Raw genomic sequence first — 100,001 nt, 5'->3', positions numbered from 1 at the left:
GCCGCCTGCTGCGCGACGTCGCCGAAAACCGCGAAGTCGGCGACGTCACCACCCTGGCGGACTCGTCGGTGATGGACCTCATCTCGAAGGGCCTCAAGTCGGACGACGACTGAGGGTCCGAAGACCTGAAGCGTTGAGGGCGTCCCCACCGGGGGCGCCCTCAACGCTTCACGCACGGCCTTGATGAGCTGCTAGAACGCCTCCTGGGCAAATGTTAGGGTCGCCCGCAGGTGTGCCGGGAAGTCTGGTCGGCGACGAAATCGTGCTGCCCACGAACGGAGCCGCTGTGTCCGACGCCCGCAACCGCGCCCGCACGTTCGACTTCGGCGCCTACCTGCGCACCGAGACCGTCGGCGGGATGGTCCTGCTCGCGGCCGCCGCCATCGCCCTGCTGCTGGCCAACTCCCCCGCCGGCGACCTCTACAGCAGCGTCCGCGACTTCCAGGTCGGGCCGCACCTGCTGCACCTCGACCTCACCATCGGCGAGTGGGCCAAGGACGGCCTGCTCGCGATCTTCTTCTTCGTCGCCGGGCTGGAGCTCAAGCGCGAGCTGGTGATCGGCGAGCTGTCCACAGTCCGCAGCGCGCTGCTTCCTGTGATCGCCGCCATCGGCGGCATGATCGTGCCCGCCGGGCTGGCCTTCGCGATCAGCCACGGCTCCCCCGGCTCCGACACCGCGTGGGCGATCCCGGTGGCCACCGACATCGCCTTCGCGCTCGGCGTTCTCGCGCTGACCGGTTCCTGGATGCCGACCGCCGCCCGGGTGTTCCTGCTCAGCCTCGCCGTGGTCGACGACCTCGGCGGCATCATCGTGATCGCGGTCGTGTTCACCTCCGGCCTCGACCTGCTCGCCCTGGCGGTCGCGGTCGCGCTGTGCGCGCTCTACTGGTTCCTTCAGCACAAGCGCGTCCGGTCGCCGTGGATCTACGTGCCGCTGGCCGTCGCCACCTGGATCGCGGTGCACAGCTGCGGCATCCACGCGACGATCGCCGGCGTCGCGCTGGGCCTGCTCACCCGCGTGCGCAGCGACCCCGACGAGGAGGCGTCCCCGGCGATGCGGCTGGAGCACCGGATGCAGCCCTGGTCGGCGGGACTGGTGGTGCCGGTGTTCGCGTTCTTCGCCGCCGGGGTCCCGGTGGACGGAGAAGCCCTGACCTCGGTGTTCAGCGACCGGGTGGCGATCGGGGTGATCGCCGGCCTCGTTCTCGGGAAGTTCGTCGGCATCTTCGCCACGTCCTTCGTCGCGGTGAAGCTGCGGATCGGCGACAAGCCCAGCTCGGTGTCCTGGCTGGACATGGGCGCGCTGGCGATGCTCGGCGGCGTCGGCTTCACCGTCAGCCTGCTGATCACCGAACTCGCGCTGACCGGCGATGCGGCCGAACGCGCGAAGGCCGCGGTCCTCATCGCCTCCGCCATCGCCTCGCTTCTCGCCGCCGCAGCACTCATCCGGCGCGGGCGCAGTTTCAACGGCGATGCCGCGGGCGGGAATGTCACTCACGGGTAACGCATCGCGAGTCGATGAGCAAGGGGCTGATCTCCCGTGGCACGATGGTCGCTGTGAACAGCGCCCAGAACAGCACCAACGGCAGCCGTGAGGGTGCGGAGTGGGGTTCGGTCAACTCCATCCCGTTGTCCGAAGAGCGCACCGCGCCTGACGGGCAGTCCATCGGCGCGTTGGTCAAAGACGCAACGACGCACCTGTCGACCCTGGTCCGCTCCGAAGTGGAGCTCGCCAAGTCCGAGATCGCCGGTGAGATCAAGAAGGGGCTGCGCGGCAGCGTCTACTTCATCCTGGCGCTGTGCGTGCTGGGCTTCAGCCTGTTCTTCCTCTTCTTCACCGCAGCCGAGGGCCTGCACGCGCTCGGCCTGTGGCGCTGGGCCGCGTTCGGGATCGTCTTCCTGGCGATGCTGCTGGTCGCGGGCCTGTTCGGACTGCTCGGCTACTTGAAGGTCCGCAAGATCGGCGCGCCCAAGCGCACGATGGAGAGCCTCAAGGAGACCAAGAACATCACCAAGCGCCACAAGTCCGAGGAGCCAACCGCGAGCTGACCGGACCGGGCGTTCACATCGAGCGAGAACCGCGGCGGACCGCACCAGGTCCGCCGCGGTTTTTCACGTCCGCACCAGCTTCTCCGCGCAGCAGCCCGGTTCACCGCTGCATCCGATTCGAGGAGTCAGTTCGTGCAGTTGCCCGTGGGGACCGGGGTGTCCAGGTGCGGAGCGGCCTCGACCTCGTCGGCGACCTCGTCCGCGGTGAGCGCGAAACCCGTCTCCGGATCGTCCACGGCGGCACCGAAGACCACGCCGACCACCTTCCCGTTCGGGGTGATCAGCGGTCCACCGGAGTTGCCGCTCTGCACCCGCCCGCGAACCGTGTAGACGTCGCGGACCACGGTCGAGCTGTCGTAGATGTCCGGTCCGCGCAACCTGATGCGCTCCCGGATCCGACCGGGCGACGACGTGTAGGGGCCGTCGAGCGGGTAGCCCAGCGCGATCGTGTCGTTGCCCGGGTGCGCCGAGGACGACGCGAACGTCATCGCCTCGGCGTCGAGGTCCGGCACGTCCAGGATCGCCAGGTCCACGTCCGGCTTGTACATCACGACCTCGGCGTCGAACTCGCCGCGACCGATCTCGATGGCGACCCTGTCGGTTCCCGCCACGACGTGGGCGTTGGTCATCACCCGGTGCGGCGCCACGACGAAGCCGGTGCCCTCCAGCGCGCGGGCGCACGAGGTGGCCCTGCCCCGGACCTTGACCACGCTCATCCGCGCCTTGCTGACCGCGGGGTTGCTCGCCAGCGCCGGGTCGGGCGGCGCTATCTCGGCGACGGGCGTCTCCGAGAACGGCTCCAGGGCTTCCGGGAAACCCGACATCCCGAGCATCCGGCGCAGGTCGTTGGGCAACGCCCTGGCCTGCGGGGGCATCACCGAGTTGACCGCGCCGAGCACCTGCGACCGGCTCAGCGCCGACGCCAGGCCGGGCAGCGCGGTCGCCGAGGTGAACGGCAGCGCCACGAGCCAGGCCACCACCAGCACGGCGACGAACTGCAGCACCGAGCCCAGCGCGTTGTCGACGCCGGCGATCCGCGGCGAGGTGATCCGGTCCCGCAGCTCGCGGCCCGCCCACATCCCGAAGGTCTCGCCGAAGGCGACCAGCAGGACCACGATGCCGACGCCGAAGGCCAGGCGGGCGACCGGGCTGTCCAGCGTGTCCAGCAGCAACGGCGCGACCTTCAGCCCCACCACGGCTCCCACGAACACGCCCACGAAGGACAGCAGGGCGGTGACCAGACCGCTCCGAGCCCCGGAGACCGCGGCGAGCAGTGCCAGCAGCACCACCAGCAGGTCGACCCAGTTCACCCACTCACCCCTCGCGATGGACGATCAATCGCACCACCGTCTCATGGTTAAACAACAGAACGGCCAAGCCTTGCTGCCAAGGAGGTCTTCGCCACCCCCTCAGGAGCGTCCGATACCGATGTCGTCCGCTTCCTCCGCCGCGTGCCAGGCCTCGTCCAGCCCGCGGACGTCGGACCGGTCCCAGCTGCGCGACCACCCGGCGAGCTCCAGCAGCCCGGCCAGCAGACCGCCGGTGAAGCCCCAGACGAGCATCCCGGGAACCAGGAAAGCAGGACCGGCGAATCCGCTGGTCAAACGCACCCGAACCCGGTTCTCGGGATCGGTGAGCCACGAGATCGGCACGCGGGCCACGGCCGCGGTCTCGCCCGGGTCGACCGGCGCGACGGGCGAGGGCCGGGTCCAGTGCGCGAGCACCGGGGTCACCCGGAAACCGCTGTGCGGGACGTGCAGCTCGGGCAGGGTGGCCACCGGCCGGATGCCGTCGAGCCGCACCCCCACCTCCTCCACCGCTTCCCGCAGCGCGGCGTCCACCGGACCGGAGTCGACATCGTCGAGCGAGCCCCCGGGGAAGGCAACCTGACCGGGGTGCGAGTTGAGCCCGTCGGCGCGGCGCAGCAGGAGCACCTCCGGACCGCGCTCGCCCTCGCCGAGCAGGATCAGCACCGCGGCCGCGCGGGCCGAGGCGGGCGGCGGGTCCTTCGGCCAGCCGAAGTGACCGGGATCGAGGTCGGCGGTGCGCTTGACCAGCGTCCGCATCCACTCGGGCAGGTCGGCGGGATCGACCAGCGGTCCGTTCTCGCTCACTGGTCCCCCAGGGTCCGTTCGACGGCGGCCCGAACCTCGTGCGGAGATTCGAACGCGACCGGTGGATCGATGCGCCGCACCTCACCGGACGCGGTCACCACGAAGCTGATCGGCAGCACGGTGGGGGCCCGCAGCGCGGCACGGGCCCTGTTGTCGCCGTCATGCACGTTCGGGAAGTGAACGCCGAGCTCGCGCAGTAGGTCAAGGCCATCCGCCGGACCGCTGTCGACCTGCACGCCCAGCACGCGGATCGCGCCGGGCTCCTCGCTGTAGGCCTGGAGCGCGGGCAGCTCCGCGCGGCACGGCACGCACCAGGTGGCCCAGAGGTTGACCAGCGTCGGCTCGCCCGAGACGGCACCTGCCAGGTCGGCGGGCCGGCCGTCGGCGAGGCACTGCAGGGCGATGCCGGTCAGCTCGGCGGGTCCGCCGGTCCCGGTCGGGCACGGCTGCAGCGCGGCGGCTGCGCGCTGCTGCGGGTCGATCGGCTCGGCAGGCGGCGGTGGCGCGGCGGCCGGACCGCTGCTCTCGTGATCGCGCGGCCAGAGAGCGATCGCGGCCAGGACCGCGAGCAGGACGACCACGACAGTCCACTGGATCTCGGACCGGTAGGCACGGAGGTTCACGCCACCGGCTCCTTGGCCGTCTGCTGCTCCACGGTCTTGTCGGGCACCTCGTCGACGATGCCCGCCAGTTCCAGCAGGCGGGGCGTCTCCGGCCCGCGGACCAGCTTCGCCGCCTCGACGTGGTCGGTCGGTCCGGCACCGTAGGACGGGCAGTCCTTGGCGAGCAGGCAGGCGCCGCAGGCCGGCTTGCGGGAGTGGCACACCCGGCGGCCGTGGAAGATCACCCGGTGGGAGAGCATCGTCCACTCCTTGCGGGGGATCAGCTCGCCGATGGCGTGCTCGACCTTGACCGCGTCCTCCAGGTCGGTCCAGCCCCACCGGCGCACCAGACGCCCGAAGTGGGTGTCCACGGTGATCCCAGGGACGTCGAAGGCGTTGCCGAGGATGACGTTGGCGGTCTTGCGCCCGATGCCGGGGAGCTTCACCAGCTGGTCGAGCTTCTTCGGGACCTCGCCGTCGTACTTCTCGACCAGCGCGGCGCCGAGCCCCATCAGCGACGCGGTCTTGTTCCGGTAGAAGCCGGTGGAGCGGATCATCTCCTCCAGCTCGGTCCGGTCCGCTCCGGCGTAGGCCGCGGCGGTCGGGTACCGGCGGAACAGCGCGGGCGTGACCTCGTTGACGCGCTTGTCTGTGCACTGGGCCGACAAGATCGTCGCCACCGCGAGTTCGAGGGGTGTGTTGAAGTCCAGCTCGCAATGCGCGTCCGGATAGGCTTCGTCGAGGGCGCGCAGCATGCGCCTCGCTCGTCGGACGAGCCCCAACCGGGTCTCCTCCTTCTTCTTCCCAGATCGGGTCACAACCTGGTCAGGGGAGGTTCCGGTGGACTTGGCGCGGGTGTTTCGGGCAGGCTCCGGCACCCCACCAGACTACGGAGGAGCACGGACACGGAAAGTGGCGGCATTGTCACCGGCCCAGCGAACCGACCCCCGGTTGAACCGGCGTCGAAGGTATGAGCGAGGATTCACAGCATGATGGCTGCCTGGTTCGTCATCGTCGTACCGCTCGTGATCATGTTCTTCACGCTCTTCATGGAGCGTGTGGAAGCCCGCCTGCGGCATGTGGCGGTGCAAGAGAACGAGGTAGAAGAGTTGCTGGAGAACGCCCGGCCCGACGAGGTGCGGGCGCTGTTCCGGCAAGGTATTGGACGTGCGCTGGAGCTCTTCCAGCTACGCAGGGTGGGACGCGCCGGTAGGCTACGTACCCGCCGTTCGCGCGACCAGTCTTAGAATCACTGGTAGTGATCGGCGGCACACCGCCAGACGCGCTGACGCGGGTCCGGCACCACAGACAGCCGCCGCGTCTCAACATGGAGGGACGAGGTGGACGAGACCCTGGCCCGGGCCGGCATCTTCCAAGGCGTTGAACCGGCTGCGGCGGAGGCACTGGCACAGTCGCTGGAACCGATCGAGTTCCCGCGCGGACACGTGATCTTCGCCGAGGGCGAGCCGGGCGACCGGCTCTACATCATTCAGTCCGGCAAGGTGAAGCTCGGACGCAAATCCCCGGACGGCAGGGAGAACCTGCTGGCGATCATGGGGCCGTCGGACATGTTCGGCGAGCTGTCCATTTTCGACCCTGGCCCGCGGACTTCCACCGCGACCACGGTCACCGAGGTGCGCGCGTTGAGCATGGACCGCGGCGCTCTGCGGCAGTGGATCGCCACGCGCCCGGAGATCGCCGAGCAGCTGCTGCGCGTGGTGGCCCGCCGCCTGCGCCGCACGAACGGCATGCTCGCCGACCTGATCTTCACCGACGTTCCGGGGCGTGTCGCCAAGGCATTGCTGCAGCTCGCGCAGCGCTTCGGCAGCCAGGAAGCGGGCCTGCTGCGGGTCACCCACGACCTGACGCAGGAAGAGATCGCGCAGTACGTCGGCGCCTCGCGGGAGACCGTGAACAAGGCGCTCGCGGACTTCGCACACCGCGGCTGGCTGCGTCTCGAGGGCAAGAGCGTCCTGATCCTGGATCCGGAGCGCCTGGCCCGCCGCGCTCGCTGAGCGGGGACGTCGCACACGTAAAGACGCGCGAAGCCGACGCGCGTCGGCCGAAGAGTTCGGGGCTTCCTTCCCGGGTTCTTCAGCCGACGCGCGTCCTTTGCGTGCGCGGGGGCGGGTTGACGCCGCTTCCGTGAATTTCCCGTTGGACCACAGCTGCAACGCGCGTAACCCCTGTCACGTCCCAGGACCGGACGCAGATGCGAAAGGGGTCTGTGGATGAACTCCACGATGATGATCGCGCTGGTGGCGATGGTCCTGGCGATCGTTTTCCTGGCCACGGTGCGCGCGGCCATGGGCAAGTCGAACCGGATCGACGACCGTCGCCGCAGCCGGGCCGCCGACCATTCGTTCGTCGACTCGGGCGTGGGCAGCCACGGCCACCACGACGGGGGCTGGGGAGGCTTCGACGGTGGTTCCGGCTTCGACGGCGGAAGCTCCGGCGGCGGTGACGGCGGAGGGGGCGGAGGTTCCTGACCCCGTCGGCCACCGGCGGAGTCGGCTTCTCCGCCTCCGCTGAGCGGCTCGCCCCGCCGAGCAGGACCACGGCGAACCTGCGATGCATGTGAAAGGGCTGGGCGCCACCCCCGACGTGGCGCTCCAGCCCTTTCACATGCGCGTGGTTCGTCCCCCGACGACTCACCACGCTCCCCCGGCCCTCCGATGCTTCGGCCCCGAATCCTCGACATCGGAGGAGGCTTGTGGGTTCAGTTGTCCCTCTTCGAAGATGCTGGAAGTTCGTGCCGTCCAGCAACCCCCTTTCACCAACCAAGACGTGCGCCCCGAGGGGACGGTTGCACACATCACCCGTTCTGAGTAATCAACCTCACTCACCACCCCTCGAGCGGACGAGAAAACAGGTTGGTACCGCCGTACCACAATCGGCATACTGGTACGCGTGTCCCCATCCACGTCGCTGAACGACTACCGCTCCGCCCTGACCACTCCAGGCGCCCGCACCCCCGTCGTCACCTCCCTGCTGGGCAGGCTGCCGATCGCGATGATCGGCATGGCCCTGCTGCTCTACGTGCAGCGCGAGACCTCGTCCTTCGCCATCGCGGGAGCCGTCTCCGCCGCCGAGCTGACCGGCGTGGCGGCGGGCTCGGTCGTGCAGGGCAGGATCATCGACCGCGTGGGCCCGTCGAAACCCCTGTACGTGGCATCGGCGCTGTTCACCGTCGCGGTCGTGGCGACGCTGACCGCGATCGAGCTGGGCGCCGCGACGCCGCTGATGGTGGCGGGAGCGTTCGGGATGGGCGTGCTGCAGCCGAACATCGGTTCGGCCTCGCGCGCGCTGTGGGGCCACCTGCTGCCTCCCGGCCGGGTGCGCGAAGCGGCCTTCTCCTACGAGGCGATCAGCCTGGAGGTCTTCTTCATCCTCGGTCCTGGCCTGGCCGGCCTGCTGGTCGCGACGCCGTGGGCGGGCACCGGCGTCGTGGTAGGTGCGACCTGCATGGTGCTGGGCAGCGTCGGCTTCGCCGCGACCCGCGCGGCCCGAACGCAGCGACCCGAACCCGGCGAGCACGCGGGCGCCCTGCTGGGCGCGATCGCCGCACCGGGCATGCGGACGGTCGCGCTGGCCGCGCTGGGCTTCGGCGTGGTGATCGGATTCATCGAGGTCGCGGTCCCGGCCGCGGCCGTCGCCGCCGGTGAGCCGACGATGGGCGGCCTGCTGATGAGCCTCGCGTCGGTGAGCTCGGTCGTGGTCGGCGTGCTCTACGGCGTCCACCCCTGGCCACGTCCGATGCACCTGCGGCTCCCCGCGCTGCTGGTGGGCTTCGCGGGCCTGGTCGCGCTGCTGTCGCTGCCGACCACGCTGCTGGGGCTGGCCCTGATGCTGCTGCTCGCGGGCTGCCTGATCACGCCGCAGTCCACGGCCCACTCGGTGGCGGTCGAGTTCGCCGCCCCGCCCGGCACCGCCGCGGAGGCGTTCGGCTGGGTGGTCACCTCGGTGACCCTGGGCTCGGCCGTCGGCCAGTCGGTTAGCGGCCAGCTCGTCGAGTCCTCCGGCCCACCCGCGGCGTTCCTCGTCGCCGGTGCCGCCGGAGCCATCCTCGCCGCCGGCCTCTACCTCCGCCGCAACACCCTGATGCCGGACCGAGCAGCCCTTTCACTCGCCAGCAACTAGACCGCTCCCAGTTTTAGTCATAACTAAGTGGACATTTCGGGCGCCGAGGGTCCTCGGTTTGGACTAAAACTGGGAGATGCCGAGGTCAGAGCTCTCCGTGCTCGTGGAGGTAGGCGAGTTGGGCTTGGACGGTGAGGTCGGCTGCGGGCCAGACCGAGCGGTCGACGTCGGCGTAGACGAGTTCGACGACCTGGCGCGGAGTCGCGCCGCTGCCGAGCGAGCCGACGGCCTCGCGGACCTGGTTGAGGCGCTGGGTGCGGTGATCGAGGTAGTGCTCGGCCGCCGCGCGGGCGTCGGCGAGCTCCGGACCGTGCCCCGGGAGGGCGCGGACGCCCGGCGGCAGGGCGGCGATCTTGCGCAGCGAGTCCAGGTACGAACCCAGGTGGCCGTCCGGGTGGGCCACGACCGTCGTGCCGCGCCCGAGGATGCTGTCGCCGGTGAACACCGCCGGTTCGTCGTGCTCGGCGATGAAGCAGACCGAGTCGGCCGTGTGCCCCGCCGTGGCCAGGACCCGCAGTTCCAGACCGGCCGCGGTGATCGGTTCGCCGTCGGCGAGCGGCTCGGCGTCGCGGCACAGCACCGGGTCGAGCGCCCGGACGGGAGCGCCGGTGCGCTGCACGAAGTCGGCGACACCGGCGGTGTGGTCCTCGTGGTGGTGGGTCAGCAGCACCAGCGACACGGGTCCGTGCTCGGCGACCCGGCTCAGGTGCTCCGCGTCGCCCGGGCCCGGGTCGATCACCACGCACTCGCGGGAGTCCGGGTCGCGCAGCACCCACGTGTTGGTGCCGTCGAGGGTCATCGGGTTCGGGTTCTCGGCCAGCAGCACCGAGGCGTACGGGGTGACCGGGCGGAGCTCGCCGTAGGCGGGGTGCTGCATCAGGCCTCCTCGAAGCCGGGCTCGCCGGGCAGCACGGCGTGCCAGCGACCATCGCGCTCGATCAGCTTCGGCATGATCTTGTTCAGCGACCGCTCGGCGTTCAGGGCATCGGTGAGCGCGGGGAACTCGGCGACCTCGGTCAACGTGACCTCGGTCGGCGGGAGGAGGCGGCAGCGGCCCTCCCAGAAGTCGGCCAGGGCCTGCTGCGGCGTCGACCAGTAGGCCTCGGCGGCCTCGGTGGTCACGGCGTCGGCTCGCTGACCCGCGGGCATCGCGGCGAGGAAGAACCGGGTGTCGTAGCGGCGCGGTTCGGGCTCCGGCGTCACCCAGTTCGCCCACGGGCGCAGCAGATCGGCTCGCAGCACCAGCTCTTCCTCCGCGAGGAAGCCCGCCAGCGAGACGTCCCTGCTCTCCAAGGCTTGCCGGGCCGCTGAGAAACCACCGGTGTCCTCGACGACCGTCGAGGAATCGGGGCCGGCCAGCAGCACGCCGGACTCCTCGAACGTCTCGCGGACGGCCGCGCACACCAGTGCCCGCGCGACTTCCGGGGTGCATCCGAAGCGCTGCGCCCACCACTCGGGACCCGGACCGCTCCAGGCGACCGACGCGTCCGCGTCGCGCGGATCGACACCGCCCCCGGGGAACACCGTCATCCCCCCGGCGAACGCCATGCCCTTCACCCTGCGCTGCAGGAACACCTCGGGCCCCGAAGCGCCGTCGCGCAGCAGCACCACGGTCGCGGCGTCCTTCGGGCGGACGGGCTTGTCCTGCCGGTCCTCGGGCACGAATCCCGTTGGCAGCGAACGATCCATGCCCGCCACCCTATGTCTCCGGCCGAGCGCCGAACAGCGTCGGAACGATCAGCGCTGCTGCGGGGTGTAGACCTGCTGCTGGTTGGCCGCTATCGGCGGGAAGCCGCCGGTGCCGCCCGGCATGGTGGAGCTCCAGCCCTCTTCGCCGTTGTCGGCCTTGGGCTGGCGCTTGGCCGGTCCGTCCTGCTCGCGGTGCGCGAGCTCTTCGTGCAGCTTGCGCAGCAGGTTGCGCTCCCGGTCGGTCAGCTTGGCGTCGACCGCGGCGGGAACGCGCATCATCACACCCGTCTGCTCGGCCGCTGCCTCGGGTTGTGCATCCTGGGTTGGCTCACCGGGAAACTCGTGCTGCGGCTCGGCCACAGCGTGCGACACCCCCTCCGGCCTGGACTCCTCCACCGGCGCCTGCTGAGCGGGCGGCGGTGCAGGTGCAGGTGCGGCGGGTTCTTCGGGCTGCCTGCGCTCCACGACCTGCTCGGGGCGAGGCACCACGGGGGGAGCCGCCCTCTCCGCGGGCGCGACCTCCAACCGCACCCTCCGCGCGCTCGACAGCGCGTCGCGGTGGTACTCGGGCAGGTCGGCCCCGGTGGAGAAGACGTCGACGGAGTAGCGAAGACCGGCCCGGCGCAGTGCCGAGACCAGCTGGAAGGCGACCGCGGGCCCGGAACCGTCGGGACCGACCTCGGCCAGCAGCACGCCCTGCGGCACCGCGCCGTAGCTGGTGCCCGCGGGCGTGGTCCGTTTGGTGATCCACAGTCCGCGCAGCCCGGCGAGACGTCCGCCGATCTGCTTGAGCGCGATCTCCAAGCCGGAGTCGTCGGTGTCGGGAGCGCTGAACTTGTGGTTCTCCGGCAGCAGCGACTCGACCACCTTGAGGCGGTCGGCCAGCTGTCGGTTCGAGCGCGTCTCGTCGAGCACGCGGCGCAGGTGGTACTGCTCGGCGGCGGTCACCTCGATCCGCCCGGCCAGCAAGCACCCCGCGAGGTATTCGGCACCGGCGTCGGGCTGGCCCAGCCCGAGCAGCTCGCGAGCGCCGTCGATGCCGTCGTCATCCACGCGTCCGGTCACGGCCAGCAAGAGGCTGTGCAGCCGGTCGACCGGCCCGGCGGCCTCTGCAACGTCCACCACGAATGCCTCCTTCGACTACCGGTCGCTCAGCCGCGGCGACCGGCGAATTCTTCGGCTCCCGCGCACACCAGCGCCGACTCTTCGATCGCCATCCGGTGGTACGGGGTCGGTTCCAGGTCCTTGGGCACGACCTCGACGCACGGCGCTGAATCGCCGAGCGCGCGCAGCACGCGCTGGATCTCGCCGGTCAGCTCGGCGTAGTCGTCCGATGCGGACACGAGCACGACGAGCTTCGGGCTGCCGGAGTCGCGGCGGCGCCAGGTGTTGCGCACCTCGCGCACGCCGGCGCGCCCGCGCAGAGTCGCGCCGAGCACCAGCACCGCCGAATCGCCGACGTTCTCCGCCGGAGGTTCGGTGGTGAACGAGTAGTGCGGGGTGGTGTCCACGACGGCCGGCAGGATCGCGTTGACCACCGCGGGGTCCGCGCCCAGCGGCAGCAGCGCGTCGGAGAGCAGCCGGTGCTCCTCGTCGTCGAGCGCGATCCGCTCGCGCATCAGCGTGCCGGGCAGCAGTCGCGCCACGACCTCGGCCGCGCCACCGGCCAGCCAGTCCCGGTATCGCCACAGGTGCCGGTCGGGCAACCTGCCTGCCAACCGAAGCAACAGTTCGTGGCACAGCAGATCGGTTTCACGCACTGCCACGGCGCCCCTCCATGCCTAGTACTCCGGTCCCGGGCCCAGCCGCCGCTCCCCCGAACGCAGCTGCACCCTTCCAGGTGAACTTTGGTGCTACTGACCAGGTCGAGCAAGCCCTTGCACGACCCAAACGCAACGCGCTGGAATCAACATCCCCCATCTGGGCTACACCGAATAGAGCGAACACAGACCGGGGATGATCGCAGCGTACTTGTCGTAGTTGACCTTCGGAGCCCCGACACCGAAAAAATCGCGGCGCGGCGACGAGGAACACGCTGCGCGCACGAAAGCAAAACGCGGCGTCACCCCGCGTAGGGCGACGCCGCGCATCTCAGACCGAGAGGCCTGCGCTCACTCGACCTCGACGACCAGCTCCACCTCGACGGGCACGCCGAGCGGCAGCTCCGCGACACCCACGGCCGAGCGGGCGTGCTGCCCCGCCTCGCCGAAGACCTCGCCGAGCAGCTCCGAAGCGCCGTTCACGACGCCCGGCTGACCGGTGAAGCCCTCCGCGGACGCCACGAAGCCCACGACCTTGACCACCCGCACGATCGAGTCCAGACCGACCAGCGAGTCCACGGCGGCGAGTCCGTTGAGCGCGCAGATCCGGGCGTACTGCTGGGCCTCCTCCGCGCTGACCTCGGAGCCGACCTTGCCGATGCCTGCCGGCGAACCGGCGACCATCGGGATCTGCCCGGCGGTGAACACCAGCGAGCCGGTGCGCACGGCGGGCACGTACGCCGCCACGGGCTTGACCACCTCGGGCAGCGGAATGCCCAACTCCGCCAAGCGATCCGTCCACCGACCCATGTCAGGCCTCCTTCGGCCGCTTCAAGTAGGCCACCATCTGCTCGCCGGTCGGACCCGGCAGCACGGCGACGAGCTCCCAGCCGTCCTCGCCCCACTGGTCGAGGATCTGCTTGGTCGCGTGGCTCAACAACGGAACGGTGGCGTACTCCCACTTCTGCATACCGCGGAGCCTACTTTTCGCCCAGGTGGTCGTCCCGCTCGGCGGGGCAGGTGACCGAAGGCGATCGTTGCGGGGACGAATTGGCCACCGCCGCATCTCAACACCGGAATCGGGGACTTAGGGGTCCTTGCAGGATGCGGCGGAGCCGTTGCTTCAGGTGTGGGACTCACCCGCACCGCCAAGCAAGGCGATTCTCCAACGAGCCCTTACCCTGATCGCGTGACCTCATGGGACGGGGAGCTGGAACAGGCCAGGTTGCACGTGGTCAGCGGCAAGGGCGGGACCGGCAAGACCACGGTCGCGGCGTCGCTCGCACTTGCCCTGGCGACCGGCGGCAAGAAGGTGCTGCTCATCGAGGTCGAGGGGCGGCAGGGCATCGCGCAGCTCTTCGACAGCGCACCGCTGCCCTACTCCGAGGAGTGGATCGCCGCCGCGCCCGGCGGGGGTGAGCTGCGAGCGCTGGCCATCGATGCCGAGCCCGCGCTGCTGGAGTACCTGTCGATGTTCTACAACCTCGGGTTCGCCGGCCGGACGCTGCGCAAGATGGGTGCCATCGAGTTCGCCACCACGCTCGCGCCCGGGCTCCGGGACGTGCTGTTCACCGGCAAGATCAAGGAGTGCGTCGGCCGGACCGACGAGCGCGGTCGCTACGTCTACGACGCGGTCGTCGTGGACGCCCCGCCGACCGGGCGGGTGGTGAAGTTCCTCGACGTCACCCGCGCGATGGCCGACCTCGCCAAGTCCGGGCCGATCCGCGGCCACAGCGACGGCGTGGTGCGCCTCGTGCACTCCAGCAACACCGTGGTCCACCTCGTCACGCTGCTCGAAGAGCTCCCGGTGCGGGAGACCCTCGAAGCCGTCGAGGAGCTCGACGCCGCGGACCTGCGCCCCGGTGCCGTCGTGCTCAACCGGGTCCGTCCCGGCAGGCTCCCGGCGCGATCGGTGCCCGGCGCCGCCGAGGGCCGCGTCGACGCCGAGCGGGTGCGCGGCGGCCTGGAAGCCGCCGGGCTGAAGGTCGACGACGACACGCTCGACGGCCTGGTCCACGAGACCATCGAGCACGCGATCCGGCACCGGGCCGAGGACGCCGCGCGCGACCAGCTCGCCGCCACCGACCTGCCCACGGTCTCGCTGCCCGACCTCACCGCCGGGATCGACGTCGCCGAGCTCTACGAGCTCGCCGAGATCTTCACCGAACACGGCATCCGGAGCCCCCGATGAGCGAAACGCTGCGGCCGTCGCAGGTCGACGTCGACGCCCTGCTGGACGACCCCGAGACCCACGTCCTGGTCTGCTGCGGCTCCGGCGGTGTCGGCAAGACCACCACGGCGGCGGCGCTGGCGGTGCGGGCCGCCGAGCGCGGGCGCAAGACCGTCGTGCTCACCATCGACCCCGCCCGCCGGCTCGCCCAGGCCCTGGGACTGCGGGAGCTCGGCAACACGCCGAAGCAGGTGTCGCTGGAGGGCTTCGAGCCCGCGGGCGACCTGAACGCGATGATGCTGGACATGCGCCGCACCTTCGACGACATGGTGCAGATGCACGCCGGCCCGGAACGCGCCGAGCAGATCCTGAACAACCCCTTCTACCAGACCATTTCGACCTCGTTCTCCGGAACGCAGGAGTACATGGCGATGGAGAAGCTCGGCCAGCTCGCCGCCTCCGGCGAGTGGGACCTGATCGTCGTCGACACCCCGCCCAGCCGCTCCGCGCTGGACTTCCTCGACGCGCCGCAGCGGCTGTCCACCGTGCTGGACGGTCGGCTGATCAGGATGCTGTCGAGCCCGGCCCGCGCGGGCGGGCGCGGGATCCGCAAGATCGTCGGCGCCTCGTTCGGCATGTTCGCCAAGGCCGTGTCGACGATCATCGGCGGGCAGCTGCTCAACGACGCGGCGAGCTTCGTGCAGGCCTTCGACTCGACCTTCGGCGGGTTCCGGCAGCGCGCCGAGCAGACCTACCGGCTGCTGCGCTCGCCGGGCACGGCGTTCCTGGTGGTCGCCGCGCCGGAGCCGGACGCGCTGCGCGAGGCGTCGTACTTCGTGGAGCGGCTGGCCGGGGAGAAGATGCCGCTGGTCGGCCTGGTCGCCAACCGGACCCACCCGGTCGTCGCCGAGCTCGCGGGCACCAGGGCGACGGCCGTGGCCGAGCAGATCGAGGAGTCCGGTTCGGCGCCGCTGGCGGCGGCGGTCCTGCGGGTGCACGCGGACCGGGTCGCGATCGCCGAGCGGGAGAAGCGGATGCTCGCACGTTTCACCCGAGCGCACCCGGAAGTGTCACTCGTCGGTGTACCGGCTCTACCGTCCGATGTGCACGATCTGAGCGGCCTCCGCGAGATCGGCAGAAGGCTCGCCGGTGAATAGCAGATGAATCAGGCCGGGTATTAACGTTTTCAACGTTCAACACCCGGCCTGATCATTTCTCGGGGATCAGCTCACCTGAAACTCGGCGATATCGGAGTAATCCTGACGCGCTGCCTCAAGCAATTCGCGCCAGTTACGAACGTCCGGACGTCGGCGCAGCAGCGCCCGGCGCTCGCGTTCGGTCATTCCACCCCACACGCCGAATTCGATCTTGTTGTCGAGCGCCTCGCTGAGGCACTCCGTCCGCACTGGGCAGCCAAAACAAACCATTCGTGCTTTGCGCTGCTCAGCCCCGCGGACGAACAATTGATCCGGGTTCTGGTCTCGACACGCGGCGGTTACCCGCCAGTCCCCCTGCTCGAACATAGAGTTCCCCCAGCTCCTCACTGGATCGTCGGCGACTGTATTTCGTCCGGAGCCCCCCGGCACCGGATGCCGCGGTTCGGAAGTCGGGAGCCGAACCGCAGCAGTGCTGTCGCTGGACGTAGACGGACTGTAGAGCCCAGCGGTTCCACAACCAACCGACGGTTGTCGTCCCGTTATCTTTCACACTCACTACATCGGTTGGACTTCGGCCGTAACAGACCGTCACAGCGCGTGTACGTTTTAGGCTGGCGGAGTGCGTGCCCGAGACGGCTTGTTGAAGCTTTTCGGTCTGTGTGTGCTGGCTGGGGTGCTGGTCGCGGGATTGCTCTTCCCGGCAGCGGGGTCACTCGGAGTGGTTTCCAACCGCGCCGGAGACGCCGTGAACAGCATTTCCACGGACATGATGACCAAAGAACCGCCCCTTGTGACGACCATCACAGACAAGGACGGGCGGCCGATCGCCTACCTGTTCAACCAAGACAGGACGCCGGCCGCTCCGGACCAGATCGCCGACACCATGAAGGCGGCGATCGTGGCCATCGAGGACCGCCGGTTCTTCGACCACCAGGGCGTGGACTGGGCGGGGACCGCGCGCGCCGCCGTGACCAACCAGATGTCCGGCGAGATCGCGCAGGGCGGCTCCACGCTCACCCAGCAGTACGTGAAGAACTACCTGGTGCACGTCGTCGCAGCCGACGACCCGGTCAAGCAGGCCAAGGCGATCGAGCAGACCCCGGGCCGCAAGCTGCGGGAGATCCGCATCGCGCTGCAGGTCGAGAAGCAGATCAACAAGGAGCAGATCCTCGCCCGGTACCTCAACGTCGTGCCCTACGGCAACCAGGCGTACGGGATCTCCGCTGCCGCGCGCACCTACTTCGGCACAACGCCGGACAAGCTGACGATCGCGCAGTCGGCGCTGCTCGCGGGCATGGTCAACAGCCCCAGCGCGCTGAACCCGGAGACGAGTCCCGACGAGGCGATCAACCGGCGCAACCTGGTGATCCAGGCGATGCAGGACCAGCGCCGGATCACCCCGGAGGCCGCCGACGAAGCCCGCAACGCACCGCTCGGCCTGATCGACCCGCTGCAGAACATCCCCAACGGCTGCGTCGGCGCGGGACCGTCCGACGGGTTCTTCTGCCGCTACGTCATCGACTACCTGGAACGCGCCGGGTTCACCGAGGAGCAGCTCAAGTCGGGCGGTTACACGATCCGCACCTCGATGGACAAGCACGCCACCGACGCCGCCAAGGAGGCCGCCGAGCGCGGCGTGCCGAAGACGACCAAGGGCATCGCGAACGTGATGAGCGTCGTCGAGCCCGGCAAGGACAAGCACCGCGTGCGAGCGCTGGTCGCCAACCGCGACTTCGGCATCGACGCCTCGAAGGGCCAGACGTCCTACGCGCTGCCCAGCGGCATCGCGAAGTTCGGCGCCGGTTCGATCTACAAGGTGTTCACCGCGGCGGCGGCGCTGGAGAAGGGCATGGGGATCTACAACACGATCCAGTCGCCCGGTTCCTACACCTCGCAGGTCTACCGCAACGGCTCGAAGCCCTACACGGTCGGCAACGCGGAAGGCGTCGCACCCGGGCCGCGGACCCTGCAGAAGGCGCTCGCGACCTCGCCGAACACCGCGTTCGTGGCTCTGCAGGAGCGGGTCGGGCTGGACCCGACGGTCGACATGGCGGTCCGGCTGGGCATGCGGCAGACGCTGCTGCACAACACCTCGGCAGGCGACGCGGTCACGCCCAACAACTCCGGCGGGTTGCCGCAGGCCGAGGACGTCAAGCAGAAGAACATCGGTGCGTTCACGCTCGGGTTCGCCCCGACCAGCCCGCTGGAGCTGAGCAACGTCGGCGCCACGATCATGAGCGGCGGCACCTGGTGCCCGCCGACGCCGATCGAGCAGATCCTGGACCGCAACGGCAACCCGGTGTCGATCACCGAGGAGCCGTGCGAGCAAGCCGTCGACGAGCCGCTGGCCAACGCGATGGCGATCGGCATGAGCAAGGACGACCAGGGCGGCGGCACGGCGGAGCAGGCGGCCAGCGGAGCGGGCTGGAGCCGTCCGGTGGCGTCCAAGACCGGTACCACCGAAGCGCACCAGTCGGCCGGGTTCCTCGGCGCGACACCGCAGTACGCCGGTTCGGTCCTGACCTTCAGCGACGGCACCTCGCCGCAGGGCATCTGCGACTCGGATCCGCCGACGCTCTGCGGGGCCAACGGCGGCAACATCTACGGCGGCAAGGTCCCGGCGCGGACCTGGTTCAACGCGATGAAGGTGATCCACGAGGGCCTGCCGGTCGAACCGCTCCCGGAGACGACCGACCGGTACGAGAACGGCGGCGACGAGTTCCAGGTGCCCAACGTCGTCGGCCTGGCCAGCGACAAGGCCAAGCAGCGCCTGGAGGAAGCCGGCTACAAGGTCGTGGAGCGCTCGGTCAACAGCCAGCGCAAGAAGGGCTCGGTGACCAGCCAGACGCCGCGCGGGTTCGCGCTGCCCGGCGAGACGGTGACGCTGTCGGTGAGCACCGGTTACGTCCCGCCGCCGTCGCCGGAGCGCCCGCGTCCGGAGGCTCCGCCGCCCGTCGCCGGTCAGCCTCCGGGGCAGCAGCCGGACCAGCCCGGTCCTCCGGAGGTCCCGCCGGGCCAGCAGCCGGGCGGCCAACCGGGGTCACCACCGGGCCGGTGACCGGGCCTGTCGGGTGCTTCCTAGACTCGCCTGCGTGACGAGAGCGCAGGCGAGCACCCGACGTGCTCGGTCCCGCTACCGGCTGGTGCAGGTGCGGTCGACCGAGCGGATCACTCCGCGCATGGTGCGGGTGGTCCTCGGCGGTGACGAGCTGGCCGACTTCGTCAGCAACGGCAGCGATCAGCGGATCAAGCTCTGCCTGCCGCAGCCCGGCAAGCCGATGCCGCTGGGCCGCACCCGCGAGGAGGTCTTCGCCCTCCCCCGAGACGAGCAGCCCCGGCAGCGCACCTACACGGTCCGGTGGTTCGACGCCGAGCGCCTGGAGCTGGCGATCGACTTCGTGGTCCACGACCACGACGGTCCGGGCAGCGAGTGGGCTGCGGAGGCCGCACCCGGCGATCAGATCGTCACCGTCGGCCCCAGCCCCGCCTACCGGCCTCCGGCGGAGGCGGACCCGCTCGTGCTGATCGGCGACGAGACGGCGCTGCCCGCGATCGGCGCGATCCTCGAGGAGCTGCCCGCCGAAGCCCGCGTGCGCGTCTTCGCCGAGATCGCCGACGAGGCCGAGCAGCTGGAGACCGAGTCGGCCGCCGAGGTCACCTGGCACTGGCTCCACCGCGACGGCGTCCCGGCGGGCCAGAGCGGACTCCTCCTGGACGCCCTCCGCAGCGCGGAGCCGGGCCAGGACCCCTACGTCTGGATCGGCGCGGAAGCCGACGCGGTCCACCACCTGCGCGAGCACTGCCAGAACGAGCTCGGCCTGGACCGCCGCCACCTCTACGCCCTCGCCTACTGGCGTCAGAACACCCCCGACGACTGAGCGCACCACCCCGAGCGGGAGACGCCTTCCGAACTTCGCGCGAAATTCGAGTCCGCACTTCCGCAGGACTTCGCCCGAGATTCGAGAAGGCGGCCTCGTCAGGCCTGGAGCTGGGCCTTGACGGCGCCGGCGACCTTGCCGCCTTCGGCGCGGCCCGCGGCCTTGGCGTTGGCGGCCTTCATGACCTGGCCCATCTGCTTCATGCCGGGACGCTCGCCCAGCTCGGCCTCGACCTCGGCGATGGCCTCGGTGACCAGCGCGGACAGCTCGTCGTCGGAGAGCTGCGCGGGCAGGTAGCGGCGCAGGATCTCGGCCTCGGACACCTCGGAGTCGGCCTGCTCGTCGCGACCTGCCGAGCGGAACGCCTCAGCGGCCTCGTCGCGCTTCTTGGCCTCCTTGCCGAGCACCTTGAGGATCTCGTCGTCGGAGAGCTCCCGCTGCTGCTTGCCGGACACCTCCTCCTTGCCGACTGCGGCCAGCGCCATGCGCAGGACTCCGGTGACGGCGGTGTCGCGTTGCTTCATCGCTGCGGACAGGTCCGCCCGCAGCTTCTCCTTGAGCTCAGCCATGCGGTGATTATCGCGCCAGGCGCGCGGGTGGCGGGCCACCGACCCCGGTCGAGACGTAGGCTTGTGAAGGTGAACAAGTTCGGGCGGATTCTGCTCAGCACGGGCGCGGTCGGCGCCGCGACGCTCACCTACTCGGCGGCGATCGAGCGACGGCACTGGACGTTGCGCCAGGCCACGGTTCCGGCCCTCACCGAGGGCACGCCCCCGCTGCGGGTGCTGCACATCTCTGATCTGCACATGACGCCGAACCAGCGGTCGAAGCAGCGCTGGGTCGCCGAGCTCGCCGACCTCGACCCGGATTTCGTGGTCAACACCGGCGACAACCTGGCCCACCCGCAGGCGGTGCCCGCGGCGCTGCGCGCGATGGGGCCGCTGCTGAGCAAGCCCGGCGTCTTCATCTTCGGCAGCAACGACTACTACGGCCCGAAGCCGAAGAACCCGGCCCGCTACCTGCTGCCGTCGACGAAGACGAAGCGCATCCACGGCGAGCCGCTGCCGTGGCGGGACCTGCGCGCGGCGATGACCGAGCACGGCTGGCTGGACGCCACGCACCGCCGCCACGACATCGACGTCAACGGCACGAAGGTCCACGTCGCGGGCCTCGACGACCCGCACCTGCACCTGGACCGCTACGAGGAGATCGCGGGACAGCCGCCGGCCGACGCCGGGCTCAAGCTCGGCATCACGCACTCGCCCGAGCCGCGGGTGCTGGACTGCTTCGCCGAGGACGGCTACGACCTGGTGATGGCCGGGCACACGCACGGCGGCCAGCTGCGGGTCCCGGGCTACGGCGCGCTGACGACCAACTGCGAGCTGGACCGCGCCCGCTGCCGCGGCGCGTCGACCTGGGGCGAGAGGATGCACCTGCACGTCTCGGCCGGCCTGGGCACTTCGCCGTACGCCCCGGTCCGCTTCGCGTGCCCCCCGGAGGCCACGCTGCTGACCTTGCTACCGAGGACCGAGAAGCCCGCTACGAGCAGGGAAAACGCGGAAATCAGGGCCCCGTACGGAGCGGGCGAGAGCATCCGCTAAGCTGTATCCAGCGCTGAGGCGAGCACCCGAGATGCCTCAGAGCTGAAGATCGGGGTGTGGCGCAGCTTGGAAGCGCGCTTCGTTCGGGTCGAAGAGGTCGTGGGTTCAAATCCCGCCACCCCGACAAGGCAAAGGGCCTGGTCAGGACTCCGCAAGGAGTTCCGGCCAGGCCCTTTTCCATGTCCGGGGGACCCCGTTTGGGAGTCATTCCGGGAGATGTTCCGGTGCAGCGCCACTCGGCGCGCGCCGACTGCTGCCATCGCCCGTTGTCTGGATCTTTCGCCGTGCGAGCTCGATACTCGGCTGTGTCCGCTCGTTGATCGACATGCACGTTGGCCCTGGCCCAGCTTCTCGGTCGCCCGCGGAGCCGCACCAGTGCTGGGCCTGACCGGAGGTAGGCACGATGGAGTCGGCGATACCGCAGCACCTGGCGACCGAGCGCACGCAGCCCGCCGCGCTCCCACCGGGTTGGCAGCCGCCCCACCCCGGCTTCGTGGCCCGGTTCGCGCCCTCGGTCACCCACGTGGCCATGGCTTACCTCGGGGTTCAGCACCGGGCGGCCGAGCGGCCCGCGGCCGTCCGCGCGGCGCTGAGCGATCTCGCCGCTGCCTTCGAGCTCACCGACGGCCCCCGGCACGTGGACCGAGCCGGCTACGTCGACGAGAAGGGCTGCACGACGGTCATCGCGATCGCCTACTGGGATCAGCCCGACTCCTACGACCGATGGTTTCCCGCCGCCCGCGAGATGTGGCTCGGTGACCACCGCGCGAGCCCCGACGCCGGCTTCTTCATCGAAGCCGTGCGTCCGGCGACGACGAGGTTCGAGACGCTGTTCTCGAACGACCGTCCCGAGGGCGTCGCACTCGTCGCGGACGGGTTCAGCGGCGAGGTGACCGAGCACGAGTACTGGGGCGGAGCGCGTGACCGCATGCCGCTGGCTCAAACGGATCCGCTCGCACCCGGCGAGCCGCCCGCCGTCATCCATGACGGCGTCCGGCGACGAATTCGCCCCCAGCACAACATCTGCCTCATCCGCTCGGGCCAGGACTGGAGCGACGCCGACGGCGACGAGCGGCGCATGTACCTCGACGACATCGAGCCCACACTTCGCGCCGGAATGGATTTCCTGCGCGACGACGGGCGCACCATCGGCTGCTACGACAACCGCTACCTGCGCGTCCTCGATGACGACGGAACCGCTCTCGACAAGAGCTTCGGCATGAGCTGGTGGCACAGCATGACCGAACTCGACGACTGGGCCCGCGAGCACCCGACCCACAAAGCCATCTTCGGCGCAGCGATCCGGCACATGTCCACCCTCGGCCCGGCCGCGCGCTTGCGCCTCCACCACGAAGTCACCGTCGCCGCAGCCGATGAACAGCACTTCGAATACCTCGGCTGCCACCTGGAAACCGGCCTGCTCAAAGCCGCCGAACCCGCGTCCTGACGCGGTATCGCAGCCCTTCGCCTGCGGGTCAGCTCCTGTTGTTGCGGTAGGTCTGTTGCCATGCGCTGAGCGTGCGGCGGATCTCGTCATCGAGATATGCGCGGTCGCTCGGTCCTCGTAGCGGATGCGGACGTTGCGCATGTCCACGAGCAGATCCCGTTCTTCCGCCGGCTCGAAGTAGCCGACGCTGCAGGTTCCCGGACTCCCGCTGGCCGCATCCTGATCAGGGTAGGCCGGTCGCCGCGTTCCCCGCATCGAACGCGGCGCTCCGTCAACGGAGCTGGACGGATGTGGTGTGGCGTGTAGAGTGGGTGCCGGTCGTTGAATTTCTGGGTTCGTGTTGTCACATGCTCGCAGGATGTTGATGCGGGCGAGCTTCTTTCTTTGGTCGTAGCTGGAGTTAGCCGCCGTCTGAGATCCCCACGGCCCGGGCCTCCGCGCGGTGCGGATGCCCGTCATACCCCCAGCTCCTGAAGGAGATTGACATGGCACAGGGAACCGTGAAGTGGTTCAACTCGGAGAAGGGCTTCGGTTTCATCGCGCCCAACGAGGGTGGCCCGGACGTGTTCGTGCACTACTCGGCCATCGACGCGGCCGGATTCCGCACCCTTGAAGAGGACCAGCAGGTCACCTACGACGTCAGCCAGGGCCCCAAGGGCCCGCAGGCCGACTCGGTTCGCGTGGTCTGAGACCCCGCTGAGCTTCGCCCCGGCCCGCGCCTCGCGCGGGCCGGGACCCGCGGCCCCGCCCGGTACAGCTCCCGCACCCCCGGTGCGGTCGAGGCGTGCCGAGCGATCCGCCTGGAGCAGCGCGCTCGCCGCGACGACGCCGCCACCCGGCGCCCGACGACACAGCTGCTGCGACACCACTTCCTCTCCCCTCCGGTCGAGCCGCCCGCACACGCGGGTCCTGGTTCCCGGGGAACCTCGTTCCGCCTGAAGCCGCAACGCTTTCGCGTCGCGCCAGGCCGCCGCCTACGTGCATTGGAGCCCGATGCGGGCTGAAGAAGACCCGAACACGACCCCGTCCACCGAGTCCACATCGGACGAGCGAACGGCGGGGCACCGCGCCGATTCGATGCAGTACTCGCGCCACGTCGCGCGGACCCTGGCCGAGGACGCCTGGCTGATCACCGACGCCGAAGGTCAGCACACCGCGCGGATCATCGGCACCGAGCAGGACGCGATCGACCGCGCGCACGACCAGCTCGCCGCCTACGGCGGAGGTCACGTGCTCCTCACCGACGCCGACTGAACCACGCCGCCACCGGCGGCACACCGGGAACCACCGCGCACACACGCGGACTTCCCCTCCTTCGAAAGGAAGTTCACATGACAACTTTCACTCCCCCCAGGAACGACAACGAGATTCGCGCCGGCATCCCGACGCAGCACGCGGTGTCCGCCGGGCACACCGAGGCTCCGGTGGCGCCCGTGGTGTTCCTCGACCCCGTGACGCCCCAGGAGGCTCCCGAAGCCGACCACCGGCCGGCCCGGGACGAGGACGCCCTGCGCCCGCTCCGGACCCCGTTCATGACCGACGCGACCAGCCAGAGCTGATCGGCGGCAGCGCGGCTCGGCAAGGAGTCGTTCCAGAATGCGGCGGAGCCGTTACCTCAGGTGTGGGGCTCAGCCGGCGTCCGGCACGCTGCTGGGCGTGTTCGCCGCCAAGATGGCCGTGAGCCGTCCCGACTGATCCGGGCGCGTCGCCGGTCGCGGGGTGACAATCGGCGCCATGCGAGGGAAGTTTCTGGCCTGCACCAGCGCCGCGGTCGTCGCGACGGCGCTCATCGGCGCTAGCGGCGTGGACGCCGGGGGAACCTGGTTCCGGCGGCTCCGCACACCCGACTGGCAACCGCCTCCTCAGGCGTTCGGGCCGGTCTGGACGGCGCTGTACGTCGACATCGCGGTCACCTCGGCCGTCGCGCTGTCGCGGCTGCCCGAACGTTCGGGCTACGCCAGGGCGCTCGCCGCGAACCTGGCTCTCAACGCCGCGTGGCCCTGGATCTTCTGGGGAGCGAAGAACCCCCGCGCCGCCACCGCCGAGGCCGCGCTGCTGACCGCGAGCTCGGCCGACCTGGTCGCGCGCACCGCCAAGGTGAGCCCGGGAGCCGCGGCGACTCTCGTGCCGTACGTGGCGTGGTCGGCGTTCGCCACGACGCTCTCCGCCGCGATCGCCCAGCGGAACCCCTGACGGCGATGGCCGATTCCCGCCGGAACCGAACGCTCCCCCAGTCCACGATCGGTGCATGGACTTCCACGTGCTGCCCATCGCCCCGGACGTGCTCGACGCGCTGCGCGACGTCGACGACGCAGGCCACCGGAGGGAGTCGTACGTCGACGAGACCGAGGACGCACCGCTGCGCTGCTGCCTGCGGCGGAGTCGTCCCGGTGAGCGCATCGCGCTGGTGAGCTACGCCCCGCTGCGGCGGTGGGGCGCGCAACCCCGCGCCTACGACGAGGTCGGGCCGGTCTTCATCCACGCCCGGCCTGCCCCGGCCCGGACGAACCCGGGTGGCCGGAACCGCTGCGCGGAACGCGACGGGTCCTGCGCAGCTACTCGGCCGAGGGCCGGATCCTCGGCGGATGCCTGCTCGACGGGAACACCGGTGTCGCCGAACGGACTGCGTCCGACCTGCTCCTGGACCCGGCCGTGGCAGCCGTGCACGTTCGCGCGGTCGGGTTCGGGTGCTTCCTGTTCGAGGTGCGACGACGCTGATCAGACGGGTTCCCGGTCCGCCGTGCGGACGAGGACGACGCCGATGATGATCAGGACTCCGCCGAGGGCCACCGCCGGGCCGGGCTGCTGGTCCACGAGGAACCAGGCGAACAGCGCGCTCGTGACGACCTCGACGAGGGCCACGAAGGAGGCCAGCCGGGAACCGAGGCGGCGGGTCGCGGACGTGCCCGTCGCGTAGGCGATCGCGCCTGAGACCACACCGATCACGAGCAGCGGTGCCCACCAAGGGGTTTCGCCGATCGCGTAGACGACGGGATCGGAAGTCGCGCGCATCGGCAGGATTCCGACCGCTCCCAGCAGTGCCAGGGAGAGCGCGGCGACGGTCAGACCGGCACCCGCGAGGGTGATCGGCGGGAGGGCCCCGTCGGTCTCGCCGGAGACCAGGAAGTAGGCGGCGTTGCCGATCATCGCGGCGAACGCCCACGCCGCACCCGACCACGCGACCTCAGCGCCCGAAGCCAGGTCCAGCGCGAACACCAGTCCCGCGATGGCCGAGCAGGCCCCGAGGACGGTCAGCGGCCGAGGTCGCTGACCTCGCCGCAGCCACAGCCAGCCGACGATGGCCACCGGGGCGGTGAACTCGATGAGCAGCGCCGGCGCCACGTCCATCGTGCCGACCGCCGAGAAGTAGCAGAACTGGGTGCCCGCCAAGCCGAGCACGCCGTAGACGAGCACCGGCCGGACCTGCGCACGCAGCAGCCACCACCTGCCGCGCAGCGCGAGGAGCGCGAACGGCAGCAGCGTCAGCGCGCCGACGCTGAGCCGCACCAGCACGACCGCTCCCGGGCTCCACCCGGCTTCGAGCAGACCGCGCGCGAGCGCACCCGCCATCCCGAACGAGCCCGCCGAGAGCAACGCGAGCAGCAGTCCGCCACCGAGCCCCGGGGCAGCGCGCACACCAGCGCTGTCATTTGCCAACCGAGTCATGGCAGATGACGCTATGGACGGCCATGTAATATGTCAACATGATTTTTGGCCATGACACGGAGGGGGCGCTGCAAGCGGCCGTCGCGCTGGTCAACACCGCGGGCGAGCCCGACGCGCTGACCACCGTGCAAGCCGTCGACGCCTGGTACGCGGAGCACCGCTTCACCGGGCGACGCGACCGCGACGAGGCCGAGCTGGACGAGCTCCGCGCCCTGCGCCCGGTCCTGCGCGACCTGTTCACCACCGACCGCGACCGCGCGGCGCACCTGGTCAACGACATGCTCACCGAGGCCGACGCCCTCCCCCAGCTCGTGCGGCACGGGGGCGAGGACTGGCACCTGCACGCGGTCGGCTCCGGCGCCTCGGTGGCCCGCCGCGTGACCGTGGAGGCCGCGATGGCGATGGTCGACCTGGTGCGGCTCGACGAGATGTCGCGGCTGTCGGTGTGCGCCGACGAGAACTGCGAAGGCGTCGTCCTCGACCTCACCCGCAACCGCTCCCGCCGCTTCTGCAGCACCGCCTGCGCCAACCGGAACGCCGTCGCCGCCTACCGGGCCAGGAGCAAGAAGCGCTGATCACACCGGGTGCGCGCACCGACCGACACGATCGGGCAGTATCGGGGGCGTGAGCAGCTATCCCGAGGCGAAGATCCCCAGCACCCTGTTCGACGACCCGGAGCGCGAGGCCCGGTGGCGCGCGCGGTTCACGGCTCCGCGCGTGTCCCTGCCCGACTGGGCCCGGGACGCACCGCAGCGCAGCCTGTACGTGTCGAACTACAGCGGAACCTGGGAGATCTACGCCTGGGACCGCGATTCCGACGAGCACCGCCAGGTCACCGATCGTCCACAGGGGACGTTCCACGGGACGCTCTCGGTCGCCGGCGACAAGATCTGGTGGTTCGACGACACCGACGGCGACGAGTTCGGCAGCTGGATCGCGGAACCGTTCGAGTCCGGCAGCGCCGAACCCGCGATGCCCGGTACCCACCCCGGATACCCGGCGGGGCTGGAGCTCGGCAGCTCGGTGACCGCGCTCGGCATGTCCACCGACGACGGCGTCACGGTGTGGGTGTCGCGCGACGGCGGCGCGCCCGAGGTGCTCTACGAGCACGAGCAGGACGGCGGGCTCGCCGCGATGTCCTGGGACGAGACCATGCTCGTCATCTCGCACTCCGAGCACGGCGACTCCCGGCACCCCGCGCTGCGGGTGCTGCGCACCGACCGCTCCGCCGTCGCCGAGAAGTGGGACGGCTCCGGCAAGGCCCTGGACGCGCTGTCGTTCGCGCCGGTCGCGGGCGATCCCCGGCTGCTGGTGCTGCACGAGCGCCGCGGCAAGGAAGAACTGCTGATCTGGGACGTCGTCACCGACACCGAGACCGAGATCCGGCTGGACTTGCCGGGCGAGGTCTCCGCGGACTGGTTCCCCGACGGCGAGGCGCTGCTCATCGCGCACACCCAGCACGCACGCACCACCATGCACCGCTACGACCTGGAGTCCGGCGAGCTCACCGGGCTCGCCACCCCTCCGGGCACGGTCGCGGGGGCATCCGTGCGACCCGACCACGCGGTGGAGTACGTGTGGTCCTCGGCCGCCACCCCGTCGCTGGTGCGCACCGTCTCGGCGACCGGCGAGGATCGGGTGCTGCTCACCCCTCCCGGCGAGCGGCCGCCCGGCACGGAGGCCGTGGAGGACGTGTTCGTCGAGGTCCCGTACGGCCCGAACGAGTCGGTGCACGCGCTGGTCGCGCGGCCGGAAGGCGCCGGGGACGGCCCGATGCCGACCGTCTTCAGCCTGCACGGCGGCCCGCACGCGGCCGACGAGGACCGGTTCTCCGCCTACCGCGCAGCCTGGCTGGACGCGGGCTTCGCCGTCGTGGAGATCAACTACCGGGGCTCCACCGGGTACGGGTCGGCGTGGCGGGACGCGATCGAGGGGCGTCCCGGCACCACCGAGCTGGAAGACGTCGCCCGGGTGCACGACTGGGCGCTCGAAACCGGGCTGACCACTCCCGCGCTGAGCGCCGTCGCGGGCGCGTCGTGGGGCGGCTACCTGACGCTGCTGGCGCTGGGCACCCAGCCGGAGCGCTGGGCGGGCGGTGTCGCCGGCGTTCCGGTGGCCGACTACGTCTCGGCGTTCGCGGACGAGATGGAGCCGCTGCGCGCCTACGACCGGGCGCTGTTCGGCGGCGCCCCGGAGGAGATCCCGGAGGTCTACGACAAGGCCTCGCCGATCACCTACGTCGATCAGGTCCGCGCGCCCGTCCTGGTGCTGGCCGGTGACAACGACCCGCGCTGCCCGATCCAGCAGATCCTCAACTACCTGGACCGGCTGGGCGCGCGGGAGATCCCGTTCGAGTTCTACCGCTACGACGCGGGGCACGGATCACTGGTCGTCGCGGAGACGCTGCGACAGGTCGCGACCGAGATCGACTTCGCCCGCCGCGCGGTCGGTCTCGGCTAGGGGCGACGGCACCACGTCCCAGTTTTAGTCCAAACCGAGGACCCTCCGTGCCCGAAATGTCGGCTCGGTTTGGACTAAGGGGTCGTTTCAGAATGCGGCGGAGCCGTTGCTTCAGGTGTGGGACTCAGCTGGCACCGCTGTGGCCTTCCCCTGCGGGGATTTCTCACACGTCGTCTGGCGAGTACGCCGCGACGCCGTGTATTGGCATACATCAGGAGTGGCGCACGGAGTCCAGACGGCGTGTGAGGTTCCGCTACCCGCACCGCCAAGCAAGGTGATTCTGCAACGACCCCTAAAACTGGGACTCAGTGGCACCCGTCTCCCTCCGGGGCCGGAATAAGTCGTTCCGAGCGGCTGTCGTTCCAGGTGTGAGCCACCTCTTCGAACCGATCAAGCTGCGTGATCTGACCGTCCGCAACCGCGCCTGGGTCTCGCCGATGTGCCAGTACTCGGCCACCGACGGCGTGCCCAACGACTGGCACCTGGTGCACCTGGGCCAGTTCGCCATCGGTGGCGCCGGCCTGGTCATCGCCGAGGCCTCGGGCGTCGTGCCGGAAGGCCGCATCAGCCCGAACGACACCGGCATCTACAACGACGAGCAGGTCGCGGCCTGGCGCCGGATCAACGACTTCGTGCACGCCCAGGGCGCCGCCACCGGCATCCAGCTCGCGCACGCCGGGCGCAAGGCCTCCACCGGGCGGCCGTGGGACGGCGGCACCAGCGTCGACGAGTCCCAGGGCGGCTGGCAGACCGTCAGCTCCACCGCGAACGCCTTCGGCGACCTGACCGCGCCCCGCGCCCTCACCACCGAGGAGATCGGCGAGCTGCCCGGCCGGTTCGCCGCCGCCGCGCGCCGCGCCGACGAGGCCGACTTCGACGTCATCGAGCTGCACTTCGCGCACGGCTACCTGGCGCACCAGTTCTACTCGCCGCTGGTCAACGACCGCACCGACGACTACGGCGGAGACTTCGACAACCGGGTCCGCCTGCTGCTGGAGATCACCGACGCGGTGCGCGAGGTCTGGCCGGAGTCCAAGCCGCTGTTCGCCCGCCTGTCGGCCACCGACTGGGCCGAGGGCGGCTGGACCGGCGACGACTCCGTGCGCCTCGCGCGCCTGCTGGCCCAGCACGGGGTCGACCTGATCGACGCGTCGACCGGCGGTGCGATCCCGGACGCGAAGATCCCGGTGCGCTCGGGCTACCAGGTCCCGTTCGCGCGGCAGATCAAGCTGGGCGCCGAGGTCCCCACGGCGTCGGTCGGCCTGATCACCGCACCCGAGCAGGCCGAGGAGATCGTCGCCTCCGGTTCGGCCGACGCGGTGCTGCTCGGCCGCGAGCTGCTGCGCGACCCGCACTGGCCGATCCACGCCGCCGACCGGCTTCGCGGCGACAGCGTCTGGCCGGTGCAGTACGAGCGAGCCCGCTGACGCGTGAGGTGGGGAAGTTCTCATGAAAACTTCCCCACCTTCCCGCTCACGCGAGCTGGGCCTGCCACATCCAGTGCGACTTCTCCAAGTCGCTGGCGATGGCGATGAGCAGGTCCTGGCTGACGAGGTCGGTCTTGTCGGTTTCGTCGATGCGCTTGCGCAGCCGGGCGATGACCTCGCCCAAGCAGTCCACGACGGCCTCTATGACCTGGCCATCGGTGCGCCACCCGGACGGGAAGTCCGGCAGGCCCGATCCCTTGGCGACGGTCGCGGCCCGCCCGTCCGGGGACACGCCGATCGTCACGGCGCGCTCGGCGACGTCATCGGCGAATCCGCGAGCGGCGGTGACCAGCTCGTCGAGCTGCAGGTGGACGTCGCGGAAGAACTTGCCCACGACGTTCCAGTGCGCCTGCTTGGCGACCAGGTGCAGATCGATCAGGTCGAGCAGGGTGTCCTGCAACGCCCGCCCGGTGATGTCGCTGTCCGAGTCGTTGAGCGGACTGGTGATCGGCCCCGCGTTCTTCGCAGAACTCTTCTTCGCTGGGGTCTTCTTCGAATCGGCCTTGGATGCGCTCTTCTGGGCCATGGGTTCGCACAACCTCCTCAGAAACGTGCAGACCCGCTTCAGGGTGCTTGCCCGGAGGTACCCGCGCACTTCGGGTGATTACACCCGCTGCTCGGTGAACTCCACCACCTGTCGCCCGATGGTGCGCAAGGTGGCGGCGACCTTCTCGTCCTCGCAGGCCCCTCCGGGCCCGAAGCGGGTTTCCGCGGAGTTGACGGCTCCACCCAGCGGCGTCGGCCAGCCGCGCAGCGCGTGCACGACCGAGCGCAGCGCCTGCAGCGTGGTCACGGTCGCCTGCCAGCCGTAGGCGACGCCGATGCAGCCGACGGCTCGCCCGTCCAGGTAGGGCCGGTCGTCGCCGCGGAGGTCTTCGACGTAGTCGAGGGCGTTCTTGACCAGGCCGGACACCGTCCCGTGGTAGCCGGGAGAGGCGATCAGCACCCCGTCGGCCGCGCGCAGGGCCTCGACCAGCTCGGCCGCCTGGGCGGTCCGCTCGGTCACGTGCGGGTCGTAGAACGGCAGCACCAGGTCAGCGCCGGTGATCGCCCGGACCTTCGCGCCCGCTTCCCTCGCGCCCTCCAGCGCGGCGTGCAGCACGCGCTCGGACTGCGAGTCGGGACGGACCGAGCCACCGACCCCCACCACGGTCACCGTCATGTGCCGATCCTTTCACCCGAACCTGGGATCTGTCGCCCCCGTTGCGCCTGTGCGGGGTAACGCTAGAACCTCCAGTCCGCTGGAGGTCAAGATCGGCGAGCGAGCATCGGCGACTTGGCTACTTGCGGGTAACGTAAGACACGTCCACCACCTTCCCGGGAAGGCCACGCTCATGCCCAACGTCATCGAAGCGCTGCAACCCACGCTCGAAGGCGCCGCGATGCGCGCCGTTTTCGCTCTTCCCCAGCCCCTTCGCCGACTGATCGCCGGCCGTCCGGTCCAGCTCGACGGCCAGGAACTCGCGCTCGACGCGCAACTGCTGCTCAAGCTGCAGAAGCTCACCGGCCAGAACGGGCTGGCCGCCGCGACGGCGGAGAAGGCCCGCGCCGGGATGACCCACGCGACGAAGATCACCTCGGGCGCTCCGCTGCCCGGCGTGGTGGTCGCCGAACGGAGCATCCCGACCCGCGACGGCACTCTGCCCGCGCGCCTCTACCGCCCCGAGGGCCTCACCGAGACGAGTCCGCTGCTGGTCTACTACCACGGCGGCGGCTGGGTGATCGGCGACCTGGACAGCCACGACGACCTGTGCCGATTCCTCGCCAAGCACGCCGGGATCAGGGTGCTGTCGGTGGACTACCGGCTGGCGCCGGAGCACCCGTTCCCCGCGGCGCTGGACGACGCGCTGGCGGCCTACTCCTACGCCGTGGACAACGCCGCCGAGCTCGGTTCCGCGGGCGACGCGATCGCCGTCGGCGGCGACTCCGCGGGCGGCAACCTCGCCGCGGCTGTGGCGCAGCAGACGACCCGATCGGGCGGGCAGAAGCCGGTGTTGCAGCTGCTGCTCTACCCGGCGGTGGACGCGACCCGGCGGCGCCGCTCGCGGGAGCTGTTCGGTGACGGGTTCCTGCTCACCGACCACGACATGGACTGGTTCATGGCGCAGTACTCGCCGGACGAGGCGCACCGCAACGACCCGAGGCTGTCGGTGCTGCTCGCCGACGACCTCGCGGATCTGCCCACCGCGTACGTGGTGACCTGCGGGTTCGATCCGCTGCGCGATGAGGGCGAGGCCTACGCGAAGGCGCTGTCGGACGCGGGCGTGCCCGTCGTGGCCCGGCGCTTCCCCGACCTGATCCACGGGTTCACCAACATCCGCCCGGTCGGGACCCGCTTCGAGGAGGCCCTCTTCGAGATCGTCGGCACCGTCAGGGCCGCCCTCGACCTGCGCAAGGTCTGACCCTCCCCCGCGCCCGCCGATGCCTCGCGGGGTGTCGGCGGGTGCCTCGTGGGCAGTTTTGGTCCGAATTGTCCGGGCAAAAGGGACATTGATCATGGACGGTTCGGACCAAAACTGCCCCCTGCCGAGCAACTCCCCACCGGGAACGGCCGGTGGGCACCTGAGGTGTGCGCTCGGGTGGGTCAGTCCGGTGGTGGGGTGAGGAGTTCCCTGAGGCGGGTGAGGAGGTCTTCCCGGCTCGTGGAGCCGAGACGCTGCTTGATCCGGCTGATGTGGTGCTCGACCGTCTTGGCCGAGATGAACAGGCGCTTCCCGACCTGCTTGTAGGTCAGGCCCGCCACCACCAGCTCGGCCACCTCCTTCTCGCGCTCGCTGAGGATCTCCGAGTCGGAACCGGAGGCGTTGACGGCGCGCGGGCGCGGCGGCTTGCCCTGCAGGGCGCGGGCGCACTCCAGCAGCGCGAGCATGGCGCGGCGGTCCTGGGTGCGGATCGCGGCCTGCCCGGCTAGACGAGCGCCGTCCCAGGCCAGCCCGGCTCCGTGGAGGCCGCGGGCGATGCGCTCGACCTCCTCCTGGTCGACCTCGCCACCGAGCACCCGCAACCACATGCGGGCGGCCTCGGCCATCGCACCGGCGAGCGCGTTGTGGTGCGCGAACGCGTCGAGCCGGTCGGCGAAGCCGTGGGCGGCGTCGATCTCCTCCAGGACGATGGCCGCCTGCAACCGCTTCCACACCAGCATCGCTGTCCACAGTGGAGGATTGCCGAGCCGGTCCAGCAACGCCTCGGCCTCGTTCAGGTAGGGAGCGATCCACTCCTGATCCCGCAACCGGGCCGCCGCCACCACCAGTTCGCCCAGGGGCAGCAGCGAGAACAGGTCCACTGAGTGCTCGGCGGCAACCTGCCTGGCCTGGGCGCGGGCGTTGGCCAGCGCGGCCATGTCGTTGTCCCGGCTGGCGATCCCGGCCTCGATCGCGGTCGCCATCAGCCGGTCGCGGGCCGCCATCTCGCCGGTCTCGGGGATCTTCGCGCGGGCGGTGACGGTGTCGCCCTTGACCAGCGGGAGCCACGCGGCGAGCAACCGGTGCCGGTTGTGCAGCAAGGCGCCGCCGGCCCCGGTCTCCACCGCGCGGTCCAACGTGGACTGCGCGACGTCGAGCTCGCCGCAGTGCAGGGCCACCAGCGCGGCGACGGCCGCCGGGGTGTCGGGGACCATGACGTCGCGCCCCAGCGGATCGGACAGCGACGCCGCGCGCACCAGGGTGGACAGCGCGGTGGTGGCCGAGCCCGCGACGGATTCGCGCACGCCCGAGGCCATCTGGGTGGCAGCACCCGTCATCGAGGTCGGCGGCCCGGCGTCGTCGCCCGCCCGGAGCAGCTCCTCGGCCTCGGCCAGCCGGCCTGCACCGATCAGACCGACGGCGGCGAAGGCCGTGTCCCCGGACCAGCGCAGCTTCGCCGCCGACCAGCGGCACAGCTCCGCCGAGCGCTCCAGGAGCCCGCGGTGGGCCAGCACGCCGGCCGCGACCTGGACTCCCAGTTCCCGGTCCGGCGCGTTCTCGTCGACGATCACCCGGTCCGCCAGCCGCAGCGCCTCGTCCAGATCACCGGACACGGCCGCCGCCCTGGCCTGGCGGGCGATCACCGAGCCGGCCGGAACACCGGCCGACACCGCGGCCGCGAGCAGCTTCCCGGCCAGGTTCGGGGCGACCTGCACGGCCTCGTCACCGGCGCGCTCGAACGCCTTGGCCAGCGTCGCTTCCGGCAGCAAAGCCATCGGCGCCTCCAGCAGCGGCGCGACCAGCGGGAGCACCGGGCCACCCCGGGAGAGCTGGATTTCCACCAGTTTTCGCGTGATGCGCAACCGGAGTTCCCACGGAGTCAACCTGATCACCGCGGCGCGCACGATCGGCAGCAGCACGTCCTCGGCGCCGAGCATCGCGCCGGACCGCATCGCGGTCAGAACCGCGCCGACCTGCGCGCTCTCGGCACCGACCACGGCCGCGAGCAGGTCGGGGTGCGCGGCGGCGCCGACGGCCATCGCCGTGGCGCACGCCCAGCCGGTCTCGCCGAGCTGGTCCAGGTCGTGCTGGAAGTGGTCGAGCGCGCGAGCCGGCAGCTCGGCACGTCCGGGGACCGCCTCGGCGAGCAGCCGGGTCACGTAGCGCGGGACTCCGCCGGTCTGGGTCTGCACCCACCCGACCCAGTCCAGCGCGCTGCCACCGGCACGCTCGGCGATCTCCTCCAGCCCGAGAGCGGCGAGCAGCACGGGAGCTCCGAGCTCACCGATCAGCTCACCGAGGGCCGCGCTGCGGGGGCCCGGCCGGTAGGCGACCAGCAGCCGGACGCCGGGCCTGCGGGCGAGGCCGGCGAGCCGCAGCAGCAGCTCGTCGTCGAGCCGGTGCGCGTCGTCGACGAGCACCGCGCCTTCGTCGGCCCTGTCGAGGTCCCGAGCGCTCAGCACCGGCACGCCCGCCTCGCGGTAGGCGGCGGCGATCGCGTCGAGCAACGCGGTCTTGCCGAACCCGCCCGCACCCTGGATCCCCGCCACGACCGGCGAATCCGGGGAGGACTCGATGGCCGACCGCAATCCTGCCGCGTGCCCGTCCGGGACCAGGGCGGCGCGGGATGTCGTCGAGTGATTCACGCCTGCCTTCCTTGTCGTCCGGTCACCTGGGTCTAGCGGTCCTGATCAATGGGCTGACGGTGGCGAGGTCGGATCAGGTTGCGCGGTATGCCGTTCCGTTAACGAGTTCGCGGCGCTGGAGCTACTTGAACAGATCCACCACGCCGGTGATGGAGTGGTCCTTGGTCATGAAGGTGATCGCGATGCCCGCCGCGATCAGCAGCGTCGCGACCACCAACTTGATGATCTTCATGCGCTTCGCCCGCGTCTCGTCGGGCGGTTCGATCGGCAGCGGCTCGACCTCGATGGGCGGGCGTTCGACTGGTTCGGGTTCGTCATCGATGTCGTCGAGGGCGTCGAACCCCTCGACGCGCATCAGCACGCTCGTCTCCGCGACCGCGCCCCGATCGGTGTCGGTGGACAGCACCTGCTGCGCGGCCAGCGCGGCACCGCTCGCGGCGGTCAGCTCGGGCGCCACGTCGACCAGCGGCGGGGACTGCAGGCGGTCGGAGACCAACTGCTTGAGCAGCGGGGTGCGCGCGGTTCCGCCTGCCAGGAGCACGGTGTCGACGTCGTCGGGTCGCAGCGATGCCGACTGCACCGCCTGCGAGATCAGCTCGGGCACCCGCTCCAGGTGCGGGCGGGCCAGCTGCTCGTACCGGCCGCGGGAGACCGCGAACTCGGTGCGGACGCCGGGCAGCTCCACCCAGATCGACGCGCCGGCCTGGTGCGACAGCGCCTCCTTGGCCCGCACGCACTCGGCGCGCAGCTTGGCCAGCGCGGCCCGCTGGTTGACGTCGGAGGTGTCCAGAGCGCCGAGCTGCGTGGAGAACTGCTCGCCGACCAGCTCGAACAGGGCGTCGTCGAGGTCCTGGCCGGAGGGGTGGTCGCTGGTCAGCGGTGAGCCGACCACGTCGAACGTCCGCTGGCGGCGGCGCAGCACGGTCGCGTCGAAGCCGCTGCCGCCGATGTTGGCGACGACGAGCGGGTGCTGCTCCTCCACGCGCTGCTTGCTCGCGTAGTCGAGGGCGACGGCGTTCGGTTCGGGGATCAGCGTGACGTCGGTGAGGCCGAGCTGGGCCAACGCCTGCTGGACCAGGTGCACGCGGTGGGGACCCCAAGCGGAGCTGTGGGCGATGGCGATGTGCTCGGGCGGGTGCCCCTGCCGCTGGGTGACGGTGTCGGAGACCCACTCGATCATCGCGGCGACCAGGCGCTGGGCCGGGACGAACTCGCTGCCGACCACCAGCGGCAGGTCGTCGCCGAGCCGGCCGGTGAAGCCGCGGGCGACCCACTCGTGGTGGCTGACCTCCTGGCGGGCGGCGGCCTCCCCTGCCACGAAAGATCCGTCCTGGACCTTGCACAGCGCGGTGGGCACCACCGGGCCGCTGGTCGCCAGGGGCACGGGTGCCGTGGGCGTCCAGCGGCCACCGTTCCGCCTGGCGGTCGCGGCGGTCGTTACCGTCGCGCCCAGGTGAACGCCCAGGACGTAAGGCATGCAATCCCTTCGTATCACCGGCTGGCCGAGTGCCAGGTTCCCCGATCGAGGGTCTAGCGCACGGCTGGGGTGCACACAATTTAGCCGCATCCGATTACGGAGCGGTTCATGACTCCCCCCCCCTACCCCCCAACGGGCTACCCAACCGATCCCCTAATAGAGATCTCGATGACTAGGAGTCGTACCCGATGGCTAGGGGGCGGGTCATCCCTACGGTGATCAACACAGGAGTGAGGGAACGGCACGACCTCACTCGGTCCACCTAGCCGAGTACCGCTGAGCATCGGGAGGTCCGACGATGGCGAACCCTCAGCACCCCTCCGGTCAAGCCGAGTCCCCCATCTCCGACCCCGGGACGCACTCCAACTCCGGCCTGCCCGCGGAACCGACGCTGCACGAGTTCCTCACGCGCCTCGTCAGCGACCCGGCCGCACGGTCGGCCTTCGACGCTGATCCGCAATCCACGCTGGACCAGGTCGGACTCGGGGAAATGAGCGCGACGGACGTGCTTCAAGCCACGTCGCTGGTCCTCGACTACGCGCCGGTCGAGGTGGTCAACGCGTACGACCGCTCACTTTCGAGCAGCGTCGAGAAGTTCGCCGCGAGCACCCAGCACGTCGCGATCACTGAATTGCATCCCGCACATCCACACGAGCAGGAAGAACTCAGCATGCTGCAGAACACCCCCTCTGACGACTTCGGCCCCGGCGGCGACGTCGACGCCCAGCTGCCTGCCCCGGCCCCGGCTCCCGCTCCGAACGGCGACACCAACGTCGACATCGAGCACAACGACGTTGACTCGCACAACGTCGTGAACGTGCACGACGTGCTCTCGGGCAACGAGATCCTTTCGGGCAACAACATCAACATCGGCGACAGCCTCGACCTGTCCTCGACCGTCGGCTCGGTCACCAGCACGGCGACCCACGTCTTCGACGGCTCGGTCGACGTGGTCGGCAACGCCACCAACGTCGTGGGTGACGTCGCCTCGGGCAACGTCACCGACGTGGTGGGCGACGTGACCTCCGGCAACGTCACCGACGTGGTCAACAGCGCGCCGATCGTCGGCGACGTGGCCGCCAACGTGACCCAGGCCGTGGGCGACGCCCCGGTCGTGGGCGACGTCGTGGGCAACGTGACCTCGGGCGACGTCACCGGCATCGCCGGCGACCTGACCTCGACCGTCTCCGAGGCCCCGGTCGTGGGCGACGTGGTCGGCAACGTGACCTCGGGCGACGTCACCGGCATCGCCGGCGACCTCACCAACACCGTCTCCGAGGCCCCGGTCGTCGGCGACGTCGTGGGCAACGTGACCGGCGCCGTGGCCGACGTCCCGGTCGTGGGCGACCTGGCCGGTGCCGCCACCGGTGCCGCCACCAGCGGTGACCCGCTGGGCGTCGTGGCCGGCGTCCCGGTCGTGGGCGACGTCCTGTCCACCGCCACCAGCACCGTCGGCTCCGTCCCGGTCGTGGGCGACGTCGCGGGCGACGTGACCTCGGGCGACGCCGCCGGCGTTGCGGGCACGCTGACCGACGCCGGCCAGAACGTCCCGCTCGTGGGCGACGCCCTGGGTGACGTCGCCTCGGGCGACGTGGCCGGCGCCGTCGGCAACGTCCCGGTCGTCGGCGAGGTCGCCGGCACCGCCACCGACGCGCTGGGCTCCGTCCCGGTCGTCGGCGACGTGGCCGGTGGTGCCGCGGGTGGCGACCTGGTCAACAACCTGCCGGTCGCGGGCGACGTCCTCGGCGGCGTCACCGACGCGGTGGCCAACGTCCCGGTCGCCGGCGACCTCGCCAGCTCCGTGACCGACACGGTCGCCGGTGGCGACGTCACCGCGCTGCCGGTCGACGACCTCGGCTCCGCGCTGCCCACCGACGCGCTGCCGGTCGAGGACGTCACCTCGGCCCTGCCGCTGGGCGACGCTGCTCCGCTGGCCCCGGTCGGCGACGTGGTCTCGCACCTGCCGGCCCCGAGCGACCTGCCGGTCGCGGGTCCGATCGTCGGCGAGCCGCTCGAGGACCTGACCCACACCGCCACGGACGCGCTGCCGCTGGACGGCCTGCTCTGATCGCTCTCCGCGACTGAGCCTTGAAGATGCCGGGTTCCGCTCCCTGAGCGGAACCCGGCATTTTTCACTTTTCGGCAAGATTCGCACTCCCCAACAACACTCCGGGTGTGCGACAACCAAGCGAGTTCAACCTATTGGGTTTCTCTAACCGCCCCGGCACGACACAATGGCCGCCGTGATCGAGACGGCGTTGGTGGAACTGATCGATCGCGCTACTGCCGAGTGCGCCGAGCAGCAGCGCGCCGATCTGCACGGCCGCCTGCGCCAGATCAGGACCAGAGTGCTCGACCCGACCCAGCTGGTGCTGGTCGTCGGCGAGTCGAAGCAGGGAAAGTCCGCGCTGGTCAACGCCGTCGTGAACGCGCCCGTCTGCCCGTCCGGCGACGACGTCACCACCACGGTGCCCACGCTCGTGCGCTATTCCGACGAGCCCACCGCGCAGCTGATCGAGCAAGAACCCGCACGTGGGCCGCTGGCGCTGGACCGCACTCCGGTGCCGATCGACCAGGTTCGCGAGCACATGGAGCGCGCCGCCGCGAACGGCCGACCGGTGACCCGAGGCGAGATCGGCATCCCGCGCGCGGTGCTGCAGAACGGTCTGGCGCTGATGGACACGCCAGGTGTGGGCAGCATCTCATCGTTCCTCACGAGCACAACACTCTCCGTGGTCGCCGAGGCCGACGCGCTGCTGATGGTGTCGGATTCGACCCAGGAGCTGACCACCAACGAGCTCGCGTTCCTCAAGCAGGCCACCGCGCTGTGCCCGAACATCGCGCTGGTGATGCCCAAGATCGACCGGACCCCGCACTGGCGGAAGGTGCTGGAGGTCAACCGGAAGCACCTGAGCAACGCGGGCGTCTCAGCGAAGCTCTTCCCGGTCTCGGCCGACATCCGGATGCGCGCGATGCAGTCGCGCAACACCAACCTCAACGCCGAGTCCGGTTTCCCGCAGCTGCTGGAGTTCCTGCAGACCGAGCTCGCGGGCCAGCACGAGCAGTTCACCCGACGGCTGGTGGCGCACAACGTCTCCGAGGCGCTGACGCAGATCAACGATTCGCTGCGCGCCGAACTCGCCGCGCAGAACCCGCGCACCGCAGCAGAAACGCTGGTCGAGCTGGAAACCGCGCAGCGCAGGGCGGAGGACCTGCGCCGCATTTCGCAGCACTGGCAGAAGACGCTCAACGACGGCATCTCCGAGCTGTTCACCGACATCGAGTACGACTTCCGCGAACGCACCTGGGCGGTGCTGCACGAGGTCAACGAGATCTTCGAGGTCGCTGACCCGGCGATGATCTGGGACGACTTCACCCGGTGGCTGCAGGCTCGGCTCACCGACGCGATTTGCGAGACCTTCGGCTGGCTGGAGCAGCGCCAGCAGCGGCTCGCCGAGACGGTCGCCGAGCAGATGCCCCCGCAGCAGCAGAGCGGGCCGCCCGATCTGAACCAGGTGCTCGTACCCGAGCCGCTGGACGAGATCCCCGGGCCGAAGGTGCCCACCGCCGCCGACTACAAGAAGTTCGACCAGCTCCTCACCGGTCTGCGCGGTTCCTACGGCGGCGTGCTGATGTTCGGGCTGATCACCTCGGCAGCGCTGCCGCTGGTGAACGTCGTGTCGATCTCGGCCGGTGTGCTGCTGGGTGCCAAGAGCCTCAGGGAAGAGAAGGACATGCGGTTGCGCCGCCGCCAGACCGAGGCCAGGAGCAACGTGCAGCGGCACATCGAGCAGGTGATCTTCCAGGTCAACAAGGACTCGAAGGACACCATCCGCGCGATCCACAAGACTCTCCACAAGCACTTCACCCGGATCACCGAGGACGCGCAGATGGACATCAGCCAGTCCATCCAGGCGATCAAGCGGTCCGCCGAGCGCAGCGCGGTCGACCGCGACCAGCGCGCGCGGGAGATCAAGCAGAAGCTGGAGGAGATCACGGTGCTGCGCAGGCGGGTCACCCAGCTGACGCAGAACCGGATCACCGCCGCATGAGCGCAGAAGCACTGCTGGAGCGGGCGAAGGGCCTGTTGCTGCGGACGATGACGTTCTACCGCGACGACCCGCGCACGTCGACGTGGCTGCGCGACCGGCTGGAACGGCTCGACCAACCGCTGCGGATCGCGGTGAGCGGGCGGGTGAAATCGGGCAAGTCGACCCTGATCAACGCTCTGATCGGCACGGACCTCGCCCCGACCGACGCCGAGGAGCGCACTCAGGTCACGACGTTCTACCAGTACGGCCCGGAACCGAAGATCATGGTGCACACGCCGCACGGCGCGGTGCAGAACATCCCGGTGTCCACTTTGGACTCCACGACGATCCGGGACCTGCAGCACTGGCGCCCGGACGAGGTATCCCGGCTGGTCATCGAGTCCCCGACCCCGGGTCTGCAGGCCATCACGCTGATCGAGACGCCCGGTGTCGCCTCCGCCGCGGTGCAGGAGACCGGTCGCTCGGCGCTCGCGCAGATCCTGTCCGAGTCCGACGCCGTGCTCTACCTGACCCGCTACCCGCGGCAGACCGACCTGCAATTCCTGCAGTCGGTCAACGAGTTGCAGACCGCGCGCTGCGTCCCGATCAACACCGTCGTCGCGTTCTCGCGCGCCGACGAGACCGGCGACGGCGGCAGCGACGCGCTCGCGGCGGCCCAGCGGATCGCCGAGCGCTACCGCACCGACCCGACCTTGAGCGCGTTCGCGCAGCACTTCATCCCGGTGGTGGGCCTGCTCGGCCAGGCGTCGTCGACGATGACCGAGGACGACTTCAAGGTCCTCGCCTACCTGGCCCGGCTGTCCGACAACGACCGGGACACGCTGCTGCTGTCGGCGGAGCGGTTCATCAAGGCCGGGCTGGAGGCCGTGCCCTCGGAGATCCGGCAGCGGCTGCTGGAGCGCTTCGGCCACTTCGGCATCGCGCGCTCGTTGGACCTGCTGCGCGGCGGCGCCGACACGGCGCAGAAGCTGCAGCAGGAACTGCTGGAGCTCAGCGGGCTCACCACCCTCCAGGAGACCGTGCACTCGCAGTTCGTGGAACGCCAGGACGCGCTGCGCGCCCGGTCCGCGCTGCTGGCGGTGGACATGGTGCTGCGCGCCAATCCGCGGCCCGGCGTGCAGCAACTGCTCGGCGAGTTCGAGCGGGTGCTCAGCAACGCCCACGAGTGGAACGAGCTGCGCGTCCTGTCAGCGCTGGACTCGGGGCAGGTCCGCTTCTCCCGCCCGTTGCAGGCCGAGGCCAAGCGGCTGCTCGGCGCCTCGGGCCACTCACCGCAGGCCCGCCTCGGCCTGGACGGCTCGGCGATGGGCGCCGACCTCGCCGACGAGGCCACCACCACGTTGTCGCGCTGGCGCGAGCAGGCGGTCAACCCGCTGCTGGACCGCACCCACCGCGACGCCGTCCGGACCGTCCTGCGCAGCGCGGAACGCGTGATCCTGCACCAGATCCAGAACCAGGGACAGCCCCAGCCCGCTCACCGAGGTCAGCAGGCCCAGCAACAGGCCCAGGCGCAGCAGCAGGCCGAGGCGGAGCGCGCCCGTCAGGCCGCCGAGGCGGAGCAGGCCCGTCAGGCCGAGGAAGCCCGCCGAGCCGCAGAAGCCGAGCGAGCCCGCCAAGCCGAGGAAGCCGAACGCGCCCGCCAGACCGAGCAAGCCCGTCAGGCCGCAGAAGCCGAACGCGCCCGCCAAGCGGCGCAAGCGGAGCAGGCCCGTCAGGCCGAGCGAGCCCGCCAAGCCGAGGAAGCCGAACGCGCCCGCAAAGCGGCGCAAGCGGAACAGGCGCGCCAGGCCGCCGAGTCGGCGACCCCGTCCCGCAGCGCGGACGACCCCAGCAGGACCCCGGCCACCCAGTTCCTGCAGCAGCACGACCGCCCGACCGGACGCCGCGCCCTCCGCGAGGGGGCGAGCAGCGCGACCAGCACGGGAGGTCGGCGCCGGGCCCCCGAGCCCGACGAGCGGACCGGCCGGTCCCGCTCCAGCGTCAACCAGCCCACGGGCAGCCACGCCAAACCGGACCCCGACGGGCCGTCCCACCACGTCGACCCGACGCCCTCGGGCCGGCACTCCCGGGGCTGACCCCGGCTCAGCGGCCTAGAGGCTGTTCGTGGGGGTGGGGAAGTTTTCATGAAAACTTCCCCACCCCCACGGCATGCATCAGGTTCCGCCACCCGCCACGCAAAACAATCCCCCAACAGCTCCTAGAGGGGGAGGTCCCTGAGGGTTTCGTGGAGCCGGTCGATGAGGGGCCTGCGGCGTGCGAGCAGGTCGGCGGCCTCGGGGTCGGGCGCGACCTGGGAATCCACGGCGACGAGTTCGGCGGCGTGCGCCAACGAATCGATCTCCCCCAGGGCCCGCCACGCGAGGAGGACCGCGCCGAGACCCGATCCTCCGCTGCCCTCGGCCAGGTCGACGTCCATGTTCAGGGCCGAGGCGATGGTCCCGGCCCAGACCGGGCTGCGGAAGCCACCGCCGGTCGCCCGGACCGCGCGGACTTCGGCGCCGGTGTCGATCACCGCGTCGCGGACCAGGGCGAGCTGCTGGGCGACTCCCTCGATGACGGCGCGGGTCATCTCGGCGCGACCGTGCGAACGACGAAGACCGAGGAAACCACCGGTCAACCCCGGTTCCCACCAGGGAGCGCGCTCGCCGAGCAGGTACGGCAGGGCCATCAAGCCCTCAGCGCCCGCCGGGACCCCGGCCGCTTCGTCGAGCAGGTCCGCGACGTCCACGCCGAACGCCTCCGCGGCCCACTGGCCGACGACGGCACCGTTGCTCACCGCGCCACCGATCACCCACAGACCGTCGGCGAGCGCGTAGCTGAACGTGCGGCAGCGCTCGTCCACGCCCGGCTTCTCCCTGGTCACGCGCAGCGCGCCGCTGGTGCCCAGCGACAGCGCGGCCACGCCGGGAGACACCGCTCCCACGCCGAGGTTGGCCAGCGGACCATCACCGCCACCGAGCACCACCGGCAGCCCTGCCGGGAGCCCGACGGCCTCGGCGACCTGCGATCCGAGCGGGACGGACGCGGTCGGATCGCGGAGCTCGGGCAGCTGCTCGGCGCGGATCCCGGCGACCTCCAGCGCGGGCTCGTGCCAGGTCAACGACTGCATGTCCTGAAGACCGCTGCCGGAGCTCAACGAGTGCTCGGTGACGAACTCGCCGGTGAACGCGGTGACCACGAAATCCTTGAGCGCGCACCAGCGTTCGACCTCCCCGATCTCGCCCCCGCCCGAGGTCAGCCAGGCCAGCTTCACCATGACCGACTGGGTGTGCACGGGAGTTCCGGTCGCCCGGTGCAGCGCGGAGGACGTCTCCGGCTCGGCGCGCAGCCGCGCGGCGACCTCGGAAGCCCGCATGTCGGCCCAGTTGAACGCGCGCGTGGCGGGCTCGCCCCGGGAGTCCAGGCCGACCAGGGTGTGCATCGCGCTGCTGAACGACAGCCCGGCGACCTCGTGCCCCTGCTCCCGCGCCCACGCCACGCACTCGGTCAGCGCCTCGATCGCGGCCCGCAGCACTTCGGCGGCGTCCTGGGTGGCCTCACCCGGTTCGTCGGTGCGCAGCGGGTACCCGCGCTCGGTGGTGTGCAGGACCCGCGCATCGGTGCCTGCGGCGACGACCTTGGTAGCCGTGGTGCCGAGATCGACACCCAGCACGACCGGGACAGAGCTCATGCCACGAACCTATCCGCCCGAATCGCACCCGTTCGGCCCAGGCGGGGTGCCCAGGATCACTCCCGCTTCGGCACGATCCGCGTGCCCAGCGCATCGAGATCGATCCGCAGGTCGAAGGGCTGCTCCGTCATGAAGACGCCCGTGCCGTTAAAGGTCTCCTTGTACACGCCGTCGATCAGGCGGTGTTCGACGAGTCTCGGCCGATCAGTGATGTTGAGAATCCAGTAGAACGGAATCCCCACCTCGGCGTACTCGGCGCGTTTGACGAGGTTGTCGACGCGCCGCGAACCCGGGGAGACGACCTCGACGGCGAGCGCGACGTCCTGGGCGTGGAACCGCGTCGGCTGCTCCAGGACCCGGTCCAAGCTCAGCACGATCACGTCCGGAATCCGGACCGTTGGCGGATAGGTTCTGGTGATCACCACTTCGGGCTCGCTGATCGCTGCCCAGCCCTCCGGCAAGATCCGGTCGAGCACAGCGGAGAGCCGTGTGAGGACGAACTGGTGGTAACCAGCGGCTTTCGGGGTCACGTGGAGGACGCCTTCCTGGAGCTCGTAGCGCCGCGAGTTGTCCTCGGGGAGTTCGTCGAACTCCGCCAAGGTCATCGGGTGGTCGGGCCAAGTCATCACGGACATGCCTCCACTAATAGCCGCGCCGATCACGCGCTCCAAGCTCCACGAAGGACAAACGCAGGTTCGAGTGGATCTCGAATCCACCACACCGCAACAATAAGGGCGCCCACCCCCTGTGGCCAGGGAGAAGGCGCCCTCGTCGTGCCGGTGATCAGGTCACTTGGCGAGCGTTTCGGCGATCTCGTAGGTGTTGAGGGCCGCGCCCTTGCGGAGGTTGTCTCCGCAGACGAAGAAGTCCAGCGTGTTCGGGAAGTCCAGCGCCTGGCGGACGCGACCGACGTGGGTCGGGTCGGCGCCGACGACGGCCGCCGGGGTCGGGAACACGCCGTTGTCGTGGTCGTCGTCCAGCACGATCGTCGGCTGGTCGGAGAAGAGCTTGTGCGCCTTCTCCACCGACACCTCGCGCTCGAAGGTGGCGTGCACCGCCAGCGAGTGCGTGGTCAGCACCGGGACGCGGACGCAGGTCGCAGAGACCTTCAGCTCCGGGATGCCCAGGATCTTGCGGGACTCGTTGCGGACCTTGAGCTCCTCGGAGGTCCAGCCGTCGTCCTTGCGCGAACCCGCCCACGGGACCACGTTGAGCGCCAGCGGCGCCTTGAACGGGGTCTCGGCGGACAGACCCGCCGCGGCCAGGGCGGCGGCGACGTCGCCGCCGCGGACGCCGACCTGCTTGCCCGCCACCGCTTCGAGCTCCGCGTAGAGCCGGTCGATGCCGTCCTGACCAGCGCCGGAAGCGGCCTGGTAGGAGGAGACGACCAGTTCGCGCAGGCCGAACTCGCGGTGCAGCGCACCCAGCGCGGCCATCATCGACAGAGTCGTGCAGTTGGGGTTGGCGATGATGCCCTTGGGGCGCTCGTGCACCTTCTCCGGGTTGACCTCGGGCACCACCAGCGGAACCTCGGGGTCCATCCGGAAGGCGCCGGAGTTGTCCACGGCGACGGCACCGCGCGAGGCGGCCACCGGGGCCCACTCGGCGGAGACCTCGTCCGGCACGTCGAACAGCGCGATGTCCACGCCGTCGAACGCCTCCGGGGCCAGGGCGACCACGGTGTTGTCCTCACCGCGGACGGTGATCTTCTTGCCCGCCGAGCGCGGCGAGGCGATCAGCCGGATCTCGCCCCACGGCACCGAGCCGCGGTTGTTGATGATGTCGATCATGACGGTGCCGACGGCACCGGTCGCGCCGACGATCGCGAGCGTGGGACCGGAACTCATCAGCGACCACTCCCCGCGTACACGACCGCTTCCTCGTCGCCGCCGAGCCCGAACGCCGAGTGCAGCGCGCTCACGGCGGTGTCGAGCTGGGTGTCCTGGATCAGCACCGAGATGCGGATCTCCGAGGTGTTGATGATGTTGATGTTCACGCCGGCGTTGGACAGCGCCTCGCAGAAGGTCGCCGTCACGCCGGGGTGCGAGCGCATGCCCGCGCCGACCAGCGAAACCTTGCCGACCTGGTCGTCGTAGACGACCTCCTCGAAACCGACCTCGGAGGAGATCTTCTCCAGCTCGGCGACGGCGAGCTCACCGTTGCTGCGCGCCACGGTGAAGGTGATGTCGGTCTTGCCGGACGCGGTGCCGGAGACGTTCTGCAGCACCATGTCGATGTCGATCTCGGCGTCGGCGACCACGCGGAAGATGCGGCCCGCGACGCCCGGGTTGTCCGGCACACCGCGCACGGTGACCTTGGCCTCCGACCGGTCGTGCGAGACGCCGGTGATCATCGCCTGTTCCACGGAAAGGTCCTCCACTGAACCGGACACTGTCGTGCCGGGCTTGGGCGAGTAAGACGAGCGGACGTGCAGCGGCACGCCGTAGCGGCGGGCGTACTCCACCGCGCGCAGGTGCAGCACCTTCGCGCCGGTGGCAGCCATCTCCAGCATCTCCTCGAAGGTGATGTGGTCGAGGTGCTTCGCGTCGGGCACGATGCGCGGATCAGCCGTGTAGACGCCGTCCACGTCGGTGTAGATCTCGCACACGTCGGCGTTCATGGCGGCGGCCACCGCGACCGCGGTGGTGTCCGAACCGCCACGACCCAGCGTGGTGATGTCCTTGGTGTCCTGCGAAACGCCCTGGAACCCGGCGACGAGCGCGACCTGGCCCTCGGCCAGCGCCTCCTGGATGCGGCCGGGCGTGACGTCGACGATCCGGGCGTTCTGGTGCGCCGAGGTGGTGACCATGCCGGCCTGCGAGCCGGTGAACGACTGGGCTTCCACGCCGAGCGACTCGACAGCCATCGCGACCAGCGCGTTGGAGATCCTCTCCCCCGCGGTCAGCAGCATGTCGAGTTCCCGCTCCGGCGGTGCCGGGTTGACCTGTTTGGCGAGGTCGAGCAGCTCGTCAGTGGTGTCACCCATCGCGGAGCAGACGACCACGACGTCGTTGCCCGCCTTGCGGGTCTCGACGATGCGTTCGGCAACCCGCTTGATGCGATCAGCACTCTCGAGTGAGGAACCGCCGTACTTCTGGACGACGAGCGCCACGTGAAACAAACCTCCTCGACCGCTGCGGCCGTCCCGGGCACGGGTTGTCCCCGCGCTGACACCGGGTGGACGAAGAGCATCGGGACACCCGGTGTGGGATGCGCCCTCCGCCCCGCGACCGGTGGGAGGCAGCGTCGGCCGCGAACGGCCGAAACGGCCTTCTACCAGGTCGCTCCGCTGCCGGAATAGCCTACCGACCACCGGGGGTGAACCCCAATCACGAACGTCACGTCTACCCTGTTGGACGCGATTGTCGACAAGAGCGGAGCGTAGGGTTGTCCACCACGCGAGGCGCGCTGGAACCACCCCTGGGGGATACCGGAAACACTGCTGCTACGCAGCGGAAACAGCAGACCTCGACGACGACCGGTCGCGCGTCGCTCGGCACTCCGCAGCAACGCCGTTTGATCATCGCGCTGACCCCGGCTGTGGTCTACCTCGCAATCCGCCTCGTGGGACTGCTGGTCCTGTCCTGGCTCTCCGCGGTCAACGACGACTCGCTGCTGGACAACCTCAACGCCTGGGACGGGCAGTGGTACACCGAGATCGCGGCCCACGGTTACGGCGGCGTGAACCGGAGCATGGTGGACGGCTTCGGGAACCGGAACCCGGAAACCCCGCTGGCCTTCTTCCCCGGATATCCGCTGCTGATCATGGCCGTCGCGCTGCTCCCCGGCGTGACCACCCTCGGCGCGGCGATCATCGCGAGCCTGATCTGCGGCGTGGTCGCCGCCTACGGCCTGGCGCGGCTGGGTGAACGGCTCGGCGGGACGCGCCGGGTCGGTCTGCTGCTGGTGGTGCTGTTCGCCGCGGCCCCCATGTCGGTCGTGCTGTCGATGGCCTACTCGGAGGCCCTGTTCTGCGCGCTGTCCATCTGGGCGCTGATCGGCGTGGTCGAGCGCAACTGGCCGCTGGCCGGGCTCTGCTGCACCGCCGCCGGCCTGATCCGGCCGACCGCCGCCGCGCTGATCGGCGTGGTCGGGCTGGCCGCGGTGATCGCGATCGTGCAGCGCAAGGACTCCTGGCGGCCGTGGGTGGCGGTCCTGGTGGCCCCGATGGGGATGCTCGCCTACATCGGCTGGGTCGGGCTGCAGACCCACAAGCTCACCGGCTACTTCGAGCTGCAGGCGCGCGGCTGGTCGTCCGCGTTCGACGGCGGCGCCAAGACCGCGCAGTTCGTGGTGGAGGCGCTGACCGAGGACAAGTCGGTCTTCGAGACCTTCACTGTCTGGGTGGTGCTGGCCGCGATCGTGCTGCTGGCGCTGTGCGTGTGGCACCGGCTGCCCTGGCCGCTGGTGCTGTTCGCCGCGGCGGTCCTGGTGCTGGACCTCGGCTCGGACGGGCTGATGTACTCCAAGGTGCGGTTGATGTTGCCTGCGTTCCCACTGCTCATCCCGGTGGCGATCGGGCTGAGCAAGCGGACTCCGGCGACGGCCGTGACGACGGCGGTTCTGCTCGTGTTCTTCGGCTCCTGGCTCGGCGCCTACTCGCTGACGGCCTGGGACTACGCCATCTGAGACGGGCTCGCGGAACGACTCTGGAGGTTGTGGTGACCGGACCGGACAAGACGGCGGACTCCTCAGTCCCGCTGCACCCGCTGCTGGCCGAGCGCTGGAGCCCGCGCGCGCTGGACCCCTCGGCGACGATCGACGACGCGCAGTTCACCGCGCTGTTCGAGGCGGCCAGGTGGGCTCCGTCCTGGGGCAACACGCAGCCCGCGCGGTTCATCGCCGCCCGGCGAGGTGAACCGGCCTTCGACCGCATCCACGGCACTCTTTCCCGGGGGAACAAGGGCTGGGCGGGCGACGCGGCAGCCCTGGCGATCGGCGTCGCGCAGTCGGTCAACGAGGACGGCGAGCCGATGCCCTACGGCGAGTACGGGCTGGGCCTGGCCGCGCAGAACCTCGTCCTGCAGGCCGTCGCCGAGGGCTTCCACGCGCACCAGATGGCCGGGTTCGACCGCGCGGCGGCCCGCGTGGAGTTCGCGATCCCGGACGACTTCGAACCGCTGGTCGCGATCGCCATCGGCGATCTCGGCGACCTCGACGACATGCCGGAACGGCTCGTCGAGAAGGAGCTCCGGCCCCGCTCCCGCAAGCCGCTCGGCGACCTCGTCTTCACCGACGCCTGGGGCACTCCCCGCTTCTGACCAGCACCTCCCGCAGGGGCATTCGAACTTCGCGCGAAATTCGGACCCCTCACTCAGGAGTCGTTTCAGAATGCGGCGGAGCCGTTGCCTCAGGTGTGGGACTCAGCCGGCACCGCTGTGGCCTTCCCCCGCGGGGATTTCTCACACGTCGTCTGGCGAGTACGCCGCGACGCCGATGTCCACCCCTGGGGTAGCCGGAAGACATCAGGAGCGGCGCACGGAGTCCAGACGGCGTGTGAGGCTCCGCCACCCGCACCGCCAAGCAACGCGAGACCGCAATCACCCCTCAGCCGGGCGGCGCGAGAGGGCCAGGACTCCTCCGACTCCCGGGATGAGGGCGAGCCAGCGGGCTCGGGTCGGGATCGCGGTGAGGGCCGTGGCGATCGTGATCAGGTAGGCCGTGCCGTGCAGCGGGCCCAGCAGCGAGCTGATCGCCGGCACGTGGATCGTGACCAGGTTGACCAGCAGCAGCGCGAGGGTCAGGGCTTCCGCGATCGCGGCGATCTGGAGCGCGCGCACGGTCAGACCCCCGTGGAGGAGCCGGGGCGCACGATCATGAGGACGACCACGGCGGCCCAGATCAGGTTGAAGATCCCGGTGGTCGTGGTCAGCCGCTTGGCGGTCGCCGCGACGGGCTCGGTGAGCATCGCGGACTGCGCGGGGAGGATCACCAGCGCCAGCAGCCCGGCCGCGATCAGCGTCAGCGCGATCGAGATCAGCAGCCACGGGTCGGCCAGGACGCCCATCTGCAGCGCGGTGGCCAGGCCGAACACCGGGACCGCGAGCCCGGCCAGCGCGTAGCCCCGGCAGATCCGGTGCAGCAGCCGAGGTGCGCCCGAGTCCGGTTCGGAGCGGGCGTAGCGCGGGAAGAGCGAAGCGGCGACCGCGATCGGCCCGATCAGCACGATCGCGGCCAGGACGTGGACGGACAGCAGCAGCGCGGTCATCGAAGGACCTCCGGAGGCTCCCAATAAGTTGTCAACCAATATATACCCAGGCAATGCATTTGCCATCTACTTACCCGTTAGGATGAGCCGCATGAAGGCGGACGCGGTGCGAGGACACCTGGACGGACTGCTGCTCGCCGTGCTCGAACCCGGACCGCTGCACGGCTACGCGATCATCACCTCGGTCATGAGCCGCAGCGGCGGAGCGCTCGAACTGCGCACCGGGACGATCTACCCCGCGCTCAAGCGGCTCGAACGGCTCGGACTGCTCGCCAGCAGCTGGGAATCGGTCGGCGAACGACGTCGTCGGCGTTGCTACCGGCTCACCGACTCCGGCAGGCGCAGCCTGGACGGGGAACGCGCCGACTGGCGGGCCTTCACCGCCGCCATCGGCGCCGTGCTCAACCCCGGGAGCAAGGCGTGAACCCGATCCAGAGCTACGTCGACGAGCTCGAAGCCGACCTGCGCGGACCCGCGCGCGTCAAGGCGCGCATGATCCGGGAGATCCGCGACGGACTGGCCGACACCGTCGACGCACGCCTGGACGCCGGGCTGCCGCCCGAGGCCGCCGCGCGGGAAGCGGTGCGCGAGTTCGGCACGCCCGCCGAGGTCGCGCCCAGCTGCCAGCGGGAGCTGACCGTCGCCCAGACCCGCCACACCGCGTTCGCGCTGCTGGTGACGGTGCCGGTGCTGCTCGGCTGCTGGCGCCTGACCTGGACGATCGGCCGGGACCAGGGGATCCCTCCCTCGCAGACCGCGCAGCTGCTCGCCGCCATCGCGGGCACCGCCGCGGTGATGGGCTGCGCCGCGCTGCTGATCACCCGGCGGCTCTCGGTGCCCGACGGCCTCCCGATGGTCATGGCCTGGACGGGCACCGCCGCGAGCATCGCGATGCCGCTGACCACGATCGCCCTGGCCACCGCCTTGCCGCTGACCGACAACTGGGCGCTGCTGCTGCTCATCACCGCCGGCACTCTCGCGGCGCACTCGGCGCTGGCGAACTCGGCGAAGACCTGCCGTGAATGCGCGGCACAGGCCTGGTGAACCGCGGATGAATCATCCGAACCCGGGCCCGGACCGGCGCAAACCGTCACTCACCGCGACGCAGCAGCTCTGAACGGACCATACGAGTGGTCCGGTCGCCCGAGGTCCACTTCCATTTTCCGCAAATGATCACCGCATCGGTTACATGTGGTTCCTACATGAGGTAAGACTTCACTCGTGTGGACGAGTATCAGGACTCCTGCGGAAGCGCTCGACGACGCCGACGCGCTAGCCGGACTGCGCCTGCGCTACGACCTCGTTCCCGGAGTCATCCGCCTGGACGGCCACAGCGGCGGGCCGATGCCCCGCACCTCCCCCGCGCGCCTGCGCCGGTTCGTCCAGCACCGCTGGGAACCGCGCAGCGGCCGCACCTCCGGCGAGCCGGACTGGGCCCGCGAAGCACGGCTCGCCGCCGATGCGCTGGCCCCGCTGGTCGGCTCGGCCGCCGGCGAGCTCACCATCGCCGAGTCCACCTCGATCAACCTGTTCAAGGCCCTGGTCGCCGCGGCCAAGCGCCGGAGGGGACGACCGGTTCTCGCCGTCGGGCGCGACTGCTTCGCCACCGACCGCTGCCTCGCCCAGTCCGCCGCCGACCACATCGGTGGCCGGTTGCAGCTGATCGACGGCGTCGAAGGCCTCGCCGCGCTGCCGATGGGCCACGTGGCCGTGGTCGCGCTGTCGCACGTCGACCTGCGATCCGGCGCCGTGCGCGACGCTGAATCGATCACCGCGCAGATCCACCGCGCAGGCGCGCTGACCCTCTGGGACCTCAGCCACTCGGCCGGAGCGCTGGACGTGGACCTGCACGGCTGGAACGCGGACTTCGCCATCGGCTGCGGGCACAAGTACCTCGGCGGCAGCGCGACCGCTCCGTCGTTCGGCTTCGTGGCCGAACGGCACCTCGAGTCGTCGCCGACCGGTGGCCTGCGGCATCCGCTGGCGGAGGGATTCGCCGGCCCGGCCGCGACCCTCGCGGCGACCGAGCTGCGCGACGTGCTGGCCATCCTCGACGGCGTCCCGGTCGGTGAGCTCGCGGCGAAGACGGCGGGACTCGTGGGGCTGTTCCTGGAGCGCATCACCGAGTTCTGCCCGGAGGCCGCGATCGAGGTGCGCGCCGCCGACGAGCAACGCGGCGCACAGGTCTGCCTCCGGCACGAGCAGGCGCAGCGGATCGCCGACCTGCTGTCGGACCGCAGCGTGCTGGTCGAGTACGCCGAACCCGGACTGCTGCGCTTCAACTTCGCGCCGACCTGGCTCAGCTACGTGGACGTCTGGCAGGCCGCGGAGCGGCTGCACGCCACCCTCCACGAGATCGGCTGACCCGCGGAGGTCTCCGAGGGCTCAGCGCAGGGCGACGAGGATTCGCCTGGCGATCGAGGTGATGATCAGCCAGAACAGCGCGGCGATCCCGTAGTTGAGCAGCACCGCCAGCTGCGGGTCCTCCGGGGTGAACAGGTCCTGGAAGCCCAGGGCCAGCGGATCGGCGACGGAGGCGACGAACTGGGTGATGCCGTTGTCCGGGTTCGCGTTGCCGATGGTGAGGATCACATGGATCGCCAGCAGCGCGGCGCACACCAGACCCGCCCAGCGCACCACCTGGATCAGCACGTCGACGAAGCGGCTCCAGCCTCGTCGCAGGTCAGCGCGCCGAACTCCGCCCTCGTGGGCGCCCGCACGAACATCCTCAGTCACGATCACAGTGTTGCACGAGAACCGGTGAATTCGGCAAGGTTCTTCGGCCGCCGAAACACCGGTCGCTCTCACGATCTGGGAAGGCGGCTTGCACTGCAGGGCCCCGTTGCGGTTAGCCTTGCTCCGTGGCTCGCGTTCTCCTGCTTCGCCGCCGCGACGGGGTCTCCTAGACCGGCCCCTCGTCGCGGGGTACGAACGCGCCGGTCTCCAGCCAAGCCCGAGACCCGGTAAGCGATCAGGAGAACGTCTCTCATGAGCAGCAACACCCCCGACCCGCAGGCTCCCTTCGCAGGTCGCGTGCGCAAGCCAGCCAAGGCCGCCCCGGCCGATCAACCGTCGTGGAATCCCCAGCAGGGCAGCTCGATGCCCTTCCACCGGTACAAGCCCTTCCACGAGCTCGTCGAAGACGTGTCGCTGCCGGATCGCACCTGGCCGGACAAGCGCATCGAGCGCGCGCCGCTGTGGTGCGCGGTCGACCTGCGCGACGGCAACCAGGCGCTGATCGATCCGATGTCCCCCGCGCGCAAGCGACGCATGTTCGAGCTGCTCGTGCAGATGGGCTACAAGGAGATCGAGGTCGGGTTCCCGGCCGCCAGCCAGACCGACTTCGACTTCGTCCGCGAGATCATCGAAGACGGCGCGGTACCCGACGACGTGCGCATCCAGGTGCTGACCCAGTGCCGCCCGGAGCTGATCGAGCGCACCTTCCAGGCCCTGGAGGGCGTGGCGAAGGCCGTCGTGCACATCTACAACTCGACGTCGATCCTGCAGCGCCGCGTGGTGTTCCGCGAGGAGCGCGAGGGCATCAAGAAGATCGCCAAGATGGGCGCCGAGCTGGCCCTGGAGATGGCGGGCAAGTACCCGGACACCGACTTCCGCTTCCAGTACTCGCCGGAGTCCTACACCGGGACCGAGCTGGACTACGCCGTCGAGGTCTGCGACGCGGTCACCGAGATCTGGCAGCCCACCCCGGAGCGGCCGGTCATCCTGAACCTGCCCGCGACCGTCGAGATGGCCACCCCCAACGTCTACGCCGACTCCATCGAGTGGATGCACCGCAACCTGGCCCGCCGGGACTCGGTGCTGCTGTCGCTGCACCCGCACAACGACCGCGGAACCGGCATCGCCGCAGCTGAGCTGGGCTACCAGGCCGGCGCCGACCGCATCGAGGGCTGCCTGTTCGGCAACGGTGAGCGCACCGGCAACGTCGACCTGGTCGCGCTGGGCATGAACCTGTTCAGCCAGGGCATCGACCCGCAGATCGACTTCTCCGACATCGACTACGTCAAGCGCACCGTCGAGCACTGCAACCAGCTGCCGGTCGGCGAGCGCCACCCGTGGGGCGGCGAGCTCGTCTACACCGCGTTCTCCGGCAGCCACCAGGACGCCATCAACAAGGGGCTGGACGCGCTGCGCGCGGAGGCCGGGAAGGCCGGCACCCCGGTCGACGAGCACCCGTGGGAGGTTCCGTACCTGCCCATCGACCCCAAGGACGTGGGCCGCAGCTACGAGGCCGTCATCCGGGTCAACTCGCAGTCCGGCAAGGGCGGCGTGGCCTACGTGATGAAGACCGAGCACCAGCTGGAGCTGCCGCGCAAGCTCCAGATCGAGTTCTCCAAGGCGGTGCAGGCGCACACCGACGGCGAGGGCGGCGAGGTCAGCCCGGCCGACATGTGGACGGCGTTCTCCGCCGAGTACCTGGAGGCCGACGCACCGCTGCACCTGGTCCGGCAGAGCTCGTCCGGCGAGTCCGGCGACGAGTCGGTCACCGCCACGGTGGTCGTGGACGGCGAGCAGCGCGAGGTCACCGGTCGCGGCAACGGCCCGGTGTCGGCGTTCGTCGACGCCCTGAGCACGGTCGGCTACGACATCCGCGTCCTGGACTACCACCAGCACGCGCTCACCTCGGGTGACGACGCGCGCGCAGCCGCCTACCTGGAGTGCGCCGTGGGCGACGACGTCTTCTGGGGCGTCGGCGTGGACACCTCGACCATCGCGGCGATGCTCAACGCGGTCGTCTCAGCCGCCAACCGCGCCTCCCGCTGACCTCACGCGACGCTCGGTTCGTGGGGTGGGGAAGTTTTCATGAAAACTTCCCCACCCCACGAACCACGTCGCTCGCTCCCCGTTCAACCGGGTCGGGACGGCGTGCTGTCAGGCGGACTGGGCCGGTTCCGGTTCTTCGGCCTCGGCGCGCTCGACGCGCTTCTGGATGATCCGGGTGCTCCACCAGGCGAAGGCGACCGCGATGACCAGACCGATCCACGAGAAGCGGTGGAACCACTGCCCCGCGACCAGGCCGAACCCGTAGGACAGGGCGGTCACCAGGCCCGCCCACGCGATGCCGCCGGTCGCGTTGGCCAGCAGGAACTTGCGGTAGGGCATGCCGAGGCTGCCCGCGAGCGGCCCGGCGAGGATGCGCAGGATCGCCACGAACCGGCCACCGAAGACGGTCCAGGCTCCCCAGCGATCGAAGAGCCTCTCCGCCTGGGCCAGCGGCTTGGGGCCGAAGTGCTTCGGCAGCTTCGTGCCCAGCCAGGTCAGCAGCTTGCGGCCGAAGCGCTTGCCGACGGCGTAACCGATCGAGTCGCCGATGATCGCGCCCGTCGCCGCGAAGGTGGCCAGCAGCACCGGGTTGATCACCCCGTGCGACGCGGCGACACCCGAGCTGACCAGCAAGATCTCACCGGGTAGCGGGATCCCCACGCTCTCCAGTCCGATGACCCCCGCGACCACCAGGTAGATCACCCCGGACGGGATCGTGTTCAGCCACTCGATCATGGACATCCGTTCTGGTCGTCGGCAGCGCAGTTCGGCTCCTGCAAGGGTACGGACTGCGACACGCTCGCCGCCGGGGACCGGGTGACCGAAAATCGCCGGTCACGGGCACAACTCGGGCAACAGGAAGCAACAGGGCAGGACAAGGAGCGACAGGGCAGGACGGGAAGACCCAGGGCAGGGCAGAGGACGGTTCGTGGGGTGGGGAAGTTTTCATGAAAACTTCCCCACCCCACGAACCAGGACTGGAGGGACGTCGGTCACTCGATTTCGGGGTAACCGACTAGACCAAAGTTGGTATTGCGCCAGGCCGGCACCGGGCACTATGGACTCACGTCGCAGGGACGAAGGCGACGCCCTTGGGGGAAAACTAGTTGAGGGGAAGCGGCCGGAGACGGGGGACACGTCGGGGCATAGCCGCTTCTCCTCTTCTATTCCTCCCGGCCTTCTTCCGGCCCCCATCCGTCACTCGAACGGTCCACGGAACTTGATGTTCGACGGTTCGCACGGTTCAGTGATGTGGCTATGTGGCCGACCGAGGATCCGACGGAGCAGCTGCGCTGGCGCATCGAGTGCGCCACGACCAACGGCAGCGGGAACGTGACCGTGCTGGTCATGGGCGATCGCGTCGGAGTCGTGCTGCCCCCGGGCGACACCTTGATCTTCACCGCCGAGGAGGCGGACAGCCTCGCCTACCTGGTGGAGAAGGCGATCGGCTACACCTCGGTGCCGCGATGAGCCTCATCGACGCGGACCTCAGCTTCGACCCACGGGATCCGCGGTTCCCGGTGCCCGGCGCTGCGCTGACCTGGTCTGCGCAGGTGTTCACCACCGACAACGGCTACGGCCTCCGGCCGGCCGACCCGCTCGTCGAGGCGGACCGCGTGCACCTGCGCACCGGCTACGCCTCGCTCGGCCAGCAGCGGACCGTCGACGCCGGTGAGGTCGAGATCGAGGTCTCCCTCTCCGACGGCGTCCTGACCTGGTCCATCACCGCGCGGCACGCCGAGCCGATCAAGGCCGTCAAGCTGATGCTGCGCGGCCTGCCGCAGGAGCAGCTCAGCGCCGGCTGGTGGACGGCCAACACCGGCCGCTCGCACGCTCACCACGAGCGGTTCCAGCTGGAGCACCCGGGCCCGGAGTGGGCGACGCCGTGGGTCGCGGTCGGCACCGAGACCGACTGCTCGACGCTGAGCGTGCGGGACCCCTCGGTTCGCAGGCACGTCCTGCACGTCCACCAGCCCGCGCACTCCCCCGAACCGGTCGTGGAGCTGCTGCACGTGCCCGCGGCCTCGGCGCGCGGGACCACCTGCCAGGTCCCGGAGATCCGGCTGCGCGCGAACGCCGGCTCGGTCGATCAGGACCTGGACGAGCACCTGCGGTTCGTCGAGGCGGCGCACGGGCTGGTGCCGTGGGAGTCCCGCCCGGACGTGCCGGACTGGCTGCGCGACACCTCGCTGGTCGTCACGCTGCACGGCCAGCACTGGACCGGCTACGTGTTCAACACGTTCTCGCAGATGGGCGAGGCCCTGCGGTTCATCGCCCAGCACATCGACCCGCACCGGGTGCTCGCGTACCTGCCCGGCTGGGAGGGCCGCTACTACTACGCCTACCCGCGCTACCGGCCGGGAGAGGACCTCGGCGGAGCGGACGGGTTCGCCGAGCTGGTCCGCACCGCGCACGAGCTGGGGTTCCGGTTGATGCCGATGTTCGGCGGGCACGGGGCCAACGTGACGCAGTACCCGGACTGGGAGCGGGCGGTGATGCGCAACGACACCGACCGGTACGTCGAGCTGCTCAACCGCCCCGACTGGGACTCCGACCGCGCGGGCGAGGGCGACCAGGTCTTCCTCAACCCGGCCGAACCCGGGTTCCGCGCGCACCTGGTCGAATCGATCTCCGCTCTTGTCGAGGAGTTCGGCGTCGACGCCGCGTTCCTGGACACCGTGGGCTACTACTTCAACGATCCCCGCCACGACGTGTTCGACGGCTACCGGCTGCTGGTCGAGGAGCTCCACCACCGCCACCCCGGCCTGGTGCTGGCCGCCGAGGGCTGGTGGGACGCGCTGAGCGCGCTGTTCCCGCTGAGCCAGCAGTGGTTCGGCACCGACCGCGATCTGCGCGCTCCCCGCGTCCTGTCGCGCTACGCCCGCACGACCGGGCACCTGGCCGAGGGCACCCCGGGACGCGGCAGCACGGGCGTGCACGAGAAGGGCTACATCCCGAGACCGCCGGACGTCGTGCGCGAAGGTCACCTGCCGGTCGTCGGCGTCGTGGACGACACCGTCGCGCTGCACGGCGACGAGCTGGCGGCCATCTGCCGGTGGGCCGCCGCGAACTCACCCCGGTGAGTTCGCCTCCGTCCGGGCGCGCGCTTCGGCGGTGAGCGCGTCGAGGGCGACCTGGACGGCCGGGCGTTCGGTGGCGCCCTTGCGGGAGACGACCTCGATGTTGCGGCCCGCCCGGACGCCGGCCAGCGGGCGCATCACCAGGTGGTTGCTGTTGATCGTGTACCTCGGCAGCAGCGCGATCCCGTGACCTGCGGCGACGAGCGCTTCGGTGACGCGGAAGTCGTTGATGCGCTGGACGACGGTCGGCCGCACCCCGGTGCGCACGGCCAGCGAGCGCAGCACGTCGTCGACCGGGAAGCCGATGTCCACGCTCAGCCACGGTTCGCCGACCAGCTCGGTGAGCTCGACGCGTTCCCGGTCCGCCAACGGGTGGCCCAGCGGCATCGCCACGTCCAGCGGCTCGCGCAGCAGCGGTGTCACCGAGACCCGGTCGCCCTCGTGCGGCGGGGCCTGGTCGTCCCGGTGCGTCACGACGAGGTCGAAATCGGCTGTCAGGCGGGAGACCTCGGAGGGGATCATGTCGACGTCGCGGGCCTCCAGCCGGACGTCCGGGTGCTCGGCGATGCGCTGCAGCACACCGGGGAGCAGCAGGAACGCGCCGGACGGGAACATCGCCACGCGCACGACACCGCGCGGCGACGAGCGGTAGGAGTCGAGCTCGGCCTCGGCGCGGTCCAGCGAGGCCAGCACCTCGTCCGCCCGGGTCGCCAGCGCCCAGCCGGCGTCGGTGAGCCGCAGCCCGCGCCCGGCCGGCTCGGTGAGCCGCACCCCGACCTCCGCCTGCAGGGCCCGGATCTGCTGGGACACCGAGGAGGGCGTGTAGGACAGGGCGTGGGCGACCGCGGTGACCGTGCCGCGATCAGCCAGTTCGCGCAGGAGTCTCAGCCTGCGAACGTCCATAGAGGAATCCTACACACTACGTGCAGATAGCTTCGCTTGTCCTTCACAGACGCGGACAGCAGGCTGACCGGTATGACCGCACGAGATCGCCTCCTGGCGGTGGTCGTCGCAGTGTTCTGGGGCGGCAACTTCATCGCGCTCGACCAGGGGCTGGAGCACTTCCCGCCGTTCTTCTTCGCCGGACTGCGCTTCGCGGTGCTGCTACCGATCCTGCTCTTCGTGCCCCGCCCGAAGGTGAGGTGGCGCTGGCTGATCGGCTACGGCCTGTTCTTCGGGACCCTGCAGTTCGCGTTCCTGTTCGTCGCGATGAAGATCGGCATGCCCACCGGGCTCGCCTCGCTGGTGCAGCAGGGGTCGGCGCCGTTCACCGTCGCCCTGGGAGCGCTGCTGCTGCGGGAGAAGATCACCGGGGTGCAGCTGCTGGGCATCACCACGGCGGTGCTGGGCATGGTCGCCATCGGCTGGCACCGCTCGCAGACCGCGACGCTGCTGCCGATGCTGATCACCTTGTGCGGGGCGTTCTCGTGGGCGCTGGGCAACCTGTGCAGCCGCAAGGCCGAGGCGCCGAACCCGCTGCACCTGTCGCTGTGGATCGCGATCGTCCCGCCGCTGCCGATGTTCGCGGCGTCCGCGCTGTTCGAGGGGCCGACGACCGGGTGGAGCGCCGTCGCCACGGTCCTGGAATCACCGACCGGGCCCTCCGCGCTCGCCGGACTGGCCTACACGTCGCTGCTGGCCACGGTCGTCGGATCCGGCCTGTGGACGACGTTGCTCAGCAAGTACCCGGCCAGCACCGTCGCGCCCTTCTCCCTGCTGGTGCCGGTCGTCGGGTTCAGCACGGCGTGGCTGATCCTCGGCGAGCAGCCGCACCCCTTCGAACTCGCCGCGGGGGCGGTCGTGGTCACCGGCGTGCTGCTGGGCAGCATGCGCCTCGCCCGGCGCCCGTCGACGCTGGAACCGGTGCCCGCGTGAGCACCCTCGTCAGCTCACCGGGCCCTTCTCGAAATCCGGGTTGCGGACGTGCACGCCGTTGCCGACCGGGCAGTCGAAGAGCACCAAGGCCTCGTGGGACTCGGCGACCAGCCGGGCGGCGATGGCTTCGTCCAGAATCGCCCGATGCTCGCACGCCGAGCACCTGAGCGCGCTGCTGTACCTCACGCGCGAACTCCCTTCCCCAGCCGGGCATCCTATGTGGACGCAGGCCTCGGGGGAACGGGTTAGGTGGGGTGGGGAAGTTTTCATGAAAACTTCCCCACCCCACCCACCAGGTCACGAGTTCGACGGGACCAGGTCCACCGCCTCCGGACCGACTTGGTGAGGCTGGATCTCGCCGTCGCGGATCTGCTCGGCGTAGTGGCAGGCGACCCGGTGACCGGTCGCGAGCTCGCGGAGGGCGGGGCGCTCGGTGTCGCAGCGCTCCTCCTGCCGCCACGGACAGCGGGTGTGGAAGCGGCAGCCCGACGGAGGGTTCGCGGGCGAGGGCAGGTCACCCGAGAGCAGGATCTGCTCGCGGCCGTCCTCGACCTGCGGGTCCGGCACCGGAACAGCCGAGAGCAACGCCTTGGAGTACGGGTGCAGCGGTTCCGCGTAGAGGTCGTCCGACGCGGACTCCTCGACGATCCCGCCCAGGTACATCACGCCCACCCGGTCGGCGATGTGGCGCACCACGGCGAGGTCGTGCGCGATCACCAGGTAGGTCAGGCCGAACTCCTCCTGCAGGTCCTCCAGCAGGTTCAGCACCTGGGCCTGCACCGAGACGTCCAGCGCCGACACCGGCTCGTCGGCCACCACCAGCTCCGGTCCCACTGACAGCGCGCGGGCGATGCCGATGCGCTGCCGCTGCCCGCCGGAGAACTCGTGCGGGTACTTGCGCAGCGCGGTCGGCGGCAACCCGACGGCGTCGAGCAACTCGCGCAGCCGCTTGTCGGTGGACGCCTTGTCGCCGGCCATGCCGTGCGCGCGCATCCCCTCCACCAGCAGCGATTCCACCGACTGGCGCGGATCGAGCGAGGACAGCGGGTCCTGGAAGACCATCTGCATCCGCTGCCGCATCCTGCGCAGCTTCTCGCCCTTCATGCCCGACAGGTCGGTCCCGGAGAAGACGACCTTGCCGCCGGTGGGCTGCTCCAGCCGCAGCACCGCCCGGCCCAGCGTCGACTTGCCGCAGCCGGACTCCCCGACCAGACCGTAGGTCTCACCGCGGCGGATGATCAGCGACACCCCGTCGACCGCGAAGACGTGGCCGACCGTCCGGTCCAGCACCACGCCCTTCTTGATCGGGAAGTGCACCTTCACGTCGTCGAGCTCGACGAGCACGTCGTCGGTGTTCGTCACGTTCTCGCTCATGACGCCCCTCCGTCCTGCGGGACACCCGCACCCGGTCGACTCACATGAGCGACGAGCCCGCAATTTTCGCTCATGACGCCTCCACGCTCTTCGTGATCGGTTCGCGGACCGGGTTGTGGCAGCGCAGCAGGCGCGCGCCGACGTCGATGCTCACCTCGGGGGTTTCGCGCTCGCAGATCTCGGTGGCGTTGGGGCAGCGCGGGCAGAACGCGCAGCCGGTGTCCCACGGGATGTTGTCGGCCACCGAGCCGGAGATCGGCGAAAGCCGTTGCCCACGAGGGGAATCCAGCCTCGGGATCGAGGCGAGCAGACCCGAGGTGTAGGGGTGCTTGGGCCGGGCGAACAGCTCGTGCCTGGCCGCCCGTTCCACCACGCGCCCCGCGTAGAGCACGTTCACCTCGTCGCACAGGCCGGCCACCACGCCCAGGTCGTGCGTGATCATGATCAGCGCGGTGTCGGTCTCGGCGACCAGTTCCGAGAGCAGCTTGAGGATCTGCGCCTGGATCGTCACGTCCAGGGCCGTGGTCGGTTCGTCGGCGATGAGCAGCCGCGGCTTGCAGGCCAGCGCCATCGCGATCAGCGCCCGCTGCCGCATCCCGCCGGAGAGCTGGTGCGGGTATTCCTTCAGCCTGCGGTTCGGGTCCGGGATGCCCACCTTGCGCAGCAGCTCCTCGGCCTCGGGCATCGCCTCCTTGCGAGGCAGACCCCGGTGCCGCTCGATGACCTCGGAGACCTGCAACCCGATGGGAACGACCGGGTTCAGCGAGGTCAGCGGGTCCTGGAACACCATGCTCAGGTCCTTGCCGCGCCGGGCGTCGAGCTCCTTCTTGGGCAGTCGCAGCAGGTCCGCCCCGTCGAAGGACACCGAACCGGAGACCTCCGCGCCGCGCGAGGGCAGCAGTCCCATGATCGCCAGCGAGGTCACCGACTTGCCGCAGCCGGACTCCCCGACCAGGCCGACGGTCTTGCCCGGCTCGACGTCGAAGGAGATCCCGTCGACCGCGGTCACCGGCGGCTCGCCCTTGCGGGCGAAGACCACGGAGAGGTCGCGAACTTCCAGCAGTGCCATTGCCATCTCCCCTTACCGGCGCCGCTTGGGATCGAGCGCGTCGCGCAACGACTCGCCGACCAGCGTGAACCCGAAGGCGACCAGGATGATGCACCCCGCGGGCCAGAACGCCAGCTGCGGATGCGAATCGATGATGTTCTGCGCGCCGCCGAGCATCTGGCCCCACTCCGGAACCGAGTCGTCCGCGGCGCCCAGTCCGAGGAAGGACAGCGCCGCCGCGTCGATGATGGCCACCGCCAGCACCAGCGTGGCCTGCACGATCACCGGCCCGAGTGCGTTGGGGAGCATGTGCCGGAACACGATCGCGCTCTCCTTCACCCCGAGCGCCCGCGCCGCCAGCACGTGGTCGCTGGCCCGTTGCGCCAGCATCGTGCCGCGCAGCAACCGCCCGAAGATGGGGACCTGCACGATCGCCACCGCGAGGATCACGGTGAACTGGGTCTGCTCGGCGAACAGCGCGCCGATCGACACCGCCAGCAGGAGCGAGGGGACCGACAGCATCACGTCGGCGATCCGCATGACCAGCGCGTCCACCCAGCCGCCGAACGCGCCCGCGAGCAGACCGAGGACGAGACCGCCGCCGAGCCCGATCACCGTCGCCAGCACCGCGACCAGCAGCGTCTGCTGCGACCCCAGCAGGATCCGGGACAGCAGGTCCCGGCCGTACTGGTCACCGCCGAGCGGGAACCCGGGCTGCGCGGGCGGAATCGTGTTGTCCGCGCGCGAGACCTGCGATTCCAGCAGCCGCTGCGCCGGATCGTGCGGCGCCAGCAGCGGAGCCAGCAGGGCCAGCAGCACGAACGCCACGATGACCAGCGCGCCCACGAGGAACACCGGGTTGCGCCGCAACCTGCGCCAGGCGGACGCTGCCAGGCTGACACCCGCGTCGGAGGCCGTGTCCGCCAGCGCGTCCAGCTTGTCCTTGCGCTGCGTGTTGAGCACCATCGTCCCTCACCGTGTCCGCAGTCGTGGGTCGATCAACGCGTACGAGAGGTCGACGACGAGGTTGACCAGCACGTAGACCATCGCTGAGGCGAGGATGACCACCTGGAGCACCGGGAAGTCCTTGCGCTCGAAGCCGATCGCGACCGCCTGCCCGATGCCCGCGATGTTGAACACCCGCTCGGTGAGCACCGCCCCCGCCAGCAGCGCACCGGTCTGCAGGCCGATCGTGGTCACCACCGGGAGCATCGCGTTGTGCAGGATGTGCCTGCTCCGAATCACCATCGGCCCCAGGCCCTTCGCCCGCGCGGTGCGGACGTAGTCCTCGTCCATCACGTCGAGCACCGCGGCCCTGGTGATCCGGAAGATCACCGCGAACGGGATGGTGGACAGCGCGATGGCCGGCAGGATCAGGTGCACGAACGCGTTCCAGGACGCGTCCCACTCCCGGGTCAGCAGACCGTCGAGGATGTAGAAGCCGGTGACGCGGGTGGCGTTGATCGCCGAGTCCTGCCGCCCGGACGCGGGCAGCGCGCCGAGCTCGATGGCGAAGACGAACTTCAGCAGGAACGCCAGGAAGAACACCGGCACCGCGACGCCCACCAGCGACCAGGTGATGCTCAGGTTGTCCAGCCACCCCCCGCGCTTACGCGCCGCGAGGTATCCCAGCGGGACGCCGATCACCACGGCCAGCAGCAACGCCAGGATCGACAGCTCCAGCGTCGCCGGGAACCGGGTGATGAACACCTGCAGCGCGGAGTCACCGCGCTGCACCCCGGTCGACGTGCCGAAATCGCCGGTGACCGCCCGGCCCAGGAACTTGAAGTACTGCACGAAGATCGGCTGGTCCAGCCCGAGCGCCTTCTCGAGCTGCTCCCGCGCCGCCGGTGTGGCGCGGTCGCCCAGCAACGCCGACACCGGCCCGCCCGGCAGCATGCGCAGCCAGCCGAACAGCAGCATCGACAGGACGAAGACGACCAGCACCAGCTGGGCCAGTCGTCGGACAGTGAAGCGGAGCACGCGAAAACCCCCGTGTTCAAATCAGCGAACCCAGGCGCTGCGCGCGGACCGGCTCGCACCGGCTCCGCGCGCAGCGCTGGAGGATCACTGCTCCGAGACGCTCACCGAAGCGAACTCTTCGGCGGTCAGCGGAGAGGTCACCAGACCCTGGACTCGGGGGCTCGTCACGATCGCCGGCGGCGAGTGCGACAGCGGAACCGCGGGCAGGTACTCGGACAGCAGCTTGCGGTTGATGTCCTGGTACATCGTGGTGCGCTTGCCCTCGTCCGGCTCGGAGTCGGCCGCCCTCAGCTGCGCCGCCAGGTCCTCGCCCCACGGGGAGCCCGCGGTGTAGAAGCGGTTGGTCGGCGTGCCGAAGAAGGTGCCGATGAAGTTGTCCGGCGTGTTGTAGTCACCGGTCCAGCCGAGCAGGAAGATGTCGGCCTTGGCGTTGTCGACGTCGTCGATGTAGCCGCCGTTCCACGGCTTGCTCACCGGGTTGACGGTGATGCCGGCTTCGCGCAGGTCCTCGGCGAGGGCGTTGTAGATGCCCTGCGGGTCCGGCATGTAGGGCCGGGTGACCTCGGTCGGCCAGTAGAAGTTCACCGTCAGGTTCGACGCGCCCGCCTCGGCAAGCAGCTGCTTGGCCTTGGCCGGGTCGTGCGGGTACTGCTGCACGTCGGAGGCGTAGCCGTCCACGTTCTCCGGGTAGTACTGGGTCGCCACCGACGCGCCTTCCGGCAGGTTGGCCTTGACCAGCGTCTCCCGGTCCACCGCGTGCGCCAGCGCCTGCCGCACCTTGAGGTTCTGCAGCGCCGGGTTGTTCTTCTGGGTGATCCCCAGGTACATGATGTTGAACGGGTCGCGGACCTGGACGTTGTTGCCCGCGTCGCGCAGCGCCTTGAGATCTGCGGCGTTGGGCAGGTCGTACCCGTCGATCGAGCCGGACTCCAGCTCCTGCTTGCGGGCCGTCTCGTCCGGGATGATCCGGAAGATCAGCTCGTTGAGCTTGGTCTTCTCACCCCAGTAACCGTCGTTGCGGACCAGCTTGATGGTGCCGTTGGACTGGTCGTAGGAGTCGAACTTGAACGGCCCGGTGCCGGTCGGGTGGGCCTTGGCGTACTCGGGGTAGACGAAGCTGTCGCCCTGCGCCTTGACGTCGTTGGCCTTGTACTGCTCCATCGCCGTCGGCGACTGCATGCTGAACGACGGAAGCCCCAGCAGGTCGGGGAACTTCGAGGTCGCGCGGGTCAGGTGCACGACCGCGGTCGTCGGGTCCGGGTTCTCGCAGTTCTGGAACAGCGAGGGCGCCTTGCCGTCGGCGAAACCGCCGAAGTTCTCGATCCAGTAGTAGGACAGCGCGTTGTTCTGCCCCGCCCCGGTCTGGTTGTACCAGCGCTGGAAGTTCTTGCAGACCGCGTCGGAGTTGAAGTCTGTGCCGTCGTGGAACTTCACGCCGCTGCGCAGCTTGAACGTCCAGGTCTTGCCGTCGGGGGTGCGCTCCCAGCTCTCGGCCAGTGCCGGTTCGACGTCGACCGAGCCCGGCTTGAAGTTGACCAGGCCCTCCATCAGCTGGCGCGTGACGCGGAAGGTCTCGCCGTCAGAGGCGTAGAAGGGGTCGAAGAGATCGGGAGCACCGGCCGCACCGAAGGTGAGGGTGCCTCCTTCTCCGCCTCCCGACCCGCGTTCGGATTGCGCGCAGCCCGCCAGGGACGCAGCCGTGGTGAGGGCGATGCCGACGGTGATGATCCGACGCAGGGAGCGGGTTCCGCTTCGCCGCACCGATGGAGCTCTACTCATTGGATTTACCCACCCGTTTTGTGTCCATAGGTAGCAGAGTTCCGTGAGAGTAACCCTCGAAAGGAGGGGAATGGAACATTCAAGGTCACGATCCTGCTACTTAGGCGATCCTTAGCAAACGTGGAGGAATCGGGCACCGAGAAAAGCTTCGTCAGAACTGCGCCATCCGTTGCGCGAGCGGGGGCGAGCAGGGCGATCGACCGCCAGAAGTCAAGGCCCTGGCGACAATTTTCCTCGTCGAATCGGAAGCGGCGCCTCACCTCCCGGTAACCGAGAAGAAAGGCGCCGCCCTCAGCGATATTGATTTTTTCGCGTTTTCAACGTTTTCGCCTACTACATCGAACGCCGTCCGGAAAGGGCCCGGCCCAGCGTCAATTCATCGGCGAACTCGAGGTCTCCGCCCATCGGGAGACCGGAAGCGAGCCGCGTGACGTTCAGACCCGGGAAGTCGCGCAACATCCGCACCAAATACGTCGCCGTCGCTTCGCCCTCGGTGTTCGGGTCCGTCGCGATGATCACTTCGCTGATCTCGTCGGCCCCGATCCGGGCGAGCAGCTCCCGGACCCGGAGCTGATCCGGTCCGACGCCCGACAACGGATCCAGCGCACCGCCGAGCACGTGGTAGCGGCCCTTGAACTCGCGCGTGCGCTCCACCGCGAGCACGTCTTTGGGCTCCTCCACCACGCACACCAGCGTCTTGTCCCGCCGGGCGTCCCGGCAGATGCGGCAGGTCGTCTCCTCGGAGACGTTGCCGCAGACGTCGCAGAACACCACGCCCTCCTTGACCTGCTGCAGGACCTCCTGCAAGCGGGTCACGTCGGCCGGCTCGGCGGCCAGCAGGTGGAAGGCGATGCGCTGCGCGCTCTTCGGACCGATGCCGGGAAGCCGTCCCAGCTCATCGATCAAATCCTGTACCGGACCCTCGTACACGTCGACTCGCCTCGAATCACATGCCCGGCAGGCCGAGGTCGCCCAGGCCGCCGCCCAGACCACCCGTCAGCGGACCCATCTTCTGGGCCTGCATCTCCTGCGCGGCGCGGTTGGCATCGCGAACGGCCGCGACGACCAGGTCCGCGAGCGTCTCGGTGTCCTCCGGATCGGCCGCCTTCGGGTCGATCACCAGGCCCTTGAGCTCACCGGCGCCGGTGACCGTCGCGGTCACCAACCCGCCGCTGGCGCTCCCGGTGACCTCCGCATCGGCGAGCTCCTGCTGCGCAGACATCAGCTGCTCCTGCATCTTCTGCGCCTGTTCCATGATCTCTTGCATGTTCGGCTGGCCACCTGGCTGCACCGTTGACTCCTCCTCGCCCGGGTCAGTACCCCTGCGCGGGGCACAAGACCAGCGTAGAGGTTGTCCCGTTCTCGCTCTGAACTCACCTTGCGGGAGCGGTCCGGGTGGGGGAACCCAGGCCTCGGGGGGTGGCTGCGCCCCGGGACGGCTCCTCCCGCACTTGGTCCGCCATCACACGGCGTGAAAGGCTGATCACGTGACGCTGGACATCACGCGGCTGCTGGAGCTGACCACCTGGCGGGCGTTCGACGTGGCCGACGACGGACGGGTGCTCGCGGGCTGCGACGAGTCCGGTTCCGTGCAACTCGTGGAGCTCGTCGGCGACCGGCGCACCGAGCTCACGGCCCTGCCGGGCGCCGTGACCGGGCGCTACCTGCCCGGCGAGCGCGCCGTGGTGGTGCAGCACGACAGCGACGGCGACGAGCGCGGCCAGCTCTCGCTGCTGCGCCTCGACGACCGCCGCACCAGGCCCGCCCGACTGTCCGAACTGGAACCCCTGGTCCGCGACACCGACCACGTGCACCGGCTGCTCGACGTGCTCCCCGGCCGCATCGTCTACGCCACCAACCGCCGCAACGGCGTCGACTTCGACGTGGTGATCCGCAGCGTCGTCACCGGCGAGGAGCACGTCGTCTACGACGGCGGCGGGATGGTCGCCGAGGTCTCCCTCTCCCCGGACTCGCGCTTCGCCGGAATCACCGTGCCCGCCGCGAAACCCCTGTCGGACCAGGTGATCCTCGCCGACACCATGCCCGAGACCGGTGCCGACCGGCTGCGCGAGCTCACCGCCCACGACGAGGAAGGCCGCCACCTGCTGCCCGGCTGGCACGCCGGCGGGCTGCTCGTGACCAGCGATGCGGGCCGCGACCACACCGGCATCGCGCGGCTGGACCCGCGCACCGGCGAGCGCACGTGGCTGGTCACCTCCCCGTCGCACGACCTCACCGGCCGGGTGTCGCCGAACGGGCGCACCCTCCTGGTGTCGACCGCCGTCGACGGGTCGCACCGGCCCGCGCTGCACGACGCGGAGACCGGCGAACACCTGAGGGATCTCGTGCTGCCGACCGAGGGCTGGTGCGGCCACCCGCTGCCCGAACCGGTCTGGTCGCCGGACTCGCGGTTCGCGGCGCTCTCCTTCAGCTCCCCCACCGCACCCGGGGACGTGCTGCTCGCCGACACCGCCACCGGGACCTGCACACCGCTCACCTTCTCCGCCGCGCACCTGGCCGGCGAGAAACCGACCGAGCCGAGCGTGCACCGGGTTCCGGCCCGGGACGGCCAGCAGATCCCGTGCTTCCGCTACTCCCCCGCCGAACCGGACGGGTCGGCGGTGCTGCTCATCCACGGCGGGCCGGAGAGCCAGTCGGTGCGCGCCTTCAACCCGCTGGTGCAGGCGATGGTCGCGCAGGGGCACTCAGTGCTGGTGCCCAACGTCCGCGGCTCCACCGGCTACGGCAAGGACTGGTACTCCGCCGACGACGCCCGCAACCGCCTCGAATCCGTCGACGACCTCGCCGACCTGCACCGCTGGTTGCCCTCGGTGGGCCTGGACCCGTCGCGGGCGGCGCTGTGGGGCGGTTCCTACGGCGGGTACATGGTGCTGGCCGGACTCGCCTTCCAACCCGAGCTGTGGGCAGCGGGAGTCGACATCGTCGGCATCTCGTCGCTGGTGACGTTCCTGGAGAACACCGCGCCCTACCGCCGGGCGCACCGGGAACGCGAGTACGGGAGCCTCGCCGCCGACGCGGACTTCCTGCGCGAGGCGTCCCCGCTGACCCGCGCTTCGGCCATCACCGCACCGCTGTTCGTCCTGCACGGCGCCAACGATCCGCGAGTTCCGCTGAGCGAGGCCGAGCAGATCGTGAACGCGTTGCGCGCCAACGACGTTCCGTGCGAGTTCCACGTCTACGCCGACGAGGGGCACGGTCTGGCCAAGCGCTCCAACCGCTTGGACGCCTACCCGAAGGCGCTCGACTTCCTGGCCCGCCGACTCGGCTGAGGCCGCTCAGCCCTCGATGCGGCGGGCGCCCAGCTCACGCTCGAAGAGCTCGACCGCGGCCCTGTCCGGGTCGGGGCCGACGCGCGCACCCGCCTCCAGCGGGGAGGACTCGGCCAGCATCGACTCCGGGTCCTCGTCGTCCGACGGCGCGGGGGGCTGCGGCTCCGCCTTCTTGGGCTCCGGGCGCTGCGGCTCCGGGGGCGGCGGGACGTCGTCCGGCGGAGGGGGTTCCTCGTCCGGCGGTTCCGGCGGCGGCGGGATGTCATCGGGTTCCGGCGTGCGCGGGATGGAACCACCACGCGCACCACCGGTGCCGCGCTGCTGCGCGCCGCCCTGGCCGTTGCCACCGTTCCCGGCGCTCTGCCCGTTGCTGCTGGGCCCGTTGCCGCTGGAACCGTTGCCGCTGGAGGACTTCGGCTCCGGCGGGCGCTCGGCGGCGGGCTGCGGGCGCTGCGGTGGTTGCGGCGGCTGCTTCGGCGCCGCCGGGCGAGCCGGTGGTGCAGCCCCGGCCTCCACGCACTGGATGTCCCACTCGCCGCCGACGACCTCGCGCAGCGACTCCCGGACGAAGTCCAGTCGCCGCTGCTGCGCGAGCTGCTTGACCAGCCCGGACGTCGGCATCGACAGCACCAGGACGCCGTCGTTGAGGTCCTGCACGGTGGCGTTGAGCAGCAGGGCCTGGGTCGGCCGGTTCCGCTTCGCGACGCCTTGCAGCACGTCGGTCCACACCCGCCGCACCGCGGCGGCGTCGAAGCCGCTGGGAGCCGACGCCGCGGGCTGCGCGGGTTCCGGAGCCGGTTCGGGCGACGGCTGCGGCTCGGGGCGCTGCGGTTCGGCCGGACGCTGGTTCTGCGCGGGCTGGGCCGGGGCGGCCGGTGCGGCTGCGGGCTTCGGCTCGGGCTGCGCAGCCGGGCGCTGCGGCGCAGGATCCGGCGCGGCCTTCTCCTGCGCGGCGGGGGTTTCCGGCGCGGCGGGCGCCTCGGCCTGCTGGGCGTCCTCGGCGGCGGCCCGCTCGTGCGGACGCTGGAAGACCCGCTTCGGCTTGTCGCCCTCACCCGAAACCGCAGCCGGGGCACCGGGTTCTGCGGCCGGAGCGTCACCCGGCGCGATCGTCATCCGACGCTCGACGCGTTCGAGCCGTTGCAGCAGAGCGGTTTCCGAGTCCGACACGGCCGGCAGCAGCATCCGCGCGCACAGCAGTTCCAGCAGCAGGCGGGGCGCGGTGGCGCCGCGCATCTCGGAGAGTCCGGTGTGGACGATCTCGGCGAACCGGGACAGCGTGGCCGCGCCCAGCTGCTCGGCCTGCTGCTGCATCCGGGTCAGCTCGTCGCCCGCGGTCTCCACCAGGCCGCGCGCGCCCGCGTCCGGGACCGAGCTGAGCAGCACCAGATCGCGCAGGCGGTCGAGCAGGTCGGAACCGAAGCGACGCGGGTCGTGCCCGGCCTCCACCAGCCGCTCGACCGTGCCGTAGACCGACGCGGCATCGCCCGCCGCGAGGGCGTCGACCATGTCGTCGATCAGCGCGACGTCGGTGACCCCGAGCAGCGCGACGGCCCGCTCGTAGGTGACGCCGTCGTCCCCGGCACCGGCCAGCAGCTGGTCGAACACGCTCAAGGTGTCGCGCGCCGAACCACCACCGGCCCTGATGACCAGCGGGAACACCGCGGGCTCGACCGTCACGCCCTCGTCGGCGCAGATCCGCTCCACCAGCTCGCGCATCACGCCCGGCGGCATCAGCCGGAACGGGTAGTGGTGCGTCCGGGACCGGATGGTGGTCAGCACCTTGTCCGGCTCGGTGGTCGCGAAGACGAAGATCAGGTGTTCCGGAGGCTCCTCGACGATCTTCAGCAGGGCGTTGAAGCCCTGCGTGGTGACCATGTGGGCCTCGTCGATGATGAAGATCCGGTACCGCGACTGGGCCGGCGCGAAGAACGCGCGGTCCCGCAGCTCGCGGGTGTCGTCGACACCGCCGTGGCTGGCCGCGTCGAGCTCGACGACGTCGACGCTGCCGCCGCCTTCGGGCGCGAGCGCCACGCAGGAGTCGCACTCACCGCACGGATCCGCAGTCGGTCCCTGCGCGCAGTTCAGCGACCGCGCCAGGATGCGCGCGCTGGAGGTCTTGCCGCAGCCGCGCGGGCCCGAGAACAGGTAGGCGTGGTTGATCCGTCCGGCGGCCAGCGCCGTGCGCAACGGCTCGGTGACGTGTTCCTGCCCGGCGACCTCGGCGAAGGTCGACGGACGGTACTTGCGGTAAAGGGCGAGCGCCACGGTCGGAACCCTACGCGGTCGGACTGACAACTCGGACCAGGGTGAGCTTCCCTGGAAAGTAAGGGGACCCCGTGCACCCGTCAGAGCCCGCTTACCCTTGCTGCCTTCCGGCCCTGGGGGAGTTCACAGGATGGACGCCGCACGAGGTCCACGGACAGTGTACCCAGACCGTCGCGGGCGCCGTCGAGCCGGGGGTGGAGGCGTCCGCCACCGGCGCCCGAAGCCCTCAGGCCCCCCACAGAACGCGCCGAAACCCCCTGCTAGGCTTCCGCACGGAGGATTGGCCGAGCGGCCTAAGGCGCACGATTGGAAATCGTGTTGGGTTCATAGCCCTCACGGGTTCGAATCCCGTATCCTCCGCAGGTCAGAGGCCCGGAAGCGACTCGCTTCCGGGCCTCTTGCATGTCCGGTCTCGGTTTTCGTCTCAGCAGACCTCGTCAAACCGGGTTCCAGCGGCCTCGGCTGCGCGGGGATGATCGCGCCCGAAGCCGGTGCGCGCCGGGACGGTGGGTCAGGGAATCCACTCCGCCCCGGGGCATCGGCTTACAGCTTGGCGACGTCGTGCGCGGCCAGCTGCGGATACAGAAGGGCCGGGTCCTCGCCGAGCCGGGACTTCCACCGGGCCGTCCGCCCGTCGGCCAGCACTTCGAGGGAACCGGCCTCAAGACCGTCCAGCGCCGCCCTGGAGATCACATCGGGGTCCGACTTCTCGTCCTCGACACCGGCCATCATGTCGGTGTCGACGCTCGCCATGGCCAGAGCCGTGACCTGGGTTCCCTGACCGGCGAGTTCGTACCGGATCCCGTTGGTCAGCGCCCAGGCCGCGGCCTTGGACGCCCCGTAGCCGTTGGAGTGCTCGTACGCCATCCACGCCATGACCGACAGCACGTTCAGCACGGCACCTCCGCCGTTGGCGCTCAGGACCGGCGCGAAGGCACGCACCATGCGCAGGGTGCCGAAGAAGTTGGTCTCCATCTCCAGCCGAATGTCCTCCTCCGCGCCGTCGGTGAGCCGGGCGAAGGTCGACACCCCGGCGTTGTTGACGAGCAGCGCCGTGTCGCCGGCCACCTCCGCGGCCCGGGCCACGGACGCGTCGTCGGTGACGTCCAGCTCGAGCGGGACGACACCGGGCATCTCGGGGACGGTCTCCGGTCGGCGGGCGGCCGCGTAGATCTTTCTGACGCCCCTGCGCCGCAACTCGGTGACGAAGCTGCGCCCAACACCCCGGTTCGCGCCTGTGACCAGCGCGATCTCGTTTCGAATGTCCATGCCCGCTACGCTAAATCCTCACGTCGACGTGAGGGTCAAGCGCGGGAAGGGAAATGAGCCGATGAAGATCGGAGAACTCGCACAGCGGGCCGGTGTGAGCGTGCGTGCGTTGCGCTACTACGAGGAACAAGGTCTGCTCAGCCCGGAGCGCACACCGTCGGGACAGCGCCGCTACTCCGAGGACACCGTCGAGGTGGTGCGCCTGTTCCAGCAGTTCTACGCGGCCGGCCTCAGCAGCCGTGCCATCGCGGCATTGCTGCCCTGCGTGAACAACGGGCGCACCACCGCCACCCAACGCCGCATGCTGCGCGTCGAACGAGACCGCCTCGCGGACAGGGTCGAAGAGATGGGCCACGCACTGCGCCGACTCGACCAGCTGATCACAGCCGCCGACAACCGCGGCGGTCCGGCTCACGACCACCCGTCGAGGACTGCGGGCAGCACGGTCGCCTCGTAGCGGGCGGCGAGCCGTGGTGCCCTGACCCCTGCCGTCCCGGTCGCCCCCGTCGGCGAAGGTTCGCGGTCGGCACCGATGAGTTCCGCTCGGTCGCGCGGTCAGTCCCGTCATGACCGAGACAGGGACACCCCGGAGCGCACCGATCACCACGCTCGACTCCCGGTTCAGCGAACCGGGCACCGGGCCGACCTCCTGGGCTGACGCGTTGCGGGTGATCGAGACCGCCGAACTGTTCTGGATCACCACCGTCCGCGCCGACGGGCGGCCGCACGTCACCCCGCTCCCGGCGGTCTGGCTCGACGACGCCCTCCACTTCTGCACCGGCGCCGCCGAGCAGAAGGCCGTCAACCTGCGCGCGAACCCGCACGTCGCCCTCACCACCGGGCGCGCTGACTGGGACCGCGGCCTGGACGTCGTCGTCGAGGGCGACGCCGTCCAGGTCACCGACGACGCCGCGCTGCGGCGGCTCGCCGCCGCGTGGCGCACGAAGTGGGACGGGTCCTGGCAGTTCGAAGCCCGCGACGGCGCCTTCCACCACCACGACGGCGGCGAAGCGCTGGTGTTCGCCGTGACCGTTGCCAAGGTCCTCGCCTTCGGCAAGGGCACGTTCACCCACACCCGGCACCGCTTCTGACCCCGGTGCCGCTCAGCCGAGCGGCGGGTTCGAACCGGCCGGGCACGACGGCCGCCGGATCTCGGTGGCGCCGGTTCTCCTGCGCTTCCCGGGCCGAACGTCTCTGTGCAGCGCACCGCATCGGTCGCACGGTTGCCCACGAGGCGAACGCGCGGAAGTGGAGCGGGGGCGGCTGTCGTGGCCATGACGATCGAACAACTGCGAGAACAGGTCCGCGGTCCGGTGATCACACCGCCGGACGCCGACTACGAGGAGGCCCGGCGGGTCCACAACGCGATGATCGACCTGCACCCCGCGGTGGTGATGCGCTGCGCCAACGCCGGTGACGTGCTGGCGGCCGTCGGCTTCGCCCGCGAGAACGGGGTGGACCTCGCGGTGCGCGGCGGCGGGCACAGCGTGCCCGGTTTCGGCACCTGCGAGGGCGGCGCCGTGGCCGACCTGTCCGGGATGCGCGGCGTGCGCGTCGACGCCCAGCGCCGGACCGCCCGCGCGGAGGGCGGCGCGACCTGGGGCGACTTCAACGCGGCCACGCACGCCTACGGGCTGGCGACCACCGGCGGCATCATCTCGACCACCGGCATCGGTGGGCTCACCCTCGGCGGCGGGATCGGCTACCTGGCCCGCGGACTGGGCCTGACCTGCGACAACCTCATCTCCGCCGACGTCGTGCTGGCTTCCGGCGAGGTCGTGGTCGCCGACGAGGAGCACCACCCGGACCTGCTGTGGGCGCTGCGCGGGGGCGGCGGCAACTTCGGCGCGGTGACGTCGTTCGAGTACCGGCTGAGCTCGGTGAGCGAGATCTACGGCGGCCCGATCTTCTTCGACATCGAGCACGCGGCGGACGTGCTGCGCGGATTCCGCGAGCTGATCGCCGACGCCCCCGAGGAGCTCGGGGCGTTCCCCGCGTTCCAGATCGCCCCACCGCTGCCGTTCATCCCGGAGGATCGGCACGGCCTCCCGCACATCGCGGTGGTGACCTGCTGGTCGGGACCGGTGGAGGAAGGTCCCGGGGCCGTGGCCGCGCTGCGCGATCTTGCTCCGGTGGCCGCAGAACACCTCGGCCCGATGCCCTACCCGGCGCTGAACTCGGCCTTCGACGCCCTGGTCCCGCCCGGACTGCAGCACTACTGGAAGGCCAACTTCGCCGCGGAGCTGACCGACGACATGATCGCCGCGCACGTCGAGCACGGGCCGCGCGTGCCGGTCGTGAACTCGACGGTGCACATCTACCCGATCAACGGTGCGTGCCACCGGGTTTCCCAGGACGACACGGCTTTCGCCTACCGGGACGCGAACTTCGCGACCGTCATCGCAGGCATGTGGCCGGACCCCGCGGACAACGAGACGAACACCGCTTGGGTGCGCGACTACTACGCGGCGACCGCCCCGCACTCCGAGGAAGGCGGTTACGTCAACTTCATGGCGGGCGACGACCAGGGCCGCGTCAAGGCGAACTACCGCGACAACTACGACCGGCTCGCCGAGATCAAGCGGCGCTACGACCCGGGAAACCTGTTCCACCTCAACCAGAACATCGGGCCCTGACACGACTCGGCCCGGCCGTACGTCCGATCGAGTGCCCCTGAACAAGTCGCCGGGACAGCGCCCGCTGCTCTGCTATACCGGTTTCACTCGCGGATCTTCACGCCGCACCGTTCAGCCTCCCGAAGAGGAATCCCACGCCCGTGCCGCAAGACCCGGAACCACACCACAGCCCGTCCACGTCCAACCGCCACGAGGGCCAGGCCGAGCACCTGGTGCAGGCAGGCCAGGTCTCCGGCGGCATCACGATCAACGCCGCCGACTCCCGCCGCCGGCGCGGGCCCTGGGGCGTGATCGGGGCGGTGGCGGCCACGCTGCTCATCGCTTACCTGCTGGCCCTCGCCATCGGCCAACCGCCCGGCCCCGAGAACCCACCGACCTCCGCCCCCGGGAACCCACCGCCCGAGAAGCCCCTGCCGGGACAGAAACAACTCCGCAGCCTCGAATCCGGACTCTGCCTCGCTTCCACCGCCGGGGGCTACGGCGTCGCGCAGTTGCCGTGCACCCAGAACCCCGCGCAGTTCTGGACCGCCGAGAACGTGGGGCCGCCGGGCAGCTTGACGACGTTCTCCCGGACCAGGGGCAAGGAGGACACCAAGATCTGCCTGGAACTTCCGGGGGTCGACTCGCAGCCTGCCGACACCGAGGTTCAAGTCGCTCACTGCAACACCAACCGCGGCGCGGACAACCAGCTGTGGCAGGTGGAGAACGGGGACAAGCCCGATACCTTCCGGATCCGCAACGACCGCAGCGAGCAACGGTGCCTGGCCCCAGGGGGCACCCAGCCCGGCGCCTCCTTGGTCATCAAGGACTGCGCGGCAGGCCGCGGCAGCCAGTGGGCGATCACCACCTCGTGACCCCCCATGCCGAAGGGGCCCGAAAGCCTGCTCGCTTCCGGGCCCCTTCGACGTGCGGGTGATCAGACGGAGGGCGCCGCTCCGGCGACCACCTGGCCGACCTCGATCACGTGCTGCTCGGCGCCGGCGTCCACCGCGCCCAGGTCCCAAGTGACCTCGCTGGTCGGGTCGATCGGGTCGCCGTGCGGGTTGGAGGCGCTCGGCGCGTCGAAGGTGAACGCCAGCGGGGTCTGCTGGGTGGCCTCCGGCTCCTGCAGGGTCCAGTGCAGCGGGATGTGCGCGGACGAACCGCTGCTCAGCACCACGTCAGGGGCGTCGGCCGGAGCCGTGCTGGACAGCAGAACGTCGTGCGCGCCGACCAGGTTGGTCACGGGCACGCCGTCGAGCTTGCACCGCTCGCCCTGCTTCGCGGTGATCTCAAGTGCCGCGTGGCGGTTGCTCATACCGGAATCGCCGGGGACCAACCGGACCGAGTACTGGTTCGAGGTGCACGGCAGAACGCTCGATCCGAGGTCGGTGACCGCAGCGCCCGTGGCGAGGCCGCTCGTCCCGACACCGACGAGAGCGCCGGCTCCCGCGGCGACGGCGGCAATCCCTGCGGCAACACCCAGAATCGACTTGCGCACGTTCATCGTCTTCCTCCACCGGTGAGGTCCGGGCGTGGGCCCGGACGGGGTCAGCGAGCGGCAATTCCCCAGCGCCGCAACTCACCCCGAAAGACGCCCGGAGAGGTGGGCGGGTTGAGCGGTGTGACATCCCCACCCGCGGAGCAACCTCCGGTCTCGTGAAACGTCCTGCGCGCCTGCGAACCTCGCCGCGCGCCGAAGATCACTCCGCGCGGAGCCGGACGACCTGCGGGTCGTGATCGCTGATCTGGTCGGGGAATTCGGCGTTGACGTGCACGACGTCGTAGTCCGCGGCGTGCGGACCGGTCAGCAGGATGTGGTCGAGCTGCTGCGAGTTGCCCTCGTAGACGTAGCTGTAGCGCTCCACCGGCGGTAGCGCGTCGGCGGGCGCGGTCATGGCCTCGGTCAGCGGTGCGAGCGCCGGGGAGAAGCCGTAGTCGTTGAGATCCCCGGCCACCACGATCGAGGCCTGCGGATCGACGGCGAGGGTCTGGTCGACGAACCCGCGCACGGCCTTCGCCTGCTCGGTGCGCTGCTGCTCGGACGACCGGGTCGGCGGCTGGAAGCGCCCGTGCAGCGGCTGGTCCCCACCCTTGGAGCTGAAGTGGTTGGCGATCACGAACACCGGCCGGCCGTGGAACAGGAACTCGCCTGCCAGCGGCTTGCGGCTGTCGGTCCAGGCGGGGTTGGCCGGGTCGATCCGGCCCGGTGAGACGGTCAGCGCGGCCCGGTCGCCGTCGGCCACCGGCTCGACCGGCGTGGTCGCATCGCCGCCGGGCCGGTCGACGAACGACACCCTGGCGGGGTTGAACAGGAACGCGACCCGGATGTTGCCGCCGGGCTCACCGCCGTCGGCGTTGTTGCCCGGGTCGATCTGCCGCCACTGGTAGCGCGGCCCGCCCTCGGCGGCGATGGCGTCGGTGAAGCGCCGCAACGTCTCATCTGCGGCGACCACGCCGTCGTCGGTGGCGCCGGTGTTGTCCTGGACCTCCTCCAGCGCCAGGACGTCGGGTGCCGCGAGGTTCCCGACGACGCCCTGCGCGAGCCGGTCGAACTTGCTCTGGTCGTCGGCCGGGTCGAGGTTCTCGACGTTGTAGGTGGCGACGGCGAGCTCGTCGTCCTGCTGCGCGCGGGTCGTCTCCGGCTGGAGCCCGCCGGGGACGTGCGAGCCCAGCTGCCCGGCTTCCAGGACGTACCCGCCGAAGGAGCTGTAGTCCAGCGGCCCGGAGGTGCTGCCCGACAACCGGTCGCCGACCGCCGCCGACGGGAACTCGTCGGCCAGCAGCGATTCGACCTTGAGGCGTCCCGCGTTGGCGTCGGCGTAGCCGGTGTAGGTGGTGCCGCCGCGCTCGTTGGCGTTCTGCGCGGGCTTGCTGGTGATCCACAGCGACCGGTACTCGTCGGTCGGGCCGACCACGCGCGCGTCGTCCACCCGAAGTGCCATCGCCTCGCGGGATTCGTAGAAGTCGAGCGCGAAGCGCCGGGGTTCGAGCTCGCGCGAGTCGATCGCCCCGCCGGCCGGCGCGTGCTCGACCGGCACGGTGTCCTCGGTCAGCACCTCGGGCGGGATCGCCCCGGTGCCGCTGACCTGCCAGGTCGCCCCGGTCAGCTGGGTGACGGACTGGTTCGGCGTGTTCTCCGGGGTCTGGTCACCGGAGGTGGGGTAGTGCTCAGCGACCGTCCCGGTGACCGCGACCGCGTCGCCCACCGCGACCTGCGGCGCCTGCTCCCCCGTGTAGACGAACAGGCCCTCGCTGGTGCGCGGGTCGGCGTCGGGCCGCGGGTCCTGGAACCAGAACCCGCGCGCCGAACCGGCCGCCCGGACTCCGGTGACCACCCCGGTCACCCCGCTCACCTGCTGCCCGTCGAGCGGCGAGACCCGAGTGGTGCCCTGGATGTCGTGGATCCGAACGGCCTGCTGAGCGGCCCCGACCGAGGCCGCGGCAGGCACGGCGGCGGTGGCGAGCACACCCGTGGCGATCAACGGCAAGACGCGCACGTCACGTTCCCCCTGAGGTCGAAGAGCCGATCAACGCTGACGCTAAGCAGCCAACTCGACGACGAGGTGAACACCGAAGGCCCTGAGCAGAACTCGCCAAGATCACCGGCCGTCGCTTGCGAGGAGACCGGCCAGGACGTCGGCCTCAGCCCGCAACCGGGCCGCCCGGTCCTCCCGCCCGGCCGCGGTCAGCCGCGCCGCGGTCTCCAGGCGCTCCTCCGCCTCCGCGCGCACGATGCCCGCCACGGTTTCCTCGTCGAGCTCGCGCCGCGCGACCTCCGTCGTGCCCGCGCGGACCGGACCGTCCACGGCGGCGCTGAGCTCGACCTCGTCCAGCGGGATGGCCTGGGCGTTGTCCACGGCGGCCAGCGTCGTCCGCAGCGCGTTCACGGAGTTCCGGTCGCGAGCGCGCATCGCCTCGGTCAGCGCCCGCCGCATCTGGGCTCGAAGGGACATGACCAGGACGGTAGAGCGGCCACCACACCACCCTCAACCGAATTTCCCCAGGCCACGGGCACATCCACGCGCCAGGAACTGAGCCGGGCGCTCAGCAGTTGGGTGGGCATGGGGCGATCGAGTGAAACCGGACTCCGCAGGAAGCTCGTCAAGACGCCGGGTCTGAGGTGGCTGCGGCGGCCGGTGGTGTCAGGTGAGCAACGGCAGTTCGACCTGGCCTACGTGCGCGCTGGGCCGAGGAGCGACCGTCCGCTGCTGGTCCTCCCCGGCGGTCCTGGGTTGGCCTCGGTGCTCCCGTACCGCCCGCTGCGCGCGGACGCCACAGCGCGGGGAATGGACACGATCATGATCGAGCACCGCGGTGTCGGCCTGTCCCGCACCGACGGCTAGGGCGCCGACCTCCCGCAGGACGCGTTGACCATGGCGCAGGTGGCCGACGATCTCGCCGCCGTGCTCGACGACTGCGCTGTTGACCGCGCCGTGGTGTACGGGTGTTCCTACGGCGGGCGCTTGGCGCAGGTCTTCGGGGTGAGACATCCCCACCGAGTGGCCGGGATGGTGCTGGACTCCACCGACATGACCGCCGATGACGTGCTCGCTGTCCGCGAGAACACCCGTGCGTTGCTGTGGCGCGGCGAACATCCGAGCACCGCGTCGGTCGCTCGCAGCCTGCGCGCGCTCGTGGATCGAGGCCTCGTGCCCACGCGTGAAACGGGCACCGTCGTGCCGATCATGTACGAGTTCGGCGGAATCCGGGGGCTGGAGCGGCTCTACGCCGAGCTGAACGCCGGTCGCGGTCGGCGGACCTGGCGCGCGGTGCACGGCCTGGCCGAGCGCGAAACCGGTCAGCGGCGCCCGTTCCTGTTGGAGTCAGACCTGGTGGACGTGCTGACCTTCAGGGAACTGCACCGGCGGCCGGAACCCGACGGGCACCCCTTGGACGCCGGGCTGCTGTACAGCGACAAGGCCCCGCACTACCCGCCTTTCCGGGGCGAGCCCTTCGACCCCGTCGCTGAGCTGCCCGAGTTCGACTGGCCGGGCGCGGTGATTTCCGGGGAACGGGATCTGCGGGCTCCCAGGGTGATCGCAGAGCGCCTTGTCGACTTGTTGCCCGACGCGGTGCTGGTCCCCCTGGCCGGCATGGGCCACAGCGCGCTGGACACCCACCGACTGGCCGGGCTCCACGCCGCGCACGCGGTCACCCAAGGCACCCACACCACTCTGCCGGATCGCGCAGACCGCCTCGCGGGACTGCCCCGGCGCGGAGCGTCACGAGTCCTGGGCAACCTGATCACCACCCGCCTGACCGCAGAACGCATTGCCCGCGCATGATTGCTCAGCCGGACCACCCCAGAACAGAGGAAGAGCCGGCCCCCTCGACTGAGGGGACCGGCTCTTCACGAGCGGTAGCGGTGGGATTCGAACCCACGGAGGCTCTCACCTCACGCGCTTTCGAGGCGCGCTCCTTAGGCCGCTCGGACACGCTACCGCCGATAAGGCTACCGGCCGCCCCCTCGAACCCCGCAAAGGGGGGTCCGCCCGCAACCGACCCCCGCACCACCGGCCCCATCCGCGCAGCTCAACGGGGGACGTGCGGGGAGCCGGGCAGTTTTGGTCCGAATTGACCCGACAAAACGGACATCGATCACGGGCGGTTCGGACCAAAACTGCCCACTGGCGAGGTACCAGCACTCCAAGACGCAGGAACCGGGTCAGCGGTGGGTGGCGAAGAACGAGTCGAGGAGGGCGGCCGACTCGTCGGCCAGGACACCGCCCACCACCTCCGGGCGGTGGTTCAGGCGGTTGTCGCGGACGACGTCCCAGAGCGACCCGACGGCTCCGGTCCGGGGTTCCCACACGCCGAAGACGACCCTGGCGACGCGGGAGAGCACCAGCGCGCCGGCGCACATGGTGCACGGCTCGACCGTGACCGCGAGGGTGCAGCCCTCCAACCGCCAGCCGTCCCCGTGCACCTCCGCGGCGGCGCGCAGGGCGAGGACCTCGGCGTGGGCGGTCGGATCGCCGCGGGCCTCGCGCTGGTTGCACGCCTCGGCCAGCACCCGGCCGTCGGCGTCGGCGACCACGGCACCGATCGGCACATCCCCTGTGGACGGTGCTCCGGCGGCCACCCGCAGCGCGGCCCGTACCAGCTCGACGTCGCCGGCGCGGGCCTCGGTGGTGTTCACCGGTATATCTTCTCCAACAGCTTCGAGAAGTCGTCCCCGAACCCGCAGCGCTGGGCGATCATCTCCAGCTGCTCGTCCGGGTAGAGGTCGACCTCCTCGATGATGACCAGCAGCTCGCCCTCGGGAAGGCCCAGGTCCGACAGGACCGCGAGATTGCCCTCCGGCCAGACCTCCTCGTCGTCCTCGTCCGGAGGATCGATGCGCAGCAGGTCGAGCACGTCCGCGGCGATGTCGTAGTCCAGCGCCGCGGCGGCGTCGGACACCAGCAGGTCCACACCTCCCGGAACCGGACGGATCAGCACGAAGAACTCGTCGTCCACATTGCACATTCCGAACACCGCGCCGGTGGAACGCAGCTCGCGCAACGCCGTGATCGAGGCGTCAAGGCCGGTCAGCACCGAGTTGTCCATCTCGCTGCACCGCCACCGCCCGTCTTCCCGGACCACGGCGACGGCGAAGCCTGCGACCGGCTCCTGCACCGTCATGAAGACACCGTAAAGCGTACGAAGGCCACCCGAAAGCACTATTGCGATTGTCGTATCCATCAGGGGATGGAATGCGCTCAACCGGGTGCGTGCGAAGCGGCTCCGTCGGGCAGGATGGACGGATGCGTGCCGTGTGCGTGATCGGACTGGGACTCATCGGCGGATCCGTGCTGCGGGCCGCGTCCGGCGCCGGGCGCCCCGTGTGGGGAGCCACCGCGTCTGAGGCGGATGCCGCCGCAGCGGGCGACGACGGTTTCGAGGTGCTCGAGACCGACGCCGCGCTGCGCCGCGCCAAGCAGGAGGACGCGCTGGTGGTGATGGCGGTGCCGGTGACCGCCGTCCGCGACGTGCTGCGCAGGATCGCCGAGATCCACCCCGGGGCGTGGCTCACCGACGTGGTCAGCGTGAAGGACCCGGTCGACTTCGAGGTCCGCAAGCTCGCGCCGAACGCCCGCTACGCGGGTGGCCACCCGATGTCGGGCACGTCCGACTCGGGGTTCGCGGCCGGCTCGGCCGAGCTGTTCCAGGGTGCCCCGTGGGCGGTCACGATCGAGGAGGCCACCACGATCGAGGCGTGGCGCGAAGCCGCTCAGCTGGCGCTGGACTGCGGCGCCCACGTGGTCCCGACCGGTGCCGCGGCGCACGACGACTCGGTGGCCCGCATCTCGCACCTCCCGCACCTGTTCGCGGCGATCCTGGCGACGGTCGGCGCGGATGGCGGACCGCTCGCGCTGTCACTGGCGGCGGGCTCGTTCCGGGACGGGACCCGAGTCGCGGGAAGCCCTCCGGACCTCGTCAGGGCCATGACCGAGGGCAACAAGGCGGCCCTGCTCGACGCGGTCGACGACGCCCTCGGCCGGCTGGGCGCGGCGCGCGGTTCGCTGGCCTCCACCGGCGGGTTGAAGTCCACAGTGGACTCGGGTCATGACGCACGCGCGCGGCTGGACGCCCTCACGACCGGCGAGGACATGACGACCTCGACCGTGCGGCTGCGCCCGGAAGCCCTGTCCCGCCTGCGCGACCTCGGCGAGCTCGGCGGCCGGGTGACCGCGATCGACGGCGACCAGGCCACCACCCAGGTCCCGATGGGCTGATCCGCGAACCCACCAGAACGCGAAGAAGAGGTCGCCCTGTGCGTTGGGGCGACCTCTTCTATGGCGCGCTCCGACCACTGGTCGGGACCGCTCTCACCTGGTCCCGCCGCCAGCCTCGGACGGAGCGCCGTTGCCTGGGTTGTCCTCACTGGCCGGGAGGCGGCGGGGGCTCTTCCTTCTCGCCCCCGACGTAGCCCTTGCCCTTCTCCACGGCCTGGTCGACCTGCTCTTCGTGGCCGAACTTCTCCTTGGCCATGTCACCGGCCTTGTCCATGCCCTGGTCGACCTTGTCGCTGTGCTCCTTGCCCAGGTTCATCAGCTTGTCCTTGAAGCCCATGGTGCTCCTTCCCCTGCTTCGTGGAAAGCCCTTGTGGTGCCCCTGGCGAAGCTAAGCCCGATAGCTCTTCCCTGCTAGGCGCAACGCCCCTCCGAGGCACGGTTGTTGCCCCTTTCAGGTGACACCTTGTGCGCGATCTCCCGCAGGTCTACCGTGGGTGACCCAGTGACCGGATTTGCGATTCTGGTCAAGAAGTCACGGAGGTAGCGCATGACCCAGCCCGTCGACCGAGCCGACCGCATCCTCGACGCGGCCGGAGAGCTGATGGTCAGGCTGGGCTCCCGCAAGGTCACCATCGACGACATCGCCCGCCGGGCCGAGATCGGCAAGGGCACCATCTACCTGCACTGGCGCACCAAGGAGCAGCTCTTCGAGGCGTTGATCCTGCGCGAGTCCATCGGCATGCTCGACGGGCTGGTGGCGGCGATGCGCGCCGATCCCGCGGAGGCCCTGCCGCACCGGTTCTTCCGCCGCAGCTTCCTCGCCACCATGCACCACCCGTTGATGAAAGCGCTGGTCACCGGGGACACCGAGCTGCTGGGCAGCTTCAAGCACACGGCGAACCAGGGCGAGACGAAGCGGCTCGCCGACCGATACCGAGAACTGATCTTCAAGCACCGGCTGCTGCGCGACGACGTGCCGAACGTCTACCTGGCCGTCACCGCCACCGCGACCGGGTACCACCTCACCGACAACATCAACCCGGAGTTCGCCGAACTCGACGACGAGTCCAAGGCGAACGCGCTGGAGCACACCATCCGGAGCGCCTACGAGCCGGCCGGTGATCCCGATCCCGACTCGCTGGCGACGGTCGCCGACGAGATCGGGAGTCTCTTCGACGAGCTCAACGCGCAATTCCGGGAATGGATTTACACACCACAACGACGCGACTGACCAGCCGCGTGATCGGGGGAAGTCCATGACCGCGCTCGCAGACGCATGGGGAGCCAACACCGCGCAGTTCTGGCTGCGCGGCCAACGGCCCGAGCACGAGGTCGGCTACGACGAGAAGACCGGCATGTGGGACGTCCACGGCTATCCGGAGATCCTGCACGCGCTCAGCGACCCCGCCACCTTCTCCTCCAACACCCAGCGCCTGGTCCCGGAGGCGAGCGGGTTCGCCGAGGGCAACCTCACCCAGCTCGACCCGCCGGACCACCACAAGCTCCGCAAGCTCGTCAGCCACGCCTTCACCCCGAAGGTCGTGGCCGACCTGGAACCGCGGATCGCCGAGCTCACCACCGAGTTGATGGACAGGATGGGACACCGGGCGGAGCTGGTGACCGAACTGGCCTACCCGCTGCCGGTGATCGTGATCGCCGAACTGCTCGGCGTGCCCAGCATCGACCGGGACCAGTTCAAGCGGTGGGTCGACGGGATGTTCAACTCCACCAACAAGGTCGCGCTCAAAGACCGCTCGCCCGAGGACGAGCAGTACTTCGCCGATGCCATGGCGCAGGTCGGTGAGCTCGCGGGCTACCTGGCCGGGCACATCCGCGAACGTCGCGAGCGGCCGCGCGCCGACCTGCTGACCAAGCTCGTCGAGGCCGAGGTGGACGGGGTTCGGCTCACCGACGCCGAGATCACCAACTTCGGCATGGTCCTGCTGGTCGCCGGGCACATCACCACCACGATGCTGCTGGGCAACACGCTGCTGTGCCTGGACGCGCACCCGGACCAGTTCCAGGCGGTGCGGGCGGACCGGTCGCTGGTGCCCGCGGCGATCGAGGAGTCGCTGCGGTTCCTCAGCCCCTTCGCGGCGGTGTCCCGCGTGACCACCGAGGAGACGGAGCTCGGCGGCGTGCGCATCCCGGCCGACCAGATGCTGCTGCTGTGGATCGCGGCGGCCAACCGCGATCCCCGGCAGTTCGCCGACCCCGACGTCTTCGACGTGACCCGGGACCCGAACCCGCAGCTCGGCTTCGGTCGCGGCATCCACTTCTGCCTGGGCGCTCCGCTGGCCAGGCTGGAGGGCAAGGTCGCGTTGAACCTGCTGCTGGACCGCTTCCCGCAACTGCGCACCGACCCGGACGACGCGCCCCGGTTCATGCCCAGCCCGAACATGACGGGGCTGAGCCGGCTCCCGCTGCTGCTTTAGGAGTCGTTGCGGAATGCGGCGGAGCCGTTGCTTCAGGTGTGGGACTCAGCCCGCACCGCCAAGCAAAGTGGTTCTGCAAGAACCCCTTGGAGAGCCCGCTCGCCGTCGTGCCGCGCGGCTCATTAGCCTGCGCGGCATGACCAACACCACTGATGCGTTCACCTCGCGGCTTCGCGAACTCGGAGCCGAGGGCGAGGTCGTCGAGTTCAGCGCGGAGGTGCCGACGGCCGCGGCCGCCGCCGAGGAGCTGGGCTGCGCCGTCGGAGCCATCGCCAACAGCCTGGTGTTCACCGCCGACGGGGAACCGCTGCTGGTCGTGGCCAGCGGCGCTCACCGCGTGGACACCCGCGGGCTGGAACGCTCCCTGGGGATCCGCAAGATCCGGCGAGCGAGTCCGGAGTTCGTCCTGGAGGCCACCGGCCAACCCGTCGGCGGGGTCGGTCCGGTCGGTCATCCGCAGCCGATCCGGACGGTGGTGGACGAGGCGCTGGCGGCGCATCCGACGATCTGGGCCGGAGCGGGCAGCAAGCACGCGATGTTCCCGACGAGCTTTGACGAGCTGCTGCGCATCACCGGCGGGTCGGCGTCCGCGGTCGCGAAATCCTGAACGCCACCGTCAGGGGAGCGCTCTACGCCTCGTGCGACCCCGCACTGGGCCGTTCTCGCGGTTGTCCACCCGCAAAACCACTCTTTCGGATCGGGCTCCGGCACGCTTTGTCACAGAGCGCGGAAGTCACCCTTTTGCGGAATGAATTCGGTCGCCGCGCGCAACGGTTCAGCACCTCGAACACTTTCCGGTGAAGCGCCGGTGACAAATATGCGCATGGCGGCTTCGGCGGGTAAACATTGAATTGCCCGATTTCGGGTCAGCCGGATCCAGAAATCGAACTGGGTCAGCCGAATTGGAAGGAAGGCAATTATGCGCTCGCTGGTTCGCCCCATCGTGGTCGGTGCTTTCATCCTGCCCCTCGCTTTCGCCGGAGCTGGCCTGGCCTCCGCTGGGGAGATGACGGAGCGCGGAGGCTCCTGTCACCACTTCGCGTGCAACTGGTGGGACATCGACACCACCGTTCAGGACAACGACACCGAGACGTCGATCATCAACGCGGGCATCATCGGTTGACCCGACCCCGTGCCGAGGCCCCGCCGACCACACCCGGCGGGGCCTCACCCATGTCCGCCCCATCCGGCGTCACCCCGCGAAATGTCGCCCGGTAAGCGCTCGGGGAAACACCGAGTTCGCTTTGCATGTGCTGTCGCAACGACGCAGCGGTGCCGAATCCTGAATCATTTGCCACTTTTTCAACCGGCTGGTCGGTTTCTTCCAGGAGTTGTCGCGCTCGTTCGATCCGCTGCCTGGTAATCCACTGAACCGGAGAGATTCCGACCTCTTCTCGGAATCGCCGGGTGAACGTGCGCACGCTCAGCGAGTCCTGCGCGGCGAGCTCGCGCAGCGCGAGCGTCCGGTCGAGGTGTTCCAGCGCCCAGGCGCGCGCCCGCGCGGTCGTGGAGATCCGCGGCTCGGGAACCGGACGCCGGACGTACTGCGCCTGCCCGCCTTCCCGGTGCGGCGGGACGACGGTGGTCCGGGCGACCTCGTTGGCCACCGAAGCCCCGTGGTCGCGCCGGATCATGTGCAGGCACAGGTCGATTCCGGAAGCCTCACCCGCCGAGGTCAGCACGTCGCCGTCGTCGGTGTAGAGCACGTCCGGTTCCAGCGCGACCTGCGGGAACAGCCGGCGGAAGTGGTCGCAGGACTTCCAGTGCGTGGTCGCGCGCCTGCCGTCGAGCAGTCCTGCCGCCGCCAGCACGAACGACCCCGTGCAGATCGACGCGATCCGGGCGTCGCGCGGGATCCTGGCGAGCGCGGCCGCGAGGTCGGGCGGCAGCGTCCCCTCGGTCTCCGTCTCGTCCGGCTCGTGGCTGGCAGGCAGGACAACGGTGTGCGCGTCGCCGAGCGCTTCCGGGCCGTGCGCGACCTGGATCGGGAAGTCCGCGTCGGTGCGGATCGAACCGGGAACGACCGCGCAGGTCACGACCTCGTAGAGCGCTTCCCCACCGGGCGAGCGAGCGCTGCCGAACAGCTGGTGGACCAGACCGAGCTCCATCGGCATCACGCCATCGCGCACCAGCACCGCCACCCGAGTCGTCATGGCCCGATCCTTGCACATGTTGGCCATCAGGCCACTCGTCCTGGGCATCGCCGAACCGCAGGGTGAGGTCATGTCTGTTCATCGAGCCTGGTGGGTGGCTTCCGCGGCCGCTCTGGTGATCATCGGAGCCGGTGCCTGCGCGACGACGGCCGGGCTGCTGGTGAGCCCGCTGCACCACGAGTTCGGCTGGCCGCACGGCACGATCAGCGCGGCCGCGTCGGTCAACCTCGTGCTCTACGGGTTGACCGCGCCCTTCGGCGTCGCCGTGATGGATCGCTTCGGGATGCGGCGGATGGTCACCGCGGCCCTGCTGCTGATCGCCGCGGGAGCCGGGCTGACGACGCTGATGTCCGCGCCGTGGCAGTTCGTTCTCGGCTGGGGGCTGCTCGTCGGCACCGGGTGCGGCGCGCTGGCGACGACCTTCGCGGCGCTGGTGGCCGACCGGTGGTTCGCCGCCCGTCGGGGGCTGGTCGCGGGAGCGCTCACGGCCGCCACGGTGTTCGGGCAGTTCGCGCTGCTGCCGGTGTTCTCGCTGCTGGTGGACTTCGACTGGCGCGCCGCCACGAGCGCGCTGGTCGCGGTCGCCCTGCTGGTCGCGCCGCTCGCCTGGGCGGTGCTGCGGGACCGGCCCTCCGACGTCGGCCTCCTCCCCTACGGCGCGACGCGCCCGGAACCGCAGGAACCGGCCGCGTCGGTCTCCCGCGCGGTCCGCGCCCTCCCCTGGCGCAGCGGCGCGTTCTGGCTCCTCGCGAGCACCTTCGCGATCTGCGGCGCGTCCACCAACGGCATCATGTGGACCCACTTCACTCCAGCGGCCCACGACCACGGGATGCCGACCGGGGTCGCGTCCTCGCTGCTGGCGGTCATCGGCGTGGTCAACGTGCTCGGCACGATCGGCTCCGGCTGGCTCACCGACCGCCTGAACCCACGCGTGCTGCTCACGACGTACTACTGCCTGCGAGCGGGGTCGCTGGCACTGCTCCCAGGACTGCTCGGCCCCACCGCGCATCCCGCTCTGATCGCGTTCGCCGTGGTCTTCGGACTGCTCGACGTGGCCACGGTCCCGCCGACCATCGCGCTGTGCCGGGAGCTGTGGGGCTCCGACGGGCCGATCGTCTTCGGCTGGATCAGCGTCGCCCACCAGCTCGGCGCGGGAACGATCGCCCTCGCAGGAGGTCTCGCCCGGGACCTCACCGGCACCTACACGCCCCTCTGGACCGCTGCGGCCCTGCTCTGCCTCACCGCCGCAGCCCTCGCCCTCCGCGTTCCCGCGCCCGTGACCGTGCTCGCAGCGACTCCTCAAGAGCGTGCCGTGGATGACCAGCGGTGCTGACACCGATCTCGTCGGGCGCACGTGATCTTGGCGCGAGAGATGTGCGCCGCCCATGACGAATCGACCGGGTTGCCCGTATCGTCCAGTTATGCGCAACTCGAAGATCCGGATCGCCACCGCCATCGCGGGCGCTGCCTTCGCGCTCGGCACCACCGCAGGCTGCGACTTCGCCCAGCCCCCGCAGCAGGAGGACCAGCAGGAGCAGCAGGACGGCGACCAGCAGCAGGACGACGGTGACGACCAGGAAGACGGCGACGACAACTGACCTGTCGGCCGCGAGAACCCCCTGCACCACAGGGGATTCTCGCGGCACCCCGCCCGTCCGCTGAGGACGGGAGTATTCGGTGTGCCCCGATGCGGTGGGATGGGAGCATCCGGGCATGCCGCTCGGCGACGTGGCCGGCTGGGTCAACGTCGAACTCACCAAGAACGTCGCCGAGATCGGCGTCCTCCGCATCCTCCAGCGCAATTCCTGAGCCACCGATGACTTTCGGTCCGCGCACGAGTCGTCCTGGGCACCTGCCCTGCAGACCCCAGGAGGACCCATGTGGATCATCGCTGGCCATGTGACAGTCGACGCGGAGAAGCGGGATGCTTACGTCGCAGCGCACCGCGACCTCGTCGAGCGCGCCCGGAACGCCCCCGGCTGCCTCGACGTCGCGATCACCGCGGATCCGGTGGATCCGGGACGCGTGAACAACTACGAGCGCTGGGATTCCTGGGACGCGATCGAGGCGTGGCGCGGGCGCGCGCACGCCCCGGACACGGGCATCGAGATGCGCGACGTCGACGTCACGGCGTTCGAGGTGGCCACCACCCGCCCGCCGTTCTGACCGTCTGCGACCAAACCCACTCCGCGAAACGGGTTTTCAGGCTTACGCGCGTTGCGCGCCCCCGCGCGACGCGCGGTACAGCGTCACGGCGGCGACGACCATCAACGTGACCGCCAACGCGACCAGCAGGCCGGACGCGAGTTCCGCGTGGAGCACTCGGCCGCAGTAGAGGCTGGCCATGTTCGTGATGACGCCGTAGATCAGCGCGAGCTGACCGATGGCGAACACCCGCGGACGCCGCAGACCCGCACGACCGGGAGACGGGGCCGTCTTCTTCCGGTGGATCTCCAACCCGAACCCCGCCGACACGGCGACGAGCAGGACGACGAAGGCCACCCAGAACCACGGCGTGACGACCTTGGCGAGCTGGAAGTACAAGCACCACCCCAGAGCGAGGAACGCGACGACCACGCTCGCGGCCAGACCCACACCGACGCTCTTCCCGGCGCTGAACATGCTCACACTCCCCATGATCGTTTTCCCGACCACGGTAAGCGCCAACCCGATCACAACGCCGCCCCCGATGAAGAACCGAAACCGGATCGCGTCGAACCGCTCCCCCGCCGAGCGAGGACAACACCGCAGCGAGATCACCACGGCTACCCCGAAAAGCAAGAAACCCCCTGCGAGAGGGGGTTTCTGCTGTCTCGACCAGACGTGCGCCCGTAGGGATTCGAACCCCAAACCTTCTGATCCGTAGTCAGATGCTCTATCCGTTGAGCTACGGGCGCTTGTTCAATTGTCGGGTCCTACCCCGTAGGGTAGGGCCCTTGCGGAGGCTCCGGGATTTGAACCCGGGAGGGGGCGTAACCCCCAACCGCATTAGCAGTGCGGCGCCATAGACCAGACTAGGCGAAGCCTCCCGGCGTCCTTCGCGGCCACCGGAGAAAACTTTACACACCACCTCCGGGCCCGAGAACAGGGGGGTCCCCCTCTCACCCGCTCACCCCTCCGAGTCGCCGCTGAACTGCACGAACGGATCCAGCGCCGAGGGGTTGAGCAGGGCGTCGCGGCTGACGGCTCGTTCCGGCGGGGTTCCGGCGAGGATCTTCTTCACCGGCACCTCCAGCTTCTTGCCGTTCAGGGTGCGCGGAACCTCGTCGACGACGACGAAGCGGTTCGGCACGTGGCGCGGTGAGAGCTCGGTGCGCAGAGCGTCCTTCAGATCGCCGATGACGTCGGGCAGCTCCACCCCCTCCGCCAGGACCAGGAAGCACAGGAGTTGGCCGTCGGTCTCGCCCGCACCGGAGGTGTCGATCACCAGCGAGTCGGCGATCTGATCGAAACCCTCCACCACGCGGTAGAACTCGGCCGTGCCCATCCGGATGCCACCGCGGTTGAGAGTCGAATCACTCCGGCCGTAGATCACCAGCGAGCCCCGGTCGGTCATCCGGACCCAGTCCCCGTGCCGCCACACGCCCGGGAACTCGTCGAAGTAGGCCTCACGCAAGCGGGTTCCGTCCGGGTCGCTCCAGAAGAACACCGGCATCGTCGGCATCGGCTTGGTCAGCACCAGCTCGCCGACCTCCTCGTGCAGCTCCTTGCCGAACTCGTCGTAGGAAGCCGCCGCGGCGCCCAGCATCGGGCAGGAGATCTCGCCCAGCCACACCGGGACGTCCGGGCTCGCGCCGACGAACGCCGTGCACAGGTCCGTGCCACCGGAGACGCTCGCGATCTGCACGTCCGAACCGATCGCGTCGGCGACCCAGCGGAACCCGTCGGTGCTCAGCGGAGCACCGGTCGAACCGACCGCGCGCAACGCCGAGAGGTCGAAGTCGTCCTTCGGGCGCAGCTCGCGCTTCAGGCAGCTCTGGATGAACGGCGCCGACGTGCCGAAGTAGTTCACCCGGTACCGGGCCGCCAGCTCCCACAACGACGACAGCGACGGGTAGCCCGGACTGCCGTCGAAGAGCACCAGCGTGGTTCCGGTCAGCAGGCCGCCGATGAGGAAGTTCCACATCATCCAGCCGGTGGTGGTGAACCAGAAGAACCGGTCCCCCGACCCCAGGTCGCAGTGCAGGCCGACGGCCTTGAGGTGTTCCAGGACCATGCCGCCGTGGCCGTGCACGATGCCCTTCGGCAAACCCGTCGTGCCCGACGAGTACAAGATCCACAGCGGGTGGTCGAAGGGCACCGCGGTGAACTCCAGCGAGGCGCCGCGGTGGTGGGCCAGCAGCTCCGACCAGTCCAGCGCGCCGGGCAACGCGTGGTCCTCGCCGAGGTAGTCGATCAGGACCGTCGCGGCCAGGTCCGGCATCTCCGCGCGCAGCTGGTCGACGGTCTCGCGGACGTCGAAGCGGCGACCCCCGTAGCAGTAGCCGTCCACGGCGATGAGCACCTTCGGCTCGATCTGCACGAAGCGGTCGGCGACGGCGCGGACGCCGAAGTCCGGGGAGCACGACGACCAGGTGGCGCCCAGGCTCGCAGCGGCCAGGAACGCCACCAGCGTCTCCGGGCTGTTCGGGGCCAGCGCGGCGACCCGGTCACCCGCGCCGACGCCCAGCTCCGCGAACGCGGAACGCGCGGCGGCGACCCGGTTGCGCAGCTCGCCGTAGCTGATCTCCTCGCTGAGCCCGTCCTCGCGCACGAAGACGACCGCGAGGTCCTCATCGCCCTTGCCCTCACCGTCGCGCAGCGCGTGCTCGGCGTAGTTCAGCGTGGCGCCCGGGAACCAGCGAGCGCCCGGCATGACCTCCTCGACCAGCACCTCATCGGCGCGGTCGTGAAAGGAGACGTCGAAGAACTCGGCGATCGCCGACCAGAAGGCGGGCACGTCGGCCACCGACCACTCCCACAGGGCGCGGTAGTCCGCGAGGTCGAGCCCGCGCTCCTCGCGCAGCCACGAGCGGAAGGCGGCCATCCGGCTCTCGGCCACTCGTTCCGGGCTCGGTTCCCACAACAGCTCCGGTGCGGTCGTCATGGGCTACTTCCTAACCCACCGGAGCGGGATCCTGCCAGGGCGAACGTCACCCTCGTCGGAGCAGTTCAGCGAAGGTGCAGGTCGAACCAGTTGCGGGCGCGTCGCAGGGCCTCCGCCGCGGCGTCCGGGTCGAGGTCGAAGCGGTGGCCGGCGCCCGGGTAGCGGACGACGTCGGTGGCGACCTCGGCGGCGTCGGTGACCTCGCGGAGCTTGTCGACCTCACCGGCCTCGACGTCGTCGCCGTAGATGCCGAGCCACGGGCACGCGAGCTCGCCCGCGACGTCCACCAGCGGCGGGAGCGCCGACGAGAGGGGTTCGAGGATGCCGGTTCCGCCGACGCTGACCGCGGCGCCGATCGACCGGTTCGAGGCGACCACCAGAGCCGCCGAGCCGCCGATGTCGAAGCCCATGATCCCCTGCCGGTCGACGGGAACGCCCTGGTCGGACAGCCACAGGAACGCCGCGTCGGTGTCGGCCAGGATCGACTCGCCCGAGAGCTTCCGGACCTGCTCGTGCTCGCTCTGGTCGTCGGCGACCTCGTCGGCGCCGTCGCGGTGGTAGAGGTGCGGTGCCACGGTCAGCCAGCCCTCCTGAGCCAGGACCCGGCAGAGCTTGCGGACCCGCTCCGTGATTCCGCGCGCCTCGTGCAGGAAGACGAGGCCCCCGCGCACCACGTTGTCGGGCTCGGCGACCGTGAGCCGCAACCCCGTGCCGTCGGTGAGCGAGATCGTCTCGGTACGGGTTTGGATCATGCCCGGCAGGTAACCACACGTATGTGAACGCAGGGCAACAGCGTCATCCATACGGACCAACAGCCGATCGAAGAGGACCACATCGGGTGCTGGTGGTGGCGAAGAGCGCGGGCAGCGGGCGGTTTTGGTCCGAACCGTCCATGATCAATGTCCGCTTTGCCCGGTCAATTCGGACCAGAACCGCCCGCCTCCCGGACCCCCGACGGCCGGGACGGCTCCGCAGTGCCGGGTCGTGCCGGAGGCGGGAAGCGGACAGCGGTGGTGTGGCGGTGGGGCGCGGCGGGATAACGTCGCTGGTGACGGATCGAGGTAGGAGATGTCGATGAGCGTGCGCACCCGTGCCGACCTGGAGCAGTTGCCGCCCTACGTGGCGGGCCGGACCGTTCCCGGTTCGATCAAGCTGGCCAGCAACGAGGTCTCCGAGGGGCCGTTGCCGAGCGCGGTGACGGCGATCAACGACGCCGCGACGGAGGTCCACCGCTACCCCGACATGGGGGTCAGCGCCCTGACCGAGGCGCTGGCCGCGCACTACGACGTCGCGCCCGAGCGGATCGCGGTCGGCTGCGGTTCGGTGGCGCTGTGCGAGCAGCTGGTGCAGGCGACCTGCACCGCCGAGGATGAGGTCATCTTCCCGTGGCGGTCGTTCGAGGCCTACCCGATCATCACGCAGGTCGTCGGGGCCAAGCAGGTCAAGGTGGAGCTGACCGGTGACCACGCCCTGGACCTCGAAGCGATGCTGGCCGCGATCACCCCGGCAACGCGCCTGATCTTCGTGTGCACGCCGAACAACCCGACCGGAACGCTGGTCCGCGCGGCCGAGCTGGACGCCTTCCTGGACCGGGTGCCCGAGGACGTCCTGGTCGTGCTCGACGAGGCCTACTTCGAGTTCGTCGACTCCCCTGACGCGCCGGACGGCGTGGAGATCTCGCGGGTGCGCGACAACGTCGTGTCGATGCGGACCTTCTCGAAGGCCTACGGCCTGGCCGGGTTGCGCGCCGGGTACGCGATCGGCCCGGTGAAGGTCGCCGAGACACTGCGCAAGGTCACGATCCCGTTCAGCGTCAACGCCCTCGCCCAAGCTGCGGCGATCGCCTCGCTGCAGGCGCAGGACGAGCTCCGCAGGCGCTGCGCCGACGTGATCGCCGAGCGCGGGCGGGTTCACCGGGAACTGGTGGCGATGGGCTACGAGGTGCCGGAGACGCAGGCCAACTTCGTGTGGCTGCCGCTCGGTGATCGCACCGGTGACTTCAACGAGCACTGCCTGGAGAACCGGGTCGTGGTGCGGGCTTTCGCCGGAGACGGGGCCCGGGTGACCATCGGTCAGGCGCACGAGAACGACGCGTTCCTGGCGGCCGCGAAGTCCTTCGGAAGCTGACTCGGCGAAAAGGAGCAACGGTGGTGGCCGGCGAAGAGAGGGGGAGTGACTTCGCCGACCGCCACCGCTGCGGATGCGATCGTTTGAGCCGAAACGACCGCACTTTTCTACGCGTAGCGATCTACGCAGCACCGGAATGTAGTGGCGGGCCAGGCCTGCCGCTACAAAAGCGGCAGGTGTTCCACCCGTTCAGGTGGCTGGCCCATCCGTCCGAGTGAAATTCAGCCGGTCACCGCGTGGTGGCCCTGCACCGCAACGGGTGCCGGAGCCTCGGGCAGCGTCTCGCTCGGGGGAGTCTCGTCGTTCGGCGGCTGCTCGGTGGGCGGCGTCGGCTCGGTCTCCGGCGGCTCGGTCGGCTCCTCGGCCGGCGGCTCGCTCGGGCCCTCCTCGATCGGAGCGTTGGCGCACACCACGTTCTGCGGCGAGGCGATGGGCACGACCGCGCCGAGGATGGCGATGTTGTTGCCGCACAGCTGGATCGGCAGCAGGCTCAGGTTGTTGTCGTTGCCGACGTTCACGCCGTCGTTGTCGGTGCTGTCGGCGAACGCCTGGGTGCCACCGATGACCATGCTCGCGGTGCCCATGGCCAGCGCGCCCGCCAGATAAGCAGTCTTGCGCATAGATCGCTTCCTCTTCCTTTTCCTCGGGGGAATTCCTCCTGCGGCGCGGTCACCGCAGGTGGACGAGCGTGCCCAGTGGCAGCGTTGCCAGCAGGCGCAGCGCGTCATCGGGAACGCGGACGCAGCCGTCGCTGCTGGCCTGGCCGAAGACCGAGGGGTCCGGCCAGCCGTGCAGCGCGACCGTGCCCGGTCCGCCTCCGTACGTGCTGAAGGTGTTGGAGTGGATGCCCAGCGGCAGGATGATCGGGCTGAACTTGGTGACCGTCTCTTCGATCGCGGCCATGATGTAGGTGCGTCCGCGCGGCGTCGGTGAATCCGACGCCCCGACTCCGACGACCCATTCGCCGATCACGGCGCCGTTCCGGCGCACCATGAGCTTGCGCGCGTCGACCTCGACGTCGACCACGTAGGGAGTGCGGGCGCGTTCGACCTGCTCGTTCACCTGCACCCAACCGGTGGCGCCGTTGGGCCTGGAGGGCAGCAGCACCTGCGCCCACCCGCCGCGTTCGGCGATCACCGGCACCCACGTCGGGTTGTTCAGCTGCTTGGCGGGCAGCTTCGCGAACACCGGACCATCGGGCGACTGGTGCACGCCCACATCGGTGAGAACCCGCAGCAGCACCCCGCCGTTCGCCCCGGCCGGATCGGGATCCTGCGGGGCGGTGGGGAAATCGGTGAAGGTGGTGGAGTCGGCCTGCATCCCCAGGTCCGCCCTGGCCATGGCGTAGGGCGGGCGTTCGACCGGCGCGGCACCCGGATGCGGGGCGCACCCGGTCATCGCGAGGCATGCCAAGCCCAGCGCGGCGGCAGTCAGCGACCGCGCCACGCGTGCGGTGCCGCCGGCTGTGCGACGTAGGCTCATCATCGGCTCCTGGCCCGTTGGCGCTGTGGTCCTCCGAACCGAAACGTCTTCTGGTGCCCGGAGGTCGGCTTCTGATCGGAGAGATCAAATGCCAACGGGAAGCTATCCGCGCTCCCCCGCGCCACCACACCGGCCTGCGCTTCGCCGAAGACCCCCATTCGGCGCCTGAGCTGCGAAAACGTGTTCGCTCACGGAACGAGTGGGACTCGTTACGGAGAGCTGATCACCTGATGGTGTGGATCTTTTCCCTCGTTCGAGCGACGACGCGCCCCGGAACACCACTCAGTCGAGAGCGCGGCGCAGGAAGAACCTGATGCCCAGGGTGCCGAACAGCAGCAGCGCGAACAGCAGCGCCACCACGCAGACCCACGGAGCCATGTGCGGGATCCCCGGCAGCAGCGCCCCGCGCATGCCCTCGCTGACGTAGGTCAGGGGGTTGATCGCGCACAGCACCTGGAACCAGCGCAGGTGCTGCAGTTGAGCCCACGGGAACTGGGTCGCGCCGGTGAACATCAGCGGAGCCAGGATCACCGCGAACATGATGTTGATGCGCCGCGGAGGCACCGCGGCACCCACCGTCAGCCCGACCGCGGCGCCGGCCCCCGAGCCGAGCACCATGCACAGCAACGCGAACGGCAAGCCGGACAGGTCCCAGTCGATCCGGCCGAGCATCCACATGCCCAACGGCACCATCAGCACCGCCGCGAACAGGCCGCGCAGCGCTCCGAAGAGCATCTTCTCCACCGCCACCCAGCTGATGGGCAGCGGCGCCAGCAGCCGGTCCTCGATCTCCCGCGAGTACGAGAAGTCCAGGACCAGCGGGAACGAGGTGTTCTGCAGCGCCACCAGGAACGCGTTGAGCGCGATCATCCCGGGCAGCAGGACCTGCGCGTAGCCGGGCTGGGTGTAGCCGAGCTCGCCGAGGACCTTGCCGAAGATGAACAGCAGCGCCACCGGCTGCACCAGCACCTGCGCCAGGAAGCTCGGCAGCTCCCGGCCGGTGACGAAGACGTCGCGGCCGAGCACGGCGAGGAACGCGCGAACCGAAGTCATCGCAGCTCCCGCCCGGTCAGGTCGATGAAGACGTCTTCCAGCGTCGCCGAGCCCAGCGACAGGTCGCTGATCGGGATCCGCTGCTGGTGCAAGGTCTGCGCGATCGGGCCCAGCAGCGCAGCGGGTTCGGCGCCGACGTAGAGCCGCATCCGCAGCTCGGCGTCGGCGCCGCCGATCCGCTCGACCTGCTGCACACCGTCGACCTCGGCGAGCAGGTCGGAGATCTTGTCCGGCTCGTAGCCGTCGGGGAGAACGGTGGCGTCGATCGTCCCGCTGCCGGGCAGCGAGCGGATCAGGGCCTCCGGCGTGTCCAGCGTGAGCAGCTTGCCGTGGTCGACGACGCCGACCCGGTCGGACAGCTTCTCCGCCTCGTCCATGTCGTGCGTGGTCAGCACGACCGTGACGCCTTGGTCGCGCAGGTCGTTGATGCGGTCGTGGACGAACAGCCTCGCCTGCGGGTCCAGGCCGGTGGAGGGTTCGTCGAGGAACAGCACCTCGGGCTTGTGGATCAGCGCGCGGGCGATCATCAGCCGCTGCGACTGACCGCCGGAGAGGTCGTCGACGCGGGCCTTGGCCTTGTCGGTGAGACCCATCCGGTCCAGCAGCTCGTCGGCCAGCCGATGTCGTTCGGCGCGCGGAACCCCGTGGTAGTTGGCGTGCCAGATGAGGTTCTGCCGCGAGTCCAGGGAGCGGTCCAGGTTGACCCGCTGCGGCACGACGGCGACCTTGCTGCGCGCGCCCACCGGATCGGCCGCCACGTCGACCCCGGCGACGATCGCCGTGCCGCTGCTCAGCTGGACGCGGGTGGTGAGGATGCCGACGGTCGTGGTCTTGCCCGCCCCGTTGGGGCCGAGCAGCCCGAAGACCTCTCCCGCGCGCACCTGGAAGGAGAGCCCGTCGACAGCGTTGGAACGGCTCTTGGGATAGCGCTTGACCAGCTCGTTGACCTCGACCGCGACCGTCACATCGCCCCCTCGCTCGGGTTCGATGTTAGTCATGGGAACCGGAGGTCAGGCAATCCAATTTAGTTCGGAGGCTCACGAGTCGATCCCGAAGCACGCATCAGCTCGGTAGCCTGACCGGGTGAGTGAGGCGACGACCGAACAGCTGACCCCCTGGCTCGGCGACACGGAGATGACGGCGTGGCGCTCCTACATCGTGGGCAGCGCGCTCCTGGAGCACAGGCTCAACCGGGAGCTGCAGGTCACCCACGGCCTGTCGATCGCCGACTACGAGATCCTGGTCTCGCTGTCGGAGGTGCCGGACATGCAGATGCGCATGAGCGAACTGGCCGCAGGCATCGCGCACTCCAAGAGCCGCATGTCCCACCAGATCCGCAGGCTGGAGCGCGAGGGCCTGGTGCGTCGCCAGGAGTGCCCGGAGGACGGCCGCGGCGTCCTCGCGGTCCTCACCGACAAGGGCATGGCGAAACTGCGCGAAGCGGCCCCTTCGCACGTCCAGGGCGTCCGCGAGCACATGATCGACCTGCTCGAACCCGACGAGCAGAAGACCCTGGGAGCGATCTTCACCCGCCTCACCGGCCACCTCCGCAGCATCGAATGACCCCGGACCGGCTGTAGGCCGACCACCCGCAGTTGGCTACGCTGCGCCGTGGAAGCGTGGCAGAGCGGCCGAATGCACTCGCCTTGAAAGCGAGCGTCGGGAGACCGACCGCGGGTTCGAATCCCGCCGCTTCCGCTCAGCTGACCAGCACGAACAGGGCCCGGCGGGGATCTTCCTCGCCGGGCCCTGTCGCTGCTCGTCTCAGTTTTGGTAGCAGTTTCGCTGTCAGGCGGTCCGCGACGGCCCGGAAGTCACTTGTCGAGACGCCTTGGACCGGCGGGTTGCTCGGGGCTGCTGAAGGTTTCTGTGACGGTTGGTCAGGCGGCTTGGTGGGTCGTTGTGGT

The 100,001-nt window shown here is 70.2% G+C and carries 98 protein-coding genes, 6 tRNA genes, 1 other RNA gene and 2 pseudogenes; 52 read left to right on the top strand and 55 right to left on the bottom strand.

Features of this window, described 5'->3' with window-relative positions:
* Positions 1 to 259: 259 nt before the first annotated feature.
* Together nhaA and ACYVF3_RS04675 are read left to right on the top strand one after the other, a co-directional pair.
* Complete coding sequence (gene nhaA / locus ACYVF3_RS04680; protein WP_461153015.1) at positions 260 to 1,504, top strand: Na+/H+ antiporter NhaA; 1,245 nt, start codon at positions 260 to 262, stop codon at positions 1,502 to 1,504.
* 44 nt (positions 1,505 to 1,548) lie between these two features.
* Positions 1,549 to 2,049 (top strand): phage holin family protein, encoded by a 501-nt coding sequence (locus tag ACYVF3_RS04675; protein ID WP_461153014.1) that lies wholly within the window; start codon positions 1,549 to 1,551, stop codon positions 2,047 to 2,049.
* Positions 2,050 to 2,174: 125 nt separating this feature from the next.
* Here ACYVF3_RS04675 and ACYVF3_RS04670 read toward each other — a convergent pair whose 3' ends face one another.
* From ACYVF3_RS04670 to nth, 4 genes are all read right to left on the bottom strand, one after another.
* Positions 2,175 to 3,359, bottom strand: a complete 1,185-nt coding sequence (locus tag ACYVF3_RS04670) for a MarP family serine protease (protein ID WP_461153010.1) — start codon at positions 3,357 to 3,359, stop codon at positions 2,175 to 2,177.
* Positions 3,360 to 3,458: 99 nt separating this feature from the next.
* Positions 3,459 to 4,115, bottom strand: coding sequence for an NUDIX hydrolase (locus tag ACYVF3_RS04665; RefSeq protein WP_461153013.1), 657 nt, complete (start codon positions 4,113 to 4,115; stop codon positions 3,459 to 3,461).
* Between the two features lie 44 nt (positions 4,116 to 4,159).
* Positions 4,160 to 4,786 (bottom strand): TlpA family protein disulfide reductase, encoded by a 627-nt coding sequence (locus ACYVF3_RS04660; protein WP_461153009.1) that lies wholly within the window; start codon positions 4,784 to 4,786, stop codon positions 4,160 to 4,162.
* Positions 4,783 to 5,520, bottom strand: coding sequence for an endonuclease III (gene nth / locus ACYVF3_RS04655; protein WP_461153008.1), 738 nt, complete (start codon positions 5,518 to 5,520; stop codon positions 4,783 to 4,785). Before nth ends, ACYVF3_RS04660 begins: the two co-directional genes overlap by 4 nt.
* 237 nt (positions 5,521 to 5,757) lie before the next feature.
* Between nth and ACYVF3_RS04650 the strand changes: the two genes are divergently transcribed.
* From ACYVF3_RS04650 to ACYVF3_RS04635, 4 genes are all read left to right on the top strand, one after another.
* Complete coding sequence (locus ACYVF3_RS04650) at positions 5,758 to 6,012, top strand: hypothetical protein (RefSeq protein WP_029535541.1); 255 nt, start codon at positions 5,758 to 5,760, stop codon at positions 6,010 to 6,012.
* Between the two features lie 93 nt (positions 6,013 to 6,105).
* On the top strand, positions 6,106 to 6,780 hold the full coding sequence (locus tag ACYVF3_RS04645) for a Crp/Fnr family transcriptional regulator (RefSeq protein WP_093422841.1): 675 nt from the start codon (positions 6,106 to 6,108) through the stop codon (positions 6,778 to 6,780).
* A 216-nt stretch (positions 6,781 to 6,996) separates the two neighbouring features.
* Positions 6,997 to 7,254 (top strand): hypothetical protein, encoded by a 258-nt coding sequence (locus ACYVF3_RS04640; RefSeq protein WP_461153007.1) that lies wholly within the window; start codon positions 6,997 to 6,999, stop codon positions 7,252 to 7,254.
* A gap of 421 nt (positions 7,255 to 7,675) precedes the next feature.
* Entirely contained in the window at positions 7,676 to 8,905 is a 1,230-nt protein-coding gene (locus ACYVF3_RS04635) for an MFS transporter (RefSeq protein ID WP_461153006.1), read from the top strand.
* An 85-nt stretch (positions 8,906 to 8,990) separates the two neighbouring features.
* Here ACYVF3_RS04635 and ACYVF3_RS04630 read toward each other — a convergent pair whose 3' ends face one another.
* The 6 genes from ACYVF3_RS04630 to ACYVF3_RS04605 all read right to left on the bottom strand — a co-directional run bounded on the left by ACYVF3_RS04630 (position 8,991) and on the right by ACYVF3_RS04605 (position 13,324).
* A complete protein-coding gene (locus ACYVF3_RS04630) occupies positions 8,991 to 9,782 on the bottom strand; it encodes an MBL fold metallo-hydrolase (RefSeq protein WP_461153005.1) in 792 nt (263 codons plus the stop codon).
* A complete protein-coding gene (locus ACYVF3_RS04625; protein ID WP_461153004.1) occupies positions 9,782 to 10,594 on the bottom strand; it encodes an NUDIX hydrolase in 813 nt (270 codons plus the stop codon). Before ACYVF3_RS04625 ends, ACYVF3_RS04630 begins: the two co-directional genes overlap by 1 nt.
* 48 nt (positions 10,595 to 10,642) lie before the next feature.
* Positions 10,643 to 11,719, bottom strand: a complete 1,077-nt coding sequence (locus ACYVF3_RS04620) for a hypothetical protein (RefSeq protein ID WP_461153003.1) — start codon at positions 11,717 to 11,719, stop codon at positions 10,643 to 10,645.
* Positions 11,720 to 11,745: 26 nt separating this feature from the next.
* The gene (locus ACYVF3_RS04615) at positions 11,746 to 12,360 is read right to left on the bottom strand and encodes a hypothetical protein (protein ID WP_461153002.1); all 615 of its coding nucleotides are present in this window, start codon (positions 12,358 to 12,360) and stop codon (positions 11,746 to 11,748) included.
* 345 nt (positions 12,361 to 12,705) lie between these two features.
* Positions 12,706 to 13,164, bottom strand: a complete 459-nt coding sequence (locus ACYVF3_RS04610; RefSeq protein ID WP_461153001.1) for a RidA family protein — start codon at positions 13,162 to 13,164, stop codon at positions 12,706 to 12,708.
* Between the two features lies 1 nt (position 13,165).
* The gene (locus ACYVF3_RS04605; RefSeq protein ID WP_132623662.1) at positions 13,166 to 13,324 is read right to left on the bottom strand and encodes a DUF4177 domain-containing protein; all 159 of its coding nucleotides are present in this window, start codon (positions 13,322 to 13,324) and stop codon (positions 13,166 to 13,168) included.
* 219 nt (positions 13,325 to 13,543) lie between these two features.
* On the opposite strand from ACYVF3_RS04605, the gene ACYVF3_RS04600 reads away from it, so the two are divergent.
* Both ACYVF3_RS04600 and ACYVF3_RS04595 read left to right on the top strand, forming a co-directional pair.
* A complete protein-coding gene (locus ACYVF3_RS04600) occupies positions 13,544 to 14,545 on the top strand; it encodes an ArsA-related P-loop ATPase (protein WP_461153000.1) in 1,002 nt (333 codons plus the stop codon).
* Positions 14,542 to 15,681 carry an ArsA family ATPase gene (locus ACYVF3_RS04595; protein WP_461152999.1) on the top strand — a complete coding sequence of 380 codons (1,140 nt, stop codon included), beginning with the start codon at positions 14,542 to 14,544 and terminating at the stop codon, positions 15,679 to 15,681. The genes ACYVF3_RS04600 and ACYVF3_RS04595 overlap by 4 nt, the downstream gene beginning before the upstream one ends.
* A 66-nt stretch (positions 15,682 to 15,747) precedes the next feature.
* Here the strand turns inward: ACYVF3_RS04595 and ACYVF3_RS04590 are convergent, their stop codons facing one another.
* The gene (locus ACYVF3_RS04590; protein ID WP_145740121.1) at positions 15,748 to 16,047 is read right to left on the bottom strand and encodes a WhiB family transcriptional regulator; all 300 of its coding nucleotides are present in this window, start codon (positions 16,045 to 16,047) and stop codon (positions 15,748 to 15,750) included.
* A gap of 424 nt (positions 16,048 to 16,471) precedes the next feature.
* Between ACYVF3_RS04590 and ACYVF3_RS04585 the strand changes: the two genes are divergently transcribed.
* Both ACYVF3_RS04585 and ACYVF3_RS04580 read left to right on the top strand, forming a co-directional pair.
* A complete protein-coding gene (locus tag ACYVF3_RS04585) occupies positions 16,472 to 18,739 on the top strand; it encodes a transglycosylase domain-containing protein (RefSeq protein ID WP_461152998.1) in 2,268 nt (755 codons plus the stop codon).
* Positions 18,740 to 18,773: 34 nt separating this feature from the next.
* Positions 18,774 to 19,559, top strand: a complete 786-nt coding sequence (locus ACYVF3_RS04580; RefSeq protein WP_461152997.1) for a siderophore-interacting protein — start codon at positions 18,774 to 18,776, stop codon at positions 19,557 to 19,559.
* 98 nt (positions 19,560 to 19,657) lie between these two features.
* On the opposite strand, the gene ACYVF3_RS04575 is transcribed toward ACYVF3_RS04580, so the two are convergent.
* A complete protein-coding gene (locus tag ACYVF3_RS04575) occupies positions 19,658 to 20,128 on the bottom strand; it encodes a GatB/YqeY domain-containing protein (protein WP_461152996.1) in 471 nt (156 codons plus the stop codon).
* A gap of 69 nt (positions 20,129 to 20,197) precedes the next feature.
* Here ACYVF3_RS04575 and ACYVF3_RS04570 point away from each other — a divergent pair, with 69 nt between their 5' ends.
* The 8 genes and pseudogenes from ACYVF3_RS04570 to ACYVF3_RS04535 all read left to right on the top strand — a co-directional run bounded on the left by ACYVF3_RS04570 (position 20,198) and on the right by ACYVF3_RS04535 (position 25,325).
* The gene (locus ACYVF3_RS04570; protein WP_461152995.1) at positions 20,198 to 21,160 is read left to right on the top strand and encodes a metallophosphoesterase; all 963 of its coding nucleotides are present in this window, start codon (positions 20,198 to 20,200) and stop codon (positions 21,158 to 21,160) included.
* 50 nt (positions 21,161 to 21,210) lie between these two features.
* Positions 21,211 to 21,284, top strand: a tRNA-Pro gene (locus ACYVF3_RS04565).
* A gap of 279 nt (positions 21,285 to 21,563) precedes the next feature.
* Positions 21,564 to 22,607, top strand: a complete 1,044-nt coding sequence (locus ACYVF3_RS04560; protein WP_461152994.1) for a phenylacetaldoxime dehydratase family protein — start codon at positions 21,564 to 21,566, stop codon at positions 22,605 to 22,607.
* Positions 22,608 to 23,092: 485 nt separating this feature from the next.
* Positions 23,093 to 23,296 (top strand): cold-shock protein, encoded by a 204-nt coding sequence (locus ACYVF3_RS04555; RefSeq protein WP_145740133.1) that lies wholly within the window; start codon positions 23,093 to 23,095, stop codon positions 23,294 to 23,296.
* A gap of 304 nt (positions 23,297 to 23,600) precedes the next feature.
* Entirely contained in the window at positions 23,601 to 23,861 is a 261-nt protein-coding gene (locus tag ACYVF3_RS04550) for a hypothetical protein (protein WP_461152993.1), read from the top strand.
* A gap of 77 nt (positions 23,862 to 23,938) precedes the next feature.
* Positions 23,939 to 24,166 (top strand): hypothetical protein, encoded by a 228-nt coding sequence (locus tag ACYVF3_RS04545; protein WP_461152992.1) that lies wholly within the window; start codon positions 23,939 to 23,941, stop codon positions 24,164 to 24,166.
* 175 nt (positions 24,167 to 24,341) lie between these two features.
* Complete coding sequence (locus ACYVF3_RS04540; protein ID WP_461152991.1) at positions 24,342 to 24,800, top strand: TspO/MBR family protein; 459 nt, start codon at positions 24,342 to 24,344, stop codon at positions 24,798 to 24,800.
* Positions 24,801 to 24,855: 55 nt separating this feature from the next.
* Positions 24,856 to 25,325, top strand: a pseudogene (locus tag ACYVF3_RS04535) (DUF1203 domain-containing protein).
* Here the strand turns inward: ACYVF3_RS04535 and ACYVF3_RS04530 are convergent.
* On the bottom strand, positions 25,326 to 26,273 hold the full coding sequence (locus ACYVF3_RS04530) for an EamA family transporter (protein ID WP_461152990.1): 948 nt from the start codon (positions 26,271 to 26,273) through the stop codon (positions 25,326 to 25,328).
* A 38-nt stretch (positions 26,274 to 26,311) separates the two neighbouring features.
* Here ACYVF3_RS04530 and ACYVF3_RS04525 point away from each other — a divergent pair, with 38 nt between their 5' ends.
* From ACYVF3_RS04525 to ACYVF3_RS04515, 3 genes are all read left to right on the top strand, one after another.
* Positions 26,312 to 26,848: a CGNR zinc finger domain-containing protein gene (locus tag ACYVF3_RS04525; protein WP_461152989.1), complete on the top strand. Its 537-nt coding sequence runs from the start codon at positions 26,312 to 26,314 to the stop codon at positions 26,846 to 26,848.
* Between the two features lie 49 nt (positions 26,849 to 26,897).
* Positions 26,898 to 28,733: a S9 family peptidase gene (locus ACYVF3_RS04520; RefSeq protein WP_461152988.1), complete on the top strand. Its 1,836-nt coding sequence runs from the start codon at positions 26,898 to 26,900 to the stop codon at positions 28,731 to 28,733.
* A gap of 368 nt (positions 28,734 to 29,101) precedes the next feature.
* Positions 29,102 to 30,160, top strand: coding sequence for an NADH:flavin oxidoreductase/NADH oxidase (locus ACYVF3_RS04515; RefSeq protein WP_461152987.1), 1,059 nt, complete (start codon positions 29,102 to 29,104; stop codon positions 30,158 to 30,160).
* Positions 30,161 to 30,206: 46 nt separating this feature from the next.
* Here ACYVF3_RS04515 and ACYVF3_RS04510 read toward each other — a convergent pair whose 3' ends face one another.
* On the bottom strand, positions 30,207 to 30,746 hold the full coding sequence (locus ACYVF3_RS04510) for a Dps family protein (protein WP_461152986.1): 540 nt from the start codon (positions 30,744 to 30,746) through the stop codon (positions 30,207 to 30,209).
* A gap of 78 nt (positions 30,747 to 30,824) precedes the next feature.
* A complete protein-coding gene (locus ACYVF3_RS04505) occupies positions 30,825 to 31,382 on the bottom strand; it encodes an NADPH-dependent FMN reductase (protein ID WP_461152985.1) in 558 nt (185 codons plus the stop codon).
* Positions 31,383 to 31,554: 172 nt separating this feature from the next.
* Here ACYVF3_RS04505 and ACYVF3_RS04500 point away from each other — a divergent pair, with 172 nt between their 5' ends.
* A complete protein-coding gene (locus tag ACYVF3_RS04500; protein WP_461152984.1) occupies positions 31,555 to 32,622 on the top strand; it encodes an alpha/beta hydrolase in 1,068 nt (355 codons plus the stop codon).
* Between the two features lie 182 nt (positions 32,623 to 32,804).
* Here the strand turns inward: ACYVF3_RS04500 and ACYVF3_RS04495 are convergent, their stop codons facing one another.
* Both ACYVF3_RS04495 and ACYVF3_RS04490 read right to left on the bottom strand, forming a co-directional pair.
* The gene (locus ACYVF3_RS04495) at positions 32,805 to 35,267 is read right to left on the bottom strand and encodes a helix-turn-helix transcriptional regulator (protein ID WP_461152983.1); all 2,463 of its coding nucleotides are present in this window, start codon (positions 35,265 to 35,267) and stop codon (positions 32,805 to 32,807) included.
* A gap of 121 nt (positions 35,268 to 35,388) precedes the next feature.
* A complete protein-coding gene (locus tag ACYVF3_RS04490; protein WP_461152982.1) occupies positions 35,389 to 36,744 on the bottom strand; it encodes an Hsp70 family protein in 1,356 nt (451 codons plus the stop codon).
* Between the two features lie 298 nt (positions 36,745 to 37,042).
* Between ACYVF3_RS04490 and ACYVF3_RS04485 the strand changes: the two genes are divergently transcribed.
* The 3 genes from ACYVF3_RS04485 to ACYVF3_RS04475 all read left to right on the top strand — a co-directional run bounded on the left by ACYVF3_RS04485 (position 37,043) and on the right by ACYVF3_RS04475 (position 42,871).
* Entirely contained in the window at positions 37,043 to 38,812 is a 1,770-nt protein-coding gene (locus ACYVF3_RS04485) for an IniB N-terminal domain-containing protein (RefSeq protein WP_461152981.1), read from the top strand.
* 175 nt (positions 38,813 to 38,987) lie between these two features.
* Positions 38,988 to 40,796, top strand: coding sequence for a dynamin family protein (locus tag ACYVF3_RS04480; protein ID WP_461152980.1), 1,809 nt, complete (start codon positions 38,988 to 38,990; stop codon positions 40,794 to 40,796).
* Positions 40,793 to 42,871 (top strand): dynamin family protein, encoded by a 2,079-nt coding sequence (locus tag ACYVF3_RS04475; RefSeq protein ID WP_461152979.1) that lies wholly within the window; start codon positions 40,793 to 40,795, stop codon positions 42,869 to 42,871. Before ACYVF3_RS04480 ends, ACYVF3_RS04475 begins: the two co-directional genes overlap by 4 nt.
* 122 nt (positions 42,872 to 42,993) lie before the next feature.
* On the opposite strand, the gene ACYVF3_RS04470 is transcribed toward ACYVF3_RS04475, so the two are convergent.
* The 4 genes from ACYVF3_RS04470 to ACYVF3_RS04455 all read right to left on the bottom strand — a co-directional run bounded on the left by ACYVF3_RS04470 (position 42,994) and on the right by ACYVF3_RS04455 (position 47,578).
* Positions 42,994 to 44,466, bottom strand: a complete 1,473-nt coding sequence (locus ACYVF3_RS04470) for a gluconokinase (RefSeq protein WP_461152978.1) — start codon at positions 44,464 to 44,466, stop codon at positions 42,994 to 42,996.
* Positions 44,467 to 44,522: 56 nt separating this feature from the next.
* Positions 44,523 to 45,092 (bottom strand): Uma2 family endonuclease, encoded by a 570-nt coding sequence (locus ACYVF3_RS04465; RefSeq protein WP_461152977.1) that lies wholly within the window; start codon positions 45,090 to 45,092, stop codon positions 44,523 to 44,525.
* A 162-nt stretch (positions 45,093 to 45,254) separates the two neighbouring features.
* Positions 45,255 to 46,313: an aspartate-semialdehyde dehydrogenase gene (locus tag ACYVF3_RS04460; RefSeq protein ID WP_461152976.1), complete on the bottom strand. Its 1,059-nt coding sequence runs from the start codon at positions 46,311 to 46,313 to the stop codon at positions 45,255 to 45,257.
* The gene (locus ACYVF3_RS04455) at positions 46,313 to 47,578 is read right to left on the bottom strand and encodes an aspartate kinase (protein WP_145740179.1); all 1,266 of its coding nucleotides are present in this window, start codon (positions 47,576 to 47,578) and stop codon (positions 46,313 to 46,315) included. Before ACYVF3_RS04455 ends, ACYVF3_RS04460 begins: the two co-directional genes overlap by 1 nt.
* A 275-nt stretch (positions 47,579 to 47,853) precedes the next feature.
* Here ACYVF3_RS04455 and ACYVF3_RS04450 point away from each other — a divergent pair, with 275 nt between their 5' ends.
* Complete coding sequence (locus ACYVF3_RS04450) at positions 47,854 to 49,095, top strand: hypothetical protein (protein WP_461152975.1); 1,242 nt, start codon at positions 47,854 to 47,856, stop codon at positions 49,093 to 49,095.
* A 32-nt stretch (positions 49,096 to 49,127) separates the two neighbouring features.
* Positions 49,128 to 49,727, top strand: a complete 600-nt coding sequence (locus ACYVF3_RS04445; RefSeq protein ID WP_461152974.1) for a nitroreductase family protein — start codon at positions 49,128 to 49,130, stop codon at positions 49,725 to 49,727.
* 279 nt (positions 49,728 to 50,006) lie between these two features.
* Here the strand turns inward: ACYVF3_RS04445 and ACYVF3_RS04440 are convergent, their stop codons facing one another.
* On the bottom strand, positions 50,007 to 50,246 hold the full coding sequence (locus tag ACYVF3_RS04440) for a DUF3817 domain-containing protein (RefSeq protein ID WP_461152973.1): 240 nt from the start codon (positions 50,244 to 50,246) through the stop codon (positions 50,007 to 50,009).
* A gap of 2 nt (positions 50,247 to 50,248) precedes the next feature.
* Positions 50,249 to 50,674 (bottom strand): hypothetical protein, encoded by a 426-nt coding sequence (locus tag ACYVF3_RS04435; protein ID WP_461152972.1) that lies wholly within the window; start codon positions 50,672 to 50,674, stop codon positions 50,249 to 50,251.
* A gap of 91 nt (positions 50,675 to 50,765) precedes the next feature.
* Here ACYVF3_RS04435 and ACYVF3_RS04430 point away from each other — a divergent pair, with 91 nt between their 5' ends.
* From ACYVF3_RS04430 to ACYVF3_RS04420, 3 genes are all read left to right on the top strand, one after another.
* Positions 50,766 to 51,098, top strand: a complete 333-nt coding sequence (locus ACYVF3_RS04430) for a PadR family transcriptional regulator (protein ID WP_461152971.1) — start codon at positions 50,766 to 50,768, stop codon at positions 51,096 to 51,098.
* A complete protein-coding gene (locus tag ACYVF3_RS04425; RefSeq protein ID WP_461152970.1) occupies positions 51,095 to 51,718 on the top strand; it encodes a permease prefix domain 1-containing protein in 624 nt (207 codons plus the stop codon). Before ACYVF3_RS04430 ends, ACYVF3_RS04425 begins: the two co-directional genes overlap by 4 nt.
* Before the next feature lie 177 nt (positions 51,719 to 51,895).
* Entirely contained in the window at positions 51,896 to 53,038 is a 1,143-nt protein-coding gene (locus ACYVF3_RS04420; protein WP_461152969.1) for an aminotransferase class V-fold PLP-dependent enzyme, read from the top strand.
* 21 nt (positions 53,039 to 53,059) lie between these two features.
* Here the strand turns inward: ACYVF3_RS04420 and ACYVF3_RS04415 are convergent, their stop codons facing one another.
* The gene (locus ACYVF3_RS04415) at positions 53,060 to 53,413 is read right to left on the bottom strand and encodes a hypothetical protein (RefSeq protein WP_425474155.1); all 354 of its coding nucleotides are present in this window, start codon (positions 53,411 to 53,413) and stop codon (positions 53,060 to 53,062) included.
* A 249-nt stretch (positions 53,414 to 53,662) separates the two neighbouring features.
* Here ACYVF3_RS04415 and leuA point away from each other — a divergent pair, with 249 nt between their 5' ends.
* Positions 53,663 to 55,456, top strand: coding sequence for a 2-isopropylmalate synthase (leuA, locus tag ACYVF3_RS04410; RefSeq protein WP_461152968.1), 1,794 nt, complete (start codon positions 53,663 to 53,665; stop codon positions 55,454 to 55,456).
* Between the two features lie 108 nt (positions 55,457 to 55,564).
* Here the strand turns inward: leuA and ACYVF3_RS04405 are convergent, their stop codons facing one another.
* Entirely contained in the window at positions 55,565 to 56,197 is a 633-nt protein-coding gene (locus ACYVF3_RS04405) for a DedA family protein (protein ID WP_461152967.1), read from the bottom strand.
* A 516-nt stretch (positions 56,198 to 56,713) separates the two neighbouring features.
* On the opposite strand from ACYVF3_RS04405, the gene ACYVF3_RS04400 reads away from it, so the two are divergent.
* Positions 56,714 to 56,926, top strand: coding sequence for a hypothetical protein (locus tag ACYVF3_RS04400; RefSeq protein WP_461152966.1), 213 nt, complete (start codon positions 56,714 to 56,716; stop codon positions 56,924 to 56,926).
* A complete protein-coding gene (locus ACYVF3_RS04395; protein WP_461152965.1) occupies positions 56,923 to 58,539 on the top strand; it encodes an alpha-amylase family protein in 1,617 nt (538 codons plus the stop codon). The genes ACYVF3_RS04400 and ACYVF3_RS04395 overlap by 4 nt, the downstream gene beginning before the upstream one ends.
* Here ACYVF3_RS04395 and ACYVF3_RS04390 read toward each other — a convergent pair.
* Complete coding sequence (locus tag ACYVF3_RS04390) at positions 58,528 to 59,439, bottom strand: LysR family transcriptional regulator (protein ID WP_461152964.1); 912 nt, start codon at positions 59,437 to 59,439, stop codon at positions 58,528 to 58,530. The two genes, ACYVF3_RS04395 and ACYVF3_RS04390, sit on opposite strands and share 12 nt — an antisense overlap.
* A gap of 72 nt (positions 59,440 to 59,511) precedes the next feature.
* Here ACYVF3_RS04390 and ACYVF3_RS04385 point away from each other — a divergent pair, with 72 nt between their 5' ends.
* The gene (locus tag ACYVF3_RS04385) at positions 59,512 to 60,411 is read left to right on the top strand and encodes an EamA family transporter (protein WP_461152963.1); all 900 of its coding nucleotides are present in this window, start codon (positions 59,512 to 59,514) and stop codon (positions 60,409 to 60,411) included.
* A 9-nt stretch (positions 60,412 to 60,420) separates the two neighbouring features.
* Here ACYVF3_RS04385 and ACYVF3_RS04380 read toward each other — a convergent pair whose 3' ends face one another.
* The 8 genes from ACYVF3_RS04380 to ACYVF3_RS04345 form a co-directional block, all read right to left on the bottom strand.
* Positions 60,421 to 60,597 (bottom strand): hypothetical protein, encoded by a 177-nt coding sequence (locus tag ACYVF3_RS04380; protein WP_461152962.1) that lies wholly within the window; start codon positions 60,595 to 60,597, stop codon positions 60,421 to 60,423.
* Positions 60,598 to 60,708: 111 nt separating this feature from the next.
* Positions 60,709 to 61,785 (bottom strand): ABC transporter ATP-binding protein, encoded by a 1,077-nt coding sequence (locus tag ACYVF3_RS04375; RefSeq protein ID WP_461152961.1) that lies wholly within the window; start codon positions 61,783 to 61,785, stop codon positions 60,709 to 60,711.
* 70 nt (positions 61,786 to 61,855) lie between these two features.
* Positions 61,856 to 62,854: an ABC transporter ATP-binding protein gene (locus ACYVF3_RS04370; protein ID WP_461152960.1), complete on the bottom strand. Its 999-nt coding sequence runs from the start codon at positions 62,852 to 62,854 to the stop codon at positions 61,856 to 61,858.
* A gap of 12 nt (positions 62,855 to 62,866) precedes the next feature.
* Positions 62,867 to 63,799, bottom strand: a complete 933-nt coding sequence (locus ACYVF3_RS04365; RefSeq protein ID WP_461152959.1) for an ABC transporter permease — start codon at positions 63,797 to 63,799, stop codon at positions 62,867 to 62,869.
* A 6-nt stretch (positions 63,800 to 63,805) separates the two neighbouring features.
* Positions 63,806 to 64,816, bottom strand: a complete 1,011-nt coding sequence (locus tag ACYVF3_RS04360; protein WP_461152958.1) for an ABC transporter permease — start codon at positions 64,814 to 64,816, stop codon at positions 63,806 to 63,808.
* Between the two features lie 84 nt (positions 64,817 to 64,900).
* On the bottom strand, positions 64,901 to 66,595 hold the full coding sequence (locus ACYVF3_RS04355) for an ABC transporter substrate-binding protein (RefSeq protein ID WP_461152957.1): 1,695 nt from the start codon (positions 66,593 to 66,595) through the stop codon (positions 64,901 to 64,903).
* 333 nt (positions 66,596 to 66,928) lie between these two features.
* Complete coding sequence (recR, locus tag ACYVF3_RS04350; protein WP_461152956.1) at positions 66,929 to 67,525, bottom strand: recombination mediator RecR; 597 nt, start codon at positions 67,523 to 67,525, stop codon at positions 66,929 to 66,931.
* Between the two features lie 16 nt (positions 67,526 to 67,541).
* Positions 67,542 to 67,862, bottom strand: a complete 321-nt coding sequence (locus tag ACYVF3_RS04345; protein WP_222429403.1) for a YbaB/EbfC family nucleoid-associated protein — start codon at positions 67,860 to 67,862, stop codon at positions 67,542 to 67,544.
* A 220-nt stretch (positions 67,863 to 68,082) separates the two neighbouring features.
* Here ACYVF3_RS04345 and ACYVF3_RS04340 point away from each other — a divergent pair, with 220 nt between their 5' ends.
* On the top strand, positions 68,083 to 69,885 hold the full coding sequence (locus ACYVF3_RS04340) for a S9 family peptidase (protein ID WP_461152955.1): 1,803 nt from the start codon (positions 68,083 to 68,085) through the stop codon (positions 69,883 to 69,885).
* Positions 69,886 to 69,891: 6 nt separating this feature from the next.
* Here the strand turns inward: ACYVF3_RS04340 and ACYVF3_RS04335 are convergent, their stop codons facing one another.
* Together ACYVF3_RS04335 and ffs are read right to left on the bottom strand one after the other, a co-directional pair.
* The gene (locus ACYVF3_RS04335) at positions 69,892 to 72,153 is read right to left on the bottom strand and encodes a DNA polymerase III subunit gamma and tau (RefSeq protein ID WP_461152954.1); all 2,262 of its coding nucleotides are present in this window, start codon (positions 72,151 to 72,153) and stop codon (positions 69,892 to 69,894) included.
* A 58-nt stretch (positions 72,154 to 72,211) separates the two neighbouring features.
* An RNA gene (gene ffs / locus ACYVF3_RS04330) (signal recognition particle sRNA small type) lies at positions 72,212 to 72,306 on the bottom strand.
* Positions 72,307 to 72,427: 121 nt separating this feature from the next.
* Here ffs and ACYVF3_RS04325 point away from each other — a divergent pair.
* A tRNA-Ser gene (locus tag ACYVF3_RS04325) sits at positions 72,428 to 72,513 on the top strand.
* A gap of 183 nt (positions 72,514 to 72,696) precedes the next feature.
* On the opposite strand, the gene ACYVF3_RS04320 is transcribed toward ACYVF3_RS04325, so the two are convergent.
* The gene (locus ACYVF3_RS04320) at positions 72,697 to 73,422 is read right to left on the bottom strand and encodes an SDR family oxidoreductase (RefSeq protein WP_461152953.1); all 726 of its coding nucleotides are present in this window, start codon (positions 73,420 to 73,422) and stop codon (positions 72,697 to 72,699) included.
* A gap of 61 nt (positions 73,423 to 73,483) precedes the next feature.
* Here ACYVF3_RS04320 and ACYVF3_RS04315 point away from each other — a divergent pair, with 61 nt between their 5' ends.
* From ACYVF3_RS04315 to ACYVF3_RS04300, 4 genes are all read left to right on the top strand, one after another.
* Entirely contained in the window at positions 73,484 to 73,879 is a 396-nt protein-coding gene (locus ACYVF3_RS04315; protein ID WP_461152952.1) for a MerR family transcriptional regulator, read from the top strand.
* Between the two features lie 109 nt (positions 73,880 to 73,988).
* Positions 73,989 to 74,513 (top strand): pyridoxamine 5'-phosphate oxidase family protein, encoded by a 525-nt coding sequence (locus tag ACYVF3_RS04310; protein WP_461152951.1) that lies wholly within the window; start codon positions 73,989 to 73,991, stop codon positions 74,511 to 74,513.
* A gap of 183 nt (positions 74,514 to 74,696) precedes the next feature.
* Entirely contained in the window at positions 74,697 to 76,058 is a 1,362-nt protein-coding gene (locus ACYVF3_RS04305) for an FAD-binding oxidoreductase (protein ID WP_461152950.1), read from the top strand.
* A 140-nt stretch (positions 76,059 to 76,198) separates the two neighbouring features.
* Complete coding sequence (locus tag ACYVF3_RS04300; RefSeq protein ID WP_461152949.1) at positions 76,199 to 76,912, top strand: RICIN domain-containing protein; 714 nt, start codon at positions 76,199 to 76,201, stop codon at positions 76,910 to 76,912.
* A 62-nt stretch (positions 76,913 to 76,974) separates the two neighbouring features.
* Here the strand turns inward: ACYVF3_RS04300 and ACYVF3_RS04295 are convergent, their stop codons facing one another.
* The 3 genes from ACYVF3_RS04295 to ACYVF3_RS04285 form a co-directional block, all read right to left on the bottom strand.
* Positions 76,975 to 77,544 carry a DUF4232 domain-containing protein gene (locus ACYVF3_RS04295; protein WP_461152948.1) on the bottom strand — a complete coding sequence of 190 codons (570 nt, stop codon included), beginning with the start codon at positions 77,542 to 77,544 and terminating at the stop codon, positions 76,975 to 76,977.
* A gap of 196 nt (positions 77,545 to 77,740) precedes the next feature.
* Positions 77,741 to 79,537, bottom strand: a complete 1,797-nt coding sequence (locus tag ACYVF3_RS04290) for an endonuclease/exonuclease/phosphatase family protein (RefSeq protein WP_461152947.1) — start codon at positions 79,535 to 79,537, stop codon at positions 77,741 to 77,743.
* A gap of 102 nt (positions 79,538 to 79,639) precedes the next feature.
* Positions 79,640 to 79,993 (bottom strand): GatB/YqeY domain-containing protein, encoded by a 354-nt coding sequence (locus ACYVF3_RS04285; RefSeq protein WP_461152946.1) that lies wholly within the window; start codon positions 79,991 to 79,993, stop codon positions 79,640 to 79,642.
* A gap of 108 nt (positions 79,994 to 80,101) precedes the next feature.
* On the opposite strand from ACYVF3_RS04285, the gene ACYVF3_RS04280 reads away from it, so the two are divergent.
* Both ACYVF3_RS04280 and ACYVF3_RS04275 read left to right on the top strand, forming a co-directional pair.
* Positions 80,102 to 80,383, top strand: a complete 282-nt coding sequence (locus ACYVF3_RS04280) for a hypothetical protein (RefSeq protein WP_461152945.1) — start codon at positions 80,102 to 80,104, stop codon at positions 80,381 to 80,383.
* Between the two features lie 21 nt (positions 80,384 to 80,404).
* Positions 80,405 to 81,325, top strand: a pseudogene (locus ACYVF3_RS04275) (alpha/beta fold hydrolase); the annotation flags it as partial.
* A 72-nt stretch (positions 81,326 to 81,397) separates the two neighbouring features.
* Here the strand turns inward: ACYVF3_RS04275 and ACYVF3_RS04270 are convergent.
* The 3 genes from ACYVF3_RS04270 to ACYVF3_RS04260 all read right to left on the bottom strand — a co-directional run bounded on the left by ACYVF3_RS04270 (position 81,398) and on the right by ACYVF3_RS04260 (position 82,664).
* Positions 81,398 to 81,482: transfer RNA gene (locus tag ACYVF3_RS04270), tRNA-Ser, on the bottom strand.
* 223 nt (positions 81,483 to 81,705) lie between these two features.
* Positions 81,706 to 82,179 (bottom strand): nucleoside deaminase, encoded by a 474-nt coding sequence (locus tag ACYVF3_RS04265; protein ID WP_461152944.1) that lies wholly within the window; start codon positions 82,177 to 82,179, stop codon positions 81,706 to 81,708.
* Positions 82,176 to 82,664 carry a tRNA adenosine deaminase-associated protein gene (locus ACYVF3_RS04260; RefSeq protein ID WP_145740237.1) on the bottom strand — a complete coding sequence of 163 codons (489 nt, stop codon included), beginning with the start codon at positions 82,662 to 82,664 and terminating at the stop codon, positions 82,176 to 82,178. The genes ACYVF3_RS04265 and ACYVF3_RS04260 overlap by 4 nt, the downstream gene beginning before the upstream one ends.
* A gap of 122 nt (positions 82,665 to 82,786) precedes the next feature.
* Between ACYVF3_RS04260 and ACYVF3_RS04255 the strand changes: the two genes are divergently transcribed.
* The gene (locus tag ACYVF3_RS04255) at positions 82,787 to 83,758 is read left to right on the top strand and encodes a prephenate dehydrogenase (RefSeq protein WP_461152943.1); all 972 of its coding nucleotides are present in this window, start codon (positions 82,787 to 82,789) and stop codon (positions 83,756 to 83,758) included.
* Between the two features lie 145 nt (positions 83,759 to 83,903).
* On the opposite strand, the gene ACYVF3_RS04250 is transcribed toward ACYVF3_RS04255, so the two are convergent.
* A complete protein-coding gene (locus ACYVF3_RS04250) occupies positions 83,904 to 84,095 on the bottom strand; it encodes an antitoxin (RefSeq protein ID WP_461152942.1) in 192 nt (63 codons plus the stop codon).
* Between the two features lie 210 nt (positions 84,096 to 84,305).
* Here ACYVF3_RS04250 and ACYVF3_RS04245 point away from each other — a divergent pair, with 210 nt between their 5' ends.
* The 3 genes from ACYVF3_RS04245 (at position 84,306) to ACYVF3_RS04235 (ending at position 86,800) form a co-directional block, all read left to right on the top strand.
* Positions 84,306 to 84,989 (top strand): TetR/AcrR family transcriptional regulator, encoded by a 684-nt coding sequence (locus ACYVF3_RS04245; protein ID WP_461152941.1) that lies wholly within the window; start codon positions 84,306 to 84,308, stop codon positions 84,987 to 84,989.
* Positions 84,990 to 85,014: 25 nt separating this feature from the next.
* On the top strand, positions 85,015 to 86,193 hold the full coding sequence (locus ACYVF3_RS04240; protein WP_461152940.1) for a cytochrome P450: 1,179 nt from the start codon (positions 85,015 to 85,017) through the stop codon (positions 86,191 to 86,193).
* A 136-nt stretch (positions 86,194 to 86,329) separates the two neighbouring features.
* A complete protein-coding gene (locus ACYVF3_RS04235) occupies positions 86,330 to 86,800 on the top strand; it encodes a YbaK/EbsC family protein (RefSeq protein ID WP_461152939.1) in 471 nt (156 codons plus the stop codon).
* 110 nt (positions 86,801 to 86,910) lie between these two features.
* On the opposite strand, the gene ACYVF3_RS04230 is transcribed toward ACYVF3_RS04235, so the two are convergent.
* Positions 86,911 to 87,153 (bottom strand): hypothetical protein, encoded by a 243-nt coding sequence (locus tag ACYVF3_RS04230; RefSeq protein WP_461152938.1) that lies wholly within the window; start codon positions 87,151 to 87,153, stop codon positions 86,911 to 86,913.
* Between the two features lie 152 nt (positions 87,154 to 87,305).
* A complete protein-coding gene (locus ACYVF3_RS04225; protein WP_461153012.1) occupies positions 87,306 to 88,373 on the bottom strand; it encodes a GlxA family transcriptional regulator in 1,068 nt (355 codons plus the stop codon).
* A gap of 43 nt (positions 88,374 to 88,416) precedes the next feature.
* Between ACYVF3_RS04225 and ACYVF3_RS04220 the strand changes: the two genes are divergently transcribed.
* The 3 genes from ACYVF3_RS04220 (at position 88,417) to ACYVF3_RS04210 (ending at position 90,512) form a co-directional block, all read left to right on the top strand.
* Positions 88,417 to 89,679 carry an MFS transporter gene (locus tag ACYVF3_RS04220; RefSeq protein WP_461152937.1) on the top strand — a complete coding sequence of 421 codons (1,263 nt, stop codon included), beginning with the start codon at positions 88,417 to 88,419 and terminating at the stop codon, positions 89,677 to 89,679.
* Between the two features lie 88 nt (positions 89,680 to 89,767).
* Positions 89,768 to 89,944 carry a hypothetical protein gene (locus tag ACYVF3_RS04215; protein ID WP_461152936.1) on the top strand — a complete coding sequence of 59 codons (177 nt, stop codon included), beginning with the start codon at positions 89,768 to 89,770 and terminating at the stop codon, positions 89,942 to 89,944.
* A gap of 280 nt (positions 89,945 to 90,224) precedes the next feature.
* The gene (locus ACYVF3_RS04210) at positions 90,225 to 90,512 is read left to right on the top strand and encodes a putative quinol monooxygenase (RefSeq protein ID WP_461152935.1); all 288 of its coding nucleotides are present in this window, start codon (positions 90,225 to 90,227) and stop codon (positions 90,510 to 90,512) included.
* A gap of 42 nt (positions 90,513 to 90,554) precedes the next feature.
* Here ACYVF3_RS04210 and ACYVF3_RS04205 read toward each other — a convergent pair whose 3' ends face one another.
* The 5 genes from ACYVF3_RS04205 to ACYVF3_RS04185 all read right to left on the bottom strand — a co-directional run bounded on the left by ACYVF3_RS04205 (position 90,555) and on the right by ACYVF3_RS04185 (position 94,184).
* Positions 90,555 to 90,968, bottom strand: a complete 414-nt coding sequence (locus ACYVF3_RS04205) for a hypothetical protein (protein WP_461152934.1) — start codon at positions 90,966 to 90,968, stop codon at positions 90,555 to 90,557.
* 202 nt (positions 90,969 to 91,170) lie between these two features.
* Positions 91,171 to 91,243: transfer RNA gene (locus tag ACYVF3_RS04200), tRNA-Arg, on the bottom strand.
* Between the two features lie 42 nt (positions 91,244 to 91,285).
* Positions 91,286 to 91,375, bottom strand: a tRNA-Ser gene (locus tag ACYVF3_RS04195).
* An 80-nt stretch (positions 91,376 to 91,455) separates the two neighbouring features.
* Entirely contained in the window at positions 91,456 to 93,432 is a 1,977-nt protein-coding gene (locus ACYVF3_RS04190) for an acetoacetate--CoA ligase (RefSeq protein ID WP_461152933.1), read from the bottom strand.
* 65 nt (positions 93,433 to 93,497) lie between these two features.
* A complete protein-coding gene (locus tag ACYVF3_RS04185) occupies positions 93,498 to 94,184 on the bottom strand; it encodes a dienelactone hydrolase family protein (protein WP_461152932.1) in 687 nt (228 codons plus the stop codon).
* A gap of 322 nt (positions 94,185 to 94,506) precedes the next feature.
* Between ACYVF3_RS04185 and hisC the strand changes: the two genes are divergently transcribed.
* Positions 94,507 to 95,559: a histidinol-phosphate transaminase gene (hisC, locus tag ACYVF3_RS04180; protein WP_461152931.1), complete on the top strand. Its 1,053-nt coding sequence runs from the start codon at positions 94,507 to 94,509 to the stop codon at positions 95,557 to 95,559.
* Positions 95,560 to 95,780: 221 nt separating this feature from the next.
* Here hisC and ACYVF3_RS04175 read toward each other — a convergent pair whose 3' ends face one another.
* The 4 genes from ACYVF3_RS04175 to ACYVF3_RS04160 form a co-directional block, all read right to left on the bottom strand.
* Entirely contained in the window at positions 95,781 to 96,179 is a 399-nt protein-coding gene (locus ACYVF3_RS04175; RefSeq protein WP_461152930.1) for a hypothetical protein, read from the bottom strand.
* Positions 96,180 to 96,228: 49 nt separating this feature from the next.
* Positions 96,229 to 97,041 (bottom strand): L,D-transpeptidase family protein, encoded by an 813-nt coding sequence (locus ACYVF3_RS04170; protein ID WP_461152929.1) that lies wholly within the window; start codon positions 97,039 to 97,041, stop codon positions 96,229 to 96,231.
* A 282-nt stretch (positions 97,042 to 97,323) separates the two neighbouring features.
* Complete coding sequence (locus ACYVF3_RS04165; protein WP_461152928.1) at positions 97,324 to 98,094, bottom strand: ABC transporter permease; 771 nt, start codon at positions 98,092 to 98,094, stop codon at positions 97,324 to 97,326.
* On the bottom strand, positions 98,091 to 99,092 hold the full coding sequence (locus ACYVF3_RS04160) for an ABC transporter ATP-binding protein (protein ID WP_461152927.1): 1,002 nt from the start codon (positions 99,090 to 99,092) through the stop codon (positions 98,091 to 98,093). Before ACYVF3_RS04160 ends, ACYVF3_RS04165 begins: the two co-directional genes overlap by 4 nt.
* 136 nt (positions 99,093 to 99,228) lie before the next feature.
* Between ACYVF3_RS04160 and ACYVF3_RS04155 the strand changes: the two genes are divergently transcribed.
* Both ACYVF3_RS04155 and ACYVF3_RS04150 read left to right on the top strand, forming a co-directional pair.
* Positions 99,229 to 99,657 carry a MarR family winged helix-turn-helix transcriptional regulator gene (locus tag ACYVF3_RS04155; protein ID WP_461153011.1) on the top strand — a complete coding sequence of 143 codons (429 nt, stop codon included), beginning with the start codon at positions 99,229 to 99,231 and terminating at the stop codon, positions 99,655 to 99,657.
* 50 nt (positions 99,658 to 99,707) lie between these two features.
* Positions 99,708 to 99,792, top strand: a tRNA-Ser gene (locus tag ACYVF3_RS04150).
* Positions 99,793 to 100,001 lie beyond the last annotated feature (209 nt).

It is taken from the genome of Saccharopolyspora tripterygii (genome assembly GCF_054778355.1).
The sequence above is the reverse complement of the archived record's forward strand: the minus strand, read 5'-3'. Positions and strand labels throughout refer to the sequence as shown.

Excerpts from the sequence above, each read along its gene's own strand:
- ACYVF3_RS04595 (WP_461152999.1), top strand. The coding sequence starts at position 14,542 with ATGAGCGAAACGCTGCGGCCGTCGCAGGTCGACGTCGACGCCCTGCTG.
- ACYVF3_RS04295 (WP_461152948.1), bottom strand. The coding sequence starts at position 77,544 with ATGAACGTGCGCAAGTCGATTCTGGGTGTTGCCGCAGGGATTGCCGCC.
- ACYVF3_RS04555 (WP_145740133.1), top strand. The coding sequence starts at position 23,093 with ATGGCACAGGGAACCGTGAAGTGGTTCAACTCGGAGAAGGGCTTCGGT.
- ACYVF3_RS04460 (WP_461152976.1), bottom strand. The coding sequence starts at position 46,313 with ATGAGTTCCGGTCCCACGCTCGCGATCGTCGGCGCGACCGGTGCCGTC.
- ACYVF3_RS04550 (WP_461152993.1), top strand. The coding sequence starts at position 23,601 with ATGCGGGCTGAAGAAGACCCGAACACGACCCCGTCCACCGAGTCCACA.
- ACYVF3_RS04240 (WP_461152940.1), top strand. The coding sequence starts at position 85,015 with ATGACCGCGCTCGCAGACGCATGGGGAGCCAACACCGCGCAGTTCTGG.
- hisC (WP_461152931.1), top strand. The coding sequence starts at position 94,507 with ATGAGCGTGCGCACCCGTGCCGACCTGGAGCAGTTGCCGCCCTACGTG.
- ACYVF3_RS04625 (WP_461153004.1), bottom strand. The coding sequence starts at position 10,594 with ATGGATCGTTCGCTGCCAACGGGATTCGTGCCCGAGGACCGGCAGGAC.
- ACYVF3_RS04170 (WP_461152929.1), bottom strand. The coding sequence starts at position 97,041 with ATGAGCCTACGTCGCACAGCCGGCGGCACCGCACGCGTGGCGCGGTCG.
- ACYVF3_RS04310 (WP_461152951.1), top strand. The coding sequence starts at position 73,989 with ATGACCGAGACAGGGACACCCCGGAGCGCACCGATCACCACGCTCGAC.
- ACYVF3_RS04370 (WP_461152960.1), bottom strand. The coding sequence starts at position 62,854 with ATGGCACTGCTGGAAGTTCGCGACCTCTCCGTGGTCTTCGCCCGCAAG.
- ACYVF3_RS04165 (WP_461152928.1), bottom strand. The coding sequence starts at position 98,094 with ATGACTTCGGTTCGCGCGTTCCTCGCCGTGCTCGGCCGCGACGTCTTC.
- ACYVF3_RS04525 (WP_461152989.1), top strand. The coding sequence starts at position 26,312 with ATGATTTTTGGCCATGACACGGAGGGGGCGCTGCAAGCGGCCGTCGCG.
- ACYVF3_RS04500 (WP_461152984.1), top strand. The coding sequence starts at position 31,555 with ATGCCCAACGTCATCGAAGCGCTGCAACCCACGCTCGAAGGCGCCGCG.
- ACYVF3_RS04560 (WP_461152994.1), top strand. The coding sequence starts at position 21,564 with ATGGAGTCGGCGATACCGCAGCACCTGGCGACCGAGCGCACGCAGCCC.
- ACYVF3_RS04160 (WP_461152927.1), bottom strand. The coding sequence starts at position 99,092 with ATGACTAACATCGAACCCGAGCGAGGGGGCGATGTGACGGTCGCGGTC.
- ACYVF3_RS04540 (WP_461152991.1), top strand. The coding sequence starts at position 24,342 with ATGCGAGGGAAGTTTCTGGCCTGCACCAGCGCCGCGGTCGTCGCGACG.
- ACYVF3_RS04205 (WP_461152934.1), bottom strand. The coding sequence starts at position 90,968 with ATGTTCAGCGCCGGGAAGAGCGTCGGTGTGGGTCTGGCCGCGAGCGTG.
- nth (WP_461153008.1), bottom strand. The coding sequence starts at position 5,520 with ATGCTGCGCGCCCTCGACGAAGCCTATCCGGACGCGCATTGCGAGCTG.
- ACYVF3_RS04255 (WP_461152943.1), top strand. The coding sequence starts at position 82,787 with ATGCGTGCCGTGTGCGTGATCGGACTGGGACTCATCGGCGGATCCGTG.
- ACYVF3_RS04485 (WP_461152981.1), top strand. The coding sequence starts at position 37,043 with ATGGCGAACCCTCAGCACCCCTCCGGTCAAGCCGAGTCCCCCATCTCC.
- ACYVF3_RS04355 (WP_461152957.1), bottom strand. The coding sequence starts at position 66,595 with ATGAGTAGAGCTCCATCGGTGCGGCGAAGCGGAACCCGCTCCCTGCGT.
- ACYVF3_RS04260 (WP_145740237.1), bottom strand. The coding sequence starts at position 82,664 with ATGACGGTGCAGGAGCCGGTCGCAGGCTTCGCCGTCGCCGTGGTCCGG.
- ACYVF3_RS04215 (WP_461152936.1), top strand. The coding sequence starts at position 89,768 with ATGCGCAACTCGAAGATCCGGATCGCCACCGCCATCGCGGGCGCTGCC.
- ACYVF3_RS04245 (WP_461152941.1), top strand. The coding sequence starts at position 84,306 with ATGACCCAGCCCGTCGACCGAGCCGACCGCATCCTCGACGCGGCCGGA.
- ACYVF3_RS04235 (WP_461152939.1), top strand. The coding sequence starts at position 86,330 with ATGACCAACACCACTGATGCGTTCACCTCGCGGCTTCGCGAACTCGGA.
- leuA (WP_461152968.1), top strand. The coding sequence starts at position 53,663 with ATGAGCAGCAACACCCCCGACCCGCAGGCTCCCTTCGCAGGTCGCGTG.
- ACYVF3_RS04390 (WP_461152964.1), bottom strand. The coding sequence starts at position 59,439 with ATGGACGTTCGCAGGCTGAGACTCCTGCGCGAACTGGCTGATCGCGGC.
- ACYVF3_RS04405 (WP_461152967.1), bottom strand. The coding sequence starts at position 56,197 with ATGTCCATGATCGAGTGGCTGAACACGATCCCGTCCGGGGTGATCTAC.
- ACYVF3_RS04435 (WP_461152972.1), bottom strand. The coding sequence starts at position 50,674 with ATGACCGCGCTGCTGCTGTCCGTCCACGTCCTGGCCGCGATCGTGCTG.
- ACYVF3_RS04305 (WP_461152950.1), top strand. The coding sequence starts at position 74,697 with ATGACGATCGAACAACTGCGAGAACAGGTCCGCGGTCCGGTGATCACA.
- ACYVF3_RS04470 (WP_461152978.1), bottom strand. The coding sequence starts at position 44,466 with ATGAGCTCTGTCCCGGTCGTGCTGGGTGTCGATCTCGGCACCACGGCT.
- ACYVF3_RS04285 (WP_461152946.1), bottom strand. The coding sequence starts at position 79,993 with ATGTCCCTTCGAGCCCAGATGCGGCGGGCGCTGACCGAGGCGATGCGC.
- ACYVF3_RS04630 (WP_461153005.1), bottom strand. The coding sequence starts at position 9,782 with ATGCAGCACCCCGCCTACGGCGAGCTCCGCCCGGTCACCCCGTACGCC.
- ACYVF3_RS04640 (WP_461153007.1), top strand. The coding sequence starts at position 6,997 with ATGAACTCCACGATGATGATCGCGCTGGTGGCGATGGTCCTGGCGATC.
- ACYVF3_RS04510 (WP_461152986.1), bottom strand. The coding sequence starts at position 30,746 with ATGGCCCAGAAGAGCGCATCCAAGGCCGATTCGAAGAAGACCCCAGCG.
- ACYVF3_RS04575 (WP_461152996.1), bottom strand. The coding sequence starts at position 20,128 with ATGGCTGAGCTCAAGGAGAAGCTGCGGGCGGACCTGTCCGCAGCGATG.
- ACYVF3_RS04190 (WP_461152933.1), bottom strand. The coding sequence starts at position 93,432 with ATGACGACCGCACCGGAGCTGTTGTGGGAACCGAGCCCGGAACGAGTG.
- ACYVF3_RS04155 (WP_461153011.1), top strand. The coding sequence starts at position 99,229 with ATGACGGCGTGGCGCTCCTACATCGTGGGCAGCGCGCTCCTGGAGCAC.
- ACYVF3_RS04545 (WP_461152992.1), top strand. The coding sequence starts at position 23,939 with ATGACAACTTTCACTCCCCCCAGGAACGACAACGAGATTCGCGCCGGC.
- ACYVF3_RS04465 (WP_461152977.1), bottom strand. The coding sequence starts at position 45,092 with ATGACTTGGCCCGACCACCCGATGACCTTGGCGGAGTTCGACGAACTC.
- ACYVF3_RS04315 (WP_461152952.1), top strand. The coding sequence starts at position 73,484 with ATGAAGATCGGAGAACTCGCACAGCGGGCCGGTGTGAGCGTGCGTGCG.
- ACYVF3_RS04185 (WP_461152932.1), bottom strand. The coding sequence starts at position 94,184 with ATGATCCAAACCCGTACCGAGACGATCTCGCTCACCGACGGCACGGGG.
- ACYVF3_RS04530 (WP_461152990.1), bottom strand. The coding sequence starts at position 26,273 with ATGACTCGGTTGGCAAATGACAGCGCTGGTGTGCGCGCTGCCCCGGGG.
- ACYVF3_RS04365 (WP_461152959.1), bottom strand. The coding sequence starts at position 63,799 with ATGGTGCTCAACACGCAGCGCAAGGACAAGCTGGACGCGCTGGCGGAC.
- ACYVF3_RS04280 (WP_461152945.1), top strand. The coding sequence starts at position 80,102 with ATGGGGCGATCGAGTGAAACCGGACTCCGCAGGAAGCTCGTCAAGACG.
- ACYVF3_RS04375 (WP_461152961.1), bottom strand. The coding sequence starts at position 61,785 with ATGAGCGAGAACGTGACGAACACCGACGACGTGCTCGTCGAGCTCGAC.
- ACYVF3_RS04665 (WP_461153013.1), bottom strand. The coding sequence starts at position 4,115 with ATGCGGACGCTGGTCAAGCGCACCGCCGACCTCGATCCCGGTCACTTC.
- ACYVF3_RS04675 (WP_461153014.1), top strand. The coding sequence starts at position 1,549 with ATGGTCGCTGTGAACAGCGCCCAGAACAGCACCAACGGCAGCCGTGAG.
- ACYVF3_RS04175 (WP_461152930.1), bottom strand. The coding sequence starts at position 96,179 with ATGCGCAAGACTGCTTATCTGGCGGGCGCGCTGGCCATGGGCACCGCG.
- ACYVF3_RS04225 (WP_461153012.1), bottom strand. The coding sequence starts at position 88,373 with ATGGCCAACATGTGCAAGGATCGGGCCATGACGACTCGGGTGGCGGTG.
- ACYVF3_RS04490 (WP_461152982.1), bottom strand. The coding sequence starts at position 36,744 with ATGCCTTACGTCCTGGGCGTTCACCTGGGCGCGACGGTAACGACCGCC.
- ACYVF3_RS04505 (WP_461152985.1), bottom strand. The coding sequence starts at position 31,382 with ATGACGGTGACCGTGGTGGGGGTCGGTGGCTCGGTCCGTCCCGACTCG.
- ACYVF3_RS04395 (WP_461152965.1), top strand. The coding sequence starts at position 56,923 with ATGAGCCTCATCGACGCGGACCTCAGCTTCGACCCACGGGATCCGCGG.
- ACYVF3_RS04220 (WP_461152937.1), top strand. The coding sequence starts at position 88,417 with ATGTCTGTTCATCGAGCCTGGTGGGTGGCTTCCGCGGCCGCTCTGGTG.
- ACYVF3_RS04230 (WP_461152938.1), bottom strand. The coding sequence starts at position 87,153 with ATGAAAGCACCGACCACGATGGGGCGAACCAGCGAGCGCATAATTGCC.
- ACYVF3_RS04385 (WP_461152963.1), top strand. The coding sequence starts at position 59,512 with ATGACCGCACGAGATCGCCTCCTGGCGGTGGTCGTCGCAGTGTTCTGG.
- ACYVF3_RS04610 (WP_461153001.1), bottom strand. The coding sequence starts at position 13,164 with ATGGGTCGGTGGACGGATCGCTTGGCGGAGTTGGGCATTCCGCTGCCC.
- ACYVF3_RS04320 (WP_461152953.1), bottom strand. The coding sequence starts at position 73,422 with ATGGACATTCGAAACGAGATCGCGCTGGTCACAGGCGCGAACCGGGGT.
- ACYVF3_RS04345 (WP_222429403.1), bottom strand. The coding sequence starts at position 67,862 with ATGCAAGAGATCATGGAACAGGCGCAGAAGATGCAGGAGCAGCTGATG.
- ACYVF3_RS04590 (WP_145740121.1), bottom strand. The coding sequence starts at position 16,047 with ATGTTCGAGCAGGGGGACTGGCGGGTAACCGCCGCGTGTCGAGACCAG.
- ACYVF3_RS04210 (WP_461152935.1), top strand. The coding sequence starts at position 90,225 with ATGTGGATCATCGCTGGCCATGTGACAGTCGACGCGGAGAAGCGGGAT.
- ACYVF3_RS04250 (WP_461152942.1), bottom strand. The coding sequence starts at position 84,095 with ATGGGCTTCAAGGACAAGCTGATGAACCTGGGCAAGGAGCACAGCGAC.
- ACYVF3_RS04650 (WP_029535541.1), top strand. The coding sequence starts at position 5,758 with ATGGCTGCCTGGTTCGTCATCGTCGTACCGCTCGTGATCATGTTCTTC.
- ACYVF3_RS04400 (WP_461152966.1), top strand. The coding sequence starts at position 56,714 with ATGTGGCCGACCGAGGATCCGACGGAGCAGCTGCGCTGGCGCATCGAG.
- ACYVF3_RS04430 (WP_461152971.1), top strand. The coding sequence starts at position 50,766 with ATGAAGGCGGACGCGGTGCGAGGACACCTGGACGGACTGCTGCTCGCC.
- ACYVF3_RS04605 (WP_132623662.1), bottom strand. The coding sequence starts at position 13,324 with ATGCAGAAGTGGGAGTACGCCACCGTTCCGTTGTTGAGCCACGCGACC.
- ACYVF3_RS04475 (WP_461152979.1), top strand. The coding sequence starts at position 40,793 with ATGAGCGCAGAAGCACTGCTGGAGCGGGCGAAGGGCCTGTTGCTGCGG.